This is a genomic window from Niallia sp. Marseille-Q9988, assembly GCF_976954375.1.
Genome location: NZ_CDRJSZ010000007.1, coordinates 57,672 through 173,014 on the forward strand (window position 1 = coordinate 57,672; position 115,343 = coordinate 173,014).

General features: G+C 34.3%; 111 protein-coding genes and 1 other RNA gene (2 of these 112 cut by a window edge). 94 read left to right on the forward strand and 18 right to left on the reverse strand.

Features of this window, described 5'->3' with window-relative positions:
- The 17 genes from ACWNMZ_RS13865 to ACWNMZ_RS13945 form a co-directional block, all read left to right on the forward strand.
- Positions 1-87: the end of a demethylmenaquinone methyltransferase gene (locus tag ACWNMZ_RS13865; protein ID WP_031538301.1), read on the forward strand. 615 nt of this gene lie to the left of the window's left edge; only the last 87 of its 702 coding nucleotides appear in the window; the start codon falls outside the window, past its left edge; it ends in the stop codon at positions 85-87.
- A gap of 247 nt (positions 88-334) precedes the next feature.
- The gene (gene hepT, locus ACWNMZ_RS13870) at positions 335-1,297 is read left to right on the forward strand and encodes a heptaprenyl diphosphate synthase component II (protein ID WP_031538302.1); all 963 of its coding nucleotides are present in this window, start codon (positions 335-337) and stop codon (positions 1,295-1,297) included.
- A gap of 129 nt (positions 1,298-1,426) precedes the next feature.
- A complete protein-coding gene (gene ndk / locus ACWNMZ_RS13875; protein ID WP_031538303.1) occupies positions 1,427-1,873 on the forward strand; it encodes a nucleoside-diphosphate kinase in 447 nt (148 codons plus the stop codon).
- A gap of 247 nt (positions 1,874-2,120) precedes the next feature.
- Entirely contained in the window at positions 2,121-2,894 is a 774-nt protein-coding gene (locus tag ACWNMZ_RS13880) for a CheR family methyltransferase (protein WP_031538304.1), read from the forward strand.
- Between the two features lie 198 nt (positions 2,895-3,092).
- On the forward strand, positions 3,093-4,265 hold the full coding sequence (gene aroC / locus ACWNMZ_RS13885; RefSeq protein WP_251628003.1) for a chorismate synthase: 1,173 nt from the start codon (positions 3,093-3,095) through the stop codon (positions 4,263-4,265).
- Positions 4,265-5,347 (forward strand): 3-dehydroquinate synthase, encoded by a 1,083-nt coding sequence (gene aroB / locus ACWNMZ_RS13890; RefSeq protein ID WP_251628001.1) that lies wholly within the window; start codon positions 4,265-4,267, stop codon positions 5,345-5,347. The genes aroC and aroB overlap by 1 nt, the downstream gene beginning before the upstream one ends.
- Positions 5,348-5,713 carry a chorismate mutase gene (aroH, locus tag ACWNMZ_RS13895; RefSeq protein ID WP_251627999.1) on the forward strand — a complete coding sequence of 122 codons (366 nt, stop codon included), beginning with the start codon at positions 5,348-5,350 and terminating at the stop codon, positions 5,711-5,713.
- A gap of 22 nt (positions 5,714-5,735) precedes the next feature.
- Complete coding sequence (gene hisC, locus ACWNMZ_RS13900; protein WP_251627997.1) at positions 5,736-6,839, forward strand: histidinol-phosphate transaminase; 1,104 nt, start codon at positions 5,736-5,738, stop codon at positions 6,837-6,839.
- Positions 6,840-6,865: 26 nt separating this feature from the next.
- The gene (locus ACWNMZ_RS13905; RefSeq protein WP_251628029.1) at positions 6,866-7,969 is read left to right on the forward strand and encodes a prephenate dehydrogenase; all 1,104 of its coding nucleotides are present in this window, start codon (positions 6,866-6,868) and stop codon (positions 7,967-7,969) included.
- Between the two features lie 16 nt (positions 7,970-7,985).
- The gene (aroA, locus tag ACWNMZ_RS13910; protein WP_441993819.1) at positions 7,986-9,275 is read left to right on the forward strand and encodes a 3-phosphoshikimate 1-carboxyvinyltransferase; all 1,290 of its coding nucleotides are present in this window, start codon (positions 7,986-7,988) and stop codon (positions 9,273-9,275) included.
- 137 nt (positions 9,276-9,412) lie between these two features.
- Positions 9,413-10,312, forward strand: a complete 900-nt coding sequence (locus ACWNMZ_RS13915; protein WP_251627993.1) for a hypothetical protein — start codon at positions 9,413-9,415, stop codon at positions 10,310-10,312.
- Positions 10,313-10,336: 24 nt separating this feature from the next.
- On the forward strand, positions 10,337-11,599 hold the full coding sequence (locus ACWNMZ_RS13920; RefSeq protein WP_031538312.1) for a tetratricopeptide repeat protein: 1,263 nt from the start codon (positions 10,337-10,339) through the stop codon (positions 11,597-11,599).
- A 198-nt stretch (positions 11,600-11,797) separates the two neighbouring features.
- Positions 11,798-12,343 (forward strand): ReoY family proteolytic degradation factor, encoded by a 546-nt coding sequence (locus ACWNMZ_RS13925; RefSeq protein WP_031538313.1) that lies wholly within the window; start codon positions 11,798-11,800, stop codon positions 12,341-12,343.
- Between the two features lie 133 nt (positions 12,344-12,476).
- Entirely contained in the window at positions 12,477-13,070 is a 594-nt protein-coding gene (locus ACWNMZ_RS13930; RefSeq protein WP_035416534.1) for a DUF1405 domain-containing protein, read from the forward strand.
- A 70-nt stretch (positions 13,071-13,140) separates the two neighbouring features.
- A complete protein-coding gene (gene ypjB, locus ACWNMZ_RS13935; protein ID WP_031538315.1) occupies positions 13,141-13,953 on the forward strand; it encodes a sporulation protein YpjB in 813 nt (270 codons plus the stop codon).
- Positions 13,954-14,013: 60 nt separating this feature from the next.
- Positions 14,014-14,688: a zinc metallopeptidase gene (locus ACWNMZ_RS13940; protein WP_031538316.1), complete on the forward strand. Its 675-nt coding sequence runs from the start codon at positions 14,014-14,016 to the stop codon at positions 14,686-14,688.
- A 301-nt stretch (positions 14,689-14,989) separates the two neighbouring features.
- Entirely contained in the window at positions 14,990-16,216 is a 1,227-nt protein-coding gene (locus tag ACWNMZ_RS13945; RefSeq protein ID WP_031538317.1) for an MFS transporter, read from the forward strand.
- A gap of 109 nt (positions 16,217-16,325) precedes the next feature.
- Here ACWNMZ_RS13945 and ACWNMZ_RS13950 read toward each other — a convergent pair whose 3' ends face one another.
- Complete coding sequence (locus ACWNMZ_RS13950) at positions 16,326-17,204, reverse strand: YitT family protein (RefSeq protein WP_031538318.1); 879 nt, start codon at positions 17,202-17,204, stop codon at positions 16,326-16,328.
- A 242-nt stretch (positions 17,205-17,446) separates the two neighbouring features.
- On the opposite strand from ACWNMZ_RS13950, the gene ACWNMZ_RS13955 reads away from it, so the two are divergent.
- From ACWNMZ_RS13955 to ACWNMZ_RS14035, 17 genes are all read left to right on the forward strand, one after another.
- On the forward strand, positions 17,447-17,776 hold the full coding sequence (locus tag ACWNMZ_RS13955; protein ID WP_031538319.1) for a nucleotide pyrophosphohydrolase: 330 nt from the start codon (positions 17,447-17,449) through the stop codon (positions 17,774-17,776).
- Positions 17,777-17,807: 31 nt separating this feature from the next.
- Positions 17,808-18,608 carry a 4-hydroxy-tetrahydrodipicolinate reductase gene (dapB, locus tag ACWNMZ_RS13960; protein ID WP_031538320.1) on the forward strand — a complete coding sequence of 267 codons (801 nt, stop codon included), beginning with the start codon at positions 17,808-17,810 and terminating at the stop codon, positions 18,606-18,608.
- A gap of 13 nt (positions 18,609-18,621) precedes the next feature.
- Positions 18,622-19,056, forward strand: a complete 435-nt coding sequence (gene mgsA / locus ACWNMZ_RS13965) for a methylglyoxal synthase (RefSeq protein ID WP_035416535.1) — start codon at positions 18,622-18,624, stop codon at positions 19,054-19,056.
- Positions 19,013-19,756 (forward strand): bacillithiol biosynthesis deacetylase BshB1, encoded by a 744-nt coding sequence (gene bshB1 / locus ACWNMZ_RS13970; protein WP_048717807.1) that lies wholly within the window; start codon positions 19,013-19,015, stop codon positions 19,754-19,756. Before mgsA ends, bshB1 begins: the two co-directional genes overlap by 44 nt.
- Entirely contained in the window at positions 19,753-20,907 is a 1,155-nt protein-coding gene (gene bshA / locus ACWNMZ_RS13975) for an N-acetyl-alpha-D-glucosaminyl L-malate synthase BshA (RefSeq protein WP_031538132.1), read from the forward strand. The genes bshB1 and bshA overlap by 4 nt, the downstream gene beginning before the upstream one ends.
- Positions 20,891-22,114 carry a CCA tRNA nucleotidyltransferase gene (locus ACWNMZ_RS13980; RefSeq protein ID WP_449598663.1) on the forward strand — a complete coding sequence of 408 codons (1,224 nt, stop codon included), beginning with the start codon at positions 20,891-20,893 and terminating at the stop codon, positions 22,112-22,114. Before bshA ends, ACWNMZ_RS13980 begins: the two co-directional genes overlap by 17 nt.
- The gene (locus ACWNMZ_RS13985) at positions 22,087-23,070 is read left to right on the forward strand and encodes a biotin--[acetyl-CoA-carboxylase] ligase (protein WP_251627989.1); all 984 of its coding nucleotides are present in this window, start codon (positions 22,087-22,089) and stop codon (positions 23,068-23,070) included. The genes ACWNMZ_RS13980 and ACWNMZ_RS13985 overlap by 28 nt, the downstream gene beginning before the upstream one ends.
- 234 nt (positions 23,071-23,304) lie before the next feature.
- Positions 23,305-24,144, forward strand: a complete 840-nt coding sequence (gene panB / locus ACWNMZ_RS13990) for a 3-methyl-2-oxobutanoate hydroxymethyltransferase (protein ID WP_031538127.1) — start codon at positions 23,305-23,307, stop codon at positions 24,142-24,144.
- Entirely contained in the window at positions 24,141-24,986 is an 846-nt protein-coding gene (gene panC, locus ACWNMZ_RS13995; protein ID WP_031538126.1) for a pantoate--beta-alanine ligase, read from the forward strand. Before panB ends, panC begins: the two co-directional genes overlap by 4 nt.
- Positions 24,987-25,131: 145 nt before the next feature.
- Entirely contained in the window at positions 25,132-25,515 is a 384-nt protein-coding gene (panD, locus tag ACWNMZ_RS14000; protein ID WP_031538125.1) for an aspartate 1-decarboxylase, read from the forward strand.
- Positions 25,516-25,660: 145 nt separating this feature from the next.
- Entirely contained in the window at positions 25,661-28,444 is a 2,784-nt protein-coding gene (gene dinG / locus ACWNMZ_RS14005) for an ATP-dependent DNA helicase DinG (protein WP_031538124.1), read from the forward strand.
- A 198-nt stretch (positions 28,445-28,642) separates the two neighbouring features.
- Positions 28,643-29,116: a cell wall elongation regulator TseB-like domain-containing protein gene (locus ACWNMZ_RS14010; RefSeq protein WP_031538123.1), complete on the forward strand. Its 474-nt coding sequence runs from the start codon at positions 28,643-28,645 to the stop codon at positions 29,114-29,116.
- Positions 29,117-29,138: 22 nt separating this feature from the next.
- Positions 29,139-30,338, forward strand: a complete 1,200-nt coding sequence (locus tag ACWNMZ_RS14015; protein ID WP_031538121.1) for a pyridoxal phosphate-dependent aminotransferase — start codon at positions 29,139-29,141, stop codon at positions 30,336-30,338.
- A gap of 334 nt (positions 30,339-30,672) precedes the next feature.
- A complete protein-coding gene (gene asnS / locus ACWNMZ_RS14020; RefSeq protein WP_152910820.1) occupies positions 30,673-31,965 on the forward strand; it encodes an asparagine--tRNA ligase in 1,293 nt (430 codons plus the stop codon).
- Between the two features lie 192 nt (positions 31,966-32,157).
- Positions 32,158-32,868 carry a DnaD domain-containing protein gene (locus ACWNMZ_RS14025; RefSeq protein WP_031538119.1) on the forward strand — a complete coding sequence of 237 codons (711 nt, stop codon included), beginning with the start codon at positions 32,158-32,160 and terminating at the stop codon, positions 32,866-32,868.
- A gap of 125 nt (positions 32,869-32,993) precedes the next feature.
- Positions 32,994-33,650, forward strand: coding sequence for an endonuclease III (gene nth / locus ACWNMZ_RS14030; RefSeq protein WP_251627987.1), 657 nt, complete (start codon positions 32,994-32,996; stop codon positions 33,648-33,650).
- 110 nt (positions 33,651-33,760) lie between these two features.
- The gene (locus ACWNMZ_RS14035; RefSeq protein ID WP_152910818.1) at positions 33,761-34,165 is read left to right on the forward strand and encodes a YpoC family protein; all 405 of its coding nucleotides are present in this window, start codon (positions 33,761-33,763) and stop codon (positions 34,163-34,165) included.
- 68 nt (positions 34,166-34,233) lie between these two features.
- Here the strand turns inward: ACWNMZ_RS14035 and ACWNMZ_RS14040 are convergent, their stop codons facing one another.
- Positions 34,234-36,921 (reverse strand): penicillin-binding protein 1A, encoded by a 2,688-nt coding sequence (locus tag ACWNMZ_RS14040; protein ID WP_031538116.1) that lies wholly within the window; start codon positions 36,919-36,921, stop codon positions 34,234-34,236.
- 36 nt (positions 36,922-36,957) lie between these two features.
- Positions 36,958-37,563 carry a Holliday junction resolvase RecU gene (gene recU, locus ACWNMZ_RS14045; RefSeq protein ID WP_031538115.1) on the reverse strand — a complete coding sequence of 202 codons (606 nt, stop codon included), beginning with the start codon at positions 37,561-37,563 and terminating at the stop codon, positions 36,958-36,960.
- Positions 37,564-37,643: 80 nt separating this feature from the next.
- Between recU and ACWNMZ_RS14050 the strand changes: the two genes are divergently transcribed.
- The 4 genes from ACWNMZ_RS14050 to ACWNMZ_RS14065 all read left to right on the forward strand — a co-directional run bounded on the left by ACWNMZ_RS14050 (position 37,644) and on the right by ACWNMZ_RS14065 (position 40,137).
- On the forward strand, positions 37,644-38,624 hold the full coding sequence (locus ACWNMZ_RS14050) for a DUF2515 family protein (RefSeq protein ID WP_109767881.1): 981 nt from the start codon (positions 37,644-37,646) through the stop codon (positions 38,622-38,624).
- A 146-nt stretch (positions 38,625-38,770) separates the two neighbouring features.
- Positions 38,771-39,031 carry a hypothetical protein gene (locus ACWNMZ_RS14055; protein ID WP_235251468.1) on the forward strand — a complete coding sequence of 87 codons (261 nt, stop codon included), beginning with the start codon at positions 38,771-38,773 and terminating at the stop codon, positions 39,029-39,031.
- A 49-nt stretch (positions 39,032-39,080) separates the two neighbouring features.
- Positions 39,081-39,452, forward strand: coding sequence for a YppE family protein (locus tag ACWNMZ_RS14060; RefSeq protein WP_235251469.1), 372 nt, complete (start codon positions 39,081-39,083; stop codon positions 39,450-39,452).
- Positions 39,453-39,618: 166 nt separating this feature from the next.
- Entirely contained in the window at positions 39,619-40,137 is a 519-nt protein-coding gene (locus ACWNMZ_RS14065; protein WP_251627984.1) for a YppG family protein, read from the forward strand.
- Positions 40,138-40,191: 54 nt separating this feature from the next.
- Here ACWNMZ_RS14065 and ACWNMZ_RS14070 read toward each other — a convergent pair whose 3' ends face one another.
- Positions 40,192-40,344, reverse strand: a complete 153-nt coding sequence (locus ACWNMZ_RS14070; RefSeq protein WP_065429091.1) for a YpzG family protein — start codon at positions 40,342-40,344, stop codon at positions 40,192-40,194.
- Between the two features lie 140 nt (positions 40,345-40,484).
- Positions 40,485-40,970 (reverse strand): Hsp20/alpha crystallin family protein, encoded by a 486-nt coding sequence (locus ACWNMZ_RS14075; RefSeq protein ID WP_031538110.1) that lies wholly within the window; start codon positions 40,968-40,970, stop codon positions 40,485-40,487.
- Positions 40,971-41,329: 359 nt separating this feature from the next.
- On the opposite strand from ACWNMZ_RS14075, the gene ACWNMZ_RS14080 reads away from it, so the two are divergent.
- The 11 genes from ACWNMZ_RS14080 (at position 41,330) to ACWNMZ_RS14130 (ending at position 53,838) form a co-directional block, all read left to right on the forward strand.
- On the forward strand, positions 41,330-42,112 hold the full coding sequence (locus ACWNMZ_RS14080) for an alpha/beta fold hydrolase (RefSeq protein WP_031538109.1): 783 nt from the start codon (positions 41,330-41,332) through the stop codon (positions 42,110-42,112).
- 85 nt (positions 42,113-42,197) lie between these two features.
- A complete protein-coding gene (locus ACWNMZ_RS14085; RefSeq protein ID WP_031538108.1) occupies positions 42,198-44,480 on the forward strand; it encodes a DEAD/DEAH box helicase in 2,283 nt (760 codons plus the stop codon).
- 10 nt (positions 44,481-44,490) lie between these two features.
- On the forward strand, positions 44,491-45,768 hold the full coding sequence (locus tag ACWNMZ_RS14090) for a ribonuclease H-like domain-containing protein (protein WP_031538107.1): 1,278 nt from the start codon (positions 44,491-44,493) through the stop codon (positions 45,766-45,768).
- Between the two features lie 410 nt (positions 45,769-46,178).
- Entirely contained in the window at positions 46,179-46,520 is a 342-nt protein-coding gene (locus ACWNMZ_RS14095) for a spore coat protein (protein ID WP_031538106.1), read from the forward strand.
- 387 nt (positions 46,521-46,907) lie between these two features.
- On the forward strand, positions 46,908-47,465 hold the full coding sequence (locus ACWNMZ_RS14100; RefSeq protein WP_031538105.1) for a DUF1273 domain-containing protein: 558 nt from the start codon (positions 46,908-46,910) through the stop codon (positions 47,463-47,465).
- A 75-nt stretch (positions 47,466-47,540) separates the two neighbouring features.
- Positions 47,541-47,843: a cell division regulator GpsB gene (gpsB, locus tag ACWNMZ_RS14105; protein WP_031538103.1), complete on the forward strand. Its 303-nt coding sequence runs from the start codon at positions 47,541-47,543 to the stop codon at positions 47,841-47,843.
- Positions 47,844-47,951: 108 nt separating this feature from the next.
- Positions 47,952-48,333, forward strand: an RNA gene (gene rnpB, locus ACWNMZ_RS14110) — RNase P RNA component class B.
- 212 nt (positions 48,334-48,545) lie between these two features.
- Positions 48,546-49,679, forward strand: coding sequence for a THUMP domain-containing class I SAM-dependent RNA methyltransferase (locus ACWNMZ_RS14115; protein WP_031538100.1), 1,134 nt, complete (start codon positions 48,546-48,548; stop codon positions 49,677-49,679).
- Between the two features lie 101 nt (positions 49,680-49,780).
- Complete coding sequence (locus ACWNMZ_RS14120; protein ID WP_155986757.1) at positions 49,781-49,951, forward strand: hypothetical protein; 171 nt, start codon at positions 49,781-49,783, stop codon at positions 49,949-49,951.
- A 234-nt stretch (positions 49,952-50,185) separates the two neighbouring features.
- Positions 50,186-52,099, forward strand: coding sequence for an ATP-dependent DNA helicase (locus ACWNMZ_RS14125; RefSeq protein WP_031538099.1), 1,914 nt, complete (start codon positions 50,186-50,188; stop codon positions 52,097-52,099).
- Between the two features lie 215 nt (positions 52,100-52,314).
- Entirely contained in the window at positions 52,315-53,838 is a 1,524-nt protein-coding gene (locus tag ACWNMZ_RS14130) for a carboxypeptidase M32 (protein WP_031538098.1), read from the forward strand.
- A 565-nt stretch (positions 53,839-54,403) separates the two neighbouring features.
- Here the strand turns inward: ACWNMZ_RS14130 and ACWNMZ_RS14135 are convergent.
- Positions 54,404-54,856: a chemotaxis protein CheX gene (locus tag ACWNMZ_RS14135; protein WP_031538097.1), complete on the reverse strand. Its 453-nt coding sequence runs from the start codon at positions 54,854-54,856 to the stop codon at positions 54,404-54,406.
- A gap of 631 nt (positions 54,857-55,487) precedes the next feature.
- Here ACWNMZ_RS14135 and ACWNMZ_RS14140 point away from each other — a divergent pair.
- The 3 genes from ACWNMZ_RS14140 (at position 55,488) to ACWNMZ_RS14150 (ending at position 61,173) form a co-directional block, all read left to right on the forward strand.
- A complete protein-coding gene (locus tag ACWNMZ_RS14140; protein ID WP_031538096.1) occupies positions 55,488-59,066 on the forward strand; it encodes a dynamin family protein in 3,579 nt (1,192 codons plus the stop codon).
- 39 nt (positions 59,067-59,105) lie between these two features.
- The gene (locus ACWNMZ_RS14145; RefSeq protein WP_031538095.1) at positions 59,106-59,954 is read left to right on the forward strand and encodes a sulfurtransferase; all 849 of its coding nucleotides are present in this window, start codon (positions 59,106-59,108) and stop codon (positions 59,952-59,954) included.
- A 346-nt stretch (positions 59,955-60,300) separates the two neighbouring features.
- Positions 60,301-61,173, forward strand: coding sequence for a 5'-3' exonuclease (locus ACWNMZ_RS14150; RefSeq protein ID WP_031538094.1), 873 nt, complete (start codon positions 60,301-60,303; stop codon positions 61,171-61,173).
- 356 nt (positions 61,174-61,529) lie between these two features.
- Here ACWNMZ_RS14150 and sspL read toward each other — a convergent pair whose 3' ends face one another.
- On the reverse strand, positions 61,530-61,667 hold the full coding sequence (gene sspL, locus ACWNMZ_RS14155) for a small, acid-soluble spore protein L (RefSeq protein WP_031538093.1): 138 nt from the start codon (positions 61,665-61,667) through the stop codon (positions 61,530-61,532).
- A gap of 108 nt (positions 61,668-61,775) precedes the next feature.
- Here sspL and ACWNMZ_RS14160 point away from each other — a divergent pair, with 108 nt between their 5' ends.
- Both ACWNMZ_RS14160 and ACWNMZ_RS14165 read left to right on the forward strand, forming a co-directional pair.
- A complete protein-coding gene (locus tag ACWNMZ_RS14160; RefSeq protein ID WP_031538092.1) occupies positions 61,776-62,255 on the forward strand; it encodes a divergent PAP2 family protein in 480 nt (159 codons plus the stop codon).
- A gap of 182 nt (positions 62,256-62,437) precedes the next feature.
- Complete coding sequence (locus ACWNMZ_RS14165; protein WP_031538091.1) at positions 62,438-62,707, forward strand: DUF6123 family protein; 270 nt, start codon at positions 62,438-62,440, stop codon at positions 62,705-62,707.
- A gap of 694 nt (positions 62,708-63,401) precedes the next feature.
- On the opposite strand, the gene ACWNMZ_RS14170 is transcribed toward ACWNMZ_RS14165, so the two are convergent.
- Together ACWNMZ_RS14170 and ACWNMZ_RS14175 are read right to left on the reverse strand one after the other, a co-directional pair.
- Positions 63,402-64,334 (reverse strand): DMT family transporter, encoded by a 933-nt coding sequence (locus ACWNMZ_RS14170; protein WP_031538179.1) that lies wholly within the window; start codon positions 64,332-64,334, stop codon positions 63,402-63,404.
- Between the two features lie 16 nt (positions 64,335-64,350).
- Entirely contained in the window at positions 64,351-64,740 is a 390-nt protein-coding gene (locus tag ACWNMZ_RS14175; RefSeq protein WP_031538178.1) for a reverse transcriptase-like protein, read from the reverse strand.
- 351 nt (positions 64,741-65,091) lie between these two features.
- On the opposite strand from ACWNMZ_RS14175, the gene ACWNMZ_RS14180 reads away from it, so the two are divergent.
- Both ACWNMZ_RS14180 and ACWNMZ_RS14185 read left to right on the forward strand, forming a co-directional pair.
- Positions 65,092-65,751: a reverse transcriptase-like protein gene (locus ACWNMZ_RS14180; RefSeq protein WP_031538177.1), complete on the forward strand. Its 660-nt coding sequence runs from the start codon at positions 65,092-65,094 to the stop codon at positions 65,749-65,751.
- A gap of 30 nt (positions 65,752-65,781) precedes the next feature.
- Positions 65,782-65,967, forward strand: a complete 186-nt coding sequence (locus ACWNMZ_RS14185) for a zinc-finger domain-containing protein (protein WP_031538176.1) — start codon at positions 65,782-65,784, stop codon at positions 65,965-65,967.
- 148 nt (positions 65,968-66,115) lie between these two features.
- Here ACWNMZ_RS14185 and cspD read toward each other — a convergent pair whose 3' ends face one another.
- The gene (gene cspD, locus ACWNMZ_RS14190; RefSeq protein WP_009332654.1) at positions 66,116-66,316 is read right to left on the reverse strand and encodes a cold-shock protein CspD; all 201 of its coding nucleotides are present in this window, start codon (positions 66,314-66,316) and stop codon (positions 66,116-66,118) included.
- 397 nt (positions 66,317-66,713) lie between these two features.
- Between cspD and ACWNMZ_RS14195 the strand changes: the two genes are divergently transcribed.
- The 5 genes from ACWNMZ_RS14195 to mntR all read left to right on the forward strand — a co-directional run bounded on the left by ACWNMZ_RS14195 (position 66,714) and on the right by mntR (position 71,838).
- On the forward strand, positions 66,714-67,001 hold the full coding sequence (locus ACWNMZ_RS14195) for a hypothetical protein (RefSeq protein ID WP_031538175.1): 288 nt from the start codon (positions 66,714-66,716) through the stop codon (positions 66,999-67,001).
- 296 nt (positions 67,002-67,297) lie between these two features.
- On the forward strand, positions 67,298-67,597 hold the full coding sequence (locus tag ACWNMZ_RS14200) for a hypothetical protein (protein ID WP_048716859.1): 300 nt from the start codon (positions 67,298-67,300) through the stop codon (positions 67,595-67,597).
- Positions 67,597-68,586 carry an aromatic acid exporter family protein gene (locus ACWNMZ_RS14205; RefSeq protein WP_231512564.1) on the forward strand — a complete coding sequence of 330 codons (990 nt, stop codon included), beginning with the start codon at positions 67,597-67,599 and terminating at the stop codon, positions 68,584-68,586. The genes ACWNMZ_RS14200 and ACWNMZ_RS14205 overlap by 1 nt, the downstream gene beginning before the upstream one ends.
- Positions 68,587-68,920: 334 nt before the next feature.
- A complete protein-coding gene (locus ACWNMZ_RS14210; RefSeq protein ID WP_031538172.1) occupies positions 68,921-71,071 on the forward strand; it encodes a type IA DNA topoisomerase in 2,151 nt (716 codons plus the stop codon).
- Positions 71,072-71,412: 341 nt separating this feature from the next.
- Positions 71,413-71,838 carry a transcriptional regulator MntR gene (gene mntR, locus ACWNMZ_RS14215; protein ID WP_031538171.1) on the forward strand — a complete coding sequence of 142 codons (426 nt, stop codon included), beginning with the start codon at positions 71,413-71,415 and terminating at the stop codon, positions 71,836-71,838.
- An 80-nt stretch (positions 71,839-71,918) separates the two neighbouring features.
- On the opposite strand, the gene ACWNMZ_RS14220 is transcribed toward mntR, so the two are convergent.
- Positions 71,919-72,131 carry a DUF3892 domain-containing protein gene (locus ACWNMZ_RS14220; RefSeq protein ID WP_031538170.1) on the reverse strand — a complete coding sequence of 71 codons (213 nt, stop codon included), beginning with the start codon at positions 72,129-72,131 and terminating at the stop codon, positions 71,919-71,921.
- 198 nt (positions 72,132-72,329) lie between these two features.
- Between ACWNMZ_RS14220 and ACWNMZ_RS14225 the strand changes: the two genes are divergently transcribed.
- Positions 72,330-73,034, forward strand: coding sequence for an AIM24 family protein (locus tag ACWNMZ_RS14225; RefSeq protein WP_031538169.1), 705 nt, complete (start codon positions 72,330-72,332; stop codon positions 73,032-73,034).
- 93 nt (positions 73,035-73,127) lie between these two features.
- On the opposite strand, the gene metA is transcribed toward ACWNMZ_RS14225, so the two are convergent.
- On the reverse strand, positions 73,128-74,036 hold the full coding sequence (metA, locus tag ACWNMZ_RS14230) for a homoserine O-acetyltransferase MetA (RefSeq protein ID WP_031538167.1): 909 nt from the start codon (positions 74,034-74,036) through the stop codon (positions 73,128-73,130).
- A gap of 334 nt (positions 74,037-74,370) precedes the next feature.
- Between metA and ACWNMZ_RS14235 the strand changes: the two genes are divergently transcribed.
- From ACWNMZ_RS14235 to ACWNMZ_RS14245, 3 genes are all read left to right on the forward strand, one after another.
- A complete protein-coding gene (locus tag ACWNMZ_RS14235) occupies positions 74,371-76,059 on the forward strand; it encodes a formate--tetrahydrofolate ligase (RefSeq protein WP_031538166.1) in 1,689 nt (562 codons plus the stop codon).
- Positions 76,060-76,181: 122 nt separating this feature from the next.
- The gene (locus ACWNMZ_RS14240; protein WP_031538165.1) at positions 76,182-76,718 is read left to right on the forward strand and encodes a hypothetical protein; all 537 of its coding nucleotides are present in this window, start codon (positions 76,182-76,184) and stop codon (positions 76,716-76,718) included.
- A 12-nt stretch (positions 76,719-76,730) separates the two neighbouring features.
- Complete coding sequence (locus ACWNMZ_RS14245) at positions 76,731-77,213, forward strand: glutathione peroxidase (protein WP_031538164.1); 483 nt, start codon at positions 76,731-76,733, stop codon at positions 77,211-77,213.
- 92 nt (positions 77,214-77,305) lie between these two features.
- On the opposite strand, the gene ACWNMZ_RS14250 is transcribed toward ACWNMZ_RS14245, so the two are convergent.
- A complete protein-coding gene (locus tag ACWNMZ_RS14250) occupies positions 77,306-77,899 on the reverse strand; it encodes a MerR family transcriptional regulator (protein ID WP_031538163.1) in 594 nt (197 codons plus the stop codon).
- A 325-nt stretch (positions 77,900-78,224) separates the two neighbouring features.
- On the opposite strand from ACWNMZ_RS14250, the gene ACWNMZ_RS14255 reads away from it, so the two are divergent.
- The 14 genes from ACWNMZ_RS14255 to ACWNMZ_RS14320 all read left to right on the forward strand — a co-directional run bounded on the left by ACWNMZ_RS14255 (position 78,225) and on the right by ACWNMZ_RS14320 (position 94,802).
- On the forward strand, positions 78,225-81,287 hold the full coding sequence (locus tag ACWNMZ_RS14255) for a GNAT family N-acetyltransferase (RefSeq protein WP_231512565.1): 3,063 nt from the start codon (positions 78,225-78,227) through the stop codon (positions 81,285-81,287).
- Between the two features lie 17 nt (positions 81,288-81,304).
- A complete protein-coding gene (locus ACWNMZ_RS14260) occupies positions 81,305-82,165 on the forward strand; it encodes an amidohydrolase family protein (RefSeq protein WP_031538160.1) in 861 nt (286 codons plus the stop codon).
- Between the two features lie 193 nt (positions 82,166-82,358).
- On the forward strand, positions 82,359-82,973 hold the full coding sequence (locus ACWNMZ_RS14265) for an HD domain-containing protein (RefSeq protein WP_048716868.1): 615 nt from the start codon (positions 82,359-82,361) through the stop codon (positions 82,971-82,973).
- Positions 82,954-84,840 (forward strand): ABC-F family ATP-binding cassette domain-containing protein, encoded by a 1,887-nt coding sequence (locus ACWNMZ_RS14270; protein WP_031538158.1) that lies wholly within the window; start codon positions 82,954-82,956, stop codon positions 84,838-84,840. The genes ACWNMZ_RS14265 and ACWNMZ_RS14270 overlap by 20 nt, the downstream gene beginning before the upstream one ends.
- A 204-nt stretch (positions 84,841-85,044) precedes the next feature.
- Positions 85,045-86,166, forward strand: a complete 1,122-nt coding sequence (locus tag ACWNMZ_RS14275; protein WP_031538157.1) for a conserved virulence factor C family protein — start codon at positions 85,045-85,047, stop codon at positions 86,164-86,166.
- A gap of 97 nt (positions 86,167-86,263) precedes the next feature.
- Positions 86,264-86,698 carry a BrxA/BrxB family bacilliredoxin gene (locus tag ACWNMZ_RS14280; protein WP_031538156.1) on the forward strand — a complete coding sequence of 145 codons (435 nt, stop codon included), beginning with the start codon at positions 86,264-86,266 and terminating at the stop codon, positions 86,696-86,698.
- Positions 86,699-86,996: 298 nt separating this feature from the next.
- Positions 86,997-87,773, forward strand: coding sequence for a class I SAM-dependent methyltransferase (locus tag ACWNMZ_RS14285; protein ID WP_031538155.1), 777 nt, complete (start codon positions 86,997-86,999; stop codon positions 87,771-87,773).
- A gap of 129 nt (positions 87,774-87,902) precedes the next feature.
- Positions 87,903-88,493, forward strand: coding sequence for a YpjP family protein (locus ACWNMZ_RS14290; protein ID WP_031538154.1), 591 nt, complete (start codon positions 87,903-87,905; stop codon positions 88,491-88,493).
- A 112-nt stretch (positions 88,494-88,605) separates the two neighbouring features.
- Positions 88,606-89,187 carry a TerD family protein gene (locus ACWNMZ_RS14295; RefSeq protein WP_031538153.1) on the forward strand — a complete coding sequence of 194 codons (582 nt, stop codon included), beginning with the start codon at positions 88,606-88,608 and terminating at the stop codon, positions 89,185-89,187.
- A gap of 34 nt (positions 89,188-89,221) precedes the next feature.
- On the forward strand, positions 89,222-90,001 hold the full coding sequence (locus ACWNMZ_RS14300) for a TerC family protein (RefSeq protein WP_031538152.1): 780 nt from the start codon (positions 89,222-89,224) through the stop codon (positions 89,999-90,001).
- Positions 90,002-90,392: 391 nt separating this feature from the next.
- Positions 90,393-91,592, forward strand: a complete 1,200-nt coding sequence (locus tag ACWNMZ_RS14305; RefSeq protein WP_031538150.1) for an HpcH/HpaI aldolase/citrate lyase family protein — start codon at positions 90,393-90,395, stop codon at positions 91,590-91,592.
- Entirely contained in the window at positions 91,531-92,889 is a 1,359-nt protein-coding gene (locus ACWNMZ_RS14310) for a phosphoribosyltransferase family protein (protein ID WP_449598664.1), read from the forward strand. The genes ACWNMZ_RS14305 and ACWNMZ_RS14310 overlap by 62 nt, the downstream gene beginning before the upstream one ends.
- A 3-nt stretch (positions 92,890-92,892) precedes the next feature.
- Positions 92,893-94,011, forward strand: a complete 1,119-nt coding sequence (locus tag ACWNMZ_RS14315) for a cysteine protease StiP family protein (RefSeq protein ID WP_031538148.1) — start codon at positions 92,893-92,895, stop codon at positions 94,009-94,011.
- Positions 94,008-94,802: an HAD family hydrolase gene (locus ACWNMZ_RS14320; protein WP_031538147.1), complete on the forward strand. Its 795-nt coding sequence runs from the start codon at positions 94,008-94,010 to the stop codon at positions 94,800-94,802. The genes ACWNMZ_RS14315 and ACWNMZ_RS14320 overlap by 4 nt, the downstream gene beginning before the upstream one ends.
- 136 nt (positions 94,803-94,938) lie before the next feature.
- Here the strand turns inward: ACWNMZ_RS14320 and ACWNMZ_RS14325 are convergent, their stop codons facing one another.
- Positions 94,939-95,196, reverse strand: a complete 258-nt coding sequence (locus tag ACWNMZ_RS14325; protein ID WP_031538146.1) for a hypothetical protein — start codon at positions 95,194-95,196, stop codon at positions 94,939-94,941.
- A 233-nt stretch (positions 95,197-95,429) separates the two neighbouring features.
- Here ACWNMZ_RS14325 and ACWNMZ_RS14330 point away from each other — a divergent pair, with 233 nt between their 5' ends.
- From ACWNMZ_RS14330 to ACWNMZ_RS14360, 7 genes are all read left to right on the forward strand, one after another.
- A complete protein-coding gene (locus tag ACWNMZ_RS14330; protein ID WP_031538145.1) occupies positions 95,430-97,073 on the forward strand; it encodes a YceG family protein in 1,644 nt (547 codons plus the stop codon).
- Positions 97,074-97,076: 3 nt separating this feature from the next.
- Positions 97,077-98,180: a toxic anion resistance protein gene (locus tag ACWNMZ_RS14335; protein WP_396953873.1), complete on the forward strand. Its 1,104-nt coding sequence runs from the start codon at positions 97,077-97,079 to the stop codon at positions 98,178-98,180.
- A 281-nt stretch (positions 98,181-98,461) separates the two neighbouring features.
- Entirely contained in the window at positions 98,462-99,073 is a 612-nt protein-coding gene (locus tag ACWNMZ_RS14340) for a TerD family protein (protein ID WP_031538143.1), read from the forward strand.
- 70 nt (positions 99,074-99,143) lie between these two features.
- A complete protein-coding gene (locus ACWNMZ_RS14345) occupies positions 99,144-99,722 on the forward strand; it encodes a TerD family protein (RefSeq protein WP_031538142.1) in 579 nt (192 codons plus the stop codon).
- 226 nt (positions 99,723-99,948) lie between these two features.
- Positions 99,949-100,656 (forward strand): anthrax toxin lethal factor-related metalloendopeptidase, encoded by a 708-nt coding sequence (locus tag ACWNMZ_RS14350; RefSeq protein WP_031538140.1) that lies wholly within the window; start codon positions 99,949-99,951, stop codon positions 100,654-100,656.
- Positions 100,657-100,696: 40 nt separating this feature from the next.
- Positions 100,697-101,491 carry a thymidylate synthase gene (locus ACWNMZ_RS14355; RefSeq protein WP_031538139.1) on the forward strand — a complete coding sequence of 265 codons (795 nt, stop codon included), beginning with the start codon at positions 100,697-100,699 and terminating at the stop codon, positions 101,489-101,491.
- A complete protein-coding gene (locus ACWNMZ_RS14360; protein ID WP_031538138.1) occupies positions 101,488-101,979 on the forward strand; it encodes a dihydrofolate reductase in 492 nt (163 codons plus the stop codon). The genes ACWNMZ_RS14355 and ACWNMZ_RS14360 overlap by 4 nt, the downstream gene beginning before the upstream one ends.
- A gap of 68 nt (positions 101,980-102,047) precedes the next feature.
- Here the strand turns inward: ACWNMZ_RS14360 and trhA are convergent, their stop codons facing one another.
- Positions 102,048-102,686 carry a PAQR family membrane homeostasis protein TrhA gene (gene trhA, locus ACWNMZ_RS14365; RefSeq protein WP_031538137.1) on the reverse strand — a complete coding sequence of 213 codons (639 nt, stop codon included), beginning with the start codon at positions 102,684-102,686 and terminating at the stop codon, positions 102,048-102,050.
- A gap of 200 nt (positions 102,687-102,886) precedes the next feature.
- Between trhA and ilvA the strand changes: the two genes are divergently transcribed.
- Positions 102,887-104,152 carry a threonine ammonia-lyase IlvA gene (gene ilvA / locus ACWNMZ_RS14370; RefSeq protein WP_031538136.1) on the forward strand — a complete coding sequence of 422 codons (1,266 nt, stop codon included), beginning with the start codon at positions 102,887-102,889 and terminating at the stop codon, positions 104,150-104,152.
- A gap of 314 nt (positions 104,153-104,466) precedes the next feature.
- Positions 104,467-105,309, forward strand: coding sequence for a DegV family protein (locus ACWNMZ_RS14375; RefSeq protein WP_031538135.1), 843 nt, complete (start codon positions 104,467-104,469; stop codon positions 105,307-105,309).
- A gap of 832 nt (positions 105,310-106,141) precedes the next feature.
- Here the strand turns inward: ACWNMZ_RS14375 and ACWNMZ_RS14380 are convergent.
- Positions 106,142-107,338 carry an IS256 family transposase gene (locus ACWNMZ_RS14380; RefSeq protein ID WP_031540362.1) on the reverse strand — a complete coding sequence of 399 codons (1,197 nt, stop codon included), beginning with the start codon at positions 107,336-107,338 and terminating at the stop codon, positions 106,142-106,144.
- Positions 107,339-107,584: 246 nt separating this feature from the next.
- Here ACWNMZ_RS14380 and ACWNMZ_RS14385 point away from each other — a divergent pair, with 246 nt between their 5' ends.
- The 3 genes from ACWNMZ_RS14385 (at position 107,585) to ACWNMZ_RS14395 (ending at position 110,700) form a co-directional block, all read left to right on the forward strand.
- Positions 107,585-109,105 carry an ATP-binding protein gene (locus ACWNMZ_RS14385; protein WP_449598665.1) on the forward strand — a complete coding sequence of 507 codons (1,521 nt, stop codon included), beginning with the start codon at positions 107,585-107,587 and terminating at the stop codon, positions 109,103-109,105.
- Between the two features lie 193 nt (positions 109,106-109,298).
- Positions 109,299-110,114, forward strand: coding sequence for an SGNH/GDSL hydrolase family protein (locus ACWNMZ_RS14390; protein ID WP_251629883.1), 816 nt, complete (start codon positions 109,299-109,301; stop codon positions 110,112-110,114).
- Positions 110,115-110,124: 10 nt separating this feature from the next.
- Positions 110,125-110,700, forward strand: a complete 576-nt coding sequence (locus tag ACWNMZ_RS14395) for a YpmS family protein (RefSeq protein ID WP_031536010.1) — start codon at positions 110,125-110,127, stop codon at positions 110,698-110,700.
- 76 nt (positions 110,701-110,776) lie between these two features.
- On the opposite strand, the gene ACWNMZ_RS14400 is transcribed toward ACWNMZ_RS14395, so the two are convergent.
- Positions 110,777-111,535: a DUF4397 domain-containing protein gene (locus ACWNMZ_RS14400; RefSeq protein ID WP_035416079.1), complete on the reverse strand. Its 759-nt coding sequence runs from the start codon at positions 111,533-111,535 to the stop codon at positions 110,777-110,779.
- A 382-nt stretch (positions 111,536-111,917) separates the two neighbouring features.
- Between ACWNMZ_RS14400 and rsgA the strand changes: the two genes are divergently transcribed.
- From rsgA to msrB, 3 genes are all read left to right on the forward strand, one after another.
- Positions 111,918-112,970: a ribosome small subunit-dependent GTPase A gene (gene rsgA, locus ACWNMZ_RS14405; RefSeq protein ID WP_031536006.1), complete on the forward strand. Its 1,053-nt coding sequence runs from the start codon at positions 111,918-111,920 to the stop codon at positions 112,968-112,970.
- Between the two features lie 168 nt (positions 112,971-113,138).
- Complete coding sequence (gene msrA, locus ACWNMZ_RS14410; RefSeq protein ID WP_031536004.1) at positions 113,139-113,672, forward strand: peptide-methionine (S)-S-oxide reductase MsrA; 534 nt, start codon at positions 113,139-113,141, stop codon at positions 113,670-113,672.
- Positions 113,672-114,100, forward strand: a complete 429-nt coding sequence (gene msrB, locus ACWNMZ_RS14415; RefSeq protein WP_031536002.1) for a peptide-methionine (R)-S-oxide reductase MsrB — start codon at positions 113,672-113,674, stop codon at positions 114,098-114,100. Before msrA ends, msrB begins: the two co-directional genes overlap by 1 nt.
- Before the next feature lie 268 nt (positions 114,101-114,368).
- On the opposite strand, the gene ACWNMZ_RS14420 is transcribed toward msrB, so the two are convergent.
- Positions 114,369-115,343, reverse strand: the 3' portion of a protein-coding gene (locus ACWNMZ_RS14420) for an SGNH/GDSL hydrolase family protein (RefSeq protein WP_031536000.1). It continues 99 nt past the right edge of the window; the window shows 975 of its 1,074 coding nt (coding positions 100-1,074); the start codon falls outside the window, past its right edge; the stop codon is at positions 114,369-114,371.

The window sequence follows — 115,343 nt, forward strand, 5'->3', positions numbered from 1 at the left end:
ATGATGTTTGAAGAAGCAGGATTAAAGAGAGTAGGATATAAAGCTTATTTTGGCGGTGTTGCTGCAGTTCATTTTGGTTATAAGTAATAATCTCAATAGTGATGAAAGTCCTGTAAGGGAGAAAAGCTTTTTAGCTGTTTAAAAATTTTATTTAGATATGGGAATAGCTGGAGTAGTCTAAATAGAAGTGGAGAAAATGTTTAACAAGGTTCGCCGCTGTTTTAGCAAAAATGGAAAGTATATTAAAGGCTACTATAAGAAAAAAGAACTAGAAATAATGTCAAGGAAATACATAATTATTTTAAAATATGGATACAAGTTGGGTGAGTAGTTGGTGAAATTAAAAATGATGTACTCATTTTTGAATTCGGATATTGAAAAAATTGAGAGAGAATTAGAAGAAACCGTACAGGCAAACTCTATTATATTACGTGAGTCTTCCTTGCATTTACTACAAGCAGGTGGAAAAAGAATACGTCCGATATTTGTATTGCTTGCAGGGCAATTTGGAAATTATGATATCCATAAAATAAAAAAAGCAGCAGTTTCGTTGGAATTAATTCATATGGCATCATTAGTTCATGATGATGTAATAGATGATTCTGATTTAAGAAGAGGTCAGCCTACTATTAAAGCAAAATGGGATAATAAAGTAGCGATGTATACAGGGGATTACATTTTTGCTCGGTCAATGGAAATTATGAGTGATATTAATAAGCCTGATGCCCACAGAGTACTTGCTAATACAATTGTGGAAGTCTGTATCGGCGAAATTCAGCAAATAAAAGACAAATATCGATTTGATCAAAATATTAGAGATTATTTTCGGAGAATAAAAAGAAAAACGGCTTTATTAATTTCAGCAAGTTCTTTAGTAGGTGCGATTGTTTCGGATGTTGAAGAAGAATTCCAGCAAAAGTTGCATCAATTCGGGTACTATGTTGGTATGTCTTATCAAATCATAGATGATGTACTAGATTTTGTTGGGACAGAAAAAGAATTAGGAAAGCCAGCAGGCGGGGATTTACTTCAAGGAAATATTACATTGCCTGTTTTATTTGCAATGGAAAATGAAGAGGTTCGCAAAAAAATAATCACTGTCCATGAAGCAATGTCAAAACAGGAATTAACGGAGGTTATTACAAGCATTAAAAATACAGATGCAATCGATCGTTCTCTTCAAGTAAGTGACCTGTATTTAAATAAGGCCCTCTTAACTATTCGTGATTTGCCGAATGGAAAAGCCAAATCGGCACTAGCTAATATAGCAAAATATTTGGGTAAACGTAAATTTTAGCAATTGTAACAGTACCTATTACATATGAAAGCGTTTAAAGATTCTTTTGCAAAATTCGAATTTTTGTGTTAAGTTCTTTTCATGAATAACCATTTTTGCTAGTCTAATACATATGGTAGGAGTGAGCTTATGGAAAGAACATTTCTAATGGTAAAGCCAGATGGTGTACAAAGAAATTTAATGGGGAAAATAATAGCCCGGTTTGAAGAAAAAGGTTTCCAACTCGTTGGAGCAAAGCTTATGCATATTTCGGAAGATTTAGCAGAACAGCATTATGCAGAACATAAAGGTAAGCCGTTTTTTACACAATTAGTAGATTTTATCACTTCTGGTCCTGTATTTGCAATGGTTTGGCAAGGAGAGGAAGTTATCGCAAAATCGAGAATAATGATGGGGAAAACAGACCCTCTAGAAGCTTTGCCAGGTACCATTCGTGGCGATTTTGGAGTAGTAAAACATAAAAATATAATTCATGGATCTGATGGAAAAGAAAGTGCGCAAAGAGAAATATCCCTATTTTTCGATGAGGAAGAATTAGTAGAGTATCATAAATTATTAGATAATTGGGTTTACTAACTTTTGGTTATAATAGCTGTCCTGTTCATCAGGACAGCTATTTATATGTGGATAAACGATATTATCAGGTAGCGTTCCCCGTGTTTCCTTTATCTCAGTCAGAGCCCTCCAGTTTGTACGACGATAAACAGGCGCCTCCACATTTCGATTAATTATATGAATTATCGGAATAAAATTTGGCCCTTTTTGAGGAAAATCGTATATACTAAAAAAGAAGTTGATTTTATGATGGTTGTGAGGAAATTACATGGAGAAGGATTTTCAAGATTTTATTAAGAATTTCTATAGATTATCAGGAATAGATTTGTCTTTATATAAAGAGGCACAAATGAAAAGAAGGTTGACATCTCTTTATGAAAAAAGGGGTTTTACTTCTTTTGCAGATTATTTTAAAGCAATACATACGAATAAGAATTTATTGGACGAGTTATTAGATCGGATGACAATTAATGTTTCTGAATTTTATCGTAATTATAAACGGTGGGAGGTTTTAGAGAAAAATATATTGCCCGATCTCCTTAAAGCTAAAGCGCAGATGAAGGTATGGAGTGCTGCTTGCTCGACAGGGGAAGAGCCATATACATTATCAATGCTTCTTTCCAATGAAATGAAGGCAAAGGATTTTCAAATCCTTGCAACAGATATTGATGTTAATGCATTGGAACGTGCGAAAAATGGTGTGTATTTAGAGAGAGCATTAAATGAAGTGCCAGTGGCGCAAAAGAATAAGTATTTTGAACAGCAAGGCTCGATGTATAAAATAATGGACGAAGTGAAAAAAAACGTCACATTTAAAAAACAGAATTTATTGGCGGATTCATTTGGTGGCCCATTCGATTTAATCGTTTGTCGAAATGTTTTAATATACTTTACAGAGGATGCAAAAGATTTGCTTTATCACAAATTCGCTCAAGCCTTAAGACCTGGTGGGATTTTCTTTGTCGGTAGTACAGAACAAATTTTTACCCCCGCAAAGTATGGCTTAGAAACAGCAGATACTTTCTTCTATCGTAAAATATAAGCAATGGCAAAACAACCACAAGAATATCCCGTTGTTTTGCCATTGTTTAAATAATTACTGTATGGTCATCCTTTGAATTTACAAGAGATTTAGATGATTTTGCAAAGATTTTTAGGTTTTTCTCTATTCATAACTGGATAGGTATGTTATATTGAAACATAATTACTTTAAAGCGTTGAAGGGAGAAAGGATTTATATATGAGATACTTAACATCTGGGGAATCGCATGGTCCCAAACTAATTACTATTATAGAGGGTCTTCCTGCTGGAATGCCTTTATTAGCGGAAGATATAAATGAAGAATTAGCTAGAAGACAAAAAGGCCATGGTCGAGGAAGAAGAATGCAAATAGAAACAGATACCGTGGAAATCGGTGGTGGAATTAGACATGGTTATACGTTAGGTTCACCTGTTTCTTTAATTGTAGAAAATAATGATTGGAAACATTGGACTAAAATTATGGGTCAACAGCCAATCGATGAAGCAGAAGCAAATGAAATTAAGCGGAAAATTAGCCGTCCAAGACCAGGCCATGCTGATTTAAACGGTGCTATTAAATATGGTCATCGAGATATGAGAAACGTATTAGAGCGTTCGTCCGCACGTGAAACGACCGTTCGGGTGGCAGCTGGTGCAGTTGCGAAAAAGCTGCTCTCTTTATTGGGGATTAAAATTGCTTCCCATGTTGTGGAAATAGGCGGAGTGAAATCCAATGTTACGAATTATGCATCAATCGAGAAGCTTAGGGAAATAACAGAGAATTCCCCTGTCCGTTGTTTAGATGAACAAGCAGGCGCTGAAATGATGAAGGCGATTGATGATGCGAAAGCAAGTGGTGATTCTATTGGAGGCGTAGTAGAAGTAGTTGTGGAAGGTATGCCAATTGGCGTCGGCAGCTATGTTCATTACGATAGAAAGTTAGATGCGAAGCTTGCTAGTGCCATAATGAGTATTAATGCATTTAAGGGTGTCGAGATTGGTATTGGTTTTGAAGCGGCGAGAAAGCCAGGAAGTGAAGTCCATGATGAGATTATCTGGGATAAAGAAACAGGATATTCTAGAAGAACGAATCGTTTAGGTGGTTTAGAAGGTGGAATGACAAATGGCATGCCAATTGTTGTTAGAGGGGTTATGAAGCCGATTCCGACACTTTATAAACCATTAAAGAGTGTTGATATTGATACGAAAGAAGAGTTTACAGCAAGTATTGAACGGAGTGATAGTTGTGCAGTGCCAGCAGCTTCAGTTGTTGCAGAGCATGTTATTGCATGGGAGCTTGCTTCAGCTATCGTTGATCAATTTTATTCTGATCGTTTCGAAGGACTTGTTGCTAATATTAGAGAGCATAACAAACATGCGAGGGAATTCTAATGCCCACTGTTTCAATTCAAACTTCGTCGAAACAATATGATATGTGGATTGGGGAACATGTCATTAAACAACTACATTCGTTTATTCAAAGTAAATTTGAAGACGTAACGAAAATATTGATTATTACTGATGAATCCGTAAAGAAGCTACATTTAGCAACAGTAGAAAAAGAACTTTCCTCTCTCCCTGTTATAACATATACAGTACCTGCAGGGGAAAAGGCAAAATCATTCGATGTTTTTTATGCTTGCCTTACCTATATGCTAGAACAACATTTAGATAGAAAATCACTAGTTTTGGCATTAGGTGGTGGAGCAGTTGGGGATTTAGCTGGCTATGTAGCTGCATCCTTCATGAGAGGTATTCCCTTTATTCAAATACCTACAACTGTTTTAGCTCATGATAGTGCAGTTGGTGGAAAAGTTGCGATAAATCATCCTCTTGGAAAAAATATGATTGGTGTTTTTAATCAGCCAGAAGCGGTTTTTTATGATACAACCTTTTTGTCTACTCTGCCAATTCAGGAGCTGCGTTCAGGGTTTGGTGAAGTGATCAAGCATGCATTAATAAGTGATTCACAGTTTTATCAAGATTTGACTACTAATATAAATAACTTATCAAAAGTAGACATAGCTTATTGGTCTGAAATACTAGAAAAGGGAATTCTAGTTAAACGATCTATTGTAGAGAAAGATGAAAGAGAATCAAATATACGAGCTTTTTTGAATTTTGGTCATACGCTTGGGCATGCAATTGAAGCGGAGATGGGCTATGGTAAATTTACGCATGGGGAAGCTGTCGTAATCGGAATGATTTTTGCATTAAGGTTAAGCAAGAAGAAATATGATATAGCCTTTTCAATGGAGGAATACATAAAGTGGCTCCAATTACTTGGTTATACCTGTGATATTCCAGTGAATTTAGAAATAAACAATTTAATTAATCGAATGAAGCAAGATAAGAAATCGATTAATGGAACAATCCGTTTTGTCTTACTAAAAGAATTAGGTAAACCTGTTTTAGTAGAAATAGGTGAAGCGGAAATTAGAGAAGAATTAGCTATATTTAAAGGTGGGAAGTAGATGATTAGAGGAGTTAGGGGAGCTATTACGGTTGAAAATAATGTAGAGGCAGAGATATTATCAGCTACAGAAAGCCTTTTTAAAGAAATGATAAACTCCAATCAAATTAAAGCGAGCGATGTTGCCTCTGTATTTTTATCAGTAACGGATGACATTAATGCAGCTTTTCCTGCAAAAGTGATTCGTATGCAAGAAGATTGGATATTTGTTCCGGTAATGTGTATGAAGGAAATAGCAGTTCCCAATTCATTAGAGAAGTGTATTCGTATTATGATGCATTGGAATACAGAACTTTATCAGGATGAGATTCAACATATTTATTTAGAAAAGGCAATTCAATTAAGACCAGATTTAACAAAACAATAAATAACTTTTGGGGTGAAAGAAAATGAAGTGGAAAGAGCAGCTTTTAAATTTAAAAGCTTATCAACCAGGTAGAACGATTGAAGAAGTAAAAAAACAATTTAATTTAGACCGAATTGTAAAACTTGCCTCCAACGAAAACCCTTTTGGAAGCTCTCCGAAAGTTTTAGAGGCATTGAAAAAAGTAGATGGCTCGTATGCTTTATATCCAGATGGATATGCTACAAACTTACGCTATGCGCTTGCTGATTTTCTAAAAGTAACACCAGAAGAGTTAGTGCTTGGTAATGGATCGGATGAAATTATATTAATGATTTCAAGAGCTCTACTTAGACCGGGATTAAATACTGTAATGGCTAGTCATACATTTGGTCAATATAAGCATAATGCAATTGTGGATGGTGCAGAGGTTAGAGAAGTGCCCCTAACAGAAAAAGCAGAGCATGATTTACCTGCGATGCTTGCTGAAATAGATGAAAATACTAGTGTAGTGTGGTTATGTAGTCCTAATAATCCAACTGGTACATATATTCCAGAAAATGAATTAGTTTCTTTCTTAGAAAAGGTACCAGAAGATGTCTTAGTGGTATTAGATGAAGCGTATTTCGAATATGTAGTTGCGGATGATTATTATGATTCTATTTCACTGACAAGAAAATTCAGCAATCTTATTGTGCTACGAACATTTTCAAAAATATATGGTCTTGCAAGCTTCCGTGTTGGATATGGAGTAGCAAATGCCACTCTATTAAACACTTTAGATCCAATTAGAGAACCTTTTAACGTTAATACATTAGGGCAAATTGCGACTGAAGAAGCATTAAAGGATCAGGAGTTTGTAGAAACTTGTAGACGGAAAAACAGAGAAGGATTAGAGCAATTATACCGTTTTTGTGAAGAAAATAATTTAACATACTTTCCATCCCAAACGAATTTTCTCTTAGTTGATTTTAAAATCGATGGAAATGAAGTGTTCCAATATTTAATGAGTAAAGGATATATAGTTCGTTCGGGTGTTCCTTTGAATTTCCCTACCTCAGTTCGTATAACAATTGGTTCGAAAGAAGAGAACGAAGGATTGATTCAAGTCATGACGGAGTTTCTTGCTGAACAGAAAGTCGCGAAATAATGATGGGAAAAGAAGGCGGTGATAGGATGAATGGTCGCGTCTTCATAATAGGTTTAGGACTTATAGGTGGATCGTTGGCTTTATGTATAAAAAAAGAACATCCAGAAAGTACTATTTTTGGATATGATATTTCCCGAGATAATTTAAAATTAGCCAAAATGCTAGGGGTTATTGATGAAATAGCATCAACGATTGAGGCAGGAGCACAAACTGCTGATCTCATTATTATTTCAACACCTGTAAAAGAAACAGAAAAAATCATCGATTTGCTTTCGACATTAGCGTTAAAACAACATGTACTAATTACAGATGTCGGAAGCACAAAATCTGTTGTTACAAATAAATCGCAAGTGTTATTGGACAAAGGTATTACTTTTATTGGGGGCCATCCGATGGCTGGATCCCATAAAAGTGGTGTCTCTGCTTCCAAAGTTATTCTATTTGAAAATGCCTTTTATTTACTAACTCCTCACGAAAGTATTAAGGAACAAGTGGTTCAAGAGTTACTTAAATGGCTCCAAGGAACAAATGCAAAGTTTCTAATTATTTCTCCAGAGGAGCATGATTTATTGGCAGGTGCCATTAGCCATATGCCACATATAGTTGCAGCATCGTTAGTGCACCAGGCAGATCACATTAGTGAAAGACATGAGCTTGTTACAAGGTTAGCAGCAGGTGGATTCCGAGATATTACTAGGATTGCATCAAGCAGTCCTTCCATGTGGCGGGACATCTTAATACATAATAAAAACGTATTAATTCAGTTAATGAATGACTGGAAACAAGAAATGGATAAAGTGCTTTCACTGATTAAACATGAACGAGCAGATGAGTTATATGACTATTTTTCACGAGCAAAAAAAGTAAGGGACGGTTTGCCTCAAGACCAAAAAGGTGCCATACCAGCTTTTTATGATTTATTTGTGGATGTGCCTGACTATCCAGGGGTAATTTCCGAAATTACTGGCTATTTAGCAAAAGAAAATATAAGTATAACAAATATTCGAATAATGGAAACGCGGGAAGAGATTTTTGGAATACTAGCAATCAGCTTTCAAACAGAGGCAGATAGAATAAGAGCACAGAAATGCATCGCTTCTTATTCTAATTATGATACTACGATTGGATAGAACGAAGGTGAATGTATTGGAGTTATTAACATTAAGAAGTAATAGGAATGGGTTAAAAGGTGAAATTGAAGTTCCGGGTGATAAATCGATTTCTCATCGTTCGATCATGTTTGGATCCATTGCAAATGGAATGACAACAGTAACAAATTTTCTATTAGGAGAGGATTGTTTAAGTACAATCTCTTGTTTTCGAAAATTAGGGGTATTAATAGAACAAGATACCCAAAAGGTCGTTATCTATGGAAAAGGAATGAGTGAATTACAAGAACCAAAAGATATTTTGGATGTTGGGAATTCGGGTACAACGATTCGCTTATTAACGGGAATATTAGCAGGATTACATTTTCACAGTACGTTAATTGGCGATTCTTCAATAGGCAAACGACCAATGACAAGAGTGGTTACTCCTTTAAGGGAAATGGGTGCGAAAATTGACGGCAGAGAAGAAGGAAAGTATACTCCTTTATCCGTACGTGGTGGAAATCTACAAAGTATTACCTATCGATTGCCTGTAGCAAGTGCACAAGTAAAATCTGCAATATTATTTGCCGGCCTTAATGCAGATGGAATCACAACGGTGATTGAGCCAGTACCTACTAGGGATCACACCGAGAGAATGATTCAACGATTTGGCGGGAAAATTAGTAGACACGAAAATGAAATTCAAGTAGAAGGTGGCCAGAAACTTCTTGGTACAGAAATTCATGTTCCAGGAGATATATCATCTGCGGCATTTTTCCTTGTAGCTGGTTGTATTGTCTCTAACAGTAGCATTACTTTAAAAAATGTGGGACTTAATCCTACAAGAACAGGAATAATAGACGTTTTGCAAAGCATGGGAGCAAGCATCGATATTCAAATAGATGCTGCTGATGCTTTTGAACCGACTGGAACAATAAATGTGATGTCAAGTAAGCTTAAGGGAACAGTTATCGAAGGGGAGATTATCCCGAAATTAATTGATGAAATCCCAATCATTGCATTGTTAGCAACACAGGCAGAGGGAGTTACGGTTATAAAAGATGCCCATGAATTGAAGGTTAAGGAAACTAATAGAATTGATACTGTAGTAATGGAGCTAAAGAAATTAGGTGCGGATATTCAAGCAACTGATGATGGAATGATTATCACAGGTGGGACGAAGCTGACTGGAGCAAAAGTAAATTCTCATGGAGATCATCGCATCGGAATGATGCTTGCAGTTGCTTCACAGATTTGTGAAGGAGAAATGATTCTCGAAAACGTGAATGCTATTGCGGTGTCGTATCCAGCTTTCTTCGAACATCTTCATATATTGTCTAACTAATAATTGGTCGTCGATGAACATACTACGTTTGTCGACGAATTTTTTTTGGAACAGAAAACCATTAAAAATGTGGATTAATGGAATATTTGCTATTGTTTAATCATAGCCTGTCTTAAAAGAATAGGTGGTGATTTAGGATGCGATATATCATCGAAAATATACATTTATTAAAAAGGCAAAGATTGAAGAAGACATCTATCCTAATTGAGGATAATCGAATTGAATTACTTAAAGATAAATTCCACTCTTATCAATATATGCGAATGGATGGCTCTCCATATATAATGACACCCACTACAGTTATGCTTGATAACCAAGTGAAGCAAATGAACTCTAGTACACAACAAAAAAAGTATATAGAAGAGAACTTGATCAAAAAGGGATGTACAACCTTTCTCTTTTATATAGAAGTAAAGAGAGAAAGAGAATTGGCTTTGCAATTAAAAAAAATAAACAGTCAATTACTAAATTGTGCAATAGATTATGTTGCAGCCGTAAAGATTCCTTTATCATTATTATCGCCTAGTTTTGTACGAATGTGTAAAAGAGAAAAAGTACCAGTTTTATTTATTGAGATTGAAGATATTAAAGCCTTATATCAAATTCCATGGGGATGGATAAAAGAGGCTTTATTTCCATATAATGCACCACTCGTACCGATATTTTTAGCAAAAGATGAACAAGAAAAGAAAATGGCACAAAATATATGGTCAAGTTTAATGAGAGATGTTAAAATACCATCTATTCCTCATGAAATAAAAGAAGGAATGCCAGTCGACTATTCTGATTTAGCCAAAATAGGGATTTATCCATTTAAAGGAAATGTGTACCAAGGTGGCGAAGTAACGTATAATTTAGTTGCTTACGATGAATCAATCATAAATATTGAAGAAAACGATTTGTTTCTTTATCATTATGATAGAATACAAATGACTATACACAAAGGAAAATGTATTCGAGCAGGGGCAAAGGTGTATTATCGTCCAGGCTATGGTGAATTACTTGAAGTAAAAGTACCTTCCTTCCTAACAATATAGAAGGAGATTAGAGAGGATTATCATATGGAAAGAGTTAATGAAATTATATCTTTATTAGAAGATGGACAACAAGAGAAAGCGTTAAAATATTATCAAGATGTTTTAAAAATGGGCAATAATGAAGAAAGATTTGTGCTAGGCGAAGAACTATTTCAGCTAGGTTTTTTGGAAGAAGCCAAAAATCTATTTTTAGTACTACTAGAAGGGTATCCGGATGAAGGAGAATTACTTGTTCTAGTTGCAGAAGTGGAAATGGAATTGGGAAATGAGGAAATAGCGATTTCTTATTTAGAGAAAATTAACCCGAAGGATCCCTCTTTTCCTCAAGCTTTACTATTGCTTGCAGACTTATATCAAATGGATGGGTTGTATGAGGTTAGTGAACAGAAATTAAAGGAAGCAAAAAAAATCCTACCAGATGAAGTGATTATTGACTTTGCCTTAGGTGAATTATATTCGGAACAAGGAAAAATTGCTGATGCGATAAAATCCTATCAAAAGGTATTACCAATGCAGGAAAATATTGCTGGAGTTAATATCAACGGAAGGATTGCGGATAACTTAAGTGCGGGGGGAGCCTTTGAGGATGCAATTGGCTATTATGAAAAAGCACTCGAAGAAAAAATAGAGATAAATACGTTATTTAATCTTGCTTTGACTGCCTCGCAGGCGAGCCTATATACGGTTGCGATAAATCGTTTTGAAGAGGTAAAAGCTTTGGATTCATCCTACCATTCCCTCTATTTGTATTTGGCCAGAGCATATGAGCATGAAGAAATGCTTGACGATGCATACAAAACAGTTTTAGAAGGAATAAAGCAAGATGAGTTTAATAAAGATTTATATTTATATGGTGGCAAATTAGCTTTAAAACGTGGTGATGAACAAAAAGCCGAGGAACATTTTAGAGAAGCACTTGCAATAGATCCTGAGTTTATAGATGCAGTGCTTTTATTAAATAAATTATTCTTAACTCAAGATCGATTTGAGGATGTCATCGAGTTAATTGAGCTGATGGATAAACAAGAAATGGAAGAGCCGCAATTGCATTGGGATGCAGCCAAAGCATTTCATGGCATAGAAAAATATTCAGAGGCATTAAACAAATATCAATTAGCATATACTTTCTTTAAAGAACTTCCAGATTTTCTATATGATTATGGATATTTTCTTTTAGAAGAAGGAAAAAGAAGGGATGCTGCCGAAATTTTTAATATGCTATTACAAACAGACCCAAGTAATGAAGAGTATATTGAAATCTTGCAACGCCTCACAGAAAACGAATAATTAAGTAATTGAAAAAGGGTAAAAGTATTTTTCACATGGTGACTTTCGTAAAGGATTTTCTTTTAGCGAAATTAAATTTATGGGAAAAGGGCAAACAAAAAGCTTGTTGGTCCACTCTAGTTGTCATTTCCTTAGGAGCGATGCAGGTAAAGCAGGTTGGATAATAAAATTTGTTGCAAGCAGAGGAGGGAATTACAAATGAAAACCCCTGTATCTGTCAATGAAAAAAAAGACTTCATTCGTTGGTTTTTAAATCATTATCAATTGAAGAGACGGGAATGTGTTTGGATTTTAAATTATTTAATGAGTCATGATCAATTGATGGAAAAAGTCCATTTTGTTGAAAATGCAGAAAAATGTCCAAGAGGGCTGATTATGTCCACGCATTGTGTAGATGAAGTACCTTTTAGGTTTTATAAAGAAAATGTAATGACTACAGATGCAGAAAAGTCTTTTCATGATATTCGCCTAAATAGAGATGAAGATATTTACATTCAGCTGAATTTTTACGCATCAAATCAAGTTCATCAATACGCAGCTGTACTAGTAGAAAATCCATTTATGCCGAAAAAGCTACAAATAACCGAAAAAGATAAAATGATTGCTGAACAATTTTTGGTAAGTAGCATAGAAAAATTTCAAAAAGAAAAACTTCTCCAATTAATCGATGAAGCATTAGATACTGGAGATAAAGATATGTTTAATACCTTAACGAATCAATTAAAATTCTTTCAAAATAAATAAGGTTACTTGTCTTCCCGTAAAGCGAACTTTACGGGATTTGTTTTTTTACTAAAGTTCTAATTTCTTGAGATTTTCCTATGCCCTCTAAACTGTGATAAAATAGGAGGATCAGTTATGGAAAAGGGGAAAATGTGTGAGAAGTATTTATATGATACTAAGCAATCGTTCATTTTTAGGGCTGTTACTCATTATTAACATAGTAGGAACGGCTTATGGCTATTATTGGTACAGGTTTCAATTAGCAGAGACACCGACAAAATTTCTGCTCTTCGTACCTGATAGTCCGACAGCAAGTCTCTTTTTTGTGTTTGTATTAATAGCTTTCTTATGGAAAAAGAATTGGCCGCTTATAGAAGCACTAGCTTTAATAACTTTATTTAAATACGGAATATGGGCAGTAGTAATGAACATTCTTGTCTATGTTGAAACAGGAGCAATTGGGATAGACTCATGGATGCTCATTTTTTCACATGGGGCAATGGCAATTCAAGGATTGTTATATATTCCTTTTTATCGTTTTAAATGGATCCATATTCTACTTGTAGCAATTTGGACTTTACATAATGATGTTATTGACTATGTGTTTAAGATGATGCCTAAATATAGTGTCTTGGATCAATATATGGCAAATATCGGCTACTTTACTTTTTGGCTTAGTATTCTAAGTCTATTAATAGGTGTATATGCATATAAAAAAAGGCAGCAATTACAATGGAAAATTCAATAGAATTATTTTTTTAGTCTAACCTTGTCCAACTCATCATACATTTTTAATAGTAGATAGAGGAGGGACAAGAATGAAGGCTAAATTGGTTATGTTGTTGATGATATTGATTTTACTTTTGCCTATCTCTTTTTCTGTATATGCAGACCAAAAAACGCCTGCTAAAGAATTAGATGAACTAGATACACTTTCAGATGAAGTATTACAGCTTGTACGATCAGAACGATATGAGGATGCTAAAAAAATTCTTGATTATTTTTCGAATCAATTTAGTACGGTAACGGTAAATGGCAGTCTATTTACACTCGATGAACAGCGAATATTAACTGGAGCGCATGATGAAGCGATAGAAGCTATAACCAATCCATCGATAGATAGTGATCAACGGATTAATACTGTAACGAAATTTCGATTGGCGGTAGATGCTGTTTCATCAGGTGAGCAGCCCTTATGGACACAAATGGAAGATCCTGTTATGACAACATATCGAGATATGAAAGATGCAATCATTTCTGAAGATAAAGAGAGATTTAATGAGAGATTAGATGCGTTCTTATCGCTCTATCAAATTATTAATCCTAGTCTTAAGCTAGATGTTTCAACCACTCAATTTCAAGAACTGAATTCTCTTGTCGAGTTTCTAAATACCTACCGTTTACAAGTATTTAATCAAAAAGGGACCCAAGAAGAAGTTGGTCAATTAGAAGCGGAGCTACAGGATGTTTTTAATCAGCTGTATGAAGATGAGGCGGATCCTTCATTATGGTGGGTGATTATTTCTACAGGAAGTATCATTATTCTTACTTTATCATATGTAGGATGGCGAAAATATCTTGGAGATAAAGCAGAAAAAAGACAAGCAAAACAAAAGAGAGATAAAATTTGACTTTGAAGTTTTTCTTGCTTACAATAAAAATATACTACATGATGAAATAGGGGGAAAAACATGTTTTTTGTATATTTTATACTAATTATTCTCATACCTATTTGGGCACAAATGAAGGTGAAAAGCGCATATAAAAAATATTCAAAAGTAGCTTCTTCCTCACAAATGTCCGGTAGAGAGGTAGCAAGAAGAATATTGGATTCTAATGGGTTATATGATGTATCTGTTGAAGAAACAAGAGGTGTTTTGTCAGATCATTATGATCCTCGCTCCAAAGTTGTGCGATTGTCCACTGATAACTATCACGGGCACTCAGTAGCTGCAGCTGCTATTGCCGCACATGAAGTCGGTCATGCAATCCAAGATCAGCAAGAATACTCATTCTTACGTTTTCGTTCCGCTTTAGTACCAGTTGCGAGTTTTGGAAGTAATGCATCTTGGATATTTATCATGATTGGTATTTTTGCAAGAATTGAAGGAATGTTATTGTTAGGAATTATTTTAATGGCTGCCGGTGTATTGTTCCAATTTGTGACACTTCCAGTAGAATTTAATGCATCTAACCGTGCAATGGATCAGGTAGTTTCATTAGGGATCATTCGAAACGAAGAAGAGAGAGAAACGAAGAAAGTATTAGATGCAGCAGCACTTACTTATGTGGCTGCAGCAGCAGTAGCGGTGCTCGAATTGATTCGTTTAGTTTTAATCTATACAGGTATGTCAAGAGACGAATAAAATTAATAGAACGATGTGAAAAGGAAGTATCTTTTTACATCGTTTTTTTATTTGATTAATTTGAATTTTGATTTTTCGAAAAATTATAGAATCGAAACAAACGAAGGTGTATAATAAACAATGCGATTTATTTAAAGTGATACCTCCTTTCATTTGGAGGGATTCTTTTATCCAAATGGATGGTTAATAAAACCATTCGGACCTATACGGACAGTTGATCTCCCTTTTATCTTCATATTCCCCATGAGAGAGAAAGGGGATAAATGGGAATTAACGAATAATTAAAGAAAGAAGGGTTTATTTGCAAACTGCTGAATACGTACAAGGGAAAAAGCAACAAGAGTTGACGGTTTATCGGATTTTATTTGCGATAAGTTTAGGGCATTTTTTAAATGATTGTATGCAATCTGTTGTGCCTGCTTTATTTCCGGTTATCCAACAATCAATGGCGTTAAATTATACGCAAATTGGCTGGATTGCCTTTACATTGAATATCACTTCATCCATTTTGCAGCCAGTATTTGGCGTGCTTGCAGATAAAAAGCCTGCACCATATCTATTGCCAATTGCGATGTTTTCAAGCTTAATCGGGATGCTCGGGCTTTCCCTTGCTCCTAATTTTTATCTTGTCTTATTATCGGTATTATTTATCGGGTTTGGTTCCGCCATTTTTCATCCAGAAGGTTCACGAGTTTCCTATATGGCGGCTGGTCCCAAAAGAGGCCTTGCACAATCCATTTATCAAGTAGGTGGAAATGCTGGTCAGTCTTTAGCACCAGTATTTACAGCTGTTATCTTTGTTCGTACAGGCCAATTCGGGACTATTTGGTTTACACTTTTAGCAACTTTAGGCATGATCGTGTTATTCCAAGTGTCAAATTGGTATAAAAAAGAATTATATAGTAGAAACCCACAAAAAAAACAGCAGGCCAAACGCGAATTTATTGTAAATAAAGAAATTATTGTTGCTATATGCTTACTAATTTTTCTTGTATTTGCTCGGTCGTGGTATGGAGCTGGAATCAGTAATTTTCTCCATTTTTATTTAATCGAAAAGTTTGGACTAAGTATTGAAAATGCGCAAATTTTTGTTTTTATATTTTTACTTGCTGGTGTAATTGGAACTTTTTTAGGTGGACCGCTAGCAGATCGTTTTGGTAAAAGAACCATTCTTCTATTTTCATTAGTTGGTTCTGCTCCATTTGCACTGCTTTTGCCACATATGCCTTTTTGGCTGATTGGACCTTTATTGTTTATTATCGGATTTATATTACAGTCTAGCTTTAGTGTGACTGTTGTTTATGCACAAGAGCTGCTTCCCGGCATGATTGGCCTAGTATCAGGGTTAATTGTAGGTTTAGCATTTGGAATGGGGGCTCTAGGTGGAGTGATTTTCGGAGTGATAGGAGATACGTTTAGTTTACAAGCCATTATGATTATCTGTAGTTTGCTGCCGCTGCTAGGAATATTAACTTATTTATTGCCGAGTGATAAACGTGTTACGGAAATTCATTCTGCTTTAAAATAAGCAACCTTTTTCGTTAAATGGAGGTATGTATGAAATTTATAAAAAAATGTATTCCTTTTTGCATTTACCTTTGAAAAAAGAAATGCGAAAAGAATACATTTTTTTTTGGTTATTTTTCGAGTGGTTGTTTATACTCATCCAAAGTAAAGCCTTCTCCCATTACATCATGCACGACACTTACGGATACAAAAGCATGTGGATCAATGCTTGTGATGATACTTTTTAAGCGAACAATTTCTGTTTTCGCTACAACACAATATAGTACTTCTCGATCTTGTTTTGTGAAAGAACCATGACCTTTTAATACCGTGACACCACGATCCATTTCAAGCATTATTTTATTGGCAATCTCAGTATTTGAGTCAGAAATAATCATTGCTCCCCTTGCGGCATATGCCCCTTCTTGAAGAAAGTCAATAACTCTGGTCCCAACAAAAACGGCAACTAATGTATACATTGCTTCCCTATAGGATAAGTAGGTCAAAAGGGACAGGGTAATGACACAAAAGTCAAAAACGAACATGGTCTTTCCCATACTCCATCCATAATATTTAAAGCCTAATCTAGCAATAATATCTACGCCACCTGTAGTCCCACCATAACGGAAGATGATTCCTAAGCCTACACCGATAAATGTACCAGCAAATAATGCAGCCAAAGTTAGATCCTCTGTTAGAGGAATTTCTAATTGAATCCTTGGAAGCTGGAAAAACCAAAGGAAAATCGATACCGCTACCGTTCCGATGATAGTATAAATGAATACATTCTTCCCTAATAGCTTCCATCCAATCAGAAATAAGGGGATATTAAGCAGTAGATTTGTTATGGAAGGATCCCAATTCCATAATGCATATAATAGAAGGGTAATACCGGTAAAACCACCTTCAGCCAAATTATTTTGCATATTAAAATGAACAATTCCAAAGGAAAAAATGGCAGATCCTAATAGAATAAATAAGACATTTTTAATTTTGATACCTTTAAACATCAACTCAGCCTACTTTCTCTATGTACAATTACATTGCTATTAGCGTATCCATTATATCGAATCACATTCAGATGGGCAATGGAGGAGAAAAAATTCAAGAAAGAATAACAAACAGAAAACGAGTAAAAGTTTAATACTTGTTAAATCTAAGCATATCTTCGTTAAAAATGTTTGTAAAAATGGAGCAGATTAGCTAACATGGAATTGGATAAGATTACTTATTGACGTAAGAGGTGTCTATATTGAATCGAGAAAAAACAGTAAAAGATATACAAAGAGAAGTTGATGAATACATTGGTCAATTTAAAGAGGGCTACTTTAGTCCGTTAGCAATGCTTGCTCGTCTTACCGAGGAGCTAGGAGAATTAGCAAGAGAAGTAAATCACTACTATGGAGAGAAGCCCAAAAAAGAGTCAGAGACGGAAAAGGAAATTACCGACGAGATTGGTGATATGCTATTTGTATTAACCTGTCTAGCGAATTCTCTAAATATTGATTTGGAGGAAGCGCATGATCGTGTCATGCATAAATTTAATACACGAGATAAAGACAGATGGACAAGAAAAGACTAAAGAAAATACATAAAAGTAAGGAGATTATACATTGAATAAAGTAAAAATCGTAATAGCTGGCCCAAGAGGTAGAATGGGAAAAGAAGCTGTGTATTTAACAGGAAGAACAGAGCAATTTGAGCTTGTTGCTGTTTTAGATCATAAACATGAAGGGAAAAGCTTAAAAGAGATTGAAGGCTTTTCTTCCTATGATGTCCCAATTTATACGGATATTGAAGCTTGTTTACAAACAGAAAAGCCAGATGTACTCATTGATTTGACTACACCTGAATTTGGTATGCATCATGCGAAAACAGCTCTAAGCTATGGCGTTAGACCAGTAGTTGGAACAACCGGTTTTACAAAGGAAAACTTGGAAGAGTTAGAAGGATTATGTGAAGAAATGAACCGCGGCTGTATTATTGCTCCAAACTTCGCTTTAGGTGCTGTTTTAATGATGAAATTTTCTAAAATGGCAGCACGATACTTTGCAGATGTAGAGATTATGGAAATGCATCATGATCAAAAGCTAGATGCACCATCAGGTACCGCAGTGAAAACAGCAGAACTTATTGCTGAAGTACGAGAAAGTAAAAAACAGGGACATCCAGATGAGAAGGAAACAATACAAGGAGCTAGAGGAGCTGACTTTGATGGTATGCGCATCCATTCTACTAGGTTACCAGGTTTAATTGCTCATCAACAAGTAATGTTCGGAGCAGAAGGAGAATCCTTAACAATTAGACATGATTCCTATAATCGTACATCATTTATGTCAGGCGTTAAATTTGCAGTAGAAGAGGTATTAAAAATTAATGTACTGATCTATGGCTTAGAAAATATTATGGAATAGGAGTGGAATAAGGATGAACATTGCATTAATTGCTCATGATAAAAAGAAAAATGATATGGTAGCTTTTGTTGTTGCCTATAAAAAGATATTTGAAAAGCATGCTTTATATGCAACAGGAACAACAGGTGCAAGAATTCAGGAAGCAACCGGATTAGAAGTACATCGTTTTCATTCAGGACCGCTCGGAGGAGATCAAGAAATAGGTTCATACATTGCTAATAATGATATGGACATGGTGTTTTTCTTCCGAGATCCATTAACAGCACAGCCACATGAACCAGATGTAACAGCATTAATCCGCTTATGTGATGTTTATTCTGTCCCTCTTGCAACAAATATGGGAACCGGAGAAGTATTAATTAGAGGACTCGAGCAAGGCGATATAGATTGGAGAAAAATAGTTCATGGAAAGACAGAACCAGTGGCAAAAAAACTCGAAGATAACTAATATAGATATACTTGCTTTTGGTGCACATGCAGATGATGTGGAAATCGGCATGGGTGCAACAATCGCTAAATATGCAGCATCAGGGAAAAAAATAGTCATTTGTGATTTGACAGAAAGCGACCTTTCTTCAAATGGAACGGTTGAAAGACGTAAACAAGAAGCAAAGGAAGCTGGAAAAGTGTTGGGGCTTTTCGATAGAATAACCTTAGATTTTCCTGATAGAGGTTTATATGTGGAGGAGAAAGCCATTCAAAAGGTAGTAGAGGTAATTCGCTCCTACAAACCTAAGCTAGTTTTCTCCCCTTATTGGGAAGACCGGCATCCGGATCATGGGAACTGTACAAAAATCGTGAAAGAAGCGGTTTTTTCAGCAGGCATTCGTAATTATCACGCTAATAACACAGATCCACATAAAGTTCAAAATGTATACTATTATATGATAAATGGTTTTCATAAACCAGATTTTGTGATTGATACAAGTGAGTTTATGAAACATAAAGAAGCAAGTTTAAATTGTTATCAAAGCCAATTTGTTAAAGGGAAAGACAGTGTAGACACTCCGTTAACAAATGGCTATATTGACACCATCGAGGCAAGAGAAAAACTTTTTGGAAAAGAAGTCGGCGTAACCTATGCGGAAGGCTTTATTAAATCAAAGCCAATATTATTAAATCAAGATTTATTAGGTGGAGACATATGAAAAAATTAAAAATTGGCATTACCTGCTATCCAACTGTTGGTGGTTCAGGTGTTATTGCAACAGAATTAGGGAAAATGCTGGCGGAGAGAGGACATGAAATACACTTTATCTCCTCGAGCATACCATTTCGGTTAAATAAAATGTATCCAAACATTTACTATCATCAAGTAGAAGTAAATCAATATGCTGTTTTTCAATATCCACCATATGATTTAGCACTGAGTAGTAAAATGGCAGAAGTTATTAATCGAGAAGAATTAGATTTGCTTCATGTACACTATGCAATTCCTCACGCTGTTTGTGCCATATTAGCAAAACAAATGAGCAATAGAGATGTAAAGATAGTGACAACTCTACACGGTACAGATATCACCGTATTAGGGTATGATCCTTCACTAGCAACAGGCATTCGGTTCGGGATTGAAAAATCAGACCTTGTAACAGCTGTTTCGAATTCTTTAATTGCCCAAACGCATGAAGTAATTGAACCAAATAAAGAAATTGTCCCTGTTTATAATTTTATTGATGAAAGAGTGTATCGTAAGGTAGATGCTAGTCATTTGAAAAAAGAATTGGCTATTTCAATGAATGAAAAAGTCATCATACATGTATCTAATTTTAGAGGAGTTAAAAGAGTAACGGATGTCGTCAAAGCATTTAAACGAATTTCAGATCAAATTCCATCAAGACTACTGCTTGTTGGAGATGGTCCTGAAATGTCTAAAGTAACAAAACTGGTGGATGAACTGCAATTAAGAGAGAAAGTTTTGTTCCTTGGAAAACAAGAAAATCTAGAGGAGCTGTATTCGCTAAGTGACTTAATGCTACTTCTTTCTGAAAAAGAAAGCTTTGGCTTAGTAGCATTAGAGGCGATGGCATGTGGAGTGCCGGTTATAGGAACGAATGTCGGCGGCATTCCAGAAGTAATCGTTCCAAATGAGACTGGTTTTATTTGTGAACTAGGTGATGTAGAGGATATTGCTAAGCATTCGGTAAATCTTTTATCAGATAGTAAAAAACATGCTAGATTCTCTAAAAATTCTCTTTCAAGAGTAAGAGATTATTTCCGTGCAGATATTATTGTTGACCAATATGTGGAGATTTATAAATCAATTCTAGAAACTGGTGGAACGAATGATCAAGCCTTTTAATGACGCTATTCCCATAATGGAGAGAATTGAGAGTGCAGGCTTCGAAGCTTATTTTGTTGGGGGAGCAGTTAGAGATTATCTATTAAACAAACAAATTAATGATATAGATATTGCTACCTCCGCAACACCTGATGAAATTAAAACGATATTTTCCCATACTATCGATGTTGGAATTGCACACGGAACAGTAATGGTAGTATGGAAAAATCATACATACGAAATAACGACCTTTCGAACCGAATCTACTTATGTTGATTATCGAAGACCAGAAAAGGTGTTGTTTGTTCGCGAATTAAAAGAAGATTTAAAACGTCGGGATTTTACGATAAATGCGATAGCGATGAATAAAGAAGGACGTATTATTGATTTTTTTAATAGCCAGGAAGCTTTAAGACAGAAGGAAATTAAAACAGTTGGTAATGCGAATGAGCGGTTTCAGGAAGATGCATTAAGAATCATGCGAGGGATTCGATTCGTTAGTACCTTAGGCTTTCAGTTGGAGGAGGAGACGTTAATAGGCATTATCAAAAATAAGCATCTTCTTTCTAAGATAGCAGTGGAGAGAATTACTACTGAATTTGAAAAGCTTTTACAGGGGAAATGGTGTTCTGATGCTCTAGCTATATTGCTTGAAACAAAGATGTATACATTTTTGCCGATGCTTGCATCTAGTAAAGAAGGGCTCACTAAGTTTGTGAATATCTCTCTGTCTCAGCTTGATTTACTTGAAAAATGGGCTGTTTTATTATTATTATTATCCATTGAAATAAAAGAAAAACAGCAAATAGAATCATTTTTGCGTGCTTGGAAGCTACCAGTTAAACAAATACGGCATATCCAAAAAATAATCTATTGGTTTTTAGAAAGAGAGAAAATGGTCACCTGGACTAATCATTCGCTTTATTTTGCTACAATATCTATCGCAGTTAGTACGGAGAAAATATATCAGCTTCTAAAAAATCAAGAAATTAATCCAAATATCTCTCTATTAGAAGAACAATATAGAAAGCTGCCAATCAAAAAAAAGGAAGAGCTGGCTATTAGCGGAAATGACCTTTTATTATGGACGAAAAAACAAGCAGGACCATGGATAAAAGAGATGCTTTCCCTTGTTGAAACAAAAGTAGTGGAACGGAAAATTAAAAATGATAAGAAAGTAATAAAGGAGTGGCTAAGAGAATGTCATCAGATATCAGAAAAGGACTAATTGAGGCTTTTACTAATAACCCGAATCAGTATTTATCTGGTGAATCGCTTGCAGAGCTTTTAGGATGTTCCCGTACAGCAATTTGGAAGCACATCGAAGCACTAAGACAAGACGGCTTTATCCTTGAAGCAGTCCGAAAAAAGGGTTATCGAATCATTAGCTCACCAGAGAAAATCGTTCCTGATAATATTTTGTTTGGTTTAAATACCTCCTATATTGGCAGGAATATTCATTTTGAAGAAACGGTGGATTCTACCCAGAATATTGCCCAAAAGCTTGCCTTGGAAGGGGCTGTAGAAGGCACTTTAGTTGTAGCAGAAGAGCAGATTGGCGGCAGGGGCAGATTAGAAAGAAAATGGCAATCTCCTAAATATAAAGGAATATGGATGAGTCTTATTTTAAAGCCGGCTATTCCGATTATGAAAACACCGCAATTGACATTGCTTATTGCAGTAGCGGTTGTTCAGGGAATACAGGATGTTACTGGAGTACAAGCTGATATCAAATGGCCAAATGATTTATTAGTGAATGGTAAAAAATTGACAGGAATTCTAACAGAAATGCAGGCTGATAGTGACAGGGTGCATTCGTTAATCATTGGAATCGGTATAAATGTAAATCAGCAGCTTGAAGATTTTGAAGAAGAGCTGCAGTCCAGTGCCACTTCTATCTATCTTGAAACAAAGACAAGTTGGGATCGAGCAATCATTATCCAAGGCATTATGAAGCAAATAGAAAAACTATATCTTCTTTACTTAGAAAAAGGCTTTTATCCAATAAAACTATTATGGGAAAGCTATTCCATTAGTTTAGGGCAAAAGGTTAGAGCAAATACGTTAAATGGAAGTATCTTTGGACTGGCTAAAGGAATTACAGACGATGGGGTGTTACTGCTTGAAGATGATCAAGGAGAAGTACATTCCATTTATTCAGCGGATATTTTAATGGAAACGTAAATTGCCCATAGTCATCCCTTAGCTGGTTTGTTATAATTCATTTGTCGGGCAGTATCTTAATGAACTGCACCATTGTTTTTAATGTGCAACAACCATAATTATATCTGCCTAGATCCATATTTGGACAAGGACAGAGGGATGAAAAATCGAAACATAAAGACAATCCTTCTATTCTTTGTAGAAGGTTTTTTTCGTATTAAGCCATTCCCTCTTCCTATTAAAGGAGGAAAATGAGTGAAAACTACAACAGATTTTTTTAAAATGAAACAAAATGCCCAAAAGATTACAATGATTACGGCATATGATTATCCTTCTGCTAAATTAGTAGAACAAGCAGGAACCGATTTAATATTGGTAGGGGATTCTTTAGGAATGGTCGTTCTTGGATATGACTCAACAGTGCCAGTTACAATGGAAGACATGATACATCATGGGAAAGCAGTAAAACGAGGGGCTAAAGATACATTTATTGTCATTGATATGCCATTTATGAGTTATCATATATCAAACCGTGAAACATTAATCAACGCTACTCGCTTAATTCAAGAAACTGGAGCAAATGCAGTGAAATTAGAGGGTGCTGATGATGTCATCGATCAAATAAATAGTTTAACAAATGCTGGTATCCCAGTTATGGCTCATTTAGGCTTAACGCCACAGTCTGTTGGTGTTTTAGGTGGTTATAAAGTACAAGGGAAAAGCTCTGAAGAGGCTAAACTTCTTATTCAAAATGCACTGAAATGCCAAGCTGCAGGAGCTTTTGCGATAGTGCTAGAGTGTGTTCCAATGCAAGTTGCGAAAGAAGTAAGTGATCAACTGGACATACCAACAATTGGAATTGGTGCAGGAAGTGACACAGATGGCCAAGTCCTTGTATATCATGATCTCATAACATATGGTGTTGATCGAGTGGCGAAATTTGTAAAACAATATACAAACGTAAATGATCCAATTTCACTAGCGTTGGATCAATATATATCTGAAGTAAGAATTGGAGCATTTCCTGAAATGAAGCATAGTTTTCAGATGAAAGCAGAAGAAGTAAAAAGCTTATATGGAGGAAAAAGCCAATGAACATCCTAAGTAATCCACATCAATTGCAGGAGATATCAACACAGTTAAAAAAAGACCAAGTATCAATTGGGTTTGTTCCAACGATGGGCTATCTTCATGAAGGGCATCGAGCTTTGCTAAAAAAAGCAAGAGAGCAGAATGATGTAGTTATAATGAGTGTATTTGTTAACCCCCTCCAATTTGGACCTAATGAAGATTTGGAATCTTATCCAAGAGACTTTGAGCATGATAAACAGGTCGCAATCGAAGAGGGGGTTGATTATTTATTCCATCCTTCTGAAGAAGAAATGTATCCTGAACCAATGTCTGTAATCGTAAAAGTAGAGCGACGTACAAATTGTTTGTGTGGACGTTCAAGACCTGGGCATTTTGATGGGGTTGCAACCGTTCTAACGAAGCTGTTTCATTTAGTACAGCCAACTAATGTTTATTTTGGAAAGAAAGATGCTCAGCAAGTTGCAATAGTGGATGGATTAATTGAAAACTTTCATTTCCCTATTAATCTAGTTGCACTTAACACAGTAAGGGAAGAAGATGGTTTAGCTAAGAGTTCTAGAAATATTCGCCTTACTCCAACAGAAAGACAAGAAGCAGGTATTCTTTATAAATCGCTAAGTTTTGCTAGAGCTGAATTAATAAAGGGGACAGACAATTTAGAAATATTGAAGAAGCATGTAGTTGAGTTGATTGAAAGGGAATCTAGTGGAAAAGTGGACTATTTTGAAATTCTATCCTATCCCCAATTGGAGAATGTAAAGCAGTTAACGGGAGAGATTATTATTGCGATTGCCGTTCAATTTAGTAAGGCTAGATTAATTGATAATATTATCTTTAAAATATAAGGTTAAGACGCATAAGTATCTCCCTCTGGCTTTTTGGAGAGTTCGAGGAAGTTAGGCCCGAATGGCTCCATTAACCATCAGTGGCGAAGGAAAGAAACCAAATAGAGGTACAAAGTTTCACTTTATATTATGGAGGGTTAACCCAATGTTTCGAGTAATGATGAACGGAAAAATCCATCGAGCAACAGTAACGGAAGCGAACCTAAATTATGTAGGTAGTATTACAATAGATGAAGATATATTAGATGCTGTCGGGATGGTAGCGAATGAAAAAGTTCAAATTGTTAATAATAATAATGGTGCAAGATTGGAAACTTATATAATCCCAGGGGAGAGAGGTACTGGCACTATTTGCTTAAATGGTGCAGCAGCAAGACTTGTACAAGTAGGGGATATTGTCATCATTATTTCATATTGTTATATTTCAAATGAAGAGCTACACAGTCATCAACCGAAAGTAGCAATTATGGATGAACATAATCGCATAATAAACATTCTGCATCAAGAACCAGTGAAAACAGTTATGTAAATTACTAATGCTGATATAAATTACCCCTATTCACTTTGAGTAGGGGTTTTATAATTTATAAAAATTTAAAGAATAAAACTAACATCTTTCCCTTTTTCCATTTTTATGATACCGTTTGAATGACTGAAAGTTTGAGGTGGACGTAATGAGTAACAAATTTGTAGTAGTTGATTTGGAGACAAACGGTAATTCTCCTAGAAAAGGGGATCGAATTATACAATTTGCGGCAGTTGTTATTGAAAACGGGAAAATAGTGGAGGAATATTCTTCTTTACTTAATCCTCTTCAACCAATTTCGCCATTTATAGAAGAATTAACTGGAATCACCGATGAAATGGTGGAAACAGCACCAATTTTTGACGAAGTTGCAGAAAAAATTGTTTCTTTATTAGAGGAAGCTTATTTTGTAGCCCATAATGTATTATTTGATTTATCCTTTTTAAATGAAGAGCTAGAACAGGCTGGCTTTAAGCAGTTTTATGGACCAATTCTTGATACAGTAGAATTAGCAAGAATTTTATACCCAACAGCAGATAGCTATAAATTAACTGATCTTGCTGCACAAGAAGGGATAGTCCATAGTAGACCACATCAGGCTGATAGTGATGCTTATGTTACAGCAGAGCTATTGCTATTATTGTTGGAGAAGCTGAACGTACTGCCTCAAGTAACGACAAAGCAATTAGAATTCTTAAGTTCCTCGCTCAAAAGCGATTTAGATATTTATTTACAAGCTCTTATTCAAGAAAAACAATCAAAAATAGAATATATACGGGATGATTGGGAGATATATCGAGGATTAACCATTAAAAGACTGCCTAGTAATCTGATAGTAGATCAAAGAAAGGATTGCTCTGTTTCTTTTGATATGGAAAAAATGGAGCAAAGAATGAGGGATACTTTTCCTTTTTATCAAAGAAGAGATGGACAATTAGAAATGATGAAGGTTGTTCATCAGGCATTATCAGACAATCGACATGGTCTTATTGAGGCTGGTACTGGTGTTGGAAAGTCTCTTGGTTACTTAGTGCCTGCTGCATATTTCTCAATCGCAAATAAACAGCAAGTAATTGTCAGTACTTTTACAACCCAACTACAAGAACAACTTTTTCATAAAGATTTGCCCTTGCTTAAAAGTATCCTTCCATTTCCTATAACTTATACACTATTAAAAGGTAGAAATCATTATATCAGTTTAGATAAATTTGAAGTTTCTTTAAAAGAGCAAGAAGATAATTATGATATTATTCTTACAAAAATGCAAATATTAATTTGGTTAACAGAGACAGAAACAGGAGATAAAGATGAGTTGAATTTAACAAGTGGCGGAAGCAATTACTGGGAAAAAATAAAAAATGACGGAAATTTTTCGCTGCCTATTTCAAAGGAATGGGCATCTAAGGATTTTTATAGAAGAACTCGAAATGCTGCACAAAAAGCAAATATGATTATAACGAATCATGCTTTGCTTTTAAAAGATCTTACAGCAGGTCAACGCCTCCTCCCTTCCTATGAGTATGTCATTGTGGATGAAGGACATCATTTTGAAAAAACGACGACAAAGCATTTTGGATTTCGTTTTTCCTACATTGCTGTGCGTTTAAGTATTAATGCTATTGGGACCACAGATCAAAAGCAACTTATGTTTCATTTAGAAAACTTGTTAGGGGAATCGAATATCCATCAGAAATGGGAGTTTAATCAATTTATCCTTGGATTACATGATGAATTAGATGAACTTTTTCGGGCTGTACTTCGCTATGCGAAAAAAACGAATCAACCAAGAAGAGATGGAAGGGGAAGCTATCGATTAAAGACTAATAGTGGCATGGGAGATTGGAATGCTGTCAAAAGCGTTGCAGAACGAATTATTTTTCTTTGGAAGGATGGAAGAGAAGTATTAGTACAAAAAATACAGCGATTAAAGGAACAAGGAAGAAAGTTTAGCGCTTCTCAAATGCTAATAGTGGAAAGAATTGAGTCGATTTTAAATGATTGGTATATATATATTAATCATTTGCGGGAGATGTTTTTGCGAGTAGGGGACAATATCGCATGGTTGGAAACAGATGCGAAAAATTATCCGAACAATGCAGTAATATATACACAACCTACTTCTGTCGCTGAAACTTTACAGAACAACTTTTTTAATAAGAAAAAAAGTGTTGTATTTACTTCAGCAACAATTACCGTAAATAATTCATTTGAATACTATGCTAAAGGGTTAGGATTAGGAAATAGCCAACTGGAAGTTCAAATTAATTCACCATTTGATTATGAGAAACAGGTGCAATTACTTATCCCAACAGATGTACCAGAAGTTAATTCCGTATCATTAAATGATTATGTTACTACAATCGGAGAGCAAATAATCCATATCGCACAGGCTACAAAAGGTCGAATGCTGATTCTTTTTACAGCAAATGACATGTTAAAAAAAACATATGATTATATGAAAGAAAGTGGTTGTTTAGAAGAATACGCAATCTTGGCACAAGGGATTACAAATGGAAGTAGAATGAGATTAACGCGTAATTTTCAGCGTTATGATAAAGCAATATTATTAGGTACGAATAGTTTTTGGGAAGGAATTGATATTCCTGGCGAGGATTTAACTTGTTTAATCATTGTGCGATTACCGTTTTCTTCACCTGAAGACCCTTTAACGGAAGCGAAAAATGAGTTGATTAAGAATAAGGGAGGCAATCCTTTTATAGAAAATAGCCTTCCAGAAGCTGTTTTGCGATTTAAACAAGGATTTGGTAGATTAATTCGCACGGAAGAGGATAAAGGATTTATTATTGTTTTTGATCGCCGTATTGTTACAACTACTTATGGGGAGACATTTCTGAAGTCTATACCTACTGTGCCAATTAAGCAACAAAATAGTCAGGAAATGGTAAAATTCATCAAAAGCTGGCTAAAGTAAATTTTTATAAGGTGAATATAGGCGTTTGAGAAAGTACTGCTTCTTGAATGCCTGTATAAAGTGTTTAAGTAGTATACATAATCAATTAGTTGCTCGACAAATAACAACGAATTTATAGAAAATAATTTCTTTCTATTTATAAATACTGTTATAATAACCTATGTACAAAATACTGGTTTAAAGAAGTGATGTAATAAGATGAGAAAATGGATATGGATTGTTATTGTTGTTTTTCTTATTGGAATAGGTGTAAGTATTCATACATATGTACAAGCAATGAAGCCTATAAAAACCGCAAGAGAAATAGCTGAAACGATTGCTAAAAAGGAATCAGATATGAAGGAGATTGATAGCTTTCAATTATATAATGGGAAGGAAGCCTATTATATTCTAGAAGGAAAGAACGATGATAAGGAAGAAATGATTGTTTGGATAAATGAACAAAGCCATCAAGTTACTCAAAAGCTGAAAAAAGATGGGCTAACCAAACAAGAAGCACTTAATATATTATTATCGGAGCAATCACCAGAAAAAATAAATGCAGTCCGCTTAGGGATGTATGATGGACTGCCTGTTTGGGAGATTTATTCTCATACAGATACGGACTCAATAAACTACCATTGGTTAGATTTTGAGACAGGAGAAATCCTTTTAACAATTGAAAATTATTAACTGATAGGAGTGGCAAATAGGAATGAAAATTCAATTAGCGCAAAGAGTGAACGCATTAACACCATCTACAACATTGGCCATTACAGCAAAAGCAGCGAGTTTAAGAGCAGCTGGTCATGATGTTATTGGTTTAGGCGCAGGAGAGCCAGACTTTAACACTCCTCAAAATATTATTGATGCTGCGGTTAGAAGTATGAATGAAGGTCATACAAAATATACGCCTGCATCAGGATTACTAACATTAAAAAAAGAAATTGCAGCAAAGCTAAAGAAAGATCAACATTTAGATTATGATACAAATCAGATTATCGTTACAAATGGTGCAAAACACGGATTATTTACTTTATTCCAGGTTATTTTGGATAAAGGGGATGAAGTAATTATTCCTACCCCATATTGGGTTAGTTACCCAGAGCAAGTAAAGCTTGCAGAAGGTGTACCAGTTTTTGTAGAGGGATATGAGTCAAATGAATTTAAAATTACTCCTGAACAATTAAAAGGAGTAATTACCTCAAAAACAAAAGCAGTTATTATTAATTCACCAAGTAACCCAACTGGAATGATTTATACAGAGGAAGAATTAAAGGAAATTGGAAATGTTTGCTTAGAACATAATATTTTAATTATATCTGATGAAATTTATGAGAAATTAGTTTATGGCGATAGTAAACATGTATCGATTGCTTCTTTATCTCCTGCACTTAAAGAAGCGACTATTGTAATAAATGGGGTATCAAAATCTCATTCGATGACAGGCTGGAGAATTGGGTATGCTGCAGGAAATAAGGAAATAATTACTGCGATGGCGAATCTTGCAAGTCACAGTACTTCAAATCCAACCACACCATCTCAGTATGCTACGATTGAAGCTTACGCTGGTCCAAAAGATTCAGTGGAAGAAATGCGCCAAGCATTTAATAAGCGCTTAGATATCATACATGAGAAATTAAATAAAATTCCTGGTTTTTCGTGCATAAAGCCAAAAGGAGCATTTTATTTTTTTCCAAATGTAAAAAAAGCAGTAGAATTAACAGGATATGCAACAGTTGATGAGTTTGTTGCTGGCTTGTTAGAAGAAGCATTAGTAGCCGTTGTGCCTGGTTCAGGATTTGGCGCAGATAATTACATCCGACTTTCTTATGCAACATCACTTGAAAAGCTTGAAGAAGCAGTAAAGCGGATGGAACAGTTTGTAGAAAAAAAAATGGTTGTGAATAATTAATTTATCTTTATAGCAGAGTATGTCAAAAAATTTCTATCTCTTTTTTGGCATTCTCTCTTTTCTTTATTGCTGTTTGAATACTGTAATGGGAACAGGTAGAGAATTTAGTGATAAACACTATTATTGTTGCCTATTGTATGTTCGATAGTGTTGATTGTCTTAAGATGTAAAGGTATAATGTTTTGGTAGAATATTTTTTTATAACTAGTATGTTTTCTACTAAATCAGCTAAACAGGTAGGAAGAAGCGGTTTATTTATTATCTTTATTATGGATAGAACAACCGCCTCTATTTAAGTACATATATTTATTTGTTTTTGGAGGAGTTAATTGTGATTAAAGCAACTATTGCCGAGTTACCAAAATATGTTGATAAAGAGGTTAAATTAGGTGCGTGGATTGCCAACAAGCGCTCTAGTGGGAAAATTGCCTTTTTGCAGCTTCGCGACGGATCTGGATTTGTTCAAGGAGTAATTGTTAAAAGTGATGTAGAGGAAGAAGTATTTCAAACAGCTAAAACAGTTACACAAGAATCATCTGTATATGTTACTGGTACAGTACAAAAGGATGAACGATCTCCGTTTGGATATGAATTACTTGTTACAAATGTGGAACTGATTCATACTTCTACAGATTATCCGATTACACCAAAAGAACATGGCACAGAATTCTTAATGGATAATCGTCACCTATGGTTACGTTCAAAACGTCAACATGCAGTAATGAAAGTAAGAAATGAAATTATTCGTGCTACCTATGAATTCTTCAATGAAAATGGATTTGTTAAGGTAGATCCACCAATTTTAACAGGAAGTGCTCCAGAAGGTACAACCGAACTGTTTGCAACGAAATACTTTGATGAAGATGCCTATCTATCACAAAGTGGACAACTTTATATGGAAGCTGCTGCAATGGCGTTAGGGAAGGTTTTTTCGTTCGGACCAACTTTCCGTGCAGAAAAATCAAAAACACGTCGTCATTTAATCGAGTTTTGGATGATTGAGCCGGAGATGGCTTTTGTTGAATTTGAAGAAAACCTAGAGGTTCAAGAACAATACGTATCCTATGTTGTTCAATCTGTCTTGAAAAATTGTCAGCTAGAGCTTAAAACTCTTGGAAGAGATATATCTAAATTAGAGAAGATTACAGCGCCTTTCCCGAGAATAAGCTATGATGATGCGATTACTTTCTTGCATGAAAAAGGTTTTGATGATATTGAGTGGGGGGATGATTTTGGTTCTCCACATGAAACTGCCATTGCTGAAAGCTTTGATAAACCTGTGTTTATTACCCATTATCCAACTAAAATCAAGCCTTTCTATATGCAACCACATCCAGAGAGAGAAGATGTTGTGCTTTGTGCAGATTTAATTGCCCCTGAAGGGTATGGTGAAATTATAGGTGGTTCTGAACGTATTCATGATATGGATCTCCTAAATAAGCGTGTAGAAGAACATCAATTAGATCCAGAAACATATAAATGGTATTTAGAACTGAGAGAATATGGTTCTGTTCCACATTCTGGTTTTGGGCTTGGTTTAGAAAGAACGGTCGCATGGATTACAGGCGTAGAACATGTTCGTGAAACAATTCCGTTCCCAAGATTATTAAATCGTCTATATCCTTGATTAAATAATAGGGTGAAAAATATGGAAAGTTTTTCAAAAGTTGACCTCACATCGATAATTCGTGTGAGGTTTCACCTTTTGTACCAATCCTATTTTTTCCCTTCTTCTTTTTGTTAACTATTGCTAGGTTTGGGTGATTTTCATTATTTCATGCATCTGACCAACATGATATACTAAATTAGAGGTGTCATTATGAATAAAACAATTTTTTTAAAATGGTTGCAAGAGGGGAATATAAATATTCCTTCCACACTTCTAACACACTATAAATATTTGAAGATAAATGAAAAAGAATTAGTGCTTTTGCTGCAAATACATTACTATTTAGAACGGGGCAATGATTTTCCAACCCCGTCTGAAATAGCTGATCAAATGACTTTAGATAGTATGGAATGCCGCGAGTTATTGAGTCAGCTTATTAGAAAAGGTTTTATCGAGATAATTGAAGGAAACAGTGATACAGGGATTCGATTTGAGCGATATTCTTTAGAGCCCCTTTGGAATAAATTAATTGAGCAATTTTTACTTAATAATAAAAAAGAAGAAGCAGCTTTAAACGAAAAAGAAGAATCTGATTTATATACTTGCTTTGAGCATGAATTCGGTCGACCATTATCTCCTTTTGAAATTGAGACATTAAATATGTGGGTCGATGATGATCAGCATGAAATGGCAATAATAAAAGCAGCTCTTAGAGAAGCAGTTGTTTCTGGTAAATTAAACTTTCGATATATTGATCGAATTTTGTTTGAATGGAAGAAAAACGGAATTAAAACACTCGAACAAGCAAAAAATCATGGGAAAAAGTTTAGACAGCATCAAACTACTGGATACAAAATAGAACAGAGGGAAGAGGCTCCCAACAAAAAAGCAGTACCTTTTTATAATTGGTTGGATCAATAATTAATAGGTGAATAAAATTAAATAAGTTAGTCAGTAAGATTACTATCATTCGGAAAGGATGTCCAATTTATTCTTTGGATGACCTTTTTTTTATAGATTTATAGTTTATTAATTAGGAGGATCGCATGTTAAAAAAAGATGAAATCAGATATTGCCTAGATAAAATGGGAGAAATGTTTCCTGAGGCACATTGTGAATTAGTTCATTCCAATCCGTTTGAATTGGTTATTGCAGTATCTTTATCTGCACAATGTACGGATGCGCTAGTTAATAAGGTGACAAAAAACTTATTCCAAAAATATAAGACACCAGAAGATTACTTAAGTGTACCTTTAGAAGAATTGCAGAATGATATTCGCTCTATTGGTTTATTCCGAAATAAGGCAAAAAATATTCAAAAACTTTGCCAAATGGTTTTAGAAAAATACAATGGTGAGATACCAATGGATCGAGATGAATTGATTAATCTACCAGGTGTAGGAAGAAAAACAGCCAATGTTGTTGTTTCTGTTGCCTACAATATGCCTGCTATTGCTGTTGATACACATGTCGAAAGGATAAGTAAGCGATTAGGGATTTGCAGATGGAAAGATTCTGTTTTAGAAGTCGAAAAAACATTAATGAAAAAAGTTCCAAGGGATGAATGGTCTGTGACTCATCACCGCATGATCTTTTTTGGAAGATATCACTGTAAGGCGCAAAATCCTCAATGTGAAGCTTGTCCGCTGCTAGCATTATGTAGAGAAGGCAAAAAAAGAATGAAGACTAAAGGTATAGTATAATGGACAAGAATCAATTAGATGTCCCCGTACAGCTCTTATATGGCCCTTTCCCAGTGATCAAGGAATTTTCATGTATTAAGACGGATTCCTTTGTTAGGAGACCAGCTTTTTTGCATGAAGCAAATTACTATTATAACAAGGAAACGTTTCACCCGTGGAATATAGAAAATGTTAAGGAATGTGTAAATAAGATACTAGAAGAGTGGAAGCTTCTTAAAGTGGAGCTACAACAATTTGCAGCGAACAGAGATACGTTAAATCTACAATACGGATTAACAATAGCTTTGGAATACTTTTTAGAATGCCTATATTGGATAAATGAAAAACCGGTGAATTTAATAGATGGTTTAGTAGACAAAAGTCTAGAAGTAAAACCGTTTAATTTAGAAGATCGTCTCGAATTTATCCTAAAAAGGCTGAATGGGTATCATTCCTATAGACAATTGGATGAGTTGTTTAAAGAGTTAGAAAAGCAGTTTGCGATAAAATTAGTAAAATTAAATAGGAATATTTAGAAAAAAGAAGAGGACTTTTCCATTTGGAATTGTCCTCTTCTTTTGCTGAAACAGGTTCTTTAACAGGTTTATTGAGAGTCATTTCGATTGTTATTTCTATTTCTCTCTTTATCTTGATTGATGTCAGTCGTGCTGGTGTTATTGTTTTGAACATCATCACTATTCCCATTATCATTATTCCCGTTATTGTTCCCATTTCCATTGTTATTGTTATCATTTCCGTTGTTATTGCCATTTTCATTGTTGCTGTTATTGTCTCCGCCATTATCAGAATCTTCGTCGCCTTCCTCGTCCTGATTATCGTCAGATTCTTCGCCATTAGGATCGTCTTGATTTTCTTCATCATCTATCGTTTCATTTGGATCCTCAGGTGGCTGTTCCTCGATTTTCTCTGGCACAGAAATATTACTAGATGCAGGATCACTTTCTAAATCATCTTTAATTGCCTTTACAGTAAAGGTATACGTACTACCAGCCGTTGGTTTTGTAATTTTGATGCTTGTATCGTAAGTAACAGTCAGCTGCTCGCTAGCTCCACCATCGACACTTACACTTACGTCAAATTTAATGCCATCTTTATCACCATAATCCCATGATAACTCGATTTGATCACTGTTTTCGTTATAGCTAGCTTTCACTCCAGTAGGAGCATTTGGCTTATTGTATTTCTGTGATACTTCGTTCAGAATATTACCTTTTACAGCATACTCAGTTAGGATTTGACTGCTTGGCGTGTATGGACTTGCCAATTTAGCTGGATACGTACCTTTTTCTATTTTTATCGTTTCGACACTATCTGGTTTTTTGAAATCAGCAGTTTCTACATCTTCAGAAATATGGCCCATTACTGCTTTAAAAATCTTTTGGGCTACTTTCTGATCTAAACCAGGTTCAATTGGATTTTTTCGTTCTGTGTAACCAGTCCATACAGCCATCGTAAAGTTGGTTGTATATCCTGCGAACCAAGCATCTGGAACACTTTTTGAATTAGTAATACCCCATTTATTTCGTTCTTCTTCAGAATAATTGGTCGTCCCAGTCTTACCAGCGACAGGCAATCCTGGAATATTAGCAAGACTTCCAGTTCCATCGCTACTTGTGAGTACACCTTTTAGCATATCTGTAATGAGAAAAGCTGTATAATCTTGCATCACAACTTTTGATTTAGGTTCCATATTTATCTTTGTGCCATCTTTTAATTTAAATGAGCGTACGGCATGTGGTGTATTATAAACTCCTTCATTTCCAAAAGCACTATAAGCACCTGCAATTTCTAGCGTGCTAGCTTCAAATGCACCAATTGCATAGGATTCATAGGCGTTCTCTAATGGAATTCCTAGATTGACAGCAAATTCTTGAGCATTTTCTGCTCCAACTGCTTGGAAGGCTTTTAGTGCAGGAATATTTCTAGACATTTCTAATGCTTTTCGCATAGTCATAGACCCTTTATAGCTATTATCCCAGTTGCTAATAGATGTTCCATCAGAATAAGTAGTACGTTCATCTACAATTGTTTGATAGGTTCCCCATTTTAAATACTCAACTGCTGGACCATAGTCAAGTATAGGCTTTGCTGTAGATCCAGGTTGTCGCTTTATATCTGTTGCATAGTTTGTTCCTAGCTTTACATCTGGATCACGATCACCACCAAGAGCTAAAATTCCACCAGTTTTTGTATCCAATAAGGTGATTCCTGCTTGGAAATCTTCATCGGGGAATTCAACAATTTCTCCTTCATACATTAATTCTTCGACATAGTCTTGTGCCTCTATATCCATTGTTGTATAAATTTCTAGTCCATCTGTATATACATTAACATCTGGATATTTTTTCTCAATTTCGGCAATAACTTGTTTTATAAATGGATCGTAAGGTAAGTCGTTTGTTTGTCGATCTTCTTTTGCTACTAATGTATCTTCAACCGATGTTTTTTGAGCTTCTTCCATTTCTTCTTTTGATATATATCCATGCTGATGCATTAAAGATAATACAATATTACGTCTTTTTTCTGCTCTTTCTGGATTATTAAACGGATTATAGGCATTCGGCGCCTGTGGCATCCCAGCAAGAAGAGCTGCTTCCGGTAGTGTCAATTCATCTAAGCTTTTATCAAAATATACTTTAGCGGCTGTTTTAACACCGCTCATATTTTCCGACATAAAGATTTTATTTACATACATCTCAAAGATTTCTTCTTTAGAGTATTTGCGTTCTAATTCAAGGGCAAGCCAAGCTTCTTGGGCTTTACGAGTTAATGTTTTTTGCGGTTGGTTAAAGAAGAAGTTTTTCACTACTTGCTGTGTTATCGTACTTGCTCCTTCTGAACCAAATCCATCTCTAAAGTTTGCAATAACCGCTCCGCCTAAGCGAATGGGATCAATCCCATGATGCTCAAAGAAACGGGAATCTTCTGTTGCGATAAATGCATCTTTTACTAAATCAGGAATATCTTCATAGTTTACATAGTCGCGATTTACCGCACCTACTTTTGCTATTTCTTTATCATTCTTGTCATAGATGGTAGAAGAAATTGGATCCTTTAATGTTTCGGGATTCAATTCTGGCGCATCTTTTACCATGATGGCAAAAGTTACTCCACCTGCAATTATTCCAATAATACCGATTGTTAATAAGATAAGCAGAACGCGCTTAAACAAATTCATGCCACTTTTTTTCTTTGCTTTTTTAGGAGCATTTTTCTTTGAGGCTTCGAGTTGCTTGCGACGCTCCTCTCGCGTTTGATATTTATCTGTCATTGTTATTCCTACCTTTCTTTGAAAAACAAAAAGGAATTAGTTAAATTTATATATCGTATCGATTACTTTAATATAGTCAATTCTAGGGTGGTAACCAAGGCTAATAGAGTGACCATTGATTTCTAATTCATGTTTCGTAATCGATTTCCTTCCGCCATTTATCATTCTTTCCCAAAACATAAAGAGTTTTTCTGCTGTTAAATAGAATATTTCACTTGTTTCAGAGAAGGAGATAATGACAAAGCAAATTCCTTGTTGTTCACATACCATCCGCATATGTTTGATTTGGTGTTCATGGAAGTTGTTTAGCGGAAAAGAAGTAGTATGCTTCGTTTCTTTCGCTTCAAAATCTATATATTTTCCTTTATAAACACCGTTATAGTCTGTAGTGGAAGCTTGTTTAAAATAGGCTTCTTTTATGACTGCTGCACTTCTTTTTGGATAATCAACCTGAACGATTTGAACAGGTGTCGGCTTTTTATGTATAACTGCCTTCCCAAATTCTAAATAATATTTATTTGTTTCATTCAAATCATCCTCTAAAGTCATTCCCCTGTTACTATAACTAATTTTTTTTTGTGATTTAATATTCTCGTTTTTTAGCGGAGAATATCTTTTTCCATTTGGGTAATGAATCTTCATTTTTTCACCTCACAAAGATCCTTTCAAAGTATAACTTATTGCAATCAACAAACAATAATACCATAAAGCGTTCATAAGAGGTGAACATTTTGATAGGTATAAATTCGTATTTTTCTCCAATAGAAGAAGAAAAACTTATAACTAGAATAAGGCTAATTACTGATAAGTGCAACTTAGACAATATATCAAGAACAAATGCCTATCTTCGTTATTATAACAAAAATCAAGAAATACAATGGGCTTTTCTTGCCAGTCAAGTTTCGCGCAATGCCGGCTGGAATATGTGTGACTTAAATGGGCTCTGGCTGCCGCAATTAGTTAGTCAAAAAAAAAGGCAGCAAATTTACCTAACCTATGAGAAAGCAAATTGGCTTATTTTTAAAGATGCATACCCCCAATTATTACTCTATGAATATTCGACGAAAATAAACGCGCCAATGTTTCATTTATTAAAAGTTTTTCAGGTTTCTTCTTTTATGGAACAAGAATGGCTGGAATTCTGGAAGAATAGGGATAAGAAAAGGTTAATGAACAGTTTGATTATTAATGAACAAAATGTTATTCAGAAGCCCGTAATTAAAAATGAAAGAATTAAGCATCATATTTTTCATTATCTTCCCTATCTTTTTCAAGATTTACTACATTTTAATGCTGTACTTTTTCCAACATTATATGGGAACCTATACGGAGCTAGCGTTGCGAACTTTACTTCCCTTGATGAGAGAATTAGGCTAGGAAATACATTAGCAAACCTATTATTTAAAAATAATTTATATCAAGACTTCTATGATTTTGCAAGAAAAAGAGAACATACTGGGTCGAGAAAGGATTATGAAAAATATATATACCCCAAAATGACCAATACAACACCAATATTGCGAGCTGTTTTTCCAATAGTCAATCATCGTGATAGTGAGAGAGGTGATTGGTATAAAAAGAAAATTAAGCATAAATGGCGAGTAAGTGGTGATAATAAAGAACCATTCTTAATAACGGATTGGTACTTTAATAAACAAGAGCAGTTACATGAACTAATTCGCCAAAAAAATAAGTGGTTCTAGTCCATCTTTCTACTTTGTCGAATTTTAAACGAGGAATAAGAAAATCTACTTTCTTTGCCGAATCTCTTCTAGTTTTGTCACTTAGGGAGGATAGTTCATAAAAAAAAAGAAAAGATTATATATCAAAATAGCTTGGAGGGATTTGCATGGAAATTGCTTATACAAAAGAAAAGTTATTGAATATGTTAGAAGAAATCCAAGAAGAGTTAGATGCATTAGATGAGACACTTTTTAAATCGGGAAATCAAAATATGCAACTTATTGAGGAGCATATCACTTCTTTAAATGAACTTGAAAATGTAATGGATACACTTAGGGAAAATATTTCAGCAAGCAAAGTCTGCAATCCTACTGACCTTTCTCCTTATGCAAGAAAAATGCCACTTTACTTGAACTTAGCAAAATAAATCGTTAAAATAAATGGATTAACGACATTAGGTAAATGGAGTGGCAAAATTGACCGAAAATCATCAGTTGATGGATTATACAAAGAAACTTTTAGAGGCAGTCGAATATTCAGTTGAGACGTTTTACAAAGTGAAGGAATCGGGAGTAAATGAGGATTTTTATAAAGTCGTTCGTCCGTTTGCGAATCAAATTAAAGAGATTAATGATGAATGGAAGGAAATGGCTAAAGCATGGGTCAGCGAAGCAAAGCCTGATTATTTAAGTTCCATTCAAATTAATACAGCGTCTGATCATATTGAAATAATTTCGATTCAAGCATTTTTTACGCAAACGAGCAAGAAACGGTTTCTTGATTCGGCAAAATCTGTAAAGTATATATTACAAACATTGCTGGATGCGCTAACAGCGGAAAAACAATAGGGGAATGTCAAAAGGAGATGAAAATTCTCTTTTTTTTCGTTTATTTAAAGGTAGGGTAATTCGTCTATGCCATTTAGTCAGTTGTTTTTTGATAATGAATGCACGAGATAGGCGAAATCATCATATAGTAGAGAAGGATACCTTTAACTTGGGAGGATAGATTTTCATGTATAGAGCATCTAATCCACAAAGAATAAATGTACCTTATCTGAACGCTTATACGACGCCATATTCACAAACCGATAACAGACAATATTATTATCCTTATATGAACATGGACCAAGGGCAATGGAATGGGGCAGGGGCGAATGGACAAAACTACTTTCATATGCCAATGCAACCTAATTATCCAAACAACCAACCGAGTTTTTATCACCCGCAAAATGCATACAAGAGCAGCACCCAAGACATTTTCCAAAATCCATTGCACTATATGGATAACACGGAAATGAACCATTACTCGCAAAATTATATGAATCAAAATCCAAGCTTTATGAATCCATATCCAAAGCAATCATTTATCCCCAAAAAACAAGGGAATGTGAAAAGTATTATGAATTCTTTTAAATCACAAGACGGTTCATTAGATTTTAATAAGATGATGGATACTGCTGGAATGATGATGAACGCGATGAATCAGGTTACGGGTTTAGTAAAGGGCGTCGGCGGAATCTTTAAAGTATAAGCAGAATTGAACAAGGAGGCTGTCAATCGACAGCCTCCATTTCTTTTTCTCTACTTACCAGCGGTGTGCTTTTGCATTACTTCTTAGAATGATATTGTTTTGAGACATTTGTGTATGCCCATTTACTTGGGACTTAGAACGTTTTGGTCTCGTCCAATTGTGATGAAAAAGCGCAGAATGAGAATCTAATTGATCTTTATAACTCATCTTATCACCTCAGGAAGTAAGATTAGAAGAAATTTTTGGATGAAAAGGAACCTCTCCTTCTTGCGTTCAGGAAGGAGAGTGTGCTTCTTTTAGCATCCACTATTAATATGTGCAGATTATAATTTTTTACTCTATCTGGTTTAGGAACTTTGGTCTTCAATCATTATTTTTTTCCCTTTTTGTTTCGGTATTTTAATGATAAGCAAGCCATTTTGATAGGATGCTTTGACTTTTTTTTCATCAATAGGGTGAGGAAACGCAATAGTTCTGCTGCTTTTTTTAAACGTCTGACTTGTATGAAATGTTTTCGTTTTCGTATTTTCTTCTGTAATGATATCCTGATGGTTTACACTTATAGTTAAATGATGGTCAAAGATATCTAATTGTATTTGTTCTTTGTTGATTCCTGGAAGTTCTGCTTTGATAATTGTTGCACTTTCTGTTTCATTCACACTAACGGGAAAAGCCATGTTTGGAAATGGATTGCTAAAAAACTCATCCATTTGTTGTAGAAAGTTTTTCACTGGCTTTTCTTGGAAAAATTGATTCATCGAACGCATAAATCCATTTAAAACTTGAGGATTTTTCTCCTTTTTATTCGGGTCAATTGGAAAATTGGAAGACATTTTAAATCACTCCTTACATAAAACATGAACATAAGTTGATAAATGTTTTCTTCCTTTTTCTATTCAGGGAGAAAACTGCAATTGAATAGGCCTTTTTCTACTTATACTATGCCTAATACATACAATTGGTGTTTCGTCCCCCTGCCATTTTTAATTAGAAATAGAAAAAAGGATGCCAAGAAGAGTTTTGATATATCCAATATTTTTCTCTCATCTGGCTTAAGTAGGTGAGGAGATCATGTTTATGAAAATGTTTGAATAGCTCAACAAATGAACCGCTTTTAATGACGTTTTACTTTATCTGTTTTTATAAAAAGTGCTATATTAAATGAAAAGCGGAAGAAAGGAAGTTAGTAAAAATGAATACTATAAAAGTTGGTAAGGAAGAGCTTTCTTATATAGAAAAAGGAGAAGGGGAAACCATTGTACTCATTCATGGATTTTGTGGAAGTACTGATTACTGGGAGTATATTATTCCATTACTTGCAGATAAATATCATGTATTAGCAGTCAATCTACGGGGACATGGAACTTCAAGCTTTAGTGGAGAACCCTTTCAAATAGAAGATTTAGCGAAGGATATTAAGGAGTTATTAGCGAGATTAGGGATTGAAAAAATATATATGTTTGGACATTCACTAGGCGGTTATGTGACATTGGCTTTTGCAGATCTTTTTATAGAAAGCTTAAAGGGATTTGGCTTAATTCATTCAACCGCATATCCTGATACAGAAGAGGGAAAGGCAGGTAGGCTAAACGCCATTCAAAAAATTCAAGACCTCGGCATTATAGAGTTTGTAAATGGTCTAGTTCCTAATTTATTTGCAGACGAATCCCTTGTTAAGTTAACGAACGAAGTAGAAAAGGCAAAAACAATTGGTTATGGCACTAATGCTTTAGCTGCTATGGAAACACAGGCAGCTATGAGAAATAGACCAGATAGAAATGATGTTGTGGATGAAGCTAACTTGCCTATTTTATTGGTAAAGGGAACAAAAGATAAAGTGGTTTCAGTGGATCGAGTAGCTTCTGCATCAAGCTCGAATATTTTTGAAGTTAGATTAGAAACTGGACATATGAGTATGCAGGAAGCTCCCAATGACTTAGCAAAAGCAATCCATTCATTTGTTAAAGAGAACTAACAAATAATGGTTATTTTTTTCTTTGAAAATCTCTTTTAAATCGAACGTCTATTCGATAGAATGGAGGTTATAGAGGTGAATCAAAATGAACGTACGTAAAAACCTTCAAGATATTATGAAAGAATTAAAAACAAAGGAAGACTATAAAGAAAAAATTTCCCATTGGCATACAATCGAACCGAAAGAAGCTGTAACAGCCCCGCTACCAGAAGATTTATTACCTAATTTAAAAGATGCATTGCAAAAGCGGGGCATTACACGATTATATACACATCAATCCTCCTCCTATCAGGCGATTCGGGAAGGGGATAGTGTAGTTGCTGTCACGCCAACTGCATCAGGAAAGACTCTTTGCTATAATCTTCCTGTTATCCAGTCCATTGCTGAAAATAAAAACGCAAGAGCTTTGTATATGTTCCCGACAAAAGCACTTGCACAGGACCAGAAAAGTGAATTAAATGAGCTAATTGAAAGTGCTGAATTACAAATAAATAGCTATACATATGACGGAGATACTCCTGCTTCGATTAGACAGAAGGTTCGCAAGGCAGGGCATATCGTCATCACAAATCCGGATATGCTTCACTCAGCTATTTTGCCACATCACACAAAATGGGTATCTTTATTTGAAAACTTAAAATATGTCATTATTGATGAATTGCATATTTATAGAGGCGTTTTCGGAAGTCATGTTGCGAATGTCATGAGAAGATTAAAGCGGATTTGTGCCTTCTATGGCAGCAATCCTGTCTTTGTATGTACATCTGCAACCATTGCGAATCCAAAGGAATTGGCAGAAAATTTAACAGAAAAGCGTGTTAAGCTAATTAACAATAATGGTGCTCCAAGCGGCAAGAAACATTTCGTCTTTTATAATCCTCCCATTGTGAATATTCCTTTAAACATTAGGAGAAGCGCGACTTTAGAAGTAAGGCAGATAGCAGGAGAATTGCTGAAAAATAAAATTCAAACAATCGTCTTTGCCAAAAGTCGAGTGCGAGTTGAGATACTACTAACTTATTTACAGGAACTAGTTAAGTATCAGCTTGGATCAAAATCTATTCGTGGCTATCGTGGCGGATATTTACCAACGGAAAGAAGGGATATTGAGCAAGGTTTAAGACATGGAAATATTTACGGAGTTGTTAGTACTAATGCATTAGAATTAGGTGTAGACATTGGACAACTTCAAGCTTGTGTGATGACAGGGTACCCTGGTACGATTGCCAGTTCATGGCAACAGGCGGGACGAGCTGGGCGTAGACATGATGAATCACTTGTGATTATGGTAGCAAGCTCTAGTCCCCTTGATCAGTATATGGTTGCTAATCCTGACTATTTTTTTAGTAGAAATCCAGAAACAGCGAGGATAAATCCTGATAATTTAATTATCCTAATTGATCATATGAAATGTGCGGCTTACGAGCTTCCGTTTAAAGAAGGAGAAACATTTGGAAATTGTGAAATAACAGAAATACTCGAGTTTTTAACAACTGAACGAATCCTCTTTCAAAATGGAGATAAATGGTATTGGATGAATGATTCTTTTCCAGCACATAATATAAGTCTTCGTTCTGCATCACAAGAAAATATAGTCATTATTGACATTTCTGATCGTAGTAAAAGCAGAGTGATTGGAGAAAGTGATCGCTTTTCTGCGATGACTCTATTACATGAAGAAGCTATTTATATGCATCAAGGGATTCAATATCAAGTGGAGAAACTTGATTGGGAAGAAAAAAAAGCATATGTTCGTGAAGTCAGTGTCGATTATTATACAGATGCCAATTTAGCGGTCTCTTTAAAGGTTTTGGAAGAAGATAATCGAACCGATTATTCTGAAGCAGAAACAGGCTTTGGCGATGTTAGTATTATAGCAATGAGTACAATTTTTAAAAAAATAAAATTTGAAACACATGAAAATATAGGTTCTGGTCCCATTACTCTGCCTGAAGAAGAGCTTCATACAAATGCGGCATGGCTTTCTTTTCCACAAGAAAAATTAGCATGGGATCAAGAACAAACCGAACAAGGCATAATTGGTGCTGCTCATGCATTAAAACATATAGCACCGCTTCTTGTTATGGCAGATCCATCTGACTTACATGTAGTTCCACAAGTAAAAGCAGAGCATAATGAAAAAGCAACAATCTTCTTTTATGATCAATATCCTGGTGGAATCGGCTTAAGTAAAAAAATATATGAAGAAATGCCATCAGTATTAAAGGAAGCAAAAAAAATGGTGAAAAATTGTGCTTGTGAATACGGCTGTCCTTCTTGTATAGGAACAGAGAGCCATTCAAATAACAGTAAAAGGGATGTAATTAGAATCCTTTCGCTCTTGGAAGAAAGTAATTTTTCTATTTAAGGGGAATAATATGTCGATTAAAAATAAGTTAAGTAGAATGAAGTCTCATATAAAAAAAGAAGAACAGACTACTCCTGTTAAAAATATCGAGATAAAGGGAAAGAATATTCCATTTATCCAGCAGTGGGAGCAAGAAAATGTCTATCCTTATTGGCTAGATCAGGACTATTGTTTAATTCGTGAAGTAAGCTATCCTCTGGACTATACACATGGGAATTATACATTTCGGGAGTTTTGTCACATTGTGGACGAATGGAATAAAGTCAATTACGACCATCCTCTTTCAGCAAAAGGGCATCAGGCAAAGGAGCTGTTCTTCTTTGACACGGAGACAACTGGCCTTGGAGGCGGTACGGGAAATACTATATTTATTCTTGGGTATGCACAATTACGAGAAAATGAAATAGTTCTAAAACAGCATATATTGCCACATCCAGGAGCAGAAGTGCCTTTATTTAATAGTTTTTTAGAGAATGTAGACTATACAACTCTCGTAACATATAATGGAAAAGCTTTTGATTGGCCACAAGTAAAAACAAGACATACGCTAATAAAGGAGCATGTACCAAAGCTCCCTGAATTCGGTCATTTTGATTTATATCACGGGGCAAGGCGGATGTGGAAACATCGTTTAGATAGAACAAAGCTGTCTATCGTGGAGGAAGAAATCCTTGGAGTAAAGCGGCAGGATGATATTCCCGGATTTCTTGCCCCCATGATTTATTTTGACTTTGTTGAACGAAAGAATCCTGAAGGAATGCTTGGTATTTTAAAGCATAATGAAATAGATATCCTTTCTCTTATTACTTTATATACCCATTTAAGCTATCAATTGTTAAGAAGAGATTATAACATTAGTGCCAAAGAAACGTTAGAAGTTGGAAAATGGTATGCCGTAATTGGCCAGACTGATATTGCCAAACAAAATTTACTGAGTATTCAGGAGCAAAATAAAGAAGAAGTTTTAGAGGCAGCCTTTTTATTAGCAAAAGAATATAAAAGAGAGAAAAGATTAGAGGATGCTGCCGAGCTTTGGAGAAAAATTGTTCAAACATATACACAAGAAACAAAAGTTGCAATGGTTTTACAATCACTAATAGAACTTGCTAAAATGGCAGAACATAAAGAGAAAAACTATCAACTGGCATTAAACTATACCCAAACAGCAGAGCAAATAGTAAAACACAAAGATAAGCTAGATAAAATGATGTTTGAACTTCAAAAAAGAAGTGAACGCATAGAAAGAAAACTGCAAATGAATAATAGAAATCAGTTATTCCATCAATAACCTAGTTGTTTGTACGCCCGTTCCCTATTAAAATAGTAATTGGTTCATTTATACTAAAAACTTTTTTCTATGAAATATATTTTAGTAATTTAACAACAATATAATTTCATAGAAGATACAAATTAGCATAGATGAAATTCTAATTTGGAGTGAACGAACTTGTATAAAGTGGTTATGTGTATGTTTTTTGTTCTTATTTGTTTAACCATCATCTTATTTACAACACTAAAAGACAGCTTCTATGCCCTTTTATAAAATTATAATGACTCAAATAATATTGGGAATTATGGTGATTAATGATGCAGTAAAAAGTTCTCTCGGCAAAATAGGTGTTTGTATTAGTACAAGATTATCCCTTTCTACATAAATTGTTAGTGTAAGATAACTAATTTTTGAGAGGAGATTTTCTTATGCATTGTAAACCAAATAACATTTTACCTGCAGTAGTACATCCAACAAAATGTTGTGTGAATAACACTTTTTCTAATAATATTGTGCCACATATTCATCCAACACATACTACTACTGTAAACCATGTGAACTATGAGCATCAACATTTCTTCCCACACACTCAATCTGTTGAGAATGTGGTAACTAATACTCAAGCTAATATGGGTTCAGCTCCAATGGCACCAATGGCACCAGCAACTCCAGCTATGCCAACAACTGGAGGAACTCCATTTACAGCAACTGGTCAAATGTTCCCGGCTCAAACTGGTATGCCTGGTGGATTCCCATTTAGAAAAAGATAAGTAAGCTAAAACAAGGATCTTTGTTTGAGATCCTTGTTTCTATTTATAGAAAAGTTATTTTAAAACCCACACTTAAACTTACTTTTTACTAGGAGTAGTGGCGGAAGGAAGGTGGGAAGATTATTAGTCAAAAAGAAAAGAATGATTCCCGTAAATATCAGTAGGGGAGAAAAAAGATAACATTGCCTGGAAAAATCCTTTTTTCATCACGATTATTTTCGATCATTTTATCGAATACTTAACATATAATGAAATCAGCAAGCAAAGAAGCAGAGCTAAAAACGGTGTTCTTCTTCTTTTAGGAGGTATAAATTCTTTATGGGAAAAACTATTTATGATATATTTTAAAGTAATAATGGTTAATACGAAGGAGTTACTTGTACAATTATGAAAATAGCCGTCATTTCTGGCTATAAGCCTTTTGAGATAGGAATATTTAAACGAGACGAACTAGCTGTAGAATACATAAAATTAGCAATTAGGAAAAACCTGCAAATAATGCTGGAAGAAGGACTTGAATGGGTATTAATTAGTGGTCAACTTGGTACAGAGCTCTGGGCTGCTGAAGTTGTTTATGATTTGCAAATGGAAGAATATCCTGATTTAAAACTAGGAATTATTACTCCATTTCTTGGACAGGAACAAAATTGGAAAGAAATAAATAAAGAATGGTATGAAGAAATTATGATTCAGGCTGATTTCGTTGATTCAGTATCCAAGAAAGCATATGAAAATCCACAGCAATTAAGAGATAAGAATGTATTTTTACTGAAAAAAAGTGATGCTCTTCTTCTGTTTTATGATGAGGAGAACCCTGGTAGTCCCAAATATTTGTACGAATTGGCTAAAATGTATCAGGAAAAAAACACCTTTGAAATTCGTAAAATCCAGTTTTCAGATTTACAAGATATTGTGGAAGAAGTAAGATTTAATGAAGAGTATTAGTAGAATTAATTGACAAAATGGCGTATTTTTGAAAAAATATTGAGATAAATGGTAATCGACTGAGGTGAGCGATAAATGCTATCAGATAAAATGAAATTAACAGCAAAAGATATTTTGGAAAAAGAGTTCAAAACTAGTGTAAGAGGATATAAGCCGGAAGAAGTAGATAAGTTTTTAGATTTAATTATTAAAGATTATGAAACATTGCATCAAGAAATTGAAGAGCTTCAACAAGAAAATTTACGCTTAAAAAAGCAAGTGGAGGATGCTAGTCGCAGACAACCACCTCCAACTACAGCAGGCACAACTAACTTTGATATTTTAAAAAGATTATCTAATTTAGAAAAGCATGTGTTTGGTAGTAAGCTTTACGATTGAGTTACATTTACTAAATGCAGGTCATGCTGCATAATAGATTAAGAATTACCTATAATAACCATTGCAATGCTTTGGTAAAACCACTATAATAGCTATTGTATCAATAAAACGCTTTGGTAATCGCTGCAAACTTAGTTTGTAGAGGAAAGTCCATGCTCGCACAGGCTGCGATGCTTGTAGTGTTCGTGCCTAGTTAAAAAATAAGCTAGGGCAGCATATTTATGTTGACGGCAGGGAAAATGCCTAAGTCTTAGGATATGGCATGAATACCTTGAAAGTGCCACAGTGACGTAGCCTTGTCAGAAATGACAAGGGTGGAACGAGGTAAACCCCGCGAGCGAGAAACCCAAATTATGGTAGGGGAACTTTCTCTGAGGAAATGAACGGATGAGAAGGACAGAAATTATATTTCTGTAGATAGATGATTACCGCCTTTGTACGAGATGTTAAAGTCGTATGAGTACAGAGGAACAGAACATGGCTTATAAAGCGTTTATGTTGATTAATGATGAGAATGAAGATAAAATCACAAGGGTGACACGGAGATTAGTGTCTGATAAACTGTTAGCGTTTTGGCTTAAAACAGTATGTCATGCATTTAATCTGGTCATCCTTTTTATATGGACTATTTCTTGTATCAAAATAAAAGTAAAAATAAACAACATACATAAGATGAAATTATAGTGAAATGAAGGAGATAATATGCGAAACTTTGAATTAATAGCAACAGCTGCTATGGGGCTTGAAGCAGTAGTTGCGAAAGAAGTACGAGAGTTAGGGTATGAATGTACAGTAGATAATGGGAAAGTATTATTTAAAGGCGATGAAACCGCAATTGCAAGAGCAAATATGTGGCTTCGTACAGCAGATCGTGTAAAAATTAAAGTGGCCGAATTTAAGGCAACTACATTTGATGAACTTTTTGAAAAGACGAAAGCGATTCGTTGGGAGGATTATTTACCTGTTCATGCTCAATTCCCTGTTTCAGGTAAATCAGTAAAATCAAAACTTTTCAGTGTATCGGATTGTCAAGCAATCGTTAAAAAGGCTATCGTTAATCGTATAAGCTCACATTATAAAAAAACTGGCTGGCTAGAGGAAAACGGAGCTTTATTTAAAATAGAAGTAGCAATCCTTAAGGATATTGTTACATTAACAATGGATACTTCAGGTCAAGGTCTTCATAAACGAGGTTATCGAGCTGATCAAGGGGAAGCACCACTAAAAGAAACCCTAGCTGCAGCTTTAATTTCACTAACAAATTGGACAGCAGATCGACCATTCGTAGACCCTTTTTGTGGATCTGGAACGATTCCTATTGAAGCTGCTTTAATTGGACAAAATATCGCACCAGGTTTTAATCGTGACTTTATTTCAGAAAGTTGGGATTGGATGCCAGCTAAAGTATGGGAGGATGTCCGTACAGAGGCAGAGGATACTGCCAAATATGACCAGCCACTTGAAATCTTTGGATCAGATATTGATCATCGCATGATTAAAATAGCTCAAGAAAATGCATTTGAGGCAGGACTAGGAGATTTAATTACTTTTAAACAAATGCAAGTAAAAGACTTTACCACAATGAAAGAAAATGGTGTTATTGTGGGGAATCCGCCGTATGGAGAACGATTAGGGGATAAGCCATCTGTTCAAAAAATGTATCAAGAAATGGGACAGGCTTTTGCTCCACTTGAAACATGGTCTATTTATATGCTAACAAGTGATGAAGCGTTTGAAACACACTACGGCAGAAAAGCAACAAAGAAACGTAAACTATTCAATGGTTTTATCAGAACAGATTATTACCAGTATTGGGGAAAGCGAAAAAGAGATTAACAAATTAAAATTCCTTTAACAGATTAACTGTATTCGATGAGTATATTTTTTTTGTATCCGTATATATTTATTCTATACGTATTTTTCTGGAGGGAATATTTATGAACGATAATACAGTAGACTATACAAAAATTATGGATGCATTGAATTCTTCTATCGATCTTATGGCTGGAGAAGGAGTTGCAGACGAAAGCGTGATTCAAAAGCTGTCTAACGCCCAACAAATAGTTCACCAAGCAATGTCTTATTCCTTGTCTAGAGATAGGGGCTGAAGGAGAAATGGTGCTCTGAAGGTTCTTCTTTTCTGATTTTTTTACTTTAGAACAAATTAAAAATGCCATAAATGTTTGAGAGGGTGCCAAATTATTTTAAGGCAACCCTCTTTTCACTTGAATATTAGTTATAAATTGTCTATGATAAGGATTCGTTATGAAATAAATAAGGATAATTTTATATATAGCAAAGAGAGAAAAAAGGAAGTCAATTCGTAAAGTCGGAGGGGTATCATGCAAAATAGCATGCCATTTGAAGTAGCAAAAACAGAATCATTTTATGAAAAATTGGGAGAATGGATTGGTGACGTCTTTTATGACATTCTTCCAGAAGCAGGATATGAATTACGTGATGAACAGGTTTATATGGCTTATCAATTAGAAAAAGCATTTAAAGATAAAAAAACGATTTTTGCAGAAGCAGGTGTCGGTACTGGAAAAACATTTGTCTATTTATTATACAGCATTTGTTATGCTCGATATGTAAACAAGCCTGCAATTATTGCTTGTTCAGATGAAACATTAATCGAACAGCTTGTGAAAAAAGAAGGCGATATTGCCAAGCTAGAGCAAGCTCTTGGATTAAATATTGATGTGCGATTGGCAAAATCCCGCAACCAGTATTTATGCTTAACAAAATTGGATCAAAAAATCACTTTTGAAGATACTTATAATTCTATTTATGACAGTCTTCCTGAATTCGTTCACGGAACAGGTTCTATGCAATCCTTTGCTCCTTATGGGGATAGAAAGGATTACCCAGATCTAAATGATAAGGATTGGGAAGGTGTGGCATGGGATTCCATGCAAGATTGTTTTACATGTGATAAACGCCACCGTTGTGGACAGACATTACACAGGGATTATTATCGTAATGCCAAGGATTTAATCATATGTTCCCATGATTTTTATATGGAACATATTTGGACAAAAGAATCGAGAAAAAGAGAAGGGCAGCTTCCATTACTGCCTGATAGTGCGTGCGTAGTTTTTGATGAAGGTCACTTACTAGAATATGCAGCACAAAATGCGTTAACCTATCGTTTAACAGAACAAAATTTGGAAAATCTATTAACTAGATTGATGGCAAATGATGTGCGTGAAAAAACATTAAATATTATTGAAGAAACAATCTATCAGAATGAGCAGTTTTTTAGAGAGTTAACAGATGCTTCCTTTAAAGCAGAAGGCTCTGAAAAACAAGAAATTAAAAAAACAGACAAAGTAATGCGAGCAGGAAGAAAATTAGCAGGATATATTTCGGAATTAGAGGAAGAGCTTGTGTTCGAAAGCGAAATGTATGTTATTAATGAATATGACTTAAAAGTTGTTGAGGAGTATTTAGAACAGATATCTCATTCTTTAAGCTTATTTTTGAAGGAAATGAATGGAATTACATGGTTTGAAGAAATGAATGGGGAAAGAACGCTTGTAATTATGCCAAGACTTGTTCAAGACATTATGCAAGAGGAAGTATTTAGCCAACAAAAACCAATTATTTTTTCATCTGCAACATTGTCTGAAAACAAATCATTTGAATATATGGCCAGAAGTATCGGAGCATCTGATTATCTTTCTTTTTCTGCTGATTCTCCATTTGATTACGATGAGCAGATGAATGTTCATATTAAGTCATTTGAGAAAGAAATGAATATGGAAAAACAGGAATATTGTTATGAAGAGTTGATAAAAGCAGAGGGACGCTCATTGGTTCTTTTTAATAGCAAAGAAGATTTGGCTAGTTTTAAGGAAAATCTACCAAAGGACTTTTCGCTTCCAATCTATTTCGAAGGAGAAAGAGAAATCAGTACGCTTGTTTCTAACTTCCAAAATGAGGAAGAATCCATCCTTTGTGCAGTGAATTTATGGGAAGGGTTAGATGTGCCAGGTAGATCTCTAGAAAATGTGTTTATCTATTCCTTGCCATTTCCTCCAAATGATCCAGTGTATAAAAGTAAACGAGAAAATGTCGGAAATCCATTTTTAGAAGTGGATTTACCTTATATGATTTTAAGACTACGTCAAGGCATTGGTCGTTTAATACGTACACATGAAGATAAGGGCTCCATTCATTTATGTATGGATAGCGATGAAACAGAGCTCGTACAAAATGCTGTATTAAAGGCATTGCCTGTAACACCAAATTAAGCAATTAATCATAAATGTCTCATTAGTCATTCTATTAGTGTGTCTTAAAAATAGGACACATAGTTGCTTGTTGCAGCTCAGAATGAACGAATGAGGCATTTTTTTCAAAATAAGCGAGTACATTTTTTTTACTTACTCCAATATCATAATATATCTAGTTTTCCAACAGGTATGTTATGATAAAAGAATACTAAAATGGAAAAGAGGAGAGTATATTGTCTATTAATATAAAAGAGATGGAAACAAAATTTTTGGAGTATGTGAAGAAGATAGGAGCATACAATGAAGCGCTCGCTCTAATTTATTGGGATTTACGTACAGGTGCTCCAAAAAAGGGAGTCAATCAACGAACAGAAGTAATCGGAGTGTTATCTTCTGAATTATTCGAATTATCAACTTCTGAACAATTAGAATCCTATCTTACTGTTCTATCTGAAGAGATCGTTCAAGAGGAATTATCCCCGATTACAAGAAAGACAGTAGAGGAAATGAAAAAGGATTTTGATCGCAATAAAAAAATTCCAGCTCAAGAATACAAGGAATATGTTATGCTTCAATCAAAAGCAGAAAGTGTTTGGGAAGAAGCGAAGGAGAAAGCAGACTTTGCACTTTTTCAGCCGTATTTAGAAAAACTAGTAGAAATGAACAAGAAATTTATCGAGTATTGGGGACATACAAACAATAAATATGATGTTTTATTAGATATGTATGAGCCTGGTATGACAGTCGCTATATTGGATGAAGTCTTTTCTAATGTGAGAGAGAAAATAGTGCCTTTAGTACATAAAATTGCAGAATCAAGTCATAAACCATCTACAGAGTTCTTATATGAGCGATTTTCGAAAGAAGATCAAGAAGCATTTAGTTTGGAAGTGTTGAAGCAAGTAGGATATGACTTTGATGCTGGACGTTTAGATCAAACCGTTCATCCATTTGCTACAGGAATCAATCCAGGTGATGTTCGTATAACAACGAAATATGATGAGTCAGACTTTAGAGTAGCTGTATTTGGAACAATTCATGAAGTTGGTCACGCTTTATATGAACAAAATATTTCCAAAGATTTAATCGGAACTCCTTTATGTTCGGGAACTTCGATGGGAATTCATGAATCTCAATCACTATTTTATGAGAATTTTGTCGGAAGAAATTTATCCTTCTGGAAACATAATTATGAAACCTTAAAATCCCATACAAACGGTCAGTTTGATCAAGTTTCTGTCGAAGATTTTTATCGTGCGATCAATGAATCGAAGCCTTCTTTAATTAGAATTGAAGCAGATGAACTAACCTATCCGCTACATATCATGATTCGTTATGAAATAGAGAAAGGTTTATTTGATGGTGATATACAAGTGAAGGATTTACCAAAGATTTGGAATGAGAAATATCAGTCCTATTTAGGAGTGGTTCCTGAAAATGATGGGGAAGGGGTTCTTCAAGATGTACATTGGGCCGGAGGAAGCTTTGGTTATTTCCCTTCCTATGCACTTGGTTATATGTATGCAGCGCAACTAAAACAGGTAATGCAAAAAGACCTTCCTGAATTCGATAATTTATTAGAACAAGGACAATTACTGCCTATAAAAGAATGGCTTAATGAAAAAATTCATCGCTACGGAAAAATGAAAAAACCACTTGAAATATTGAAAGATGTTACTGGAGAGGGCCTAAATGCTCAATATCTAATTGATTATCTTTACACTAAATATAGTGACGTATATCAGTTAGAGCAATAATCAACACTTATTGACTGAACGAACAATTTACACATCTAAGTTTAAAAGGCGGTTACGCCAATCATCAATAGCTATCAGTTTTTCAGTGGTCTCGATGAAGCGAGGGTAATTTTAAAGGGCTCCCTATATTACAGCAGCATTGCAATTCAATCGATTATAACAAATCGGTTAATCTTTTCTAGTTTCGGCACATATTCCATGAATGATAAATATACTAATATATGTTTATAAAGAAGTGGGTGTGATAAATATGGAGAATTATTATTGTAGTCACTGCCTGACCATCTATAATGAAAAGACAATTTGCAAATGCTGTGGGCAAAAGGTGGAGAATAAAATTAAAATCGAAGTACAAAGTCATACAGATAATAAGAAAATAATGTAGAGGAAAATAGGATGAAAAAATCATTTTTTTGTTTGAGTTAATTCTGCATGTTAAATCAGTTGAATTCCCTAACCAAATGGGTGAGAAAGTAAAATTTTAAACGGGGAAAAATTCAGAGGAAAGTAGAATTGTTCAGCTTCAATCAATGTGGATAGATAAAACATTGATTGAAGTTGAACTTTATATTTCTAAAATAAGAACAATGGTTAATTGGCCAATGTTTTGGAGCGAAATAGGCAAGCTAAGTGCTTTTTCAAAACCAGATAACTTTGTTTCACCTGCTAAAACGGTAGGTGGTGTTATATCTATATCAATTCCATTTTGAGACACAAATGTAGATAAATTACCAGCAATCATATTCCCTAATTCACCAGAGAATGATTCAAGCATAGCCCCTTCCAAAAACATACCAAACATGGATTCGCCTAGCTTACCAAAAACTTGGTTATCCCCATCTATAATGATTCTGCCACGAAAATCTCCAGTTAATCCAATTAATACCCCTAAAGATTTTAAAACAAATGGTGAGACAGTTACAGATGGCCTCTCAATTTGTAGTTCACAGGGAATAACACCTTTTACAGCTTCAATTGTTCCGTTTAAAATTTCAGTTGTACTTTTAGTTAATGACACACACTATTCCCCCATCCTCTAGATAAAAACATCTTATCATAAAATAGACCTATTTTGTTTATATTTTTTGAGAAAATAGGATATACCACATGGTACATTTTTCCTAAACTACTTGTTTTATATGGATTTCCCTTGCTAAAAGGACAGAAAAATAAAACTATTTTTCTTATTGAAAATGATTTTCATTGATGATAATATGTAATTGAGATAGAAAATTATTCTCATTAAGGAAATGAGGTGTAACGAATGATAGCTTTTCCTATTGGCTTAACGGTTATCAGTTATTTATTTGTTATGAAGTATGTTTTAAACCATACAACCAAAGCAACAGATATTAAATAATAGTAATTACATATGATGATGAATGAAATACTGCTTTTTCTTGTCCCCCTTGCCTACCTACATAGGGATTGGCTAACAAGAGAAAGCAGTTTTTTTCATTTCTCTAATATCAGTAAGACGTTATTTGAGAATGCGGAGAAGAGAGTTTGGAGAGTAACTGTCCCTAAAGGTAACACATGGTTAGATTCACTTTTTTTAGGTCGCTTTCAATTTTCAGTTAATTTTACTTTATTGTTATGTGGAAAATAGTTAAAATAAAAGAAATACATAGATGAAAAGGAGTTTATCCATGCTTTCAACGAATACAGACACCTTACATAAATGGACAGCGTTTTATCAATATTTTTTGGCACATAGTGATCAACAAACTGCGCAAAGATTGAAAGAACTAATTAAAAAAGCAACTAGACAAGAATTTATTGCAACTTTTTGTGGACATTATTCTGCTGGAAAATCAAGCATGATTAATAAACTTGTTGGTACAAAGGTTTTACCAACAAGCCCCATTCCGACAACGGCTAATATTTTTCGCGTGAAGAAAGGAAGCAAACAGTTAAAAGTTTCATATTGCACGAACCAAGCAGATGTTTATAAAGAGGTTCTTGATATAAAAGGCGTTTTACAGGCAACAGAAAGAGTGGATGAAATAAAAGAATTAGAAGTCCAATTGGATACGGAACTCCTTTTAGAGAATGCTATTTTAATGGATACCCCAGGAATTGATAGTACAGATCAAGCCCACCAATTAGCAACGGAATCTAGCATTCATCTTGCAGATATTATTTTCTATGTCGTTGATTATAATCATGTACAGTCCGAAATAAATTTTGATTTTGCGAAACAGCTAGTTGATTCAGGCAAAAAATTTGTGTTAATCGTTAATCAAATGGATAAACATCGAGAAGAAGAAATTTCATTTCAACATTTTAAACAAAGTGTTTCTGACTCCTTTTTGTCATATGGAATTAAGCCAGAAAAAATTTTCTTTACTACCTTAATCGAAACGAATTTTTTCTATCAAGGGTTGAAAGAGTTAAAGTGTTATATTGTTGAAAAAATGAAAGAAAAAGAGTTCATTCTTCCTATTTCAATGGATGAATCCTTTCAAAAGCTATATAAAGATCATCATGCCTTTATCGAAACAAAGTATGCTGAAAGAATCGCTCCTATAGATGAGGAGTTAGCAGGTTTAACGGAGGAAGAATATCATTCATTAGAATCAACCTTAAGTACAATAAAAAAAGAACTTCAAACAATAGATGAGGAAGAAAGCGAAACAGTAGTATCTTTAGAAAACGAGTGGCATTCGATTATTAAAAATGCGTATATTATGCCATTCAATCTTCGTGAATTAGCCAAGTCATATTTGGAAACAGAACAGAAAAATTTTAAAATAGGATTATTTGGCAGCAAAAACAAAACAAAAAAAGAAAGAGAGGAAAGACTACTTGCTTTTTACACAGAGCTCGAAAAGCTTGTTCAAATACAATTAATAACGCCATTATCGCAGTTTTTTGAGAAACACGGTAAGTCAGAGTATTTTCCGAAAATTAAAGGGCTTGCTTCTATTTTACATAGGCATAGGTTAAAAGAGTTAGTAAATAAGGATGCGCAGCTTTCTGAAAACTATGTTCTGGTATATTGTGAGACTGTTGAAAATGATTTGAAACAGTCTTTTAGGAAAGAAATCACGACACTATTTACTCAATGGAAAGAAGAGCGCCAGCGACAATTACATACGGAAAAAGAAGAGCGTAGGAAAGAACAGAAAATCTGGCAAGGATTTGTAGACTGTAAGCTAAAAAAGGAAGAGCTAGAGACTAAATGGCAAGACTGGAGAGAGAACCTAAAGCATCTCTTTGTCACACAATCAGTTGATGAGAGTCTATTGCAAAGATTACTAGATTCAGATAAAGAAGAAATTACTTACCAAACATTATCATCCATAAACGCAAGAGCCGTAGACAAGAAAAGAAATCTGACTGAGGATATTAAACGAGAAGAAAGAAATGAATTTGATACAGATTTACTAATTAAACAATTACGTTTTTTAAGTAATAACCTGCAACAGGTAAAGGGATTTACACATATAGCAAAGAATTTGCTTACTAAAGCCGCCAATATTGAAAATCGAACATATACTATTTGCTTATTTGGTGCTTTTAGTGCAGGGAAGTCTTCCTTTGCCAATGCCTTACTAGATTATCCGATTTTGCCCGTTTCGCCCAATCCAACTACGGCAACAATAAATCGAATTTTGCCAATAGATAAAGACCATCCACATAAAACGGTGATTGTTAAATGGAAAACAGAGTCAGAAATGCTTACAGAGATAAATGACTATTTACAGTTAGTGAAGGAAGAGGCAAGTACATTAGAATCAGCGCAAAATTTGATAAAAAAGCTAGCTGCTAAACCTGTAGAAAGATATGCGAATGAATTTCGCTATCTGCAAGCTTTTGTAAAAGGATATTCTGCCCATCGTGATCAATTGGGCAGCGAGATTAATGTTGGATTAGAAGCGCTTTCGAATTTTGTTGCAGTAGAAGAAACCTCTTGTTTTGTGGCTTCGATAGATGTTTATTTTGATTGTAGTATTACTAGAAAAGGAATTACGCTCGTTGATACGCCAGGGGGAGACTCAATTAACAGCAGACATACGGAGTTAAGCTTTGAATTTATGAAAAAAGCAGATTGTATTTTTTATGTCAGCTACTATAATCACGCATTTTCCAAAGCTGATCGTGCTTTTTTAGTACAGCTTGGAAGATTAAAGGATGCTTTTGAAAAGGATAAAATATTTTTTGTCATTAATGCAATAGATTTAGCGAAGGATGAAGAAGAGCAAGAAGCTGTAGAGGAGTATTTACAAGAGCAACTGCAATTATATGGTATACGTTCTCCACGAATTCTTCCTGTTTCTAGTCTTTATTATAAGCATGAAATTTACGGGAAATGGATGGGAAGAGCAGAGGCTAAAATGTATGAATTTATTGAATATGAATGGCTAGCAATGATGCTCCAATCTGCTAAAAAAGAATATGAAGGGACAATTGAACTTTTAAAGCAGCTAGTTAAATCTGCTTTTGCAAAAAAGGAAGAAGCGGAACAAGAGCTTTCTCGGATGGAGGAAGAAAAACGGAATATACTCTCACAATTTGAAACAATAACGTTTCAAGATAGATTAGCGAAATTTAAAATGGAAGTTGAAGAACAGCTTTTTTATTTAAAGCAAAGAATCATGTTTCGATTACAGGAATTAATAAAGGAAGCCTATCATCCATCCATTTTACGAGGGGATAATAAGAAAAGAGAAATTTCCCTTGCTACTGCTTCCTTTTTAATACAGTTGAATTTTGAATTTGAACAAGAATTGCGGGCAGTAAATGTAAGACTGGACCAAATATTTTATAAACAAAGAAAAGAAGGCTATCAAGAAATTCAGCATTCCATTCAGTCCATTAATGGCGAAATCCGTTTGCAAGAAGAAATGGAAAATGCAATTGATACAAAATTAACTTACCATGCTCCTTTCAAACAACTAGATAATGCGCTTAATAAAATTGGAACAAAATATTACAAAAATCCCAAAAGTTTTTTTGAGAATAATGAACGAAAGAATATGGGAATAGAATTAGAACAATTAGTGGATGAGCACGGGAATATTTTTATTAAGGAGCAAATTCACTCCTTCTTTACTTTTTATAAAGAGTTATTTGAACAGCATTTTGATACACTGCTTGATAATTTACAAGAACAAGTGGGCGAATATTATGATGGGAAAACGGCACTATTAACAGAGCATGAGAATTTAGATAAACTTGAGTGGATTATTAAGGAATCAACAAGATTTTCCGCTATTGATTAATGGTTAACAGGGATAACAAGAGGAGGAATAAAGATGGAAATCGTAAAAAGTGTTGATTGGCTAAAGGAAAATTTTGAACAAGATTCTGTTAGAATTATTGATTGTCGCTTTGATTTAAAAAATCCTGACGCTGGCACCGAATGGTATATAGAAGGTCATATCCCAAATAGCGTTTATTTTCACTTAGATAAAGATCTCTCCAATCCAGTAAGTGAACACGGGGGCAGACATCCATTACCAGCCATAGAAGAATTTGTTTCTAAACTTGAAAATATAGGTGTTGGTAAAGAAACTATCGTCATTGCCTACGATAATGGGGAGGGGGCGTTTTCTGGGAGACTTTGGTGGTTATTAAACTATATCGGACATTCCCATACATATATTTTGGATGGCGGCTATAAAGAATGGGTAAAAAAGGATTTTCCAATTTCAAAGGATGTCCCGACTTTTACAAAGAGTACTTTCTCTCCTGAAATTCAAACACATATGATTGCTACTTATGAGGAAGTGTCAGCACAAGTAAGAGCAAAAGAGGAATATAAGGTACTTATTGATTCCAGAGAACACATACGGTATATAGGAGAGATAGAACCGATTGATAAGAAACGTGGACATATACCTGGAGCAATAAACTTTGTATGGACAGATGGATTAAAAAATGGCTTCTTTTTGTCGACTAATGAGCAAAGAGAAAGGTTTTCCTCATTAGACCCCAGAAATGAATATATTGTTTATTGTGGCTCTGGCATAACTGCTACTCCTAATTATATTTCCTTAAAAATGGCTGGAATAGACAATGTAAAGCTTTATCCTGGAAGTTTCAGTGATTGGATTTCTTATGATGAAAATCCAATTGAGACCTGTTTGTCTAACAAGATAGAAGAATGAAACAAAGCATTCTATTATTAGGTGAGGCAGTAAGTTTAGAGTTTACAAAAGTAGAGGCAAATATAGATGGCATGAGAAGGTAGTACAGTGTAGTTTTGAACTTAGCTTAAAATAAGTGGGTTAGGAACAGGAAACTAATGGGGAATTTTAGTTCTCTGTTTTTTTCTTTAGAAGATAATTATTTTTCAGACTTCGTTTTACAACAAACGTACAATCAGGTTAAATTCCAACTAATAAAAAGGGAGAAGAAAAAGCTACCAGCCAAAACTATTTTAGAATCTGTTATAATAAACGAATGGAAATAAAGGAGAGATGCGATTTGAATAATGACAAACAGACAAACCTGATGCTCGTAGATGGGATGGCGCTATTATTTCGTGCTTTTTTTGCTACAGCTGTTACAGGTCAATATATGGTTAACTCAAAAGGAATTCCAACAAATGCAATTCATGGTTTTGTAAAACATTTTTTTACAGCAATTGAACATTTTAACCCTTCACATGTTGCGGTTTGCTGGGATATGGGAAGTACTACATTTAGAACAGAAATGTACCCTTCCTATAAAGCAAATCGTCAAGACGCCCCTGTTGAATTAATTCCACAATTTGATTTGGTAAAAGAAGTTGTAGAAAGCTTTAATGTTCCAAATATAGGGATAACTGGATTTGAAGCTGACGATTGTATCGGTACAATTGCGAAACAAATGAAAGGTGAAGCAAATGTTACCATCTTAACAGGAGATCAGGATATTCTGCAATTACTGGATGATCATATTTCTGTTGCGTTATTAAAAAAAGGGTATGGTAACTATATGGTTTATACACCAGCAAATTTTCAAGAAGAAAAAGGGATTACTCCAAAGCAAATGATCGATCTAAAGGGATTAATGGGAGATACAAGTGATAACTATCCTGGCGTAAAGGGGATAGGTGAGAAAACTGCCTTAAAGCTTCTCCAAGTTCATCAGAATATAGAAGGGATTTTAGCTAATTTATCGTTGCTTACAAAGGGTCAGCGTACGAAAATTGAAACAGACCTCGAAATGCTCCATTTAAGCAGACAATTAGCAGAGATTAAATGCGACGTTCCAGTAAGTTGCATGCTAGAAGATAGCTATTTAAATATCAATCCAGCTACCGCAATGAAGAAATTTGAGGAATTAGAATTTAAAAGATTTCATCATTATGTAGAAAAGAAAGAAGAGCTCACCTTATTTTAAGAAATGGTTTTTTATATATTACGCAAAATTTGCATTGGTATACGAAACTAGAAGGATAAACGCCTAGATATCTCAGAGACTGAAACAAATATTTTAACAAAAGTTAAACCAACCGATTCAAACGAAATGCTTATTTAAAAGTTTCGTATAATCGTTTGGGTTTTTATTTGTATTTATCATGTTTAACTTCATTAGATGTGGGTAGAGTTGAAAATTCTTTAGAATAAATATACAAAAGGATAGATACTTTTGCCCAATTCATGAAAGAAATCAATCAAGATAAAGACTGAATAATACAAGTTGGCTGGAGCTTTTTTTAAAGCCCCAGCTAAATAGCGAAAATTAATGAAATATCATTATTTTGTATTCTTCTTTTTCGCGGCATTTTCTAATTTGCTTTTTGGAGCTGGCGTTATATCAGCGTCTTGACCGTACCCTTGTGGATTAACCCCGCCAGCAGCTTTTCCTCTATTTGTATGGTTTTTATTACTCATATCAATCACCTCTTAAAGTCATAGTGGAAATAAAAATCAATTTTAGTATGAGCAAATAAGAATAATATCATCCGTAAATAAAGAGACTATTTGAAAGAGGTGATTGATATGAATAAGGGCATATATGTTGCCTTAATAAGCATTGGAATGGCTCAATTTTTAAAAATCCCCATTCATTTTTTTAAAACAAAAAAGTGGGATAAAGGCTTATTTTTTCAAACAGGAGGGATGCCAAGCTCCCACTCAGCAGGTGTTTCTTCTCTAACAACTTTTATTGCATTAAAACGAGGTTTACCAACTATTGATTTTGCGTTATCGCTTATTTTCGGATTAATTGTCATGTATGACGCACAGGGAATTCGAAGACAGACAGGAGAATTAACGTTAAAGGTAAATGATTTAGGAGAGCTAGTAGATAAAATTAATACAGATAAGAATATTGCCTTTAAAGAGCAGCAACCAAAAAAACTAAAGGAAATGCTAGGCCACCAGCCACAAGAGGTATTTGGAGGTGCCTTATTAGGTGTTTGTATAGGTTTCTTAGGACATTTATGTACGAAGAAGAAAAATACCATTATACGCCGTTAACAATTGATAGAGGGGCAAGCCCATTTTGCTTCTCTATCTTTTTTTTGCAAAGTTATCGAAGAAAATAGAAAAATTGTGACAATGGTCATTAAAAATGCAAAATAAGTGTTGAAAAAGCTAGAAATATGTCGTGATATAAAGTAACATGTAGGTAAAAGGATAGAGGGGAATGTACACAAAGTTTGAAAACAGTAGAGGAGTATTTGCTTTTTTTAGATGGGAAAGGCTTTTCCTTCGGTGACGATGCAATAGGTTTTATATATTTTGGCAAAGCATATACAAATGCTACAGATGAGCTTGTAATAACAGCAATTGAATGTACTTTAAAAATACAAAAGAAATTTGATGGCAGCTTTTTTGTTTCTTTGCTTGAGATGTTTATAGACAATGAACTGAAAACAAAAAAAGAAGCAATCAGCTTTATAAAAAGAAATCATTTATTTCCACTTTAATGTATTTACATAGAGTGGTTTTTTGTTTTTTCTAAAGAGGCTGTGACATAAGTATTTCAACCAACAATAAACACGAACTATAATGTGATTAACTTACATTATAGTTCGTGATTTTTTAGATAAAGGTTTAAAAACGAAGTGGAATGGAGCGGAGGACGCTCGACTCCTGCGGGAAATAGAGACGCTTTAGACCCCGCAGCGCAGCGAGGAGGGCACTGAAAAAGTCTAGTTCTCCAAATAAAATGAGGTTTTATTTATTTGAAAGCGAATAATAAGTTGGTTTGGAGAGGTGTCCGCTCGACTCCTACGGGAGATGCGAGAAAGTCCGAGACCCTGCAGGAGCGTGAGCTGTGAAGCGGCTCGGCGCTCGCCCCGGTGAGTCGTGCGGTAAGCCTCGGAAAACAAAAGCCTACACTATGTTAGAATGGTTTGGTAACTACCGATTCACCAGGTAATTCACTTTTTCAGTGGCCACGCAGCGAGGAGGCTCAGCTTCCTCCCCGGCGCATCGTGCGTCTGTAGCGCAATGGAACGACTTAATTTTTACACTTAACTAGATTTAAAAACATAGATAACGTAGCTTTATTTAAGAGCTGAATTGAAGATTGTTCGTCTTTAAAGATTAGTTATTTAGTTTTGTCCCAGCCTCTTCATTAATGTGGAGAGGTACAGTAAATCTAAGGACATGATTTAATTATTTCTCAATAAAGCTACCCCGTTTAAATGCTGCAAGCAGTGTTTTCCTCGGTAATTCGGAAAAAACCATTCCTAATAAAATCAGCATACAACCAATCGTAGCACTAGCTGTTAACTGTTCATTATTAAATAGGTATGCAGTCATTGCTGCAAATACTGGTTCGGTTGCAAAAATCAACGCAACCCTAGTAGAATTGGTATATTTTTGTAAGCTTGTTTGGATTATAAATGCAACAGCAGTAGCAAGGATAGCAGTTATGAGTAAAGCAATTATTACTTCTTTGTGAAAAAGGATATTCACTTTAAAATTAGCTTTTGGATTTTCAAATAAAAAGCTACCAATAAACCCAAGAATTGAAACTGTCAAAAGTTGCATAATTGTTAATAATAATGTGGGATATTGTTTGCTATATTTTCCTGTTAAGATGATTTGCAATGCAAAGCCTATCGCACAAATAAATACAAAAAAGTCACCAATATTAAAAGAAAATACATTGCTTATCGTTAGGAGATAGAGGCCAATTGTTGCAATAATAACACCAATAATATGGTTGATCAATAAAGCTTGTTTCATAAAAAGATACATAAATAAAGGAACAAGCACAACACTTAGTCCAGTTATAAAACCTGCTTTCGAGCTAGTAGTATAGACAAGCCCAATTGTTTGAAAAGCATAGCCGATAAATAAACAAATACCTAAAATAATTCCGGCTTTTAAACAATGTATATTTATTTGCTTCAGTTGGGAAGGCTTAAATAGAAGTAACCATAGAAATAAAAAAAGAGCAGCTAGGAAAAAGCGAATCCCATTAAAGATAAGTGGTTGTAAAAAAGCTATTGCATTTTGAACGATTACAAAGGTCGAACCCCATATTAGAGCAACAAATAAAAGGGATAAATCTGCAAATCTTTGGGAAGTAAGTATTTTCAACGGATGATTCCTTTCCTTAATTATTTTTTCTAATGGCAAGTCTTGCTAATTCATCGGCTGTTTTATTATCATTACTTGGAATCCATTTAATAAAAAATAAATCCAATTCTCTTATAAGCTTTAAGGCTTGATCAAGGAGAGGAGCATATTTTTTATTTTTAGCGAATTCCTTTTCAACAGCTCGACTTACTAATTCAGAATCTGTAAGAAAGCTCACTGTGCGATAGTTTTGATTAATGCAGATTTCTAAAGCTTTAATGAGTGCATAATATTCTGCTTCATGATTACTCATTAACCCAAGTGGGAAGGAGTATCTTTCTGCAGAACCATGCCCTTTTATAAAAATGCCAGCGCCACTAGGACCAGGATTTCCAGCACTGGCGCCATCAATATAAACTTCAATCATTTTGATACCTCCTGAAATTTTGATATGATTAATCAATGACTGTACTAGTTATTTTACATTTAGTTTTCATACAAAACGTAATAGCTGTATATATATCATTAAATATGTAACCTAGTTAATAAATAGTAGATAGGCTCCTATTGATGAATTGAAAAATGATATAATGACAAGCAAGGGTTACTGTAAAAAGTACAATGTATAAATGAAACGATGTAAAATATTATAAATGAAAAAAAGTTGTGATGGTAATGTTTTTTATAATTTCTTTAGGAGTAGCTTTTTATCCAACTACTAAGCAATAAGACCTCGAAGCTTCGAAAGTTACTTTACTTATAGAAAGGTTGTACCGTTATGAAATACAAATTGGAATATACATTTCAGATGAAGAAAAAGAAGGAAAGTATTCATTTTACTTCTGATTGGATTCAATCAGCTCTTGCTCTTGAAATGGGGGAAGAACTGGAGAAACGAAATGATACAAAGGATCTAATTTTTTATGATGAAAAAGGAACAAGCTGGACATTAAAGGAATTACGAAAATTGAATGAAGAAATGGAAGAGGAGCCACATGATTTTACGGTATATTTTGATGGCGGCTACCACAAGGAAACAAAAACAGCAGGAATCGGTGTTGTTCTTTTCTTTCAGCAGGGCAAAAAGAAATTTAGAGTTCGGGCAAATGAACTATTTCATGATATTCTTTCTAATAATGAAGCAGAATACGCAGCTCTATTTCACGCTTTAAATCTTTTGGAGGAACTAGAGGTAAGGGATGTTACTTGTGAAGTAAAAGGGGATTCACAAGTAGTATTGAAGCAATTAGAAGGCGAATGGCCATGCTATGAAGAGGACTTAAATAGATGGCTTGATCGAATTGAAGCTAAAATAAAAAAATTACATTTAAATATGATATATACTTCTATTGGAAGAAATGAAAATAAAGAAGCGGATAAGCTTGCAACGCAAAGCCTAGAAGGAAAGCGTATCTATAGTAAAATGCAATTGATTTAATGATCGTTATAAATAAAGGAGGGGTGGAGCTTGGAACGAAAGAAACTGATTGAAGAAGCAGATGAGTTAATGAAAGATTATTGCAAAGATTGTTTTTTATATCGACAAAATAAATTAGAGTTAGGAAAAAGAGGAGCTCACCGCTTCTGTATTTCGCAGTGTACGGTGGGATATAAGCTAAAGGAATACGGGGAAAAGTTATCTGGTGCGAAGTAGGGGGGAACATACTTCCACCTTTTTCTCTTATATTAAGATTCGAAAAGAACTAGTTGTATTAATAAGGGCAAAAATAAAGGGGACTTCTCAAGAAGAAAACTTCTAGAAAAATCCCCTGACTACTATTATTAATATATTTGTTTATTAATTATAGTTTAACAACATTAGCAGCTTGAGGTCCGCGGTTTCCTTCAACGATTTCGAAAGAAACTTCTTGTCCTTCTTCTAATGACTTGAAACCTTCGCCTTGAATAGCAGTGAAATGTACGAATACATCGTCTCCACCTTCAACTTCGATAAATCCAAATCCTTTTTCGTTATTGAACCATTTTACTTTACCGTTTTGCATATTAAATTTCCTCCTAAGCCTTTCAAGACACATGATTGGTGCCTATAAAATAAATATTTTCATAGAACAAAATAATAATAGAAAATAATTATTCTGAATTTTGTTAAATGATGTCTATAATATACACGATAACCTATATGTAGTCAAGGTTTCTAAGCGTTTTTTCTGAAAACTTCACCGAAATTTTGAAAAGGCTTACTTGGTTAAAATTAGATAGAAAACGGATACAATAAACCAAAAATACTATTAATAATTTCTTCAAGTGTGAAGTCTTTCCTTTTTCATCAATTTATATCATTTCTTGACTTTGATAAAATATTTCATAAATATTCATTTTCAACATATGATGAAGTAGCAGTTTTGTTTTTAAAGGAAATAGAATAAGAAGGTGGCTATAATGTATCGATTTTCGATTGAAAATGAAAATTGGATTTTGCGATTTACACCGAATACTGTATTAGAGGATGGCAGCAAGGAGGCAGTTGTAAAAAGCATTCTTCAATTAGGGAATGTGTTACCCACTTTTTCACATGGGGAGTCCTTTGTCATTATGGTTAAAAAAATCGGCTTAATCGTATTCAATGTAGAAAAGATCCCATCTCTTATTTTAACTGTATCGAATATTATTGAAAAAGAAAATTGGTATATCCAAACAGACAGTAAGATAAAAAAGTATTTTATGTGAACTAGCTAACCAGCTAGTTTTTTATTATATCATGTGATTGAAGGTAACTTTTGATATAACAGACTTGATTCCGCTTTCATTTCTTAACGTGGAAAATCGAATACGAGTGGGATTTTCTATGAATTTTTTCTTGCAAAAATTTCCTATGAAAAAATAATTCTCGAACTTATTGAATTATAGGGGAAAATGTGTTTTTATTAACATGATTACAATAATTAAGCCAAGTTTATTTTTGGATAAAATAAACGAATGTCATTAGGTAAAAAACTATAAATAAAAAGGGAAGATTTATTAAAATGATTGAAACGATTGTAAAGAGCAGTCAAAGTCCGTATTATGAAATATCCAGAGAAAATCAGATGATACTTAGCCCGTTTGAAGGAACTGTAAATGAAATTCTAATGAAAGAAAAAGCTTATTTTTATGAGTGGGAAACGATTTTAACTATTAGAACTTTAGCAGGGGAAATAAAAGATGTAAGTGTTCCTTTTAGTGGATCTGTTGTGGAATTATTAGTAAAGCCTGGTGATAAAATTGCCATAAATACGAGGCTAGCTTCTTTACAGGATGATTTACTAGTTACTGGTTGTGATTAATGATGCAAATGCAAAGAGCTTTGCAAAAATTAAAAAAGTATAAAATTGGTTATCGTACATTTAAAACAGCAGTGGCAGTTAGCATAGGTATATCTATTGCTCAGTTTTTCCACTTAGATTTCTATGTATCTTCTGCGATAATAACAATCCTGTGTGTACAAAATTCCAAAAAGAAATCACTTCATAGTGCCTTATCGCGTTTTATTGCATGTATGCTTGCTATTCCATTTTCGTATATTTTCTTTGAGGGAATTGCTTTTGAGCCCTATATTATTGGGCTGTTACTATTATTATTTATCCCAACAACGGTTTTATTAAAGGTAAATGAAGGTGTAGTAACAAGTACGGTTATTATTCTTCATATTTATTCTACCAATCAAATGTCGTGGCAGGTTGTATTTAATGAGTTAGGCTTAATTATAATTGGAATTGGTGCAGCATTACTTGTTAATAGTTATATGCCAAGTCTCGATAAAGAAATGAAAGTACATCAAAAAGATATCGAGCAATACTTTAAAGCTCTTTTGATGGATATGGTTGTGTATCTTCGCACAAAGGAAATGAAAGAAGATTTTGCATTAAAGTTAAAACAAGCATCTGATGAAGTGCAATTTGCTAAATCCGTTGCATATCGTGATGTCGAAAATCATTTTTCTAGAAAAGAAAATTATTATTATAAATATTTTACGATTAGAGAAAAGCAACTAGAAATCATTTCTAGGCTATTTGATCGGATTATAACTGTCGAAACGCTTGATAATCAAAGAGAGCTTGTAGCTGACTTTTTAGAAGAACTGAGTTTATGTGTCCATTCAGGTAATACAGCTGTACTGTTTTTAAGTAAGCTTCAGCGACTAGAGGAAATGATTAAACACGATAAACTACCGAATGATTGGCGTTCTTTTGAGGAACAAGCACATGTCTTTTTTGTCATAAAAGAATTAGAACAGTATTTACAAATAAAAAAATCTTTAAAGGTAGCCTATTAACATTATGCTCCTTCTTAAACTTTATAATGGACGGGGACTCTAATACAGTTATGGTCTCCGTCTAATTAATTTAGTATAGCATGGAAAAAAAACAATAATGAGCGTAATTTGATAGCTCAACATTCCCCCACACCATTATCTTCTTTTTAATTCTCTTCGTTGTAAAAGGTAAGAAAAATGAACATATATAATGAAGTCAATAAAAACCTCTAACTTACTCCATTTGCATTTTTATAAATTTACCCCTTTCTATACATTTCTCTTTTTTGCGATTATAATGTTATCTTGTATAAAAAATATTAATGAATGTAAGAAATGAAAAAAGGTGATATAGATGAAATTAATATTGGCGGAAAAACCATCTGTATCTAAAAATATTGCAGATGCATTAAAAATAAAAAATAGACAAGATGGCTATTTTGAAGGAAATGGCTATATTGTTACATGGGCATTCGGACATTTATTGCAATTAAATGATGCAAAAGATTATGATGAAAAAATGGCTACGTGGAAACTAGAAAACTTTCCTTTTATCCCAAGTAAGTTTCAATATAAAGTGAAGTCAGATTCTAAAAATAAAGATAAGCCAGATCGTGGCGCCGAAAAACAGCTTAAAATCATCCACAGACTGATGAAAAGATCAGATGTAGATACAATTATTTCTGCATGTGACTATGATCGAGAAGGACAGCTTATTGGGGATAGTATTATTTATAATTTAAGAACCGAAAAGGAAGTTTATCGTTTATTATTGAATGAATGGACGCCTAAAGAAGTATTAAATGGATTAGAAAATCTTCGTTCCAACAAAGAACTGCGTCCCTTACAAGATGCAGGTGTTAGCAGACAATGGGCAGATTGGCTAATCGGGATTAACTTAACATCTGTTGCCACTTTAAAATATCAAAAGGGCAAAGGGAAGGCTTTAAATATCGGAAGAGTCTTACTACCTACGCTTAAGATCATTTATGATCGTGATAAAGAAATTGAAACCTTTGTTCCAGAAAATTATTATAAACTACAAGCAACCTTTTTAACGGAAAACGGAAGCAGTTATTTAGGTGCCTATATAGAAAATAGGGAAGAAAAGTTTAAGTCGGAACAATATTTAAAAGAGTTAGAGGAACAGATTAACGGGAAAACCGCAATTATAGCAGATAAAAAGGTGCAGAAGAAAAAGGAATATCCACCGTTTTTATTTAATCTTTCTAATCTTCAAGGCTATATAACTAGTAAATATAAAGGTTGGACAGCAGATAAAGTATTGAAGGTAGCACAAAGTCTGTATGAAAAAAAATATATAACGTATCCGAGAACAGCAAGCATTGCTTTAGAAGAAAGCCTTATTTCGAAAACGGAAAAAGTAGTAAATCTTCTTGCGGCAGATTTACCATTTAAAGAGGAAGTTAAATTTTTTTCATCCAAACGAATTTTCGATAATAAAAAAGTAGAGAGTCATAGTGCAATTATTCCTACGTATGTATTGCCTAAACGATTAAGCCAAGAGGAACAACAAGTATATGAGGCGATAAAAAATCGTTTATTAATGCAGTTTATGCCAGTTGCTGAGGTAGAAGAGACAAAAATCATTACAAGTATAAATCTTCTAGAACTTAAAGGTAGCTTTATAACGAAAGGTAAGGTTCAATTAGTAGAAGGCTGGAAAAAGATAGAGAAAATTCAATCGAAAGATGTTATGCTTCCAATGGTACAAGTAGGAGAAGAGGTTTTCACTAGCGATGCAGTAACAACAACTCATACTACCCAGCCTCCAAAAGAGCATACGGAAAAGACATTACTAAGGCTGATGGAAACATGCGGAAAAAATTTTGATGCGGAAAATGAAGAAGATGTTTTAACCATCTTAAGTGGTTTTAGTATAGGAACGCCAGCAACACGTGCAGAAACAATAAAGAAGCTTAAGGATATAGGGTATATTGAGGCAAAAAATAAGAACTTAGTCTGCACTGATTTAGGAAGAAGAATAGTTGATACATTCCCAATTAAAGATCTATTTAATTTAGATTTTACTGGGAAACTAGAAAAAGATCTATATGATATGGAAAAAGGGCAATTTAGCAAAAAGCAATTTTTGCAAATGATCAGTAACTTCACATCAAGCGCAGTGGAAACGATAAAAAACGAAGCAGATGTCATTATTCAAGAAGTAACAGATGCTAAACAAACGACAGAAGTGTTGGGGAAATGTCCTGTTTGTGGACATTCTGTAGTGGAAGGAAAAAAAGGATTTGGCTGCAGTAATTGGAAGAATGGTTGTAAATTCGTCATTTGGAAGAATGATAAATTTCTTGCAACTATGAAGAAAAAACCGACGAAAACAATGGTTAAACATTTACTGAAAAATGGTAAAGCTCCTGTTAAAGGTTTAGTGAGTAAAAAAGGGAATAAATTTGATGCAATGATGAAATATGAGAAGAATCAAGATAATGAATATTTTAGTTGGAAAATGGAATTCCCAGAATAGATTTTCCTCGAATTATCTCAGTAATACTATAGGTGAATAAAGCAATTTTTATCCTATTAGTGGAAGCAAGACAGCTATATAAAAAAATCTAACGTTTGAAAGAATCTTGTTTCCCCTTTTTTTTTATAGTAAAATGCTAAAGAAATGTTCTTTTAATCCATGCCTTTTTTAAAGGCTATTTCTTTCCACTAAAATTGCTTTATATTTGTTCGATAAAAGTTTTTGATATTCAAATAGTGGGAGTCCTTTTTTAATGGGCAGTACATACATAGATAAAAACGCAAACAAATATTTTCGAATAGAATAGAAAAAGGAGAAATCCTGGTAAAGGAGGGGTTGAATTGCCGACACCTAGTATGGAAGACTATATTGAACGCATTTACAACCTAATTGAAGATAAAGGATATGCAAGAGTATCAGATATTGCGGAAGGCTTATCTGTACATCCCTCCTCTGTGACAAAAATGGTTCAGAAATTGGATAAGGATGAATATCTTGTTTATGAAAAATATAGAGGCTTGGTTTTAACACCAAAAGGAAAAAAAATCGGTAAACGCTTAGTATACAGACATGAACTCTTAGAACAATTACTTAGAATTATCGGAGTAAAAGAAGAGAATATTTATGAAGATGTGGAAGGAATAGAGCATCATTTAAGCTGGGATTCTATTGATCGAATTGGTGATTTAGTTCAATTTTTTGAGGAAAATCCAGAGTATACGAAAGTATTAAAAATAATTCAGCAAAAAAATGATTCGCTAGAATAAAGAAAGGGTAATTCTCTCTAGGTATATGCTAAAGCAGCATGATGCCGACAGAGAATTGCCCTTATTTTTTTTGAAAGCAGTTAAAAGATAGATGGATAATTGTCAAAGCTATCTATAATGGAAAAAGATAAATCCTCTTCCTCTTGTACATTTTCAGTGATTTCTACCCCCTCTATAACACCTGTTTCAATATCCATCAATGCTTTACGATAAGAAATAACTCTTCCGTTTGAAGTTTTAAAACTAATAATGTCTCCCATATAATTTCTTTCAACAGCGATAATTTTTTCCATTCTACTTTGCTCCTTCCTAGTAAATAGATAAATCTTATCCTTCTACTAAACAATAGTATTTACAAATGTAAGGGGAATTATCATACTCTATTTTACATTTACAGTAGTAAATATATTTATTTCTACCCTATTTATATATTTTCATGCAACTTACTAGATGATATCCTTAAATTAACAATTTATTGAAGAGGTGAGAGCATGGGAAGATATGAATTAGAAGAATTCTTGGCAAAGACAGAGCAAAAAGATAAGAATGAGGGAGTTTTTGAGTTAGAAACAGAAAGAATGCTTGAAATAAATTTAGCGAGTCAAATATGGGCGAAAGCTGGAAGTATGGTGTCATATCGTGGAAATATTCGATTTACACGGGAAGGGATTTTGGAGCATGGTATAGGAAAGATGTTTAAGAAAGCACTTACAGGAGAAGGCGCTTCATTAATGAAAGCAGAAGGGAGTGGGAAGCTATATTTAGCAGACCAAGGAAAGAAAATTTCTATTTTGCATTTAAATGGAGATTCCATTTTTGTAAACGGTAATGATCTTCTCGCTTTTGAACCAACAATCAAATGGGATATCAAGCTAATGAGAAGAATTGCAGGCATGCTTTCTGGTGGTTTATTTAATATAAATCTAACTGGAAGAGGAATGGTTGCGATAACATCTCATTACGAACCACTTACGCTACGAGTTACTCCACATAACCCTGTTTTTACAGATCCGAATGCTACTGTTGCATGGTCTGGAAACTTGCAGCCAGAGTTTGTAACAGATATTTCGCTTAAAACCTTTTTCGGAAGAGGAAGTGGAGAATCGATACAGATGAAATTTGCAGGAGAGGGATTTGTCGTTATTCAACCATATGAAGAAGTTTATTTTACAAGTGGTAGCAATAATAATGGCTAAATTGGTTGGGAATGGCATAATAGCGAGGGGGTTCGCGGGTCAATCGACTTCTACCCTCGCTTTTTTTGTATCTTCTTAAGCTAGCTCTCTATTTTATTTCCATTCGTAAGGTGTTTCTTGGTAGACATAATAGTTCAGCCAATTAGAAAACAATAAATGGGCATGTGAGCGCCAACTATTTAAGGGCTGCACACTCGGATCGTTATTTGGAAAATAATGCAGCGGAAGATGGATGTTTAATCCTTTTTCTTTATCCCTTTTATACTCCTCTGCTAATGTAACAGAATCATATTCTAAGTGGCCAGTCACCATAATTTGTTTGCCACTATTTGCGCTAACGATAAAAGCTCCAGCGTCTTCTGAGGCAGATAATAGCTCTAAATCAGGATGTTCTTTAATTTCTTGTATCGATACATTTGTATGTCTTGAATGAGGGGCTAAAAAGCTATCATCAAAGCCGCGCATTAGCTTATCAGATGGATTTAAAACATAGTGAGAATAAATTCCATAACATTTTTGATCTAATTTATATTTATTTATTCCAAAATGGTGATAAAGAGCTGCTTGGGCTCCCCAACAAATATGGAGAGTAGAAGTAACATTAGTCTTTGACCATTCCATAATTTTCGTTAATTCTTCCCAATAATCGACTTCTTCAAAACTCATTAATTCTACAGGAGCTCCTGTGATAATCATACCATCGTATCTATTTGTTTTTATTGCCTCAAAGTTTCGATAAAATTGTTCAAGATGATATGGACTCGTATTTTTTGATTCATAGGAAGCTGTTCTTAAAAAGGAAATATTTACTTGTAAAGGCGTATTTCCGAGCAAGCGCAATATTTGAACCTCTGTTTTTTCTTTTTCAGGCATTAAGTTTAATATTAATATGTTTAATGGGCGAATATCCTGTGCTTTTGCCCGACCTTCATCCATAATAAATATATTTTCATCTTCTAGTATTTCTCGTGCTGGCAAAAGATGAGGGATTTTTATTGGCATATAGGTATGTCTCCTCCTAATAATCATCTTATTTTGTATTTCCATAGTAGAAATAGTAGTGTTACATAAAATGTTTGGTGTTTATATATGTTTGACGGTAGGAACTTTCTATAACCGATAACATAGCTTATTATAAAATTGATTTGAATATGTCGCAATCATAATGTTTGGAATTTTTTAAATGATAGCATATTTTCTATGTTTATATCGAAAATCTTTTATTAAGGGAATGCCATGGTAGTTGATACATGAAAGTGATTTTGTCGAAACGTGTACTTATAACATGGTTTTTATTGTACAATAAAATGGAAGGTTAAAATTGCAGAGGAAAATCATGGAGGTAAAGAAAGAAATGAAATCTGACATCGAAATTGCTCAACAAGCAGTAATGAAACCAATCATACATATTGCCGAGAAAATTGGCCTATCTGACGATGATATTGAATTATACGGAAAATATAAAGCGAAAATATCCTCACAAGCCTTGATTGACTTGAAAAAAAATAAATCAGGTAAATTAATTCTTGTGACGGCTATTAATCCAACTCCTGCAGGGGAAGGGAAATCTACTGTGACAGTTGGTTTAGGCGACGCATTAAATAAATTGCAAAAAAAAGCAGTCATTGCCATGAGAGAACCCTCTTTAGGCCCCACAATGGGCATAAAAGGAGGAGCGGCAGGCGGCGGAAATGCCCAAGTGCTACCTATGGAAGATATTAACCTTCACTTTACTGGAGATCTTCATGCAATTACCACTGCTAATAATGCTTTGGCTGCATTAGTTGATAACCATATTCATCAAGGCAATGAATGCCGCATTGATCAAAGAAGAATTGTATGGAAAAGAGCAGTCGATTTAAATGACCGTGCCTTAAGAAAAGTAGTAATCGGCTTAGGAGGTCCCTTACAAGGAGTACCTAGAGAAGATGGATTTGACATAACAGTCGCATCTGAAATTATGGCTGTATTATGTTTGGCAGCAGATATCACCGATTTAAAGAAACGATTATCCCAAATGGTTGTTGCCTATAATGTAGATAAAGAGCCAGTCACTGTTGGTGATTTGGGAGTAGAAGGGGCACTTACTTTATTGTTGAAAGATGCGATAAAGCCAAATTTAGTTCAAACGATTGAACATTCTCCAGCCATAATCCATGGGGGGCCATTTGCTAATATAGCCCATGGTTGTAATAGTGTCATCGCAACAACAACAGCTGCTAAATTAGGCGATTACGTAGTAACAGAAGCAGGATTTGGAGCAGATTTAGGTGCAGAGAAATTTTTGAATATTAAGTCGAGAAATAAAGAGATAAACCCAGAAATTGTCGTTATTGTTGCAACGATTCGTGCATTAAAAATGCATGGAGGAGTTGCAAAACAAGAACTCTCTTTAGAAAATACTGAAGCTTTAAAAACAGGCTTTGCAAATTTACAAAAGCATGTGGAGAGCATTCAAGAATTTGGTTTACCATTTGTTGTTGCGATTAATAAGTTCGTGACAGACACAGAGGCGGAAATTGAGGTACTGAAACAGCTTTGTGAACAAGCGCAAATTCCAGTTGCCTTAACAGAAGTGTGGGAAAATGGTGGAGATGGAGGTGTCGAATTAGCCAAAAAAGTGTTAGCTATATTGGAGCAAAAGGAACAAAAATTTGAACATATTTATCCATTAGATGCTTCTATCGAAGAAAAAATACATACAATTGCATCGAAAATTTATGGAGCAAAAAGTGTTGAATATTCTTCTAAAGCAAAAAAACAGATAGCAGACTTTGAAAAATATGGCTGGGCTAATCTTCCAATTTGTATGGCGAAGACACAATATTCTTTATCAGATGATCCTTCGTTAATTGGCAGACCACAAGGATTTTCGATTACGATTCGTGAATTTAAGCCTTCTATCGGGGCAGGATTTCTCGTGGCACTTACCGGTGATGTTATGACAATGCCGGGATTACCAAAAAAACCCGCTGCCTTAAAAATGGATGTAGACGAGAACGGGAAAGCAATAGGGCTATTTTAAATAAAGATAAATTTAGCAATCAAGTGCAAGTATTCGTTGCCAATAGTAGCTGCGTTATTTTTTTGTATGCTGCTATTGGGAAGTTTCTTGCGCTTTTTAAAAAGTAAAGAAGGAGAAAATGAATGTTTGATCCCACTGCCTTTGAAAACATGAGAACCGTAATGGAAGGCCTTATTTATGACAGTGATTTAGATGGGAAAATTGTCGTTTTAGACCGGAATGATTTATTTAATAGTAGTAAATTATCAAGAAATTATACGATTACGTTTAGGTTGAAAAATCAGCAAAACGCAAAGTTAACATTCGAACTATCGGCTGATTTGCAAAATTTATCTGCAGAGCTACTGCCAAATACAAACAAGGAAGCCTTAATTGGTGCGACTATTTATATTCACCTTTATTTACGCCATAAAAAGTCAGATATACTATATCATACCTTGCAAAATAAAGTCGAAGATATATGGGGAAAAGAGATGATGATTGTCCAGGAAATTAGTTATAATCCACTTAATGCTGATAAAATAGTAAATAATCATATTACTATTGATTTTAAACGCTTCATTACCGAAGAACAAATAGATGATATGATCATTATGATGGAATTTATGGAAAAAACATTTCTTTCCCTTTACTCTGTTGATGCATTATTAACTGTATAAGGAGATGATAAAATGAATATTTATGATTTTGAAGTTAAAACAATGAATGGAGACTTACAATCATTAAGTAATTATAAAGAGAAAGTATTATTGATTGTAAATACAGCTAGTAAATGCGGCTTTACACCTCAATTTAAAGAATTACAAGAAATGTATCAAACGTATAAAGATAAGGGATTTTCTGTATTAGGATTTCCAAGCAATCAGTTTTTAAATCAGGATCCAGGAACAAACGAGGAGATTATGTCGTTTTGTGAAATAAACTATGGTGTAACATTTCCGATGTTTGCTAAAATTGATGTAAATGGAAAAACGGCTGATCCACTATATCAATATTTAACAAAAGAATCACCTGGTACGCTCGGAGTAAAGGCGATTAAGTGGAATTTCACTAAATTTTTAATTGATCAGGATGGAAAAGTTATTGGGCGATATGCACCAAATACAAAGCCATCCGAATTAAAAGAAGACATTGAAAAGCTATTGAATCATTAAAATAAAAAAGGGATTCTGCTCGAAATTTAGTGGAGACGTAATTTTACTTCAAGAAAGGCAGAACCCCGTTTCTTATACATATTTTTACTCTATTAACGATAAGAAAATAAGCGGATAAAACCTGATTTTTTTTGTTTCGTTTCCTTTTCGTTTATGAAATTTTGTTTTGTTTTTCTTGATTTAGCAAGATTATCTTCTTTATCTTGGTGGATAATCGGATTTTCTAATCGTGTTATTTTTTTTTCTTGGCTGACAATATGTTCTTGCTGAAGTTCAATATGCTCCTGTTGTTTTTTTAATTGTTGCACTAATACTTGATTGAAATTTTTTTGAAGTTCTAATTCTTCTTTGATTGTTTGTAAATCTTGAAGAATTTTTTCCGTGGCATCGGTGGCAATTGGGATAGAGGTAGGGACAGGGCATGTAAGCTCATCTTCAATTTGTCTTAAAGACAGTTGCTTTTCATTTCGCAGTTGTTTCACCTTTACTAAAATATCCAAGCTTTTTTGATCAAAATAGCGATAGCCATTTTCTCCAATAATAACTGGGATAAGGGTTTTTAACTCTCTTAACCAGTTTCTTAGAACCCCAGGACCTTCATCAATATATTCCGCTGCTTCTTTCACACTTAATAATTTTGTTTGTTCATCCTTAATAGAAAGTTCTTTTGTTTGTACACTTAACATTCTACACACCCCTCAATAATCATAATCAAAGCAAAACCATTGGCAAGAAGGACGTTTAAAGGCCTTGTCTTTATATCTTTCGAGAAAAGAGAAAAATATCCTTTGACGAGCTTTGTCTAGTTTTGTTGGATATCATATTTAATTATCAGAAAAATTATTATTGCAATATCTTTACAAACATTCTTAATAATAATACGATAAGAAAGGAACGTTGGAAAAACATTCCTATATTAATGAAAGGAGGAGGTACTATGCGAAACCACAAAGAAGTATCGATGCAAACAAAAATTCAAAATAAGAGGGATGAGGGTTCTTAGTGGAAAAGATGCAGGATGAAACACAAACAATAAAAATCGTTAGCTATCATGATGGGCTTGCCAAAAGTGTTGCTGATATGTGGACAAAGAGTAAGGAATCTTGGGGAGGTTCAGGTAAAACAGAGGAGCAAGTGCTCGAGCAGCAGCAAAGTTCCGATAATCTTGACACTTTCTTAGCTGTGTTGGGAGAAGAAGTGGTGGGATATTGCGGATTTTCTGTTTATAAGGAAGATGTTGGAGCGCTATATGTACCGTTGTTAAATGTTCGCCCAGATTATCATGGAAAGAAAATAGGTAAAAAGTTATTATTACATGCCCTTAACATGGCAATAGACAAAAAATGGCCAAGGCTTGATTTATATACATGGGCAGGTAACTTAAAGGCAGTTCCTTTATATAAGCGCTGTGGTTTCTTTTGGGAGGATAACGATAAAAATACTCACTTAATGAACTTTATTCCAACTGTTCGCAATAATGAATTAATCAATCATTATTTAAAAGACATGGATTGGTATGATGATTTAAAAAGAAACCTGGAAATTAGACCAGATGGAGAAATTGTTCATGGATTTACACACTATGAATATGTTTGGCAAAAAGAACGGGAAAGTGTTGTAGTTAAATTCGAAAAAACAGGTAGAGGAATCAGCTATATTGAAACAAAGGATTTTCAGTTGGAATTAATAATGGAAAATCATGAGTGTATAGAAGAAATAGAACAGCAAGTATCCTTGAAAATTAAAAATAAAGGAGCAAACCCAATTTCCTTGCAAGCTAGGGCTGATAATGATGGCAGAATTAGCTGCAGTTTCTCCAACACATTTACAGTAAAGGAAAAGGAAGAGTTGATTGTTCCATTTCCTTTTGTAGTAAAGGTAGGAGAGGAGCCTGTAGAAGGGAAAACTTTCCCGTCGTTAAAAGTTGATCTCAGCATAAACGAATTGGAAACAAGTTTACAATTGGGGATATTGCCTAAGTCGCCAATTTCTATTGAGACAAAAGAAATAGATGCCATTTTAGCTAAAGGAATGAATACTTACTTAGATTTGGAACTCCAAAACAATTTAAACAAAGACATTAGCGCTAACCTAATGATACCGATGAATAAACATATTCAATTTGATGGGGAGAAGTATTCTTTCACTCTGGCAAAAAAAGAGAAAAAGTGGATTAGAATTCCTGTTGAAGTGAAGAGTTGTGGCTGCTTTAAAGAATACTTTCAATGTGAAATGATGGGTAATGACAATAAGCTATTAAGTATTCAGAAAGAGATAACCCTTGCATTAAAAGGGATTGGTGAACAGTTTGTAGTGGAAAATGATAAGAGCTGGAAGGTATATAACGGTCCACATCAGCTTTCTATAAGTAAAGTTGATCACACAACGGAAATTGCTGATACAGATTTCACTCTTTTTGCACCAGCAATCGGAAAGCCTTTTTCTAGTGAACTGTCTAAACTAAAGCCGTATTTGGTGAACACAGATAAAGCTGGAAACAGTATTGCAATAAAATTATTCTTTAAGTCTAGCGATTTTCCTGGTATGGAAATTATTTTAACGAATGAACTTTTTGCAGAAGGTTTAATAAAGCGTTTGGTAACAATTAATAATAATAACTTGGTAGAAAAAGAAATAAGCCTACAAGAAACATTCTATGATTCTTGGCATAATTTATTTCTCCCTTTAAAAGGAGAAGTTGTGTCATTTTGTGAATTAAATACTGTACTTCCATTTGAAATCGCATCAAAGGATATAACGGGTAATTGGTATTTTTCTACTCCAACAGTGTTTCCTTTTGGAGTAGCATGGGATAAAGACGCTCGCATAAAAATGGATAATTGGAAAATGCATATAGAGTCTACACACTTCCTTCAATCAAATGAATCAGTCGATTTCCCCCCTATTTGCATAAATATCGGTGCTTATCGCAAATGGCAAGAATGGCAGCTAGCTGCGGAGGGAATGAAGGACGAACACAAAAGAAAAGTTGTAAAGGAATTAATCATTGAATATAACGATGGAAATATGATTTGGGATAAAGATGAAGATGTTAAAGTATCTCTAAAAAACTTTAGAAATCAACCAATAATTGGTGATGCTACCTTTAGAATAAATCATAATAAGGTCGATTGCGTTCAGATCAATACAGAGCAATCAGAAGTTTACCGAGTAAACCATCAAAATGCCATACAATTAGGTCTAAATAAAATGACTACTACTATAGCGTCAGCAACAAAGGATATGGACACAGCTCATTTGTTTTTTGTTTCGAATCAAAAAGGGATAACTACACATCTTTTAGAAGAAGAAGGATTAGCTGTTTATCAGGTTTCCAACGGAGTAGTGACATTTAAAGCTTCTCCTGCCTATTATCCCGGTGTTTATTCCCTTGAAGCGAACGGGAAACACTGGCTGGAGCACTCTTTTCCAAAACCGATTGCAAAAAGCTGGTGGAATCCGTGGTGTGGTGGCATAAAAAATGGTCCACCAGAGTTAAATGTCTTTTCTTTATTAAAAGAACATACAATATGTGAGTTTACTAGTCTAAAGGATATCCATCACAATGTCTGGTCTGGAATAAAGCTGGAAACAACGATTAATCATCATCAAAAATGGAAGGGTTTAAAGTATGTGCAATATTATGTAACAATGCCAGGCATACCGTTAGTTATTACATTTGTAGAAATAATGAATGATGCTGGAAAACGTATGGCGGAAGAAGATTGGCATACCAATCTATTTATGGCATGTAACGAGGAAGAAAAGTGTGTGCTTCATATAATGAGCGATTCGGTGGCAAATAAGCGATTTATCGTTGCTGACGAAGAGCAGGAAGCAAATGTAAAGGATAATTACTACTTATCATTAGGGGAAGATAAGTTTTACTTTATCACAAGTGAAGACGCAAAGGATGCAGAATATTATAGTAATAAAGATGCGATACAGTTAATTTCCTTTGACAAATGTAAAAGAAAAACAAACCGCCTATATACAGAACCGAACTATTTACTGTTTGCGAAAGAGGAAATCTCTACCAGTCTATTAAAACAAGTAAGAAGAATTGCATTTTAAGAAAGGGAATATTTTTAATGAAAATAATTGATGCACATATTCATTATTCGAATATAGACACATTCAAAGATACTGCAAAAAATCTTTCCTTAGTTGATTATAGCTTTGAAGGAGTTAAAGAGGAGATGGAGAAGGCAAAGGTTGTCCTTGCAATTGGAATGGGCGTTACAGAAACTCCTGAAATGGGTTTTCCTGATTACCATGCGCAAACGCCGATGGGACTTGATTTAAGTGCAACTCTTCCTGAAAATATAGTCTACTGTGCTGGCATAAATCCATATGATATGGATATGTCAGCAATTCAACGTTTGGAACAAGAGATTCAAAAGCCGAATGTTGTCGGAATGAAAATCTATTTAGGCTATTATCCATTTTATGCTTATGATGATGTTTATGAACCAGTTTACAAGCTTGCAGAAAAGTATCATCTTCCTGTCGTTTTTCACACAGGAGATACGTATTCTGAAAGAGGATTATTAAAATATAGTCATCCTCTTGCAATTGATGAAGTGGCAGTAAAACATCGTAAGGTGAATTTTATGATGGCTCATTTCGGTGATCCATGGACGTTAACTGGTGCTGAGATTATTTACAAGAATTCGAATGTATATGCAGACCTATCTGGTTTAATTGTTGGAACAAAAAAAGAATTGGAAGAAGCACATGAAGGAATATTTCTTGACCATTTGCGTCATGCATTAGTCTTTTCCCATTCCTATGATAAATTGCTTTTTGGCACAGATTGGCCATTAGCGCCATTTGGTCCTTATATTGAATTTATTAAAAAACTTATACCAGAGACCTTTCATAAAGATGTATTTTATCGGACAGCCTTGAAAGTTTTTCCGAAAATTAAACCGTTTTTAAAGGATGAATAAAAATATCATACAAAAAAGAAAGCAGGAGGAGAATGGATAAAACATTCTTCTCCTATTTTTTGTTTAGAACAAGTGATATTCTTTCTTATTCGAATAACTGCGTTTCATGATACAATAAGTTAAATAGAAGCATAGCTGGATGTGAGAATAAGTGGATATTATATACCAAGTAGAAAATTTGGTGAAAATTGAGATGGAAAAAGATACGAGTGGACATGATTGGTATCATGTCGATAGAGTTCGAAAAATGGCTTTATTCCTTTCGAAAAAAGAGGGAATAGGCTATTCGATTATTATCGAGCTCGCGGCATTATTACATGATATTTCAGATGAAAAATTGAATAAATCAAAAGAAGAGGGGCAAAGGAAATTAGCGTCTATACTTGATACTATTCCGGTAGATAATCAAGATAAAGAGGTTATTTTATCCATTATTTCTTCTGTCGGCTTTAAAGGCGGAAACGGAATACCTCCAAGTAGCATAGAGGCGAAAATAGTCCAAGATGCAGATCGTTTAGATGCGATTGGGGCCTTGGGAATCGCGAGAACTTTTGCTTTTGGTGGAAGCACTGGAAGTCCTATATATGATCCCGCTTTACCAATAAGAGATAAGATGACGGAAGAAGAATATCGGAAGCATAATTCTTCCTCTATTCATCATTTCTATGAGAAGCTATTAAAAATAAGAGATTTATTACATACAGATAGTGCCAGAGAAATGGCAGAAGCAAGGCATCTGTTTATGGAAACCTTTTTACAAGAATTTTATAAAGAATGGAATGTACAGGATGAAGAGTATTTTAATTGAAAATGTAACAAAAACATATGGAGAGAAAAAACTATTTGAAAATATATCTTTTTCGATAAGTGAAAAAGAACGAGTCGGTTTAATCGGGATAAACGGTACAGGAAAATCATCTTTATTAAAAATAGTGGCTGGAATGGATATTGCTGATAAAGGAGAGATAACTGCACCGAAAGATTATCAGATTGCCTATTCTGCACAAAGTCCTGAATTAAACCCTGAGCTTAGTGTCTTGAATCAAGTATATGCTGGTGATGCACCTGTATTAACGCTTATAAAAGAGTATGAAGCCCTGTTGATCCAAATCAACAATGACCCTGAAAATGAGAAATTCCATGAAAAGCTTTTTGTTCTGCAAAAAAGAATGGATGCTTTAAACGGCTGGGAAGTTCATACAAATGCAAAGACTGTTTTAATGAAATTGGGGATAGAGCATTTTGATATAAAAATCGGCGAATTATCCGGAGGACAAAAAAAACGTGTTGCGTTGGCACAAGTCCTCATCCAAGAGCCAGATTTACTTATTTTAGATGAACCAACAAATCATCTCGATTTTGAGGCTGTGAAATGGCTGGAGGATTATTTAAGTCGATATACCGGCGCCCTTTTACTAGTAACACATGATCGTTACTTCTTGGATCGTGTAACGAACAGAATGTTTGAACTGGACGGAGGGAATCTTTATAGCTATAAAGGGAACTATGGAGATTTCTTGCAGGCTAAAGCTATTCGCGAGGAAAATGAAGCGGCGACGATTGAAAAACAAAAGAATTTATTTAGAAGAGAATTGGAATGGATTAGAAGAGGAGCAAAGGCTCGTTCCACAAAACAGAAAGCAAGAATTCAACGTTTTGATACTTTGGACGATAAGCTAGCGAATGTTAAAGGAAAAGATAAATTAGATATTTCGCTTAAAGGGAGCAGATTAGGAAAACAAGTATTTGAATTGGTTGATGCTAGCAAGCGTTTTGAGGATAAAATCATTTTAGATCACTTTAATTTACTTGTGAAACCTGGAGATAGATATGGGATAATCGGTAAAAACGGAACAGGAAAATCGACGTTCCTAAATATTTTGGCGGGCAATTTATCTCTTGATGCTGGTGAAAGAATTATTGGTCAGACTGTAAAGGTTGCATATTATACACAAGAAAACGAAGATATGGATACTTCCAAGAGAATGATTGAATATTTAAAAGAAACTGCAGAAGTAATAGAGGCTTCAGATGGAAAAGTCATTACAGCTGCTCAAATGCTAGAAAGATTTCTATTTCCCCTTCATACACATGGGACCATTATTGGAAAACTTTCTGGTGGAGAAAGAAGACGGCTTTATCTATTGAAAATTTTAATGGGAGAACCAAATGTACTATTATTAGACGAGCCAACCAATGATTTAGACACACAAACATTAATGGTTCTAGAAGATTATTTAGGCGACTTTAATGGTGTCGTTATTACCGTATCTCATGATCGCTATTTTCTAGATAAAGTAGCTGAACAGCTATTAATATTAAAAGGAAATGGTGTAACGGACACATATTATGGCAACTACAGTGAATATTTAGAGGTTGAGCGAAAAGAAGAACAACAAACAAAAGAAAAATTCGACACACCGAATGTCAAGAAAGAGCCAAAAGCGAAAAAAGTAAAACTTAGCTATAATGAACAAAGAGAATGGGAAACAATAGATGAAGATATTGAAAAGGTAGAAGAAAGACTAGCAAACATTGAAACAGACTTAGCCGAGACAGGCAGTGATTTCGAAAAAGCTGCTGAATTAATGAAAGAGCAAGAACAATTAAATGAGAAATTAGAATATCTTATAGAACGATGGAGCTACTTATCGGAAATAGCGGATAAGTCGTAACAACAGGAAAAATGTCTTGGAAAGAGTCGTAAAGAGTGGAATTTATGAACAAATGACCTAGCTGTATGCAGGTGAAAGAAGAATGTTTATTCAGGCCGAGGATGTACTATTTTTGAAAATAACGATAAAAATCCGAAAGCTATTTCTTTTTTGAAAAGGAAAAAAGCATGATAATATAAAGGATGTAAGAAGGGGGAATGGAATGTGAGGATTATTTCTATTGAACCAACACCAAGTCCAAATACAATGAAGATTAATTTAGACCAAGAGTTGCCAATGGGAAAAAGCAATAATTATAAGGCTGAAACAGTAGAAGATGCACCGGAATTAATTCGAAATATCCTTTCCATTGAAGGGATAAAAGGGGTCTATCATGTAGCTGATTTTTTAGCAGTTGAAAGAAATGCTCGCTATGATTGGAAGGAATTGCTTTCAAAAGTGCGCAATGTCTTTGGTGAGGATGAAGTAACCCAGAATCCACAGGAGCTAAATGAGCATTACGGAGAAATTAAGGTCCAAGTTCAAATGTATAAGGGCATACCAATGCAAATTAAATTATCGGATGGTAATGAAGAAAAGAGATTTGGCTTGCCTCAATCGTTTATTCAAGCCGTTTCAGCAGTGCGTACGCCTGAAGATAATGTTGTGATGACAAGAAAATGGAAAGATTCTGGTGTGCGATATGGCGAGTTTGAAGAAATTGGTAATGTTATGGTGGAAGAACTCGTTGCTGCATATCCACAAGAAAGATTGAATACAATCATCGAATATGCTATAAATCCTCAAACGGAAGTAAGTGGAAATGCTGCCAGAGTAAAAACAAAGCTTACTTTTGCCGATTTAGAGGATCCTGATTGGAAAGTAAGATATCAAAAGCTTGAACAAAGTGAAGATCCAACAGTTGCCGATATTCCTGTTTTAACAAAGGCGCTTGATGATGAAAAACCATCGATTCGCAGACTTGCAACTGTATATCTTGGAATGATTGAAGATCCCGCTGTTCTACCTTCCTTGTATAAGGCGTTGAAGGACAAAACAGTTACTGTCAGACGTACTGCAGGTGATTGTTTATCAGACTTAGGATTCCCTGAAGCAATGGAAGAAATGATGGAGGCATTGTCAGACAAGAGCAAGATAGTTCGTTGGAGAGCAGCTATGTTTCTATATGAAGTTGGTGACGAAAGAGCACTTCCAGCATTGAAAGCTCATGAAGATGATCTAGAATTTGAAGTTAGCCTGCAAATAAAATTAGCAATTGAACGAATCGAACTAGGTGAGGAAGCAAAAGGATCGGTTTGGAAACAAATGACAGAGGCGCGGAAATAACGCTGTTAGTAATGCTAATGCTTTTTTGATTGCAGGAAGAGTATTTCTAATGTATATTTATGGGATATAAAACATAGAGGAATTGGAGGAATTAATTATGTCAATGGCATATGATGAATACATGAAACAAGTAGTAAAGCCAATGAGAGCAGAACTAACACAAGCAGGTTTTGAAGAGTTATTAACAGAAGAAGCAGTGGAGCAATTTATAGAAACAAATAAAGGGACTTCCTTAGTAGTAGTAAATTCAGTTTGTGGATGTGCAGCAGGATTAGCAAGACCAGCTGTTACACAAGCAGTACTTGCTTCAGAAAAGAAACCAGATCATTTAGTTACCGTATTTGCTGGGCAAGATAAAGAGGCTACAGCAAAAATGCGCGAATACTTCGGCGATATTGAGCCATCCTCTCCATCTATGGCACTTGTTAAAGACAATAAAGTCGTTCACTTTATTCACCGTTACGATATTGAAGGAAATTCCATGGAAGCAATTATGGAAAATCTAGTATCAGCTTTTGAACAATATTGCTAAACAAAGAATGATTCATGAGAGAGGCGGGCTTGCCACTTTCTCTCATGAACCTTCTTTTTTTTTATCATGTTACCATCCTTCAATAAACAGGATTAAACACTCTTTATTGTCCTTATTTAAACTTCAATATGATTCTCCTCTCTTGCTTATCCTGCATTTGAGAAAAGAGAGGGGGGAAATCCAATGTTCCTAACCATCCGAATGGTTCCACTAACATTCTAAGAGTATAAGGAATCCCTCTTTAGATGGAAGTTTTCCTTTATTAGAAAAATAAAAGTATGATAAATAGGAGAACAACATGATTATAACTACTGCAGGTAGAACGAATAAGGAAATGGAAATTCTCGCAAATAAAATTGCCGAAAAATTTCAATGTAAATTCGTAGAACGAAAGAAGGCTTCAATTGATTACCTTAAAGCGTATTATATGATGGATATATTAATCATCGGCAAAAATCGTTTTGAATATTATCCATTAAATACAGCACAACCATTCTTTTTTCATCCGAATTCGGCGGTATTCCGGATCAAAAGACTTATCAATCAAGAACATGATCCCTTTATCCAAGCAACTAATTTATCGAAAGGGATGTCCTTTTTAGATTGTACGTTAGGACTTGCTTCAGATAGCATTGTTGCTAGTTATGCCGTTGGAAGCAATGGGTATGTAGAGGGATTGGAAGTGAATGAGATAATCGCTTTCCTTGTAAAAACTGGTTTAAAGGAATGGAAGACAAGTCATTCGACAATCGATAATGCGATGCGTAGAGTCAAAGTTAAGCATGTTAACGCATTAGAGGAGCTTATCAAAAAAGAAGAAAATAGTATGGATTGTGTTTATTTGGATCCTATGTTCGAAGAAGAAATTTCTTCTGATGGTATCCATTCATTAAAAAAGCTAGCATATTATGAAGAATTGACAGAAGAAATTATCAATCATGCAAAGCGGGTTGCAAAACAAAGGGTCGTTTTGAAAGATCATTTTAAAAGTAGCAGATTTGATCGATTTCAATTTGAACAGCTAAAACGTAAGTCAGCCAAATTTCACTATGGAATTTGGCTAAAAAAAGAATAATGAAAAAATAATCTATCTATATAGGATAATACTAGATGATTTGATAAGAAATAATATATACTTAGACTATCAATATTATTTTATTACATTTTATTCTCATCAGGATGAACGGAAAGCGAGGTGTAATAAATGCCTAATTGGATTCGTAAAAGCCTGGTTGTATTTGTTTCTATTTTAACTTTTGGCCTTGTGTCTCCATCACCATCCACATTTTTAAATAATAACAGTGATAACGATAAGAAACCAATTGATGAAAGAGAAATGTCTTTTGCTAGAGAAAGTATAGAAGAGGCTATACTGACAGATAGTAAAGGCATATCAAGAGAAGAGTTTATTAGTGATATGCTTAAACGAGCAGAAGAGCAAAGTTACTTAAAATTCGGATCGAAAATCAAACCGGTAATTGAAGATGAATTTCGACTAGTCGTTCTCCCAAATATGGAAAAAGCAATTAGTGAGGTAACGAGTATTTTTCCGGAAGAGGAGTTAAGCTATTTGAATGTGACTGAGCTTCCATCATCAGGAACAAGTGAGCGGATATTTCATATTTCAAGACAAAATGAGGACATTATTCGTTTTCATGTAAGAAGGGATCGACCACCACAGGAAGGGTATTATTTTAACTTCCATTATCATACGTATCATGATCAATTCCAAACACATTATACACTTGGGGAAATTTATTGGGATAAAAATACTCCCCCTAAGTGGATGAGTTAGAAGAGTTGGCTTTACTTGTAGCAATTGTTGCTTGTGAATGAAAGAAGTTGAAACTTTTCTTTTCTGATTACGTATAGAAACTATAATGAAAAAATTTGGAGGTAGTTTAGTTATGGCAATTAGTTTATCTAAAGGACAAAAAGTAGACTTAACAAAAGGAAATCCTGGATTATCAAAAGTGATTATTGGATTAGGCTGGGATGTAAATAAGTATGATGGCGGAAAAGATTTTGATTTAGATGCCTCTGTATTTTTACTTGGAGAAAATGGAAAAGTAACAAATGATGCTGATTTCGTTTTCTATAATAATCCATCAGGTGGAAATGGTTCCATCGTTCATTCAGGAGATAATCGTACAGGTGCAGGTGATGGAGATGATGAACAAATCATTGTTGAATTAAAAGAAATTCCTGCTAACATTCAACGGGTTGCATTTACCATTACTATTCATGATGGAGAAGGAAGAAATCAAAATTTTGGTCAAGTTTCTAATTCTTATGTTCGTATTTTAAACGAGGAATCAAATGAAGAGTTAATTCGTTACGATTTAGGCGAGGATTTCTCTATCGAGACAGCATTAGTTGTTGGAGAATTATATCGTCATAATAATGAATGGAAATTTAGTGCCATTGGAAGTGGATACCAAGGCGGTTTAGCTGCATTAGCTACTGATTTTGGTCTGGAAATTGGCTAATTTTATCAGCATATTATAGGGGGAAGCTCTTTTCATGGGAATATTTGAGACAATTATTGATACATATGCCCAGTTTTTTAATTGGGAAATGTGGGGAGAAGTATTAACTGACCCAGTAAGTTGGGGTTATATTGGAACATTAGTAATATTAGAAGGCCTGTTATCTGCGGATAATGCATTGGTACTAGCTGTAATGGTTAAACATCTACCACCAGAGCAAAGAAGAAAAGCATTGTTTTATGGCTTATTAGGTGCGTATTTATTCCGCTTTATCGCAATTGGAATTGGTGTTTATTTAATCGAATTCTCATGGGTGAAAATACTCGGAGCTGCATATTTAGCATATCTCGCTATTAAGTATTTCATGGATCGAAGAAAAGCAGCGAATGAAACAGAAGATGAAGAAGAAAATAAAGGCATTAATAAAAATGGGATTCTAATCCGTACATTTGGTCTATTTTGGGGAACAGTAATTTCTGTTGAATTAATGGATATTGCCTTTTCTGTAGACAGTGTTTTAGCTGCATTCGGTGTAAGCAATCAAGTATGGGTATTATTAATTGGTGGTATCCTTGGCGTTCTTATGATGAGAGGTGTCGCAGGTGTTTTCCTTAAATTAATCGATAAAATTCCAGAGCTGGAAGCAACTGCATATATCCTTATCTTAATTATCGCAGTTAAGATGCTGCTAGGAGTATTTGATATTCATATTGATCATATTTATTTCTTTGGATTATTAGTTATAGCATTTGGTGCAACCTTTGTTGTGCATTTTAGAAATAAGAAAAAAGCAGAACAACAGGGCGAAGCATAATTATTTGAGGATATTTCTAGTAGTATTACATTAAGATAACTAGAGATATCCTCTTTCCCTAAGACTCTTTTCTAATAGATTGTTGTTTTTAAATCGGTTAAATGACTATAAGACTTAAGATTTAAGAGCAACAATTTGGAAGAAAACAGCCTTCCAAAAGTAATCTTATTTTTCTCCTCCGCCTATTACCTGCCCAGGATATCCTTCGCATTACTTACGATAGGCAATATGGAACATCCTAAAAAAACGCCATGATAAAGTAAATATTTTCAAAAAATAGTTTTATTGTAAGATATAATTAATTATCCTACTATAAAATTCGATTCTTATTTTTGAATTTTCAGAATAATTATTAAAAAAGTTGTTAATATCATTGAATGGAGCAAAGGAAATGAAATTATTCTCTGACTTAAATGAAAAACAAATGGAACGTCTTTTCTTTAAATTACCAGAAGAGGTGTTTAGTACTTCGGAGAAGGAAGTATTATCCTATGCACTTGCTTCCACTTTATACATGCCTGCAACAAGACCGAATATTTTCCACGATTTATTAACAAAAAAACACGCAGCTTTAACATCCATGGTAATTTGTCTAGAGGACTCCATAGGTGATCACGAAGTGGAGATAGCTGAACGTAAATTAGTCGAAGAATTAACAAACATATATCAAGCGTTGGAGGACAGCATTCTTATAAAAAATGAATTACCATTGATTTTTATTAGAATACGCTCTGTATCTCAGTTTTTAAATCTAATGGATTTGCTTGGTGAAAAAATTAGTTTATTAACTGGTATCGTCATACCTAAGTTTGAAGCGGCAGTGGGAGAGATCATTTTAAAAGAATTAGAAAAATATAATATGCTAGGGCATTCTTTATATGCGATGCCGATTTTAGAAACAAAAAAAATAATTGAAAAAGAAACTAGAATGGATGAACTTCTTTCCATAAAGAAAGTACTAGATGAATATAAGCATCTCATTTTAAATGTGCGGATTGGCGCTACTGATTTTTGCGGATTGTATGGTATTCGTAGAAATGCAGAAACGACTGTATATGATGTTGCGATTATTCGAGATTGTATTTCGGATATTGTTAATGTATTTACACGTGCGGATAGTGCATATGTTGTTTCTGGACCAGTTTGGGAATATTTTACAATGAGCGAGCGAGTTCTAATTCCGCAATTGAGAGAGACACCATTCCGAAAGCGGTATGGAAAAGCTGGAATGAATATGCGAACACAGCTCATAGATAAACATATGGATGGATTAATTAGAGAAGTTATGATGGATATTACGAATGGTTTAACCGGAAAGACAATTATTCATCCTACACATATAAAACCAGTGCAAGCATTAAATGTTGTTTCCTATGAGGAATATTTAGATGCTTGTAATATTATAGAAAGTAATAATGGGGAGATTGGTGTAGTAAAAAGTAGTTTTTCAAATAAGATGAATGAAATTAAGCCTCATTTCTACTGGGCACAAAAAATTATTTTAAAATCAAAGGTTTACGGGGTGTTTCATGAAGGATTTACATACATTGACTTACTTAAACAAGAAAATTTCATTACCAATCATTCATAATTTACAGATGGACATCATCATCGAAGAAAATCCATTTCATCTTCCACTAGAAGATTTTTTTAAAATGGCAGCACGAATCAATAAGAAACGGGCATTTTTATTTGTTAGTAAACTATTAGGCAAGCATTTACCGATTGAGCCAAATAAAGGGCTCCTTACTGGATTTATGTTGGCAGCACATTATGAAGAAATTATTACTGGCACTATTTCTCCCCAAAGAGAGGAAATAATGGCTATTTATCGTGATTCAGCTTCACAGTTTTTGGACAAGCCATTTATTTCAAGTACACAAGCAAATCCTATTATAATCGGCTTTGCAGAAACTGCAACGGGATTAGGTCATTCTTTTTTTCGAGCATTTAAACAGGCTACTTTTTTCCACACAACTAGAGAAAACGTAAATGAGCTAGTGCCAATCATTACTTTTGAAGAAGAGCATTCACATGCAACATCTCACCGTTGTTATGTTGAGGAAGACACTCTTGATAATCTACGAGAAATTATTTTAGTAGACGATGAATTAACGACAGGCAAAACAGCTATAAACATTATCCGAGATATTCATCAGAAATATCCTAGAGATAAATATACGGTTGTATCCATTCTAGATTGGCGTTCCAAAAAATGGCAGTTAGAGATGGAATCCCTTGAACAGGAATTGCAAATTAAGGTTCAAGTCGTCTCTTTACTTAAAGGTAGCTTTGAGCTTATTGGTGTTCCTCTTAATCTTGTTTCGCAAACGGAGATAACTGAAACAAATAGAAAGAAACCTCAACTTGAATATATTAGTCTCGAAAATTATGTGAAAGAGCGAATCGTCCCAATCACTTCCACAAGTTTGGCAGGGATAAGAAATGACTATGGGTACTTAAAGGATACAGGAAGATTTGGCATCCATATGGAGGAACTCACAGACGATTGGATTAGACTCGCAGCAAATGACCTGAAGAAAAAGCGTGTGGGTACTACGCTTTGCATTGGAACAGGGGAGTTTATGTATATTCCAATGAAGCTAGCAAGCTATATGGGAGAAAATATATTTTATCAATCAACGACTAGAAGTCCTATTTATCCCAATAATGAAGAGCATTATGGGGCTAAAAATGCATTCTGTTTTTCAAATCCAGAAGATTTGGATATTGTGCATTATTTATACAATATTGATGCTAAGCAATACGACGATATCTTTTTATTTTTTGAGCGCAAGGTTAGTGAGGATAGATTAGCGGAGTTGCTGGCTGAATTAACAGCAGTTCAAGTGAAAAAAATAAATATTGTATACTGTAACGGGAGGTAAATCATGAAAGCAAACATAGATCATCTAGTAAGGTTCGGTTCTTATGATAAAGAGGATGTTATATTTCTATTAAAAGACTTAAGTAATGTTACATTAGAGGGCTCAACCGAGGAAAGGGAAAAAAGGGTTCAAGGTGGAGAGCATTATAGTGAAACATTACCAATCGAATACAATCCACCTGAACATTATTTGCAGCTTTTTTGGGAGACGCTCGATGTTTATAAAGACAAAGTAGCCCTTTGTACCGCAATTGTTGCAGAACAAATTTATCACAAACATGGTAAACAAACAGTATTGGTTTCCTTAGCACGAGCAGGAACACCTATTGGAATCTTAATTAAACGCTATTTGAAATGGAAATATGACGTTTCTCTTCCTCACTACAGTATTTCTATTATAAGAGATAGAGGAATAGATGAAAATGCAATTCATTACATGCTGCAAACACATAATGGTTATGCCCTGCAATTTATTGATGGATGGACAGGAAAAGGAGCAATTTCAACTGAATTAACGAAAAACTGTGAGGAGTTTTACCAAAAGTATCAGATTCGATTAGATGATACATTAGCAGTGCTTGCTGATCCAGGATACTGTACAACACTTTATGGAACGAGAGAAGACTTTTTGATTCCAAGTGCTTGTTTAAATTCAACAGTGTCAGGACTAGTAAGTCGTACTGTGTTAAATGAAGAGTATATCAAAAAAGATGATTTTCATGGGGCGAAGTATTATCAGGAATTAGAGCCATATGATGTATCGAATAGCTATTTAGACGAGATTACAGAGGCATTTCCAAAAGTAAATCCACTCCAAATAGAGGAATGTATTCGTGCAAATGAACTAGATCAAACCGTTGATTTTAAAGGAATGAAAGAAGTTCTGACCATTAAGGAAGAATTCGGTATTGATAGTACCCATTATGTAAAACCAGGTGTCGGTGAAACAACAAGAGTATTGTTACGAAGGGTGCCATGGAAGATATTAATGAAGGATCCAGATAGCCCTTATGTTCAACATATCGTCTTATTAGCACAAGAAAGAAACGTAGAAGTAATTCCATATCCTAATATGAGCTATACATGCTGTGGATTAATTAAGAAGGTAGTGCGAAAAGGATGAATCTATTTGCATCAGATTTAGACAGAACGTTAATTTATTCAAAACGTGCATTACATGAAATGGAAACACCTTGGAATGAATCGATGATTGGTGTGGAAGTGAAAAATGGTGAACCTGTTTCTTATATGACAAAAGATAGTTATGATTTATTGAAGGAGATTGCTACTAAGCATTTTTTCGTTCCTGTTACGACGAGAACTTATGAACAATATAAGCGAATTTTTATTTTCAATGAAGAAATGCCAATGACATACTGTGTTACAAGCAATGGAGCAAAAATTCATTATAAAGGAGAGCTTGTAAAGGAGTGGGCACAAACCATTCACACCAGATTAAAAGAAGATTGTATGGAGAAAGGTGAATTACTACAAAAGCTACAGATTTATTCTTTACATGGCGAGTTGAAAATTGCCGATAATCTTTTCTTTTATTATGTATTAAAAACAAATATAGACGAAGATATCAAAAGAGAGCTAATCCAAGTTGCAATAGAAAATGGATGGAATATATCTTTACAAGGAAGAAAGCTTTATTTTATGCCAAAGCCTATCTGTAAGGGGGAGGCAATTAAATACATAATAGAAAGAGAAGGAGTGGAGAAATCAATTGGCGCAGGTGATTCCTTATTAGATTTACCATTTCTAAATAATTGTAAAATAGGTTATATTCCAAGACATGGAGAGTTAACTCTAGAAAAAATAAAAAATCCAACACAGCATCTAACCATTCAAAAAGGAGCATTTGCTGGTGAAGAAATCGTGAGAAATGTGCATAAACAGTTTATTTGTTAAATAGGAATAAATAGGATTAGAAGAAAGAGGCGAATGGAAAACACTCGCCTCTATACTTTATCCAATAGTAATGGATGGTTAGAATGGTAATATGAAACGATCATAATGGTTATTCCCTTTATAAGAGTAAGTTTACTTATAGTTCATCTTCTGGCGGATCTTTAATCCATTTAAGCAATAAACAATAAATGGAGATGAAAAATAAATAACAGCAAATAAATACAATAACCCCGAATAAAATAGATTCAAAAAATATAGCCATAAAAAAACTAATCATTAGAGAAATAAAGATTAAATCAACAAAAACATACATATTTGATGATAGAACATTTTGTACATAATTTAAATCTGTTTCAATTTCATGATACGTGTATTTTCGAAAAAATGATCTCATAGTTAGCACCTACTCGCCTAATGTACTGTATTATATGCTCGAGTAAAAGATTAGGTGCTTACATCACGATTGAAAGAGAGAAGTGAAAAATCTTGTCCTTTCGCCTAAAAAATGAAACCTTTTTATAACATTTTCGTAAAGAATTATTAAGTAGAATATTTAGTCATAGCGTAATGCTATGCTATGATAAAGGTAGACAGTTATCATTGGTTTAAAATTAGGAAGTGGAGAAAATGAATAAAGACTATTATACAATCAATAATGTTATCCTTCCTTTGTCTACGGAAAATTGGTTTGATATTCTATTAAAGCCAGTTAAAGAACGACCGCTACACGATACGAGTAACCGCATTTTTACGTTCGGTCAGGCTGTAGTAAAATTACTTGGAATACCAGTAGACGAGGATGAATATTATAATCAGCTTTTCGATTGGATAAATAAAGATAATACAGGCTTACATTTACTGACAGATGAATCGCTTGATCGGACGATTGATAATCAGCATTTTCAATCTATTCAAAAAGTATTTAATCGGATGCAGGAGCAAAATTTATCCATTAATCGTTTTGTTGCTTTTCTAGATGGAGAAAATGTGTTGATAAAATCCTCTATTCCTGCCATTCATAGAAAATTGAGAGAGAGCTTTATTAAAGTCATTCAGCATTTTTCAGAAGTGGAAGAAAACGGCTTGAAAAATAATGATTTAAGAAGATTAGTAGTTGATATAATAAAATGGTCCATCAATCATTTACAACCAGCTATAGAAGAAAGCCAATTAAATGAAAATATGCCTAAATTTCTTTGGTATGGTGATGCCAATAAAAGTCAGTCATATTTTATTTACTATCTTCTTACCTTTGGTTGTGACATCGTCATTGTACATCCTAATGGGGATGACATTCTAGAAAAATTAAAATTGGATAAGGAATTATTTTTTCAACATCAATACCCACGAATGAAAGAACCTGAAAGTTTTCCTAAAGAAGAACGAAAAAGAACAGCAACTGTAGCATATCGAGCGTCAAGGGAGATTGAGAGTATTCTTCACCATGAAGGTTCCAATCTTTATAAACCGTGGCAATTTAGAGAATATCTACCGATTTCCATTACATTAAAAACTACGTATGATGAAATCTTTCTTCTTGAGAAAGAACCGGCAATGATTCGTCCAAACTTTGATGTTAAAAATGGAGAAGTGCATATCCCGTCTGTTTTTGCTAAAATATTTGGTGTAAGTAAGAATCGAAAAGAGTACTGGGATCGAATCCATGCTATCGTGAATAAAGAGGAAACTTTATTAATTCGAAGTTTTCCGTTCACAAGAGCTATTATTAGTGATTTTCGATACCATTATCGCGGTGCACTTGGAACAGATGGTATACTTGATCCAGATAAGATGATGGCAGCACATTATTGGAAGTATAAACAGTTGCCAGCAGGTTTGCAGAAAGGAATAGCTGCTGCTATATCAAGAGTTTGCACAAGGACATCTCTGAAGAAGCTGGCTAATGAATCAGACGAAGATGTAGCGATTTTTCTGTTTTCACAATGCTTATTAATACCGGATGATTTCTTGAAAATGTTGCAAAAGTTTGATTACGCACAAGAAGTACCAAGTATCGTACTGTTTAAAACAGAGCAAAATGGTGTGTTTACAAGAGAAGATGCAGCCTTGCTGCTATTAATGAACACACTTGGTGTAGATATTATTATTTATAATCCTGCAGGACATGTAGACATGGAGAACTATACAAAAGATACATTATTTGATGTACACTGGCTTGAGGATATGGTGTTTGACATGGAATATAAAGAACCATCCTTTTTAAAAAGGGGTATATTTAGCGGATTTTTAAAGAATAGAAAAGGAGAATAAAAGATGAATATGCAACCATCAAATGTAAATAATGCAGACAATCAAGTTGCAGAGATATTAACAGAAGAAAAAGTGTCGGAAATAAAGTTAGCGCTTAGAAATGAGCCAGAAGTACAGAAATTGGCACAGTCGATTGACGAAAAGGATCAAATTCAAATACTCGAATTCGGGAAGGAACCTGCAACGCAAATCTCAAAATTCTCTGATAAAATCCTTAATAATATGAGAACTACTAAAGTAGAAGACTCTGGCGAATTATTGAAACAGCTTGGTAGAATCATGGATAAATTTGACAAAAAGGATTTTGAAGAGTCATCAAAGGGTTTTTTTGGCAAACTGTTTAAAAAAAGTGAAAAAATAATGGAAAAGCTTTTTGGAAAATACCAGTCTATGGGACAAGAGATAGATAAAGTCTATGTAGAAATTTCAAAATATCAAAATGAAATGGTTGATTCTACAACGATGCTCGATGAAATGTACGAGCAAAATTATCAATATTATTTAACATTAGAAAAATATGCTGTAGCAGGAGGCATGAAATCGGAAGAATTAAAGACCCATGTACTTCCTCAACTTGAGGCGAAAGCAGTTGCTGGTGATCAATTAGCAGGAATGCAGCTTGATACCTTAAGAAATGCAATAGAGCTCTTAGATCAGCGTGTTTACGATTTGGAAATGGCAAAAATGGTTGCCTTACAAACTGCTCCTCAAATACGCTTATTACAAAGAGGAAACACTAAATTAATTGGTAAGATCAATTCAGCATTTGTGACGACTATACCTATTTTTAAAAATGGTCTTATTCAAGCTGTTGCAGCCAAAAGACAGAAGTTAGTTGCAGACAGCATGAGTGAATTGGATAGAAGAACAAATGAAATGCTGGTGAAAAACGCTCAAAATATCTCCCAGCAAAGTGTAGATATTGCAAGGCTTGCAGGCAGCCCGAGCATTAAGATTGAGACAATTGAAGAATCATGGAATATTATTATCAAAGGAATGCAGGAAACAAAAACGATTGAAGAAGAAAATAAACGCTTAAGAGAAGAAGGAACAAAAAAATTAGAAGAATTGCAAAATAACTTCAAGCAAATGAAGCTTCAAGGGTAATTCAGACTTCATTTATGAGCCAATTTATTAAAGTATTTGACTAACAGTGTTGATTGTAGTGACTTCATTTTATTCTATAGGTAGTTAAGTTGAAAACATAGGGTTGGTTAAGTAAGTACGTCTTTCTTCCTTATGAATGCCTGTTTTCTCTGCAATCAACACATTTCTTTTAATAGCAAATTTCTTTTGGAAGTTAGCATGGATTAATATTATTTCATTTATTGAAAGCTTTAAAAAAAGTTTGATAACAAATATTACTACCATACATAGGAGTGAGAATCATGGCAATTAATTTACAAAAAGGACAAAGAGTTGATTTAACAAAGGGAAATCCAGGATTAAGTAAAATTTTAATTGGTCTTGGCTGGGATCCAGTTCAGCAAAATAAAGGCGGAGGGCTTTTAGGATCTTTATTTGGTGGTGGTTCGACAGCAAGTATTGATTGTGATGCTTCTGTCATTATGGTCAATGAACAGGGGAAGGTTCAAGCAAATAATGATGTTATCTATTTTGGAAATTTAAAAAGCCGCGATGGTAGTGTCCACCATTCAGGAGATAACCTAACAGGTGACGGTGATGGGGATGATGAACAAATAAATATTGAATTAAATAAGGTGCCATCACATATTCAAAAGTTAATATTTGTTGTAAATATATATGATGCAGTGAAAAGAAGACAACATTTTGGCATGATTCAAAATGCTTTTATTCGAATCGTCAATCCTTTATCCAATCAATCGCTTATTCACTACAACTTGACAGATGATTATGCAGGTAAGACTAGTTTGATAGTCGGTGAATTATATAGACATGGACAAGATTGGAAGTTTGCGGCAATTGGTACAGGGACAAACGCAGGTAGTCTAGGTGAAGTTGTTAAATCTTATTCCTAATTTTGTCAAATAGGCACAAAAAAGCTGCTGTCTATAAATCAATCTATTATTCAGATATGGGGGAATAGAAATGAGTATTAATCTTTCTAAAGGACAACGAATTGATTTAACAAAAACAAATCCAGGGTTAACTAGAGCTATCATTGGGTTGGGCTGGGATATTAACCAGTACGATGGTGGAACTGGCTTTGATTTAGATGCGTCAGCTTTTATGGCAAATGAAAACGGCAAGGTTATTAATGACGAGGATTTTATTTTTTATAATAATCTTGTCCATCCAAGCGGTGGAGTGGAGCATACTGGTGATAATCGCACGGGTGAGGGAGATGGAGATGACGAACAAATCATTATTGATTTTACGAAGATTCCTCTTCACGTTAATAAAATCGGCATTGCTGTTACTATTCATGATGCAGAATCAAGAAGACAAAACTTTGGACAAGTTTCCAATGCGTTTGTACGTGTCGTAAATGAAGATAATAATATAGAAATCCTACGCTTTGACTTAGGGGAAGATTTTTCTGTCGAGACAGCTGTTATCGTTTGTGAGCTTTACAAACATAATGGGGAATGGAAATTTAATGCCATAGGAAGTGGATTTTCAGGAGGACTTGCCGCCCTGTGCCGTAATTATGGATTAGAAGTTTAACTAGAATTGTAAGTCTTTAAAAAGAGTCATATCCCAAAAGAATGAAAGTAGAAGAATTGCAAAAAGATTCTTCTATCCATTCTTTTGGATTTTTTTATGAAGAATTTAGGTAATTTTATCTAGTTTTTGAGATTCCTAACCTATGCTATAATTTTAGTAGAATAGGTTTCTCCTCTCTTTCTTATTTTTAGAAAGAACATAGAGAGATTAGTTGTGGGGGATATGGATGAGATGGCTCAAAAGAATAGCACCATTATGTATGATAGCAGCAACGAGCATTTTGATGGGAAACTCCCAGCTTCCGAATAATGAAATATACTTAAAAAACTTATCTGAACTAACCATTATTAAGGCGAATTTATCCCTAGAAGCAAAAGAAAACTTAGGAAATATGATAATTTTGCCAGAAGAATCTTATGATCAAGAAGAAGCAGCTGCAATAATTGAAAGATTAAATCAATTGCCTTCTACTCTATTAAATAAGGTGCAATCTAGGGGAATAAAAGTAAAATTATTTACTGGAAAATTAACAGATAATAAGACAGCACAGAAATTTGCTGGAATTATTCCAAGGGGCTACACCTCTCAAAAGACGTGGGATGATGTTCCTGGTATTGGTGGCGGGAAAGTGGTTCTTGTAAAAATAGGTGCGAGTGAAAAGGGACAAGGGCACAGCTCTGTTAATTTAGAATATCATGAATTGGCTCATTCCATTGATTATAAAGTTCTAAACAATGCGAGCAAAACAGAAGCATATAGATTAGTTTGGAACGAGGAAAAAGGGAAGTTATTTCCTAATAGACAATACTTTCTTCAATATGCAGAAGAATATTTCGCAGAAACATTTGCCATGTTTTATATGGGAGGAAAGGAAAAGGAAACACTTTCGCAACTAGCTCCGAAAACATATCAGTATATCGCTACAATACAATAAGCTTGTAGGGAATCGCAATTTAATATAAAGGGTGTATAAAATGAGACAATATTTAGATCTATGTAAGCATGTTTTAACAAATGGTGTAAAAAAAGAAGATCGAACTGGAACTGGAACTATTAGTACCTTTGGATATCAAATGAGGTTTGATCTTTCAGAAGGATTTCCATTAATTACAACGAAAAAGCTGCATTTACGTTCCATAATTTATGAGTTGCTTTGGTTTTTAAATGGCGATACAAATGTGAAATATTTACAAGATCATAATGTTCGAATTTGGAATGAATGGGCAGATGAGCAAGGTAACTTAGGCCCAGTTTATGGACATCAATGGCGCTCTTGGACGACAAGAGAAGGGAACACAATTGACCAAATATCTGAATTGATTCATGCAATCAAGACAAATCCAGATTCTAGAAGATTAATTATTAGTGCATGGAACGTTGGGGACATGGAGAAAATGGCTTTGCCACCATGTCATTGTCTTTTTCAATTTTATGTTGCAGATGGTAAATTATCTTGTCAACTGTACCAGCGTTCAGCAGATGTATTTCTTGGAGTGCCTTTTAATATTGCTTCTTACGCTCTGCTTACACATATGATCGCCCAAGTTTGTGATTTAGAGGTAGGAGAATTTATTCATTCCTTTGGAGATGTTCATATCTATACAAATCATGTTGAGCAGGTAAAACTTCAGTTAACGAGAGATCCAAAGACATTACCACAGTTGAAAATGAATAAAGACGTAAAAGATATTTTTTCCTTTAAATATGAAGATTTTGAAATCGTTAATTATGAAGCACATCCCCATATTAAAGGGGTGGTCAGTGTATGATTTCCTTAATTGTTGCAATGGATAGAAATAATGTTATTGGTTTGAATAATCAATTGCCATGGCATTTGCCAGAGGATTTAAAGTATTTCAAAAAAATAACGACAGGGCATCCAATTGTGATGGGGAGAAAAACAAGGGACTCAATCGGCAGAAATCTTCCAAATCGTGAAAATGTCGTTATTACGAGAAATCAAGGGTATATTTGTGAAGGATGTACAATATTCTATTCGATTGATGAATTTTATAAATGGAGTAAAGCCCATCAGGAGGAAGAAATATTTGTAATTGGTGGTGCTGAGCTTTTTGCAGAAACATTAAGCGAAACAGACCGATTATACATTACACGAATCGACCATGAATTTGAAGGAAATACCTTTTTTCCTGCTTTAAATTGGCATGAATGGAAACTTGTAAGTGAACAAAAAGGGATAGTAAATGACAAAAACTTGTATCCTCATGTGTTTTATGTCTATGAAAGAGCGGAATAATAAGAAAAAGGAAGGCGAATTCGCCTTCCTTTTTCTTATAGAAAGATTGTAGTAATCTTTTATATTAATTAAACATAGAGATATACACAAAAATACATTAAAGCACTGCCAGCTAAAACAAAAATATGCCAAATGGCATGAAAGTAGGGGATTTTTTGCATGACATAAAATACACTACCAACAGTATAAAGCAGGCCACCTCCAATGAGAAACAGGAAACCAGTCATTCCAATTGCATGATAAAGTGGCACGATTGCCATCACAATTAGCCAGCCCATAATAACATAGAGGATTGTTGATGTTACAATATATTTTTTGACATAGTAACATTTAAAGACAATCCCAATAATAGCTAATGCCCAAACAATCCCAAAAAGGGTCCAGCCTAAGCTACCACGAATGGCAACTAAAACAAAGGGAGTATATGTTCCTGCGATTAGAAGATAGATGGATGAATGATCCAATATCTCGAAAAAATCCTTTACTTTTTCATGGGTAATACTATGCAATAATGTGGAGCATAGATAGAGGATAATCATGGAAGCACCAAAAATGGAAAAACTTACAATTCTCCATGGGTTAGCAGTTTCAGCTGCATTTAAAATAAGCATTACTAAAGCGGGAATGCTCATAAGTAATCCAATACCATGGGTTATACTGTTGGCTATCTCTTCTTTTAGCGAAAAATCTTTTATTGAAAAATTCATAAATGAAAGTCACTCCTTATTCTTTCATTGTAAGGTATTACTTCCATAAAAACAAACAAATACAGCGATGAATTTATTGGGAAAAATTCTACGCAATCAAAATATATGAAAAAAAAGAAAATTTAAAATTTTATTAGGAGAAAGCGAAAAATTCATGGTATAATGTACGAATTAAAATGGTTAGAAATGAGGGTGTGGAAATGGAACAAAATGTAATGAAAAAATGGGTGCAATTGGAGGATATTATTATTGCATACCAAGGAATTAAAGACATAGTAGCCCATACTCCCTTACAAAAAAATTATCGATTATCTGAAAAATATGATTGCAATGTTTATTTAAAAAGGGAAGATCTACAGCATGTGCGTTCCTTTAAATTAAGGGGTGCATTTTATTCGATGAAGATGCTAGAAATAGAAAAAATGAAAAATGGTGTTGTTTGTGCAAGTGCAGGAAACCATGCTCAAGGTGTAGCATATTCTTGTCGTTATTTAAATGTTCATGGGAAAATTTTCATGCCAGCTACAACGCCTAAACAAAAGGTTACGCAGGTTAAAATGTTTGGGAAGGAAAATGTGGAGATTATTTTAACTGGTGATACATTTGATGATTCCTATGTAGAAGCAGTTGCTTGTGCAGAAGCAGAAGAAAGAGCATTTATTCATCCATTTAATGATGAGAATGTCATTGCAGGGCAAGGAACGATGGCCATTGAAATGATGAATGATATTGATGTTCCAATTGATTATGTTTTTGCAAGCATTGGTGGCGGCGGTTTAATGGCAGGATTAAGTACATACATGAAAAGCGTTTCTCCATTAACTCAAATGATTGGTGTGGAGCCAGCTGGTGCACCTTCGATGAAAGAAGCCTTAATTAGAAATAAGGTAGTAACACTAAATAAGATTGATAAATTTGTTGATGGTGCAGCAGTCAAAAGTGTTGGACAAAAGAATTTTGAAATCTGTAGAGATTATGTTGATGATATTGTTTTAGTGCCTGAGGGAAAAGTTTGTACGTCTATTCTTTCTTTATATAATGAGCATGCTATCGTTGCCGAACCAGCAGGAGCTTTGCCAGTTGCTGCCCTCGATTTATATAAAGAAAAGATAAAAGGGAAAAACATTGTACTTGTAATTAGCGGTGGAAATAACGATATTGATCGTATGCAGGATATTAAAGAACGTTCTCTACTATATGAGGGATTGTTATATCACTTCATTGTAAATTTCCCCCAAAGAGCAGGTGCGCTTAGAGAATTTTTAGATGATGTGTTAGGACCCGATGATGATATTGTCCGGTTTGAATATGCCAAAAAGAATAATAAAGAGAATGGTCCAGCGCTTGTTGGCTTAGAGCTGAAGAATAGGGATGACTATAAAGGACTAATTGAAAGAATGGATAAAAAAGGTTTTCCTTACACGGAAGTGAATAGAGATTCTAATTTATTTCATTTGCTCGTCTAACATCTAAAGTAATCGGTAATGGCCATGCGTGAGAAATTTAATCATGCATGGCCATTTTTTTAACTATTTTTAACATGAAACAAGGACAAGTAGAAATAATTTTCTAAATGCGTACACATATTTTATTCTTAAAGAAACATCAAGGATATGTGATAAAATTCACAGGTTACGAAAAGTATAATTTGTGGTATAGTGAATAGTATATGCTCAAAAAATAAAATCAATAGAGTGAGCATAGGAAAATCCTAAAAAATAAATGTATAATAAAGTAAGCGTTTTAATGAAAAAATGAATGACAAATAGGGACGTGTGAAATGAAAAAAATTAAAATTGTAACAGATTCAACAGTTGATTTATCGAAGGAAATATTAGAAAAATATGAAATTGAGGTAATATCTTTATCAATTTATATTAATAATAAATCATATTTGGATAGGGTGGATATTACCCCTGCTGAATTTATTGATAAAATGATGGAATCAGATGAATTGCCTAAAACTTCACAGCCTTCTGTTGGCACTTTCATTGAAAAATATGATGAACTTGCTGATAAAGGGTATGATATTATATCCATTCATATGACAGGCGGTATGAGTGGGACGGTAGAATCAGCTAAAAGTGCGAGCCAATTAACAAAGGCGAGTGTCTTTGTAGTAGACTCTGAGTTTATTTCAAAGGGGTTATCTTTTCAAGTATTAGAAGCTGCAAAAATGGTGCAAAATGGACATAATGTAGCGGAAATATTGCAAAGATTAAATCATGTGAAAAAGCATACGAAACTTTTTGTAGTAGTCGATACATTAGAGAATTTAATGAAGGGCGGAAGAATTGGAAAAGGAAAAGCTTTTCTAGGCTCTTTACTAAATATTAAGCCAATCGCAACGCTTGAGGAAGGTGTATATACACCTATTGCAAAAGTTAGAAGTCGCTCCCAAGCAGTAAAGTATTTAGTAGGTGCATTTGTAGAAGACAGTCTTGGCAAGAAAATTAAAAGTGTAGGAATTACACATGCTGGTAGTCTTGAAGTTGCCATTAAATTGAAGGAAGCAATAGAAAAGGCCACTGGATTTAATAAAGTGGATATAGATTATACTACACCTGTTATTTCAACACATACAGGACCCGGAGCTATTGGTTTCAGCTACTATATTGAATAGCAATCTTACCAACTTGATAAGATTTTAGATGCATTTATAAAAGAGGCTGGGACATAAGTATTTCAATCAACAACAAACACGAACTATAATGTAATTTAATTACATTATAGTTCGTGTTTGTTTTATAGAAAAAGGTTTAAAAACGAAGTGAAATGGAGCGGAGGACGCTCGACTCCTGCGGGAATAAGAGACGCTTTAGACCCCGCAGCGCAGCGAGGAGGCTTAGCTTCCTCCCCGGCGCATCGAGCGTCCGTAGCGCAATGGAACGACTTAGTTTTTACACTTAACTAGATTTAAAAACATAGATAACCATCATGAGAAAGTAGCTTTATTTAAGAGATAAATTAAAGATTGTTCGTCTTTAAAGATTAGTTATTTAGTTTTGTCCCAGCTTCTTTTATTCTGACAATAGTGGAAAAAAAGGAAATAAATCTTCTATGACAGGTGAACGTATTTGTAGAAAATGGGAGAAATGAAACTAGAGAAGTGGATTCAGGCTGCGACTCTTAGCAACAAACTTTACAAAACTTAGCCTATTAAATAAAAAAATGGAGTAATTAAAGGGAATTTAAGCGAAAATGTCGAATCAAGATAATAATTATATTTAGGCACACTTATAAGTAAAGCAGTGTATTTAATTGTGAAATTGTGTGTTAAAAGCATTAGATATAACCTTGGTACTGTCAATATTTTTGTGTAAATGACTTTTCAACTTCTCAAGGTAGATGATCACCTTCGTATTCAAATAGATTTGTTCGAAGTGTTGATTTGGGTGTCTAGGAAAGGGCTAGCCCTTTCCTAGACACCCAAATTTCGCGCTGGCACGTCCCGGTTAGTTTGTCGGTTCATGTAGCTGCTCAAACATCTCTTCCAACTCTGCACGTGCCTGATTGAAGCCGATGTGACAGCGTGAGGCGAAACGTTGATTGTAGTCCTCGAACTGCGTCACTAAAAAACGTTCCAGTGATTCTTCGTTCGGAAACTGTTCCTTGCGCTTTGTATATTTTTTGATTTGCTTATTGAACGACTCAATTAAATTGGTCGAGTAGATGCTTCGCCAAATTGCTTTTGGAAACTGATAAAACGTCAGTAAATACGGGTTATTTAGTAAGCCTTGTGTAACTTTTTTGTACGATTTGCTCCATTTCTCGCAGAACTGCCCAAGTGCTAGCTCAGCTGCTTCGGCGTCCTTTGCCTGGTGAATCATTTTAAAATCTTCGCAGACTTCCTTGCGATCCTCTACGCGTACTTTATGCATAATATTGCGACCGACATGAACTAAACAGACTTGATATTTTGCTTTTGGAAACACAGTGAAAACAGCGTCTGCCATGCCTTTTAAGCCGTCTGATACGAATAATAAGACGTCTTCTACACCACGGTCTTTCAGCTCTTCTAGTAGCTCTTGCCAGTTGTAAGCAGACTCTGTTGGGGCAATCGTATAAGCGAGTACCTCTTTAGAGCCGTCTTCGCGAATACCAACAGCGATATAGACAGCTTCTTTGGACACCGTATCACGACGCACGGCAATATACGTCGCATCTAAATACACGCATACGTAACGATTATGCAACGAACGGTTGTTAAATGCATCGACTGTTTCTGAAACCGCTTTTGTCATATTCGAAATCGTTTGAGGCGTATAGTGATGGCCGTACATTTTTTCGATTAACTGGGCAATTTCAGCCATCGTAATGCCTTTTTTAAACAGGTGAATCACCGTATCTTCAAGCGTATCATTCGAACGCTTATACGGAGCCACGGTCTGTTGTTTGAACTCACCATTGCGATCACGTGGAATTTGAATGGCTAAATCGCCGTACTCTGTGTGAAGCGTACGCGAATAAGACCCATTGCGTGAGTTGCCTGAATTAAAGCCAATACGGTCATATTTTTCATAATCTAGAAATTCCGTTAACTCTGTCACAAGTAGCGAGTTGATCGCCATTTCCAAGTGCGAACGAAAAACCTCGGTAATATCTTGTTTTTTTACTAGTGCATCGATAATTTCTGTTGTAAACTGATTCATAGGGAAGACCTCTTTTCTAGGATTGGTTGTGGTGACTTAATTCTACCAAGAGAAGGTCTTCCTTTTTACATGGAAATTTTCATTTACACAAAATATTTTATACTCTCATAACCTTATTGACTGATACAGACCAAGGAATATAAGAAATAGGTGGCCAGTATGATAAAAAAAATATGTAATATTCCGTTTGTGAATAAAAAACAAGTAGTATCTTTTTTTCTGCCTTTTTTCCTTTTAATTCTTTTTATGACATTCATTTTTTATTTTCATTATCAAGATTTAAAAATACATGTTGAAAATGATGGAGAAGAAGTTTTAACTTCATTAAGTAACAATGTTTCTTTTCAAATGAAATTATGGAAAAGTAATACTTCTAATCAAATTTTACAAAACGTGATCCATTCAACTGATTTTAACAATAAACTTTCAGAGATGCCGGAGAATATATATATATCAATAATAGAAGAAAATGAAGAACAGGCTCCTATAGCAGTTATTTCTCCCCAAGATTTAAAATTGGAAATCAATTATGTTAATACTTTAGCAGATAAAGCAATGGACGTTTACAATAAATCAATTGCATCGCATGATATGCAGCATAGTAGCATATACAGATTAAAGGAAGAGTATTATATGAGTTCCTTTACACCTATTAATGATGAAAATGGACAATTAGTCGGAATTATAGGGATGGACACGAAGATCAATGATCAATTCATTTTTTTTAAGAAGATAATCATTCAAACTGGTTTGTTTATTTTAATAAGTTATTTAATGATTTTTCTATACTTAAGAAGGTGGTTAAATAAAGTTCTTCGTCCTATAAATCAATTGATGATAAGTTTAAATGAATTAAGTTTCGGGAACTTCGAAGTAAAAATGGAATTAAGTGGAAATAAAGAATTGCAAAGCTTAATGCGAAATTTTAATGAAGTCGTTGATAATCTTGCCTCTCTTTTTTACAGATTGACAAATACGGCAAAGGAGCTTGGTACAATATCTAAGGATTTTCAATTAACAACAATGGAAGAAGCACTTAAGCAAATGGATAATATTGTCGAATCGATGAAGATGAATCGTGAGCTGCAAAAGGCAGAGAAAATGAATGCCGTTGGCCAGCTTGCGGCATCTGTTGCCCATGAGATCAGAAATCCAATGACGGTTGTCAAAGGTTTTTTACAAATATTTCATGCGAAAGAACATATGAGTGAAGAAGAAAGAACCTATATTAAATTGATGATTGAAGAAATGAATAGGGCCGAAACAATAATTAATGATTATTTATCACTAGCAAAGCCTGACGTTGAACAATCAAAGAAGATTGACGGAGCAGATTTAGCAAATAAAGTCATCGATCTAATGCATTCTTATGCAATGCTAAGTAAGGGAATTCACTTTAAGAAGAATATACAGCAAGTATACATAGAAGCTAATAATAATGAATTGAAGCAGGTATTAATAAATATTTTAAAAAATGCAATCGAAGCGATGAAAAATGGAGGGACTATAACCATTAATCTATATTCAACAATGAATGATGGCGTGTTTGAAATAGAGGACACTGGAATTGGAATGACAGATGAGGAGGTAAATCGGTTAGGAACAGCTTTTTATTCATTAAAAGAAAAAGGAACGGGAATGGGATTAATGGTCTGTTATCAAATGGTAGAACAAATGAAGGGCCGGATTGAAGTACAAAGTGAGAAGGGAAGAGGGACAATATTTAAGATTTATATCCCACTTTCTAAAAAGGATAGTCATAGTTGAGTTTAGACATGCAGCAATTCTACTTTAAATAAAAACGCTAAAATAAGAAGTGAAAAAGAGAGAAAGCGTTTCACTTTTTTTAAAATCGAATAATATGAATATAGGTAGGCTATTGGTAAAAAAATAAGTGCATAAAATAATTTCGAAACCTTATCAGTATGCTATACTATAAAAAATGAAGGTAGGTGAAAGAATGAAAAAACCATTTACCTTCCTTGTTTTATTATTCTCTCTTTTGATGCTTGTTTCCTGCTCTAATCAGACGCTCTATATTAAGGAAAAAGATGTTGTAGTGACCGAAAAAAAGGACATTCCGGTAAGTTTTTTACCACAGGAAATGTCCATAGTATCTGTTGGAGATTCCCTTACACAAGGTGTTGGTGACAGCACTGGAAAAGGAGGGTATGTTCCTTATCTGCAAGATTTACTTGAAGAAACAAAGGGAGTAAATAAAGCAGATTTTGTTAATTATGGAGTACGAGGCAACAGGTCAGATCAATTATTAAAAAGAATTAAAACAGAGGAAGTAAGCAAAGCAATCCAAAAAGCAGATGGAGTCATAATAACTATTGGTGGAAATGACATTATGAAAGTAGTAAGAAATAATTTCACCAATTTACAAGTGGAATCCTTTAATGAACAATTGAATGAATATGAAAATAACCTATACGAAATACTGTCAAATGTACGGACTAACAATTCTAATGCAGTAATTATATTGGTAGGAGTATACAATCCTTTTATTAAGATGTTTTCAGATATAAAAGAAATGAATCAAATTGTTACAGATTGGAATAACACGAGCGAAAAAGTATTAGCAGAATATGATCATACTTATTTTGTAAGCATTGAAAGTATTTTTGAAAATCCGACATCAGATTTATTGTATGAAGATTATTTTCATCCTAATGACCAGGGATATAAGCTCATAGCAGAGGCTATCTATAATAAAATGTTAACAGCACCGTTAGCGGATATACTAGAGAATTTGCAAACAGAAGAGAATTGAGGAGAAAAGGTTGTTTAACAATAAATGGAAAGTAGCTTTTTTAACATTATTAGGTGTTCTATTACTTAGTATTATTATTTTAGCGATTATGATATTTAGACCAGTTGAGAAGTCAACAATCGTGAAGAAAGAACAGCGAGAAGAAGTTCCTTTTGCGGTAACGACAAATCGTGAGGATTTAACCAAGTTAATAAATCACTATTTAGAACAAGAAGGATTAAATGGCCCCATTCATTATGAAATAAATATAGCAGATCAAGTAGAGTTATATGGAACATTACCAATTTTTAATACTGATATTCAAATGAAATTAACATTTGAACCAATAGCATTGGAAAACGGTGATTTATTATTAAAACAAAAAGAAATTAGCATTGGTCAGCTGCCATTGCCAGTTTCATACATCATGAATTTTATCGCTAACCAATACAATTTCCCAGAATGGGTTGATATTCAACCGAGTGATGAAGAAATATATGTTCATTTAACCGATATGGACTTAAAAAATGGGATGCAAGTTGAAATGAGTACGTTTGATTTAGAACAAAATAATATTCAATTTAACTTATTGCTGCCAACGGAATAGAAACTTAAAAAAGGCTAATCCTTTAAACGCTCATTGGAAATTTGTTTGTATGAGCTTTAAGGATAGCCTTTTTTTGTTAACAGGAAAAGAGAAGCAATTCACTACTTTTGTCTTCCGCTCCATTAACAATAAAGGCCGTATATGCTTTATCAGCTTCCAGCCTTATCGCAGGAAATGCTTGGATTACTTCCTTTGTTTGTGATTTTCTTGCTTCTAAAAAGACGGTCATTGGATACAATCCTAAGTAAGAAGTTGCCCCTTTATAATGGATGGAGGGAAAGACGACATCCCCTTTTTGAACGGCAATATCAATTGGTGGTAAGTTGTCTGCAAGTTGAACAAATCGTAATTTTGTTTCATTAGGAGGTACTACTGGATATTCAGGATAATCATGTAGTTTAAGCTTATTATCTACTCCACCAATTGCAAAAGTATGGTAAACATTACTCTCTACATTTATTTTCTGACTACATAATGTATCAATCATTTTTCCAGTTTCATAAATATCTATTTGGTATTTTCCTGCAGGTATGGTTAAATCATTGCTCATTGTTTTAAAGGAGACGTCTTTAAACATACGCATCCCATTTAGGTAAATATCGACATTTTCGGTAGCCAGGGAACCATTTAATATTCTTATTTTTCCATATTCCTTTTGACGTTGGATATCTGGCACTATTGCAGATTTACTTTCATGATTAAAAGCACTTTTCAAGCTTTGAAGATGTTTATGATAGTAATAAACATGTAATTCTGGATTAGTATATTTATAATAATCACTTAATACATTATACATACCAGCTTCTTGTATTGAGTGATTTTGATCTTGGGTCATTCTACTCACTCCTCGGAATAATAATTTTTTCAGTGTATATGAAATACCATATTTAAGAATCTTTCTGAGAATAGAATATGCCAAAGATTAGGGAAAGTGCCTAAGGAATAAGGAGAAAATAGCTTTACAATTAGTTAGAAAATTTATATAATAAAGATATTGATGAAAGGAGGCTGATGTATTATGAGCAAAATTATTTTATTCCACGTAAATAGCTTATATAGCATACAGCCCAGACGGTTACAACCATAAGTTCGTATTAAAGTTCCTATTTTTTTAATAATAGGACTAATCGATTTATTATGGTGGATTTTTAAATGTTTGTTAAAAACCATGGGCTGTATCATGGTTTTTTATTATGTAAACATTTGGAGGTCTATTGATGGAGTTAATAAAAATTGGGTATAACAATAAGATAAAAGAACAATTTGAAAAGGCAGCAAAGACAAATCAAATAATCGGCAGAATTTCGCTAGAGCATAAAAGGATGTATCGAGTATGGTCCGTTTTTGGAGAGCTATTATGTGAAGTATCTGGTAAATTAGCTTTTGATGCTCAATCAAGGGAAGAATATCCTGCTGTAGGAGATTGGGTTATCGTTTCTCCAAGAAAAGAAGAAAGAAAAGGAACAATTACTGCTATTTTGCCGAGAAAAAGCAAATTTTCTAGAAAAGTTGCTGGTAATAATACGGAAGAGCAAATAGTTGCAGCGAATGTTGATACAATCTTTTTGGTCTTTTCGTTAAATGAAGATTTGAATGTAAGAAGATTAGAAAGATATTTAACTTTAACATGGGAGAGTGGAGCAAATCCTGTTATTGTTTTAACCAAAGCCGATCTAGCTGTTGATATAAAAGAAAAAATAATGCTAGTAGAAGGTGTTAGTTATGGTGTCCCTATTGTTACAATAAGTGTTGTAAATAATTTGGGATTAGATGAACTGCAAACATATCTTCTTCCAGGAAAAACGATCGCCTTACTAGGTTCTTCAGGTGTTGGTAAATCGACTTTAACTAATTATTTGATTGGGTTTGAAAAGCAGGAAGTACAGGAAATTAGAGGTTCGGATGCAAAGGGAAGGCATACTACAACTAATCGTGAGATGGTATTATTACCTAACCATGCGATCTTAATTGATACACCAGGAATGAGGGAACTTCAATTATGGAATAGTGAAGATGGCATTTCTAACAGCTTTTCGGAAATAGAACAGCTTTCATCTAGTTGTAAATTTAGAGATTGCCAGCATGAAAAAGAGATTGGCTGTGCAGTAAAATTAGCGATTGAAAAGGGAGAATTGAAGGAAGAAAGACTGCAAAGCTATAAAAAATTATTGCGAGAATTAGCTTTTTTAGAAAGACGACAGGATAAGAAAGCACAGTCTGAAGAAAAGAAAAAATGGAAGAACATGACAAAGCAATCCAAAAAAAGATAATTTTCCACCATTAAAAGGTAAAGTCCTAGCATAATTAGTGCAAGGACTTTACTTTCCACTAAAGCCATTATTTTTGCATATTTCTCTCTTAAACATTAAGCTAATAGTGTGAAATGATCAAGATAAGGGAATATAAAGAGAAGAATGTTTTTTAAAGGGGCTGTTTTAATGGAAAAGAAAACGGAATTAGCAACATTTGCGGGGGGGTGTTTCTGGTGTATGGTTAAGCCCTTTGATCAAGAGCCTGGAATTATAAAGGTTGTTTCTGGTTATACAGGAGGCCATAAAGAGAACCCAACTTATAAAGAAGTATGTTCAGAGACTACTGGACATTATGAGGCTGTCCAAATTACATATGATCCGAGTGTATATTCGTATGAAAAACTGCTTCGTATATACTGGCAGCAAATTGACCCAACAGACGCCGGTGGACAGTTCTTTGACCGTGGTCTTTCTTATCAAACGGCGATATTCTATCATACGGAAGAACAAAAGCAATTAGCGGAAGAATCAAAGCAGCAATTAGAGGCAAGTGGAAAGTTCAATAAGCCGATTGCTACAAAAATACTGCCTGCTTCTACCTTCTATCCTGCAGAGGATTATCATCAAGCATATTATAAAAAGAATCCTGAACATTACAATCGTTACCATATCGGTTCAGGACGTGCAGCCTATATTCAAGAGAATTGGAGAGATAAGTAATGGAAAAAGACAAATTAAAGGAAAAATTATCCCCTATACAATATGAAGTTACCCAAAATAATGGAACAGAGCCGCCGTTTCATAATGAATATTGGAATGAATTTTCAGAAGGTATTTATGTAGATGTTATTTCTGGCAAGCCTTTGTTTAGTTCTCTCGATAAATACGATGCTGGTTGTGGCTGGCCAAGTTTTACAAAGCCAATTGATGAAGAAGAATTAATGGAGAAAAAAGATATTAGTCATGGGATGATTCGGACAGAAGTAAGAAGTAAAGAAGCTGATTCTCATTTAGGTCATGTATTTAATGATGGACCGAATCCAACAGGTTTGCGATATTGTATGAATTCAGCTGCAATGAAGTTTATTCCAAAAGAAGAATTAGAAGAAAAAGGATACGGAAAGTATTTGCGATTATTTGAAAAATAGGAAGACACAGGGATAAAAGTATTCCAACCAAATATAAACCCGAACAATTATACGGAGATGTTAATTGAAATTTCGTATAATTGTTCGGGTTATTTTATTTTTGAGGTGGTCTGTGTTTGTGAACCGGCTGATGCTTAAGATCGTGCGCTACAGAAAGCAAAAGTCTATAGCTAATGGAACGCATTTTTCTCTACTTGACTTTTTAAACCATAATAAAATATTTGATATCAGCTGTTGTCCAAACCTCATTTTTTTCCTTTAAATAAAGCTAATTCGTAATGATGGAAGAAATTTGGATAAGTTGTTGATCTGTAATATTATATCTAGATTTGTCAGCAGAAATTTGAAATTTAACAGTATGATCTTTATTGGTTAATCCACTTGTTACATATAAAGACCTTTCTTTCTTAAATGGCCACCATGTTGAAATAGTGGTTTCATAGTTATCATCAATAAATACATCCATCTTTCCACCTTTTTCACTTCTAATCACGTTTACACCTAAAAATGATCCAGAGAATTGATATTCTATAGTGGAACCAATTTGATTTGAGGTATAATAACCTTTTTTATTTTGAAAAGATGGATCAATAGAGCGATAAGAATAATTCGTATTCATTTCTAAACTACTTACCTCATTCACAGGGATGGAAGAAGTAAGCACTTTTTTATCTTTGCGTATTGCTGTATCGATTGTTTGGATTATTTCTTGAGCATATAAATAGTAGCCATAATCATTTGGATGTACAAGGTCATTTGTTAATCGTTCAGTAGATAGCCGAGAATTTCGAAATGGAATTCTCATATCGATGTTTGTAGCATAATAGTCTTTTGAAAGCTGTTTAATAACATCAATAAATTCCTCGTTATCCAAACTACTTTCGGTAATGGTAATTAACTCAGCATGGGGAAATCGGATGACAATTTCATCTAATAAGGATTGATATAAGAAATAAAATTGCTTGTTATCCATATATTTACGATCATTTTCTCCAAAAACAATGAAGACTAGATCTATATCTTTAGACAAGTTATTCTTCAATTTATAAAGTCCTTCAAATGCTGTAGCACCGCTTTGAACAACTAAATGCCTAGAAAAGGCGCCACCGTATTTTTTCGTTAAACCTCTTTCTACTAGTTGAAACCATTTATGTTGATTATTGCTAGCACCTGAGCTACGTCCTATACTATCGCCGACAATTAAGTAGTTCACCTTTTTACCATCGGCTATTTTTTCATAGAC

Coding starts and splice junctions, on each gene's coding strand:
- ndk (WP_031538303.1), top strand. CDS start 1,427: ATGGAAAGAACATTTCTAATGGTAAAGCCAGATGGTGTACAAAGAAAT.
- ACWNMZ_RS13880 (WP_031538304.1), top strand. CDS start 2,121: ATGGAGAAGGATTTTCAAGATTTTATTAAGAATTTCTATAGATTATCA.
- aroC (WP_251628003.1), top strand. CDS start 3,093: ATGAGATACTTAACATCTGGGGAATCGCATGGTCCCAAACTAATTACT.
- aroB (WP_251628001.1), top strand. CDS start 4,265: ATGCCCACTGTTTCAATTCAAACTTCGTCGAAACAATATGATATGTGG.
- aroH (WP_251627999.1), top strand. CDS start 5,348: ATGATTAGAGGAGTTAGGGGAGCTATTACGGTTGAAAATAATGTAGAG.
- hisC (WP_251627997.1), top strand. CDS start 5,736: ATGAAGTGGAAAGAGCAGCTTTTAAATTTAAAAGCTTATCAACCAGGT.
- ACWNMZ_RS13905 (WP_251628029.1), top strand. CDS start 6,866: ATGAATGGTCGCGTCTTCATAATAGGTTTAGGACTTATAGGTGGATCG.
- ACWNMZ_RS13915 (WP_251627993.1), top strand. CDS start 9,413: ATGCGATATATCATCGAAAATATACATTTATTAAAAAGGCAAAGATTG.
- ACWNMZ_RS13920 (WP_031538312.1), top strand. CDS start 10,337: ATGGAAAGAGTTAATGAAATTATATCTTTATTAGAAGATGGACAACAA.
- ACWNMZ_RS13925 (WP_031538313.1), top strand. CDS start 11,798: ATGAAAACCCCTGTATCTGTCAATGAAAAAAAAGACTTCATTCGTTGG.
- ypjB (WP_031538315.1), top strand. CDS start 13,141: ATGAAGGCTAAATTGGTTATGTTGTTGATGATATTGATTTTACTTTTG.
- ACWNMZ_RS13940 (WP_031538316.1), top strand. CDS start 14,014: ATGTTTTTTGTATATTTTATACTAATTATTCTCATACCTATTTGGGCA.
- ACWNMZ_RS13950 (WP_031538318.1), bottom strand. CDS start 17,204: ATGTTTAAAGGTATCAAAATTAAAAATGTCTTATTTATTCTATTAGGA.
- mgsA (WP_035416535.1), top strand. CDS start 18,622: ATGAACATTGCATTAATTGCTCATGATAAAAAGAAAAATGATATGGTA.
- bshB1 (WP_048717807.1), top strand. CDS start 19,013: ATGGAAAGACAGAACCAGTGGCAAAAAAACTCGAAGATAACTAATATA.
- bshA (WP_031538132.1), top strand. CDS start 19,753: ATGAAAAAATTAAAAATTGGCATTACCTGCTATCCAACTGTTGGTGGT.
- ACWNMZ_RS13980 (WP_449598663.1), top strand. CDS start 20,891: ATGATCAAGCCTTTTAATGACGCTATTCCCATAATGGAGAGAATTGAG.
- ACWNMZ_RS13985 (WP_251627989.1), top strand. CDS start 22,087: ATGTCATCAGATATCAGAAAAGGACTAATTGAGGCTTTTACTAATAAC.
- panC (WP_031538126.1), top strand. CDS start 24,141: ATGAACATCCTAAGTAATCCACATCAATTGCAGGAGATATCAACACAG.
- panD (WP_031538125.1), top strand. CDS start 25,132: ATGTTTCGAGTAATGATGAACGGAAAAATCCATCGAGCAACAGTAACG.
- dinG (WP_031538124.1), top strand. CDS start 25,661: ATGAGTAACAAATTTGTAGTAGTTGATTTGGAGACAAACGGTAATTCT.
- ACWNMZ_RS14010 (WP_031538123.1), top strand. CDS start 28,643: ATGAGAAAATGGATATGGATTGTTATTGTTGTTTTTCTTATTGGAATA.
- ACWNMZ_RS14015 (WP_031538121.1), top strand. CDS start 29,139: ATGAAAATTCAATTAGCGCAAAGAGTGAACGCATTAACACCATCTACA.
- ACWNMZ_RS14025 (WP_031538119.1), top strand. CDS start 32,158: ATGAATAAAACAATTTTTTTAAAATGGTTGCAAGAGGGGAATATAAAT.
- nth (WP_251627987.1), top strand. CDS start 32,994: ATGTTAAAAAAAGATGAAATCAGATATTGCCTAGATAAAATGGGAGAA.
- ACWNMZ_RS14040 (WP_031538116.1), bottom strand. CDS start 36,921: ATGACAGATAAATATCAAACGCGAGAGGAGCGTCGCAAGCAACTCGAA.
- recU (WP_031538115.1), bottom strand. CDS start 37,563: ATGAAGATTCATTACCCAAATGGAAAAAGATATTCTCCGCTAAAAAAC.
- ACWNMZ_RS14055 (WP_235251468.1), top strand. CDS start 38,771: ATGGAAATTGCTTATACAAAAGAAAAGTTATTGAATATGTTAGAAGAA.
- ACWNMZ_RS14065 (WP_251627984.1), top strand. CDS start 39,619: ATGTATAGAGCATCTAATCCACAAAGAATAAATGTACCTTATCTGAAC.
- ACWNMZ_RS14070 (WP_065429091.1), bottom strand. CDS start 40,344: ATGAGTTATAAAGATCAATTAGATTCTCATTCTGCGCTTTTTCATCAC.
- ACWNMZ_RS14075 (WP_031538110.1), bottom strand. CDS start 40,970: ATGTCTTCCAATTTTCCAATTGACCCGAATAAAAAGGAGAAAAATCCT.
- ACWNMZ_RS14080 (WP_031538109.1), top strand. CDS start 41,330: ATGAATACTATAAAAGTTGGTAAGGAAGAGCTTTCTTATATAGAAAAA.
- ACWNMZ_RS14085 (WP_031538108.1), top strand. CDS start 42,198: ATGAACGTACGTAAAAACCTTCAAGATATTATGAAAGAATTAAAAACA.
- ACWNMZ_RS14090 (WP_031538107.1), top strand. CDS start 44,491: ATGTCGATTAAAAATAAGTTAAGTAGAATGAAGTCTCATATAAAAAAA.
- ACWNMZ_RS14095 (WP_031538106.1), top strand. CDS start 46,179: ATGCATTGTAAACCAAATAACATTTTACCTGCAGTAGTACATCCAACA.
- ACWNMZ_RS14100 (WP_031538105.1), top strand. CDS start 46,908: ATGAAAATAGCCGTCATTTCTGGCTATAAGCCTTTTGAGATAGGAATA.
- gpsB (WP_031538103.1), top strand. CDS start 47,541: ATGCTATCAGATAAAATGAAATTAACAGCAAAAGATATTTTGGAAAAA.
- ACWNMZ_RS14115 (WP_031538100.1), top strand. CDS start 48,546: ATGCGAAACTTTGAATTAATAGCAACAGCTGCTATGGGGCTTGAAGCA.
- ACWNMZ_RS14120 (WP_155986757.1), top strand. CDS start 49,781: ATGAACGATAATACAGTAGACTATACAAAAATTATGGATGCATTGAAT.
- ACWNMZ_RS14125 (WP_031538099.1), top strand. CDS start 50,186: ATGCAAAATAGCATGCCATTTGAAGTAGCAAAAACAGAATCATTTTAT.
- ACWNMZ_RS14140 (WP_031538096.1), top strand. CDS start 55,488: ATGCTTTCAACGAATACAGACACCTTACATAAATGGACAGCGTTTTAT.
- ACWNMZ_RS14150 (WP_031538094.1), top strand. CDS start 60,301: ATGCTCGTAGATGGGATGGCGCTATTATTTCGTGCTTTTTTTGCTACA.
- sspL (WP_031538093.1), bottom strand. CDS start 61,667: ATGAGTAATAAAAACCATACAAATAGAGGAAAAGCTGCTGGCGGGGTT.
- ACWNMZ_RS14160 (WP_031538092.1), top strand. CDS start 61,776: ATGAATAAGGGCATATATGTTGCCTTAATAAGCATTGGAATGGCTCAA.
- ACWNMZ_RS14175 (WP_031538178.1), bottom strand. CDS start 64,740: ATGATTGAAGTTTATATTGATGGCGCCAGTGCTGGAAATCCTGGTCCT.
- ACWNMZ_RS14180 (WP_031538177.1), top strand. CDS start 65,092: ATGAAATACAAATTGGAATATACATTTCAGATGAAGAAAAAGAAGGAA.
- cspD (WP_009332654.1), bottom strand. CDS start 66,316: ATGCAAAACGGTAAAGTAAAATGGTTCAATAACGAAAAAGGATTTGGA.
- ACWNMZ_RS14195 (WP_031538175.1), top strand. CDS start 66,714: ATGTATCGATTTTCGATTGAAAATGAAAATTGGATTTTGCGATTTACA.
- ACWNMZ_RS14200 (WP_048716859.1), top strand. CDS start 67,298: ATGATTGAAACGATTGTAAAGAGCAGTCAAAGTCCGTATTATGAAATA.
- ACWNMZ_RS14205 (WP_231512564.1), top strand. CDS start 67,597: ATGATGCAAATGCAAAGAGCTTTGCAAAAATTAAAAAAGTATAAAATT.
- ACWNMZ_RS14210 (WP_031538172.1), top strand. CDS start 68,921: ATGAAATTAATATTGGCGGAAAAACCATCTGTATCTAAAAATATTGCA.
- ACWNMZ_RS14220 (WP_031538170.1), bottom strand. CDS start 72,131: ATGGAAAAAATTATCGCTGTTGAAAGAAATTATATGGGAGACATTATT.
- ACWNMZ_RS14225 (WP_031538169.1), top strand. CDS start 72,330: ATGGGAAGATATGAATTAGAAGAATTCTTGGCAAAGACAGAGCAAAAA.
- metA (WP_031538167.1), bottom strand. CDS start 74,036: ATGCCAATAAAAATCCCTCATCTTTTGCCAGCACGAGAAATACTAGAA.
- ACWNMZ_RS14235 (WP_031538166.1), top strand. CDS start 74,371: ATGGAGGTAAAGAAAGAAATGAAATCTGACATCGAAATTGCTCAACAA.
- ACWNMZ_RS14240 (WP_031538165.1), top strand. CDS start 76,182: ATGTTTGATCCCACTGCCTTTGAAAACATGAGAACCGTAATGGAAGGC.
- ACWNMZ_RS14245 (WP_031538164.1), top strand. CDS start 76,731: ATGAATATTTATGATTTTGAAGTTAAAACAATGAATGGAGACTTACAA.
- ACWNMZ_RS14250 (WP_031538163.1), bottom strand. CDS start 77,899: ATGTTAAGTGTACAAACAAAAGAACTTTCTATTAAGGATGAACAAACA.
- ACWNMZ_RS14255 (WP_231512565.1), top strand. CDS start 78,225: ATGCAGGATGAAACACAAACAATAAAAATCGTTAGCTATCATGATGGG.
- ACWNMZ_RS14260 (WP_031538160.1), top strand. CDS start 81,305: ATGAAAATAATTGATGCACATATTCATTATTCGAATATAGACACATTC.
- ACWNMZ_RS14265 (WP_048716868.1), top strand. CDS start 82,359: ATGGAAAAAGATACGAGTGGACATGATTGGTATCATGTCGATAGAGTT.
- ACWNMZ_RS14270 (WP_031538158.1), top strand. CDS start 82,954: ATGAAGAGTATTTTAATTGAAAATGTAACAAAAACATATGGAGAGAAA.
- ACWNMZ_RS14280 (WP_031538156.1), top strand. CDS start 86,264: ATGTCAATGGCATATGATGAATACATGAAACAAGTAGTAAAGCCAATG.
- ACWNMZ_RS14285 (WP_031538155.1), top strand. CDS start 86,997: ATGATTATAACTACTGCAGGTAGAACGAATAAGGAAATGGAAATTCTC.
- ACWNMZ_RS14290 (WP_031538154.1), top strand. CDS start 87,903: ATGCCTAATTGGATTCGTAAAAGCCTGGTTGTATTTGTTTCTATTTTA.
- ACWNMZ_RS14295 (WP_031538153.1), top strand. CDS start 88,606: ATGGCAATTAGTTTATCTAAAGGACAAAAAGTAGACTTAACAAAAGGA.
- ACWNMZ_RS14300 (WP_031538152.1), top strand. CDS start 89,222: ATGGGAATATTTGAGACAATTATTGATACATATGCCCAGTTTTTTAAT.
- ACWNMZ_RS14305 (WP_031538150.1), top strand. CDS start 90,393: ATGAAATTATTCTCTGACTTAAATGAAAAACAAATGGAACGTCTTTTC.
- ACWNMZ_RS14310 (WP_449598664.1), top strand. CDS start 91,531: ATGAAGGATTTACATACATTGACTTACTTAAACAAGAAAATTTCATTA.
- ACWNMZ_RS14315 (WP_031538148.1), top strand. CDS start 92,893: ATGAAAGCAAACATAGATCATCTAGTAAGGTTCGGTTCTTATGATAAA.
- ACWNMZ_RS14320 (WP_031538147.1), top strand. CDS start 94,008: ATGAATCTATTTGCATCAGATTTAGACAGAACGTTAATTTATTCAAAA.
- ACWNMZ_RS14325 (WP_031538146.1), bottom strand. CDS start 95,196: ATGAGATCATTTTTTCGAAAATACACGTATCATGAAATTGAAACAGAT.
- ACWNMZ_RS14330 (WP_031538145.1), top strand. CDS start 95,430: ATGAATAAAGACTATTATACAATCAATAATGTTATCCTTCCTTTGTCT.
- ACWNMZ_RS14335 (WP_396953873.1), top strand. CDS start 97,077: ATGAATATGCAACCATCAAATGTAAATAATGCAGACAATCAAGTTGCA.
- ACWNMZ_RS14340 (WP_031538143.1), top strand. CDS start 98,462: ATGGCAATTAATTTACAAAAAGGACAAAGAGTTGATTTAACAAAGGGA.
- ACWNMZ_RS14345 (WP_031538142.1), top strand. CDS start 99,144: ATGAGTATTAATCTTTCTAAAGGACAACGAATTGATTTAACAAAAACA.
- ACWNMZ_RS14350 (WP_031538140.1), top strand. CDS start 99,949: ATGAGATGGCTCAAAAGAATAGCACCATTATGTATGATAGCAGCAACG.
- ACWNMZ_RS14355 (WP_031538139.1), top strand. CDS start 100,697: ATGAGACAATATTTAGATCTATGTAAGCATGTTTTAACAAATGGTGTA.
- ACWNMZ_RS14360 (WP_031538138.1), top strand. CDS start 101,488: ATGATTTCCTTAATTGTTGCAATGGATAGAAATAATGTTATTGGTTTG.
- trhA (WP_031538137.1), bottom strand. CDS start 102,686: ATGAATTTTTCAATAAAAGATTTTTCGCTAAAAGAAGAGATAGCCAAC.
- ilvA (WP_031538136.1), top strand. CDS start 102,887: ATGGAACAAAATGTAATGAAAAAATGGGTGCAATTGGAGGATATTATT.
- ACWNMZ_RS14375 (WP_031538135.1), top strand. CDS start 104,467: ATGAAAAAAATTAAAATTGTAACAGATTCAACAGTTGATTTATCGAAG.
- ACWNMZ_RS14380 (WP_031540362.1), bottom strand. CDS start 107,338: ATGAATCAGTTTACAACAGAAATTATCGATGCACTAGTAAAAAAACAA.
- ACWNMZ_RS14385 (WP_449598665.1), top strand. CDS start 107,585: ATGACATTCATTTTTTATTTTCATTATCAAGATTTAAAAATACATGTT.
- ACWNMZ_RS14390 (WP_251629883.1), top strand. CDS start 109,299: ATGAAAAAACCATTTACCTTCCTTGTTTTATTATTCTCTCTTTTGATG.
- ACWNMZ_RS14400 (WP_035416079.1), bottom strand. CDS start 111,535: ATGACCCAAGATCAAAATCACTCAATACAAGAAGCTGGTATGTATAAT.
- rsgA (WP_031536006.1), top strand. CDS start 111,918: ATGGAGTTAATAAAAATTGGGTATAACAATAAGATAAAAGAACAATTT.
- msrA (WP_031536004.1), top strand. CDS start 113,139: ATGGAAAAGAAAACGGAATTAGCAACATTTGCGGGGGGGTGTTTCTGG.
- msrB (WP_031536002.1), top strand. CDS start 113,672: ATGGAAAAAGACAAATTAAAGGAAAAATTATCCCCTATACAATATGAA.